106 protein-coding genes, 4 tRNA genes and 1 pseudogene (2 of these 111 only partly in view) are annotated in these 114322 nt (G+C 59.2%); 66 read left to right on the top strand and 45 right to left on the bottom strand.

Going from position 1 to position 114322, the window contains the following annotated elements; translation table 11 throughout:
- The 3 genes in view from GXB78_RS03565 to GXB78_RS03555 are tightly spaced (at most 60 nt apart) and all read left to right on the top strand, a layout consistent with a single transcriptional unit that may run on beyond the window.
- Positions 1-186, top strand: partial view of a DUF3302 domain-containing protein gene (locus GXB78_RS03565; RefSeq protein ID WP_329514282.1) — the 3' portion only. It extends 171 nt beyond the left edge of the window; 186 of the gene's 357 nt are visible here — the last part of the coding sequence; its start codon lies beyond the left edge, outside the window; the stop codon is at positions 184-186.
- A gap of 2 nt (positions 187-188) precedes the next feature.
- On the top strand, positions 189-1148 hold the full coding sequence (locus tag GXB78_RS03560; RefSeq protein ID WP_329514280.1) for an HlyD family secretion protein: 960 nt from the start codon (positions 189-191) through the stop codon (positions 1146-1148).
- A gap of 60 nt (positions 1149-1208) precedes the next feature.
- The gene (locus GXB78_RS03555; protein WP_329514581.1) at positions 1209-2249 is read left to right on the top strand and encodes an FUSC family protein; all 1041 of its coding nucleotides are present in this window, start codon (positions 1209-1211) and stop codon (positions 2247-2249) included.
- Between the two features lie 3 nt (positions 2250-2252).
- Here GXB78_RS03555 and GXB78_RS03550 read toward each other — a convergent pair whose 3' ends face one another.
- A complete protein-coding gene (locus GXB78_RS03550) occupies positions 2253-3146 on the bottom strand; it encodes a DMT family transporter (protein ID WP_329514278.1) in 894 nt (297 codons plus the stop codon).
- Positions 3147-3293: 147 nt separating this feature from the next.
- On the opposite strand from GXB78_RS03550, the gene GXB78_RS03545 reads away from it, so the two are divergent.
- Both GXB78_RS03545 and GXB78_RS03540 read left to right on the top strand, forming a co-directional pair.
- Positions 3294-3731, top strand: a complete 438-nt coding sequence (locus GXB78_RS03545; RefSeq protein WP_007955121.1) for an Lrp/AsnC family transcriptional regulator — start codon at positions 3294-3296, stop codon at positions 3729-3731.
- A gap of 58 nt (positions 3732-3789) precedes the next feature.
- A complete protein-coding gene (locus tag GXB78_RS03540) occupies positions 3790-4119 on the top strand; it encodes a YceK/YidQ family lipoprotein (protein WP_329514264.1) in 330 nt (109 codons plus the stop codon).
- A gap of 65 nt (positions 4120-4184) precedes the next feature.
- Here the strand turns inward: GXB78_RS03540 and GXB78_RS03535 are convergent, their stop codons facing one another.
- On the bottom strand, positions 4185-4856 hold the full coding sequence (locus tag GXB78_RS03535) for a Bax inhibitor-1/YccA family protein (RefSeq protein WP_008006561.1): 672 nt from the start codon (positions 4854-4856) through the stop codon (positions 4185-4187).
- Between the two features lie 123 nt (positions 4857-4979).
- Here GXB78_RS03535 and GXB78_RS03530 point away from each other — a divergent pair.
- Positions 4980-5067, top strand: a tRNA-Ser gene (locus GXB78_RS03530).
- A gap of 152 nt (positions 5068-5219) precedes the next feature.
- Here the strand turns inward: GXB78_RS03530 and GXB78_RS03525 are convergent.
- The 6 genes from GXB78_RS03525 to pstS all read right to left on the bottom strand — a co-directional run bounded on the left by GXB78_RS03525 (position 5220) and on the right by pstS (position 10472).
- Positions 5220-5861 (bottom strand): hypothetical protein, encoded by a 642-nt coding sequence (locus GXB78_RS03525; RefSeq protein ID WP_329514262.1) that lies wholly within the window; start codon positions 5859-5861, stop codon positions 5220-5222.
- Positions 5861-6559 (bottom strand): hypothetical protein, encoded by a 699-nt coding sequence (locus tag GXB78_RS03520; RefSeq protein ID WP_329514260.1) that lies wholly within the window; start codon positions 6557-6559, stop codon positions 5861-5863. The genes GXB78_RS03525 and GXB78_RS03520 overlap by 1 nt, the downstream gene beginning before the upstream one ends.
- A 93-nt stretch (positions 6560-6652) precedes the next feature.
- Positions 6653-7414, bottom strand: a complete 762-nt coding sequence (pstB, locus tag GXB78_RS03515; protein WP_016774591.1) for a phosphate ABC transporter ATP-binding protein PstB — start codon at positions 7412-7414, stop codon at positions 6653-6655.
- A gap of 75 nt (positions 7415-7489) precedes the next feature.
- A complete protein-coding gene (pstA, locus tag GXB78_RS03510) occupies positions 7490-8401 on the bottom strand; it encodes a phosphate ABC transporter permease PstA (RefSeq protein WP_016774590.1) in 912 nt (303 codons plus the stop codon).
- Positions 8401-9366 (bottom strand): phosphate ABC transporter permease subunit PstC, encoded by a 966-nt coding sequence (pstC, locus tag GXB78_RS03505; protein WP_024012838.1) that lies wholly within the window; start codon positions 9364-9366, stop codon positions 8401-8403. The genes pstA and pstC overlap by 1 nt, the downstream gene beginning before the upstream one ends.
- A 74-nt stretch (positions 9367-9440) precedes the next feature.
- Complete coding sequence (gene pstS, locus GXB78_RS03500) at positions 9441-10472, bottom strand: phosphate ABC transporter substrate-binding protein PstS (protein ID WP_329514257.1); 1032 nt, start codon at positions 10470-10472, stop codon at positions 9441-9443.
- 177 nt (positions 10473-10649) lie between these two features.
- On the opposite strand from pstS, the gene ppk2 reads away from it, so the two are divergent.
- From ppk2 to GXB78_RS03475, 5 genes are all read left to right on the top strand, one after another.
- A complete protein-coding gene (gene ppk2, locus GXB78_RS03495) occupies positions 10650-11567 on the top strand; it encodes a polyphosphate kinase 2 (protein WP_329514255.1) in 918 nt (305 codons plus the stop codon).
- A 248-nt stretch (positions 11568-11815) separates the two neighbouring features.
- Entirely contained in the window at positions 11816-13255 is a 1440-nt protein-coding gene (locus GXB78_RS03490) for an ATPase domain-containing protein (RefSeq protein WP_329514253.1), read from the top strand.
- 23 nt (positions 13256-13278) lie between these two features.
- Positions 13279-13641: a response regulator gene (locus GXB78_RS03485; RefSeq protein ID WP_329514251.1), complete on the top strand. Its 363-nt coding sequence runs from the start codon at positions 13279-13281 to the stop codon at positions 13639-13641.
- A gap of 133 nt (positions 13642-13774) precedes the next feature.
- Positions 13775-14986: an MFS transporter gene (locus tag GXB78_RS03480; protein ID WP_329514249.1), complete on the top strand. Its 1212-nt coding sequence runs from the start codon at positions 13775-13777 to the stop codon at positions 14984-14986.
- Positions 14961-15170 carry a hypothetical protein gene (locus tag GXB78_RS03475; RefSeq protein WP_329514247.1) on the top strand — a complete coding sequence of 70 codons (210 nt, stop codon included), beginning with the start codon at positions 14961-14963 and terminating at the stop codon, positions 15168-15170. The genes GXB78_RS03480 and GXB78_RS03475 overlap by 26 nt, the downstream gene beginning before the upstream one ends.
- 1 nt (position 15171) lies before the next feature.
- On the opposite strand, the gene GXB78_RS03470 is transcribed toward GXB78_RS03475, so the two are convergent.
- On the bottom strand, positions 15172-16146 hold the full coding sequence (locus tag GXB78_RS03470; RefSeq protein ID WP_329514246.1) for an NAD-dependent epimerase: 975 nt from the start codon (positions 16144-16146) through the stop codon (positions 15172-15174).
- Between the two features lie 684 nt (positions 16147-16830).
- Between GXB78_RS03470 and rfaH the strand changes: the two genes are divergently transcribed.
- The 14 genes from rfaH to GXB78_RS03400 all read left to right on the top strand — a co-directional run bounded on the left by rfaH (position 16831) and on the right by GXB78_RS03400 (position 33445).
- Positions 16831-17349, top strand: coding sequence for a transcription/translation regulatory transformer protein RfaH (rfaH, locus tag GXB78_RS03465; RefSeq protein WP_056785643.1), 519 nt, complete (start codon positions 16831-16833; stop codon positions 17347-17349).
- 51 nt (positions 17350-17400) lie between these two features.
- Positions 17401-18561: an outer membrane beta-barrel protein gene (locus tag GXB78_RS03460; protein WP_329514243.1), complete on the top strand. Its 1161-nt coding sequence runs from the start codon at positions 17401-17403 to the stop codon at positions 18559-18561.
- Positions 18562-18573: 12 nt separating this feature from the next.
- The gene (locus GXB78_RS03455) at positions 18574-19107 is read left to right on the top strand and encodes a polysaccharide biosynthesis/export family protein (protein WP_329514241.1); all 534 of its coding nucleotides are present in this window, start codon (positions 18574-18576) and stop codon (positions 19105-19107) included.
- Positions 19108-19109: 2 nt separating this feature from the next.
- A complete protein-coding gene (locus GXB78_RS03450) occupies positions 19110-21419 on the top strand; it encodes a GumC family protein (protein WP_329514239.1) in 2310 nt (769 codons plus the stop codon).
- A 66-nt stretch (positions 21420-21485) separates the two neighbouring features.
- Positions 21486-22877: an undecaprenyl-phosphate glucose phosphotransferase gene (locus GXB78_RS03445; RefSeq protein WP_329514237.1), complete on the top strand. Its 1392-nt coding sequence runs from the start codon at positions 21486-21488 to the stop codon at positions 22875-22877.
- A 46-nt stretch (positions 22878-22923) separates the two neighbouring features.
- Entirely contained in the window at positions 22924-24282 is a 1359-nt protein-coding gene (locus GXB78_RS03440; protein ID WP_329514235.1) for a UDP-glucose dehydrogenase family protein, read from the top strand.
- Complete coding sequence (locus tag GXB78_RS03435; RefSeq protein ID WP_329514234.1) at positions 24279-24986, top strand: WecB/TagA/CpsF family glycosyltransferase; 708 nt, start codon at positions 24279-24281, stop codon at positions 24984-24986. Before GXB78_RS03440 ends, GXB78_RS03435 begins: the two co-directional genes overlap by 4 nt.
- A gap of 11 nt (positions 24987-24997) precedes the next feature.
- Positions 24998-26077: a glycosyltransferase gene (locus tag GXB78_RS03430; protein WP_329514233.1), complete on the top strand. Its 1080-nt coding sequence runs from the start codon at positions 24998-25000 to the stop codon at positions 26075-26077.
- A complete protein-coding gene (locus tag GXB78_RS03425) occupies positions 26074-27180 on the top strand; it encodes a glycosyltransferase (RefSeq protein WP_329514231.1) in 1107 nt (368 codons plus the stop codon). The genes GXB78_RS03430 and GXB78_RS03425 overlap by 4 nt, the downstream gene beginning before the upstream one ends.
- 1 nt (position 27181) lies before the next feature.
- On the top strand, positions 27182-28489 hold the full coding sequence (locus GXB78_RS03420) for an O-antigen ligase family protein (RefSeq protein WP_329514229.1): 1308 nt from the start codon (positions 27182-27184) through the stop codon (positions 28487-28489).
- The gene (locus GXB78_RS03415; RefSeq protein ID WP_329514227.1) at positions 28483-29412 is read left to right on the top strand and encodes a glycosyltransferase family 2 protein; all 930 of its coding nucleotides are present in this window, start codon (positions 28483-28485) and stop codon (positions 29410-29412) included. The genes GXB78_RS03420 and GXB78_RS03415 overlap by 7 nt, the downstream gene beginning before the upstream one ends.
- Before the next feature lie 17 nt (positions 29413-29429).
- A complete protein-coding gene (locus tag GXB78_RS03410; RefSeq protein ID WP_329514225.1) occupies positions 29430-30848 on the top strand; it encodes an oligosaccharide flippase family protein in 1419 nt (472 codons plus the stop codon).
- 31 nt (positions 30849-30879) lie between these two features.
- A complete protein-coding gene (galE, locus tag GXB78_RS03405) occupies positions 30880-31935 on the top strand; it encodes a UDP-glucose 4-epimerase GalE (protein ID WP_329514223.1) in 1056 nt (351 codons plus the stop codon).
- Between the two features lie 31 nt (positions 31936-31966).
- On the top strand, positions 31967-33445 hold the full coding sequence (locus tag GXB78_RS03400; RefSeq protein ID WP_329514221.1) for a family 16 glycosylhydrolase: 1479 nt from the start codon (positions 31967-31969) through the stop codon (positions 33443-33445).
- Between the two features lie 8 nt (positions 33446-33453).
- Here GXB78_RS03400 and GXB78_RS03395 read toward each other — a convergent pair whose 3' ends face one another.
- Genes GXB78_RS03395 through GXB78_RS03380 form a run of 4 tightly spaced genes read right to left on the bottom strand, consistent with a single transcriptional unit; the run spans position 33454 to position 38736 of the window.
- Complete coding sequence (locus tag GXB78_RS03395; RefSeq protein WP_329514218.1) at positions 33454-35214, bottom strand: ABC transporter ATP-binding protein; 1761 nt, start codon at positions 35212-35214, stop codon at positions 33454-33456.
- Positions 35211-36410 (bottom strand): glycoside hydrolase family 1 protein, encoded by a 1200-nt coding sequence (locus GXB78_RS03390; protein ID WP_329514216.1) that lies wholly within the window; start codon positions 36408-36410, stop codon positions 35211-35213. Before GXB78_RS03390 ends, GXB78_RS03395 begins: the two co-directional genes overlap by 4 nt.
- Positions 36407-37579, bottom strand: a complete 1173-nt coding sequence (gene glf / locus GXB78_RS03385) for a UDP-galactopyranose mutase (protein ID WP_329514214.1) — start codon at positions 37577-37579, stop codon at positions 36407-36409. Before glf ends, GXB78_RS03390 begins: the two co-directional genes overlap by 4 nt.
- Positions 37567-38736, bottom strand: a complete 1170-nt coding sequence (locus GXB78_RS03380; RefSeq protein WP_329514212.1) for a glycosyltransferase family 1 protein — start codon at positions 38734-38736, stop codon at positions 37567-37569. Before GXB78_RS03380 ends, glf begins: the two co-directional genes overlap by 13 nt.
- 320 nt (positions 38737-39056) lie before the next feature.
- Here GXB78_RS03380 and galE (GXB78_RS03375) point away from each other — a divergent pair, with 320 nt between their 5' ends.
- The gene (galE, locus tag GXB78_RS03375) at positions 39057-40082 is read left to right on the top strand and encodes a UDP-glucose 4-epimerase GalE (protein WP_329514210.1); all 1026 of its coding nucleotides are present in this window, start codon (positions 39057-39059) and stop codon (positions 40080-40082) included.
- A gap of 13 nt (positions 40083-40095) precedes the next feature.
- Here the strand turns inward: galE (GXB78_RS03375) and GXB78_RS03370 are convergent, their stop codons facing one another.
- Positions 40096-40410 carry a hypothetical protein gene (locus GXB78_RS03370; RefSeq protein ID WP_329514208.1) on the bottom strand — a complete coding sequence of 105 codons (315 nt, stop codon included), beginning with the start codon at positions 40408-40410 and terminating at the stop codon, positions 40096-40098.
- 318 nt (positions 40411-40728) lie between these two features.
- Between GXB78_RS03370 and cyoA the strand changes: the two genes are divergently transcribed.
- From cyoA to GXB78_RS03330, 8 genes are read left to right on the top strand one after another with little or no spacing between them, the layout of a single operon-like run.
- Positions 40729-41658 (top strand): ubiquinol oxidase subunit II, encoded by a 930-nt coding sequence (cyoA, locus tag GXB78_RS03365; protein ID WP_329514206.1) that lies wholly within the window; start codon positions 40729-40731, stop codon positions 41656-41658.
- A 3-nt stretch (positions 41659-41661) separates the two neighbouring features.
- Positions 41662-43635 carry a cytochrome o ubiquinol oxidase subunit I gene (gene cyoB / locus GXB78_RS03360; RefSeq protein WP_329514204.1) on the top strand — a complete coding sequence of 658 codons (1974 nt, stop codon included), beginning with the start codon at positions 41662-41664 and terminating at the stop codon, positions 43633-43635.
- Positions 43636-43637: 2 nt separating this feature from the next.
- Positions 43638-44252: a cytochrome o ubiquinol oxidase subunit III gene (locus GXB78_RS03355; RefSeq protein ID WP_329514202.1), complete on the top strand. Its 615-nt coding sequence runs from the start codon at positions 43638-43640 to the stop codon at positions 44250-44252.
- A gap of 1 nt (position 44253) precedes the next feature.
- Positions 44254-44592: a cytochrome o ubiquinol oxidase subunit IV gene (gene cyoD / locus GXB78_RS03350; protein ID WP_329514200.1), complete on the top strand. Its 339-nt coding sequence runs from the start codon at positions 44254-44256 to the stop codon at positions 44590-44592.
- Positions 44550-45524, top strand: a complete 975-nt coding sequence (gene cyoE / locus GXB78_RS03345) for a heme o synthase (RefSeq protein WP_329514198.1) — start codon at positions 44550-44552, stop codon at positions 45522-45524. The genes cyoD and cyoE overlap by 43 nt, the downstream gene beginning before the upstream one ends.
- A gap of 33 nt (positions 45525-45557) precedes the next feature.
- The gene (locus GXB78_RS03340; RefSeq protein ID WP_329514196.1) at positions 45558-45818 is read left to right on the top strand and encodes a metallothionein; all 261 of its coding nucleotides are present in this window, start codon (positions 45558-45560) and stop codon (positions 45816-45818) included.
- Positions 45815-46990, top strand: a complete 1176-nt coding sequence (locus tag GXB78_RS03335; RefSeq protein WP_329514194.1) for an MFS transporter — start codon at positions 45815-45817, stop codon at positions 46988-46990. The genes GXB78_RS03340 and GXB78_RS03335 overlap by 4 nt, the downstream gene beginning before the upstream one ends.
- A 40-nt stretch (positions 46991-47030) precedes the next feature.
- Entirely contained in the window at positions 47031-47705 is a 675-nt protein-coding gene (locus GXB78_RS03330; RefSeq protein ID WP_329514193.1) for a polysaccharide lyase family 7 protein, read from the top strand.
- A 66-nt stretch (positions 47706-47771) separates the two neighbouring features.
- Here GXB78_RS03330 and GXB78_RS03325 read toward each other — a convergent pair whose 3' ends face one another.
- The 7 genes from GXB78_RS03325 to GXB78_RS03295 all read right to left on the bottom strand — a co-directional run bounded on the left by GXB78_RS03325 (position 47772) and on the right by GXB78_RS03295 (position 55895).
- A complete protein-coding gene (locus GXB78_RS03325) occupies positions 47772-49262 on the bottom strand; it encodes an aldehyde dehydrogenase (protein ID WP_329514191.1) in 1491 nt (496 codons plus the stop codon).
- A gap of 1 nt (position 49263) precedes the next feature.
- A complete protein-coding gene (locus GXB78_RS03320) occupies positions 49264-50166 on the bottom strand; it encodes a dihydrodipicolinate synthase family protein (RefSeq protein ID WP_329514189.1) in 903 nt (300 codons plus the stop codon).
- Positions 50167-50213: 47 nt separating this feature from the next.
- Positions 50214-51530, bottom strand: coding sequence for an NAD(P)/FAD-dependent oxidoreductase (locus GXB78_RS03315; RefSeq protein ID WP_329514187.1), 1317 nt, complete (start codon positions 51528-51530; stop codon positions 50214-50216).
- A gap of 124 nt (positions 51531-51654) precedes the next feature.
- Positions 51655-52716 (bottom strand): GlxA family transcriptional regulator, encoded by a 1062-nt coding sequence (locus GXB78_RS03310; RefSeq protein WP_329514185.1) that lies wholly within the window; start codon positions 52714-52716, stop codon positions 51655-51657.
- An 86-nt stretch (positions 52717-52802) separates the two neighbouring features.
- Complete coding sequence (proX, locus tag GXB78_RS03305; protein ID WP_329514183.1) at positions 52803-53813, bottom strand: glycine betaine/L-proline ABC transporter substrate-binding protein ProX; 1011 nt, start codon at positions 53811-53813, stop codon at positions 52803-52805.
- A 42-nt stretch (positions 53814-53855) separates the two neighbouring features.
- Positions 53856-54809: a glycine betaine/L-proline ABC transporter permease ProW gene (gene proW, locus GXB78_RS03300; protein WP_329514181.1), complete on the bottom strand. Its 954-nt coding sequence runs from the start codon at positions 54807-54809 to the stop codon at positions 53856-53858.
- 51 nt (positions 54810-54860) lie between these two features.
- The gene (locus GXB78_RS03295) at positions 54861-55895 is read right to left on the bottom strand and encodes a quaternary amine ABC transporter ATP-binding protein (protein WP_329514179.1); all 1035 of its coding nucleotides are present in this window, start codon (positions 55893-55895) and stop codon (positions 54861-54863) included.
- Positions 55896-56264: 369 nt separating this feature from the next.
- Here GXB78_RS03295 and GXB78_RS03290 point away from each other — a divergent pair, with 369 nt between their 5' ends.
- The 4 genes from GXB78_RS03290 to GXB78_RS03275 all read left to right on the top strand — a co-directional run bounded on the left by GXB78_RS03290 (position 56265) and on the right by GXB78_RS03275 (position 61255).
- Positions 56265-57224: a LysR family transcriptional regulator gene (locus GXB78_RS03290; protein WP_329514178.1), complete on the top strand. Its 960-nt coding sequence runs from the start codon at positions 56265-56267 to the stop codon at positions 57222-57224.
- Positions 57225-57364: 140 nt separating this feature from the next.
- Positions 57365-58702, top strand: coding sequence for an MmgE/PrpD family protein (locus GXB78_RS03285; protein WP_329514176.1), 1338 nt, complete (start codon positions 57365-57367; stop codon positions 58700-58702).
- Between the two features lie 150 nt (positions 58703-58852).
- Positions 58853-60088: an aromatic ring-hydroxylating oxygenase subunit alpha gene (locus GXB78_RS03280; protein WP_329514174.1), complete on the top strand. Its 1236-nt coding sequence runs from the start codon at positions 58853-58855 to the stop codon at positions 60086-60088.
- Between the two features lie 15 nt (positions 60089-60103).
- Complete coding sequence (locus tag GXB78_RS03275; protein WP_329514172.1) at positions 60104-61255, top strand: MFS transporter; 1152 nt, start codon at positions 60104-60106, stop codon at positions 61253-61255.
- Positions 61256-61261: 6 nt separating this feature from the next.
- Here the strand turns inward: GXB78_RS03275 and yddG are convergent, their stop codons facing one another.
- Positions 61262-62197, bottom strand: coding sequence for an aromatic amino acid DMT transporter YddG (gene yddG, locus GXB78_RS03270; protein ID WP_329514170.1), 936 nt, complete (start codon positions 62195-62197; stop codon positions 61262-61264).
- An 18-nt stretch (positions 62198-62215) separates the two neighbouring features.
- On the opposite strand from yddG, the gene GXB78_RS03265 reads away from it, so the two are divergent.
- On the top strand, positions 62216-63862 hold the full coding sequence (locus tag GXB78_RS03265; protein WP_329514169.1) for an MFS transporter: 1647 nt from the start codon (positions 62216-62218) through the stop codon (positions 63860-63862).
- On the opposite strand, the gene GXB78_RS03260 is transcribed toward GXB78_RS03265, so the two are convergent.
- The gene (locus GXB78_RS03260) at positions 63863-63991 is read right to left on the bottom strand and encodes a hypothetical protein (protein WP_329514167.1); all 129 of its coding nucleotides are present in this window, start codon (positions 63989-63991) and stop codon (positions 63863-63865) included. It lies immediately after the preceding gene.
- A gap of 656 nt (positions 63992-64647) precedes the next feature.
- Between GXB78_RS03260 and GXB78_RS03255 the strand changes: the two are divergent.
- Positions 64648-64941: pseudogene (locus GXB78_RS03255) on the top strand (polymorphic toxin type 46 domain-containing protein); the annotation flags it as partial.
- A 22-nt stretch (positions 64942-64963) separates the two neighbouring features.
- Positions 64964-65236 carry a hypothetical protein gene (locus tag GXB78_RS03250; protein WP_329514165.1) on the top strand — a complete coding sequence of 91 codons (273 nt, stop codon included), beginning with the start codon at positions 64964-64966 and terminating at the stop codon, positions 65234-65236.
- Positions 65237-65954: 718 nt separating this feature from the next.
- Here the strand turns inward: GXB78_RS03250 and GXB78_RS03245 are convergent.
- Positions 65955-66713, bottom strand: coding sequence for a GIY-YIG nuclease family protein (locus GXB78_RS03245; protein WP_083352810.1), 759 nt, complete (start codon positions 66711-66713; stop codon positions 65955-65957).
- A gap of 270 nt (positions 66714-66983) precedes the next feature.
- On the opposite strand from GXB78_RS03245, the gene GXB78_RS03240 reads away from it, so the two are divergent.
- The 4 genes from GXB78_RS03240 (at position 66984) to GXB78_RS03225 (ending at position 70522) form a co-directional block, all read left to right on the top strand.
- Complete coding sequence (locus GXB78_RS03240; RefSeq protein ID WP_329514163.1) at positions 66984-67373, top strand: hypothetical protein; 390 nt, start codon at positions 66984-66986, stop codon at positions 67371-67373.
- A 280-nt stretch (positions 67374-67653) separates the two neighbouring features.
- Positions 67654-67995 carry a hypothetical protein gene (locus GXB78_RS03235; protein ID WP_329514160.1) on the top strand — a complete coding sequence of 114 codons (342 nt, stop codon included), beginning with the start codon at positions 67654-67656 and terminating at the stop codon, positions 67993-67995.
- Between the two features lie 42 nt (positions 67996-68037).
- Positions 68038-69153 carry a hypothetical protein gene (locus GXB78_RS03230; RefSeq protein WP_329514158.1) on the top strand — a complete coding sequence of 372 codons (1116 nt, stop codon included), beginning with the start codon at positions 68038-68040 and terminating at the stop codon, positions 69151-69153.
- Positions 69154-69700: 547 nt separating this feature from the next.
- Positions 69701-70522: a metal-binding protein gene (locus tag GXB78_RS03225; protein WP_329514157.1), complete on the top strand. Its 822-nt coding sequence runs from the start codon at positions 69701-69703 to the stop codon at positions 70520-70522.
- A 198-nt stretch (positions 70523-70720) separates the two neighbouring features.
- Here the strand turns inward: GXB78_RS03225 and GXB78_RS03220 are convergent, their stop codons facing one another.
- The 4 genes from GXB78_RS03220 to GXB78_RS03205 form a co-directional block, all read right to left on the bottom strand.
- Positions 70721-70978, bottom strand: a complete 258-nt coding sequence (locus GXB78_RS03220; RefSeq protein WP_322843739.1) for a hypothetical protein — start codon at positions 70976-70978, stop codon at positions 70721-70723.
- A gap of 882 nt (positions 70979-71860) precedes the next feature.
- Positions 71861-72631 carry a molybdopterin-dependent oxidoreductase gene (locus tag GXB78_RS03215; protein WP_039760272.1) on the bottom strand — a complete coding sequence of 257 codons (771 nt, stop codon included), beginning with the start codon at positions 72629-72631 and terminating at the stop codon, positions 71861-71863.
- Positions 72628-73248, bottom strand: coding sequence for a cytochrome b/b6 domain-containing protein (locus tag GXB78_RS03210; RefSeq protein WP_110599401.1), 621 nt, complete (start codon positions 73246-73248; stop codon positions 72628-72630). Before GXB78_RS03210 ends, GXB78_RS03215 begins: the two co-directional genes overlap by 4 nt.
- Before the next feature lie 71 nt (positions 73249-73319).
- Positions 73320-73928, bottom strand: coding sequence for a hypothetical protein (locus GXB78_RS03205; RefSeq protein WP_329514151.1), 609 nt, complete (start codon positions 73926-73928; stop codon positions 73320-73322).
- Positions 73929-74143: 215 nt separating this feature from the next.
- On the opposite strand from GXB78_RS03205, the gene GXB78_RS03200 reads away from it, so the two are divergent.
- Both GXB78_RS03200 and GXB78_RS03195 read left to right on the top strand, forming a co-directional pair.
- Complete coding sequence (locus GXB78_RS03200; protein WP_039760267.1) at positions 74144-74839, top strand: heavy metal response regulator transcription factor; 696 nt, start codon at positions 74144-74146, stop codon at positions 74837-74839.
- Positions 74812-76200 carry a heavy metal sensor histidine kinase gene (locus tag GXB78_RS03195; protein ID WP_262138109.1) on the top strand — a complete coding sequence of 463 codons (1389 nt, stop codon included), beginning with the start codon at positions 74812-74814 and terminating at the stop codon, positions 76198-76200. The genes GXB78_RS03200 and GXB78_RS03195 overlap by 28 nt, the downstream gene beginning before the upstream one ends.
- Here the strand turns inward: GXB78_RS03195 and GXB78_RS03190 are convergent.
- Complete coding sequence (locus tag GXB78_RS03190; RefSeq protein WP_116254814.1) at positions 76172-76678, bottom strand: nuclear transport factor 2 family protein; 507 nt, start codon at positions 76676-76678, stop codon at positions 76172-76174. The two genes, GXB78_RS03195 and GXB78_RS03190, sit on opposite strands and share 29 nt — an antisense overlap.
- Before the next feature lie 79 nt (positions 76679-76757).
- Positions 76758-77516: an SDR family oxidoreductase gene (locus GXB78_RS03185; RefSeq protein WP_064361704.1), complete on the bottom strand. Its 759-nt coding sequence runs from the start codon at positions 77514-77516 to the stop codon at positions 76758-76760.
- A gap of 267 nt (positions 77517-77783) precedes the next feature.
- Here GXB78_RS03185 and GXB78_RS03180 point away from each other — a divergent pair, with 267 nt between their 5' ends.
- Entirely contained in the window at positions 77784-79196 is a 1413-nt protein-coding gene (locus tag GXB78_RS03180; RefSeq protein WP_329514143.1) for an MFS transporter, read from the top strand.
- Position 79197: 1 nt separating this feature from the next.
- Here GXB78_RS03180 and GXB78_RS03175 read toward each other — a convergent pair whose 3' ends face one another.
- On the bottom strand, positions 79198-80058 hold the full coding sequence (locus GXB78_RS03175) for a LysR family transcriptional regulator (protein WP_122704478.1): 861 nt from the start codon (positions 80056-80058) through the stop codon (positions 79198-79200).
- A 118-nt stretch (positions 80059-80176) separates the two neighbouring features.
- Here GXB78_RS03175 and GXB78_RS03170 point away from each other — a divergent pair, with 118 nt between their 5' ends.
- From GXB78_RS03170 to GXB78_RS03155, 4 genes are all read left to right on the top strand, one after another.
- On the top strand, positions 80177-81028 hold the full coding sequence (locus tag GXB78_RS03170) for an NAD(P)-dependent oxidoreductase (RefSeq protein ID WP_042609811.1): 852 nt from the start codon (positions 80177-80179) through the stop codon (positions 81026-81028).
- Between the two features lie 34 nt (positions 81029-81062).
- Complete coding sequence (locus tag GXB78_RS03165) at positions 81063-81395, top strand: chorismate mutase (RefSeq protein ID WP_042609810.1); 333 nt, start codon at positions 81063-81065, stop codon at positions 81393-81395.
- A 46-nt stretch (positions 81396-81441) separates the two neighbouring features.
- Positions 81442-82095 (top strand): hypothetical protein, encoded by a 654-nt coding sequence (locus GXB78_RS03160; protein WP_110599395.1) that lies wholly within the window; start codon positions 81442-81444, stop codon positions 82093-82095.
- A 232-nt stretch (positions 82096-82327) separates the two neighbouring features.
- On the top strand, positions 82328-82720 hold the full coding sequence (locus GXB78_RS03155; RefSeq protein ID WP_009049394.1) for a RidA family protein: 393 nt from the start codon (positions 82328-82330) through the stop codon (positions 82718-82720).
- 191 nt (positions 82721-82911) lie between these two features.
- Here the strand turns inward: GXB78_RS03155 and GXB78_RS03150 are convergent, their stop codons facing one another.
- Complete coding sequence (locus GXB78_RS03150; protein ID WP_329514137.1) at positions 82912-83157, bottom strand: hypothetical protein; 246 nt, start codon at positions 83155-83157, stop codon at positions 82912-82914.
- Between the two features lie 166 nt (positions 83158-83323).
- Positions 83324-83410 (bottom strand) — tRNA-Leu (locus tag GXB78_RS03145).
- A 499-nt stretch (positions 83411-83909) separates the two neighbouring features.
- Between GXB78_RS03145 and GXB78_RS03140 the strand changes: the two genes are divergently transcribed.
- Entirely contained in the window at positions 83910-84449 is a 540-nt protein-coding gene (locus GXB78_RS03140; protein WP_329514135.1) for a GAF domain-containing protein, read from the top strand.
- A gap of 85 nt (positions 84450-84534) precedes the next feature.
- Here the strand turns inward: GXB78_RS03140 and GXB78_RS03135 are convergent.
- The 6 genes from GXB78_RS03135 to GXB78_RS03110 form a co-directional block, all read right to left on the bottom strand.
- Positions 84535-84608: transfer RNA gene (locus GXB78_RS03135), tRNA-Cys, on the bottom strand.
- A gap of 46 nt (positions 84609-84654) precedes the next feature.
- Positions 84655-84730 (bottom strand) — tRNA-Gly (locus GXB78_RS03130).
- A 60-nt stretch (positions 84731-84790) separates the two neighbouring features.
- Complete coding sequence (gene pgsA / locus GXB78_RS03125) at positions 84791-85351, bottom strand: CDP-diacylglycerol--glycerol-3-phosphate 3-phosphatidyltransferase (protein WP_041478738.1); 561 nt, start codon at positions 85349-85351, stop codon at positions 84791-84793.
- 32 nt (positions 85352-85383) lie between these two features.
- Positions 85384-87207, bottom strand: coding sequence for an excinuclease ABC subunit UvrC (gene uvrC, locus GXB78_RS03120; RefSeq protein WP_024012762.1), 1824 nt, complete (start codon positions 87205-87207; stop codon positions 85384-85386).
- A 2-nt stretch (positions 87208-87209) separates the two neighbouring features.
- Positions 87210-87851, bottom strand: a complete 642-nt coding sequence (gene gacA, locus GXB78_RS03115; RefSeq protein ID WP_024012761.1) for a response regulator transcription factor GacA — start codon at positions 87849-87851, stop codon at positions 87210-87212.
- A gap of 127 nt (positions 87852-87978) precedes the next feature.
- On the bottom strand, positions 87979-88422 hold the full coding sequence (locus GXB78_RS03110) for a GNAT family N-acetyltransferase (RefSeq protein WP_329514131.1): 444 nt from the start codon (positions 88420-88422) through the stop codon (positions 87979-87981).
- Positions 88423-89030: 608 nt separating this feature from the next.
- Here GXB78_RS03110 and GXB78_RS03105 point away from each other — a divergent pair.
- Positions 89031-90104 carry a 3-deoxy-7-phosphoheptulonate synthase gene (locus GXB78_RS03105; RefSeq protein ID WP_329514129.1) on the top strand — a complete coding sequence of 358 codons (1074 nt, stop codon included), beginning with the start codon at positions 89031-89033 and terminating at the stop codon, positions 90102-90104.
- A gap of 53 nt (positions 90105-90157) precedes the next feature.
- On the opposite strand, the gene GXB78_RS03100 is transcribed toward GXB78_RS03105, so the two are convergent.
- Positions 90158-91237: a hypothetical protein gene (locus GXB78_RS03100; protein WP_329514128.1), complete on the bottom strand. Its 1080-nt coding sequence runs from the start codon at positions 91235-91237 to the stop codon at positions 90158-90160.
- Between the two features lie 334 nt (positions 91238-91571).
- Here GXB78_RS03100 and GXB78_RS03095 point away from each other — a divergent pair, with 334 nt between their 5' ends.
- From GXB78_RS03095 to GXB78_RS03050, 10 genes are all read left to right on the top strand, one after another.
- Positions 91572-92441 carry an esterase/lipase family protein gene (locus GXB78_RS03095; protein ID WP_329514580.1) on the top strand — a complete coding sequence of 290 codons (870 nt, stop codon included), beginning with the start codon at positions 91572-91574 and terminating at the stop codon, positions 92439-92441.
- A gap of 96 nt (positions 92442-92537) precedes the next feature.
- A complete protein-coding gene (locus GXB78_RS03090) occupies positions 92538-92819 on the top strand; it encodes a peptidylprolyl isomerase (protein ID WP_041478733.1) in 282 nt (93 codons plus the stop codon).
- Positions 92820-92950: 131 nt separating this feature from the next.
- Positions 92951-94819, top strand: coding sequence for an extracellular solute-binding protein (locus tag GXB78_RS03085; protein ID WP_329514122.1), 1869 nt, complete (start codon positions 92951-92953; stop codon positions 94817-94819).
- Entirely contained in the window at positions 94819-95880 is a 1062-nt protein-coding gene (locus tag GXB78_RS03080) for a microcin C ABC transporter permease YejB (protein WP_329514120.1), read from the top strand. The genes GXB78_RS03085 and GXB78_RS03080 overlap by 1 nt, the downstream gene beginning before the upstream one ends.
- Positions 95880-96902, top strand: a complete 1023-nt coding sequence (locus tag GXB78_RS03075; RefSeq protein WP_329514118.1) for an ABC transporter permease — start codon at positions 95880-95882, stop codon at positions 96900-96902. Before GXB78_RS03080 ends, GXB78_RS03075 begins: the two co-directional genes overlap by 1 nt.
- A 9-nt stretch (positions 96903-96911) precedes the next feature.
- Positions 96912-98486: an ABC transporter ATP-binding protein gene (locus GXB78_RS03070; RefSeq protein ID WP_329514116.1), complete on the top strand. Its 1575-nt coding sequence runs from the start codon at positions 96912-96914 to the stop codon at positions 98484-98486.
- A 132-nt stretch (positions 98487-98618) separates the two neighbouring features.
- Positions 98619-100025: a sigma-54 interaction domain-containing protein gene (locus GXB78_RS03065; protein ID WP_329514115.1), complete on the top strand. Its 1407-nt coding sequence runs from the start codon at positions 98619-98621 to the stop codon at positions 100023-100025.
- A gap of 285 nt (positions 100026-100310) precedes the next feature.
- Positions 100311-101702 carry a GntP family permease gene (locus GXB78_RS03060; protein WP_329514114.1) on the top strand — a complete coding sequence of 464 codons (1392 nt, stop codon included), beginning with the start codon at positions 100311-100313 and terminating at the stop codon, positions 101700-101702.
- Between the two features lie 7 nt (positions 101703-101709).
- Positions 101710-102483, top strand: coding sequence for a 3-hydroxybutyrate dehydrogenase (gene hbdH / locus GXB78_RS03055; protein WP_329514113.1), 774 nt, complete (start codon positions 101710-101712; stop codon positions 102481-102483).
- A gap of 150 nt (positions 102484-102633) precedes the next feature.
- Positions 102634-104589: an acetoacetate--CoA ligase gene (locus GXB78_RS03050; protein ID WP_329514112.1), complete on the top strand. Its 1956-nt coding sequence runs from the start codon at positions 102634-102636 to the stop codon at positions 104587-104589.
- 48 nt (positions 104590-104637) lie between these two features.
- Here GXB78_RS03050 and GXB78_RS03045 read toward each other — a convergent pair whose 3' ends face one another.
- The 3 genes from GXB78_RS03045 to GXB78_RS03035 all read right to left on the bottom strand — a co-directional run bounded on the left by GXB78_RS03045 (position 104638) and on the right by GXB78_RS03035 (position 109640).
- The gene (locus GXB78_RS03045; protein WP_329514111.1) at positions 104638-106932 is read right to left on the bottom strand and encodes a hypothetical protein; all 2295 of its coding nucleotides are present in this window, start codon (positions 106930-106932) and stop codon (positions 104638-104640) included.
- Complete coding sequence (locus GXB78_RS03040) at positions 106929-108395, bottom strand: hypothetical protein (RefSeq protein ID WP_329514110.1); 1467 nt, start codon at positions 108393-108395, stop codon at positions 106929-106931. Before GXB78_RS03040 ends, GXB78_RS03045 begins: the two co-directional genes overlap by 4 nt.
- 135 nt (positions 108396-108530) lie before the next feature.
- The gene (locus tag GXB78_RS03035) at positions 108531-109640 is read right to left on the bottom strand and encodes a PilT/PilU family type 4a pilus ATPase (RefSeq protein WP_329514109.1); all 1110 of its coding nucleotides are present in this window, start codon (positions 109638-109640) and stop codon (positions 108531-108533) included.
- A 109-nt stretch (positions 109641-109749) separates the two neighbouring features.
- Here GXB78_RS03035 and GXB78_RS03030 point away from each other — a divergent pair, with 109 nt between their 5' ends.
- Together GXB78_RS03030 and GXB78_RS03025 are read left to right on the top strand one after the other, a co-directional pair.
- Entirely contained in the window at positions 109750-112287 is a 2538-nt protein-coding gene (locus GXB78_RS03030) for a PAS domain-containing hybrid sensor histidine kinase/response regulator (protein ID WP_329514108.1), read from the top strand.
- A 51-nt stretch (positions 112288-112338) separates the two neighbouring features.
- Positions 112339-112614 (top strand): peptidylprolyl isomerase, encoded by a 276-nt coding sequence (locus GXB78_RS03025; RefSeq protein WP_007912322.1) that lies wholly within the window; start codon positions 112339-112341, stop codon positions 112612-112614.
- A 116-nt stretch (positions 112615-112730) separates the two neighbouring features.
- On the opposite strand, the gene GXB78_RS03020 is transcribed toward GXB78_RS03025, so the two are convergent.
- Together GXB78_RS03020 and GXB78_RS03015 are read right to left on the bottom strand one after the other, a co-directional pair.
- Positions 112731-113651 carry a sugar kinase gene (locus GXB78_RS03020; RefSeq protein ID WP_329514105.1) on the bottom strand — a complete coding sequence of 307 codons (921 nt, stop codon included), beginning with the start codon at positions 113649-113651 and terminating at the stop codon, positions 112731-112733.
- Positions 113652-113785: 134 nt separating this feature from the next.
- Positions 113786-114322 carry the 3' end of an amino acid deaminase gene (locus tag GXB78_RS03015; RefSeq protein WP_329514104.1) on the bottom strand. It continues 678 nt past the right edge of the window, so 537 of the gene's 1215 nt are visible here — the last part of the coding sequence; the start codon falls outside the window, past its right edge; its stop codon occupies positions 113786-113788.

Here is a 114322-nt window from a genome sequence, read left to right as displayed (position 1 = left end):
TGGCCGTTTCTGTGGATCTGGGCGATGGCCTATCGCGAGGACCGCGGCTGGGGTTTCGGTGATGGCAAACCGGTGCAAAACCATGTCATCCGGCTGGAGCAGCAAGTGCTGGAGCTGCAGGGCCGTATCGAGCGACTCGAAGCGCAGTCGCCGGTAGCACCCGATTCCGACAGCCGGGGGATCTGAGCATGGATCTGCTGCTCATCCTCACTTACGCCGCTTTCTGCGTCGCCCTGTTCAAGATCTTCCGCATTCCGCTGAACAAGTGGACGGTGCCCACGGCGGTTCTGGGTGGCGTGCTGATCATCGGCGCGCTGATTTTCACCATGAACTACAACCATCCCTATTCCGAGGTGGCGCGCTCCTACTTTGTTTCGGTGCCGGTGATTCCGATCGTCAGCGGCCAGGTTATCGATGTGCCGGTAAAGGGCAACGAACCCCTGGAAAAAGGCGACGTGCTGTTTCGCATCGACCCCACGCCTTTTCACAACCGGCTCAAGTCACTCAAGGCGCAGCTGGTAGCCGCCAAGGGCGATCGCTATCGCATCACCGAACTGATTCGCCGCAACTTCGGCACCCAGCGTGAACTGGACGCGGCCATCGCTCGCACCGACGATCTGCAGGCGCAACTGGACAACGCCCAGTTCGAGCTGGACAACACCGTGGTGCGGGCGCCGAGCAAAGGCTTTGTCACCCACGTGTCGCTGCGCCCGGGGATGATGGCGAGCAAGCTGCCGCTGCGCCCGTCGATGGTGTTTATTCCCCAGGAAGGTCAGTATTTTGCCGCGTGGATGCGTCAGAACAGTTTATTGCGCCTGACTGTGGGTGATGAGGCCGAGGTGGCGTTCGATGGCATTCCCGGCAAGGTCTTCGCCGGGCGAGTGAAAAGCGTCATTGGTGTGATTGCCGAGGGCCAGGTGCAACCGTCGGGTACGCTGATCAGCTACACCGGCTCGCCCCCGGCGGGACGGGTGCCGGTGATCATTGAGATAACTGACCCTGCATTCGCCGAATACAGTTCGCTGATGCCGGGCGGCGCCTATGGGCAGGCGGCGTTGTACAGTCAGCACTTTCATCACATCGGCGCGATGCGCAAAATCCTGCTGCGCATGTCGGCCTGGATGAATTACATTTTCCCCTTCCATTGATTGGCTGATCGACACGCGAGGTTCGCACTGACTACTTACAGCACCCACCGCCTGCCACCGCTGCTGCGCCGAATCCTGCGTCCGTTACTGGACCCGTATCGGCGCTACCGTCACGCCCGATTGATCCATTGCGTGCGGGTGGCGTTGGGGTTGTTGGCGACGATTCTGCTGACCACCGGCATCAACCTGCCCCACGGTGAATGGGCATCGGTGACCATGCTGGTGGTGATCGGCGGTTTGCAGCACCACGGCAATATCGGCAAGAAAGCCGCCGAGCGCGCCATCGGCACCTTGATCGGTGCAGGGGTCGGATTGGCGTTGGTGGCGCAACATGCGTGGCTGGGCATGCCGTGGCTGACGTATTTTTCCATGGCCGTAGTGTGTGGCTTTTTCTCGTATCACGCGATCGGCAAGGGTGGCTACACCGCCCTGCTCTCGGCCATCACCGTGTTCATTGTCGCCGGGCATGGCGATAACCCGATCACCGATGGCTTGTGGCGCGGTGTCGACATCCTGATCGGCATTGCCCTCGCCCTGGCCTTTTCCTTCGCCCTGCCGCTGTACGCGGTCTACTCGTGGCGCTACAACCTTGCCGATGCCTTGCGCGATTGCGCCACGGTGTACGGGCGCATCATCAACGGTGAAGCGGTCAGCGCCGACGAACATGTGCGGCTGATGAGCAAAGTCGGCGCGGTGATGGTGCAATTACGCTCGCTGATGCCGTCGGTGTCCAAGGAAGTGAAAATCTCCATGACCGAGCTCGACGCCATTCAGCGCAACCTGCGCATGTGCATCAGCACCCTGGAAATCCTCGGCAATATCCGCCCCAACGTCAGCGACCCTCAGGCCACCGCACATTTGCAAACGGCGCTGAAGGCTGAGCACCGGCAGATTCGTGTGCAACTGATCGGCATGGCCCGCGCATTGAAAACCGGCGCCTCGCAGCGGCTGGAGCGGCCGATGGAGCTGCCGGCTGCGGACCTGGATGCGCCGGTTGCCAATACGCTGGACGGCTACCGGATGTTGACCCGGCAACTGGCGGCCAACATCAGCGAAATGCGCCAGCGTCTGGCGGCCACCGCGCCGCGCTGGAACATCTGAACGTTACTGCGCCGCCAGCCGCCGGGCTTTCCAGCCCCAGCCTTGTTGCATGCCGGCGGCGGCGAGCAGGATCGCCGCCACACCGATCCACTGCAGCAATTGGAGGCGATGGCCGAAGGCGAACCAGTCAACAAAGATCGCCGCAATCGGATAAATGAAAGACAGTGCGCCGGTGAGTGCGGTCGGCAGTTTTTGAATCGCGCCATATAGCAAGACGTACATCAGACCAGTGTGAACGATGCCCAATGTCACCAGACTGGCCCAGGCGTCGGCACCTTGAGGCAGCGCATCGAAGTGGGCGAACGGCGCGAGCAACAATACGCCAGTGCAGACCTGAATCAGCGCGATCAGGTGCGGTGGCGTGCCGGTCAGGCGCTTGATGATCAACGCGGCAATCGCATACAGAAACGCCGCACCCAGGGCGAAAGCAATCCCCAGCAAATAATCGTTACCGCTCTCCCCTTGAGTGCCATGCGCGCTGACGATTGCCAGCATGCCCATGAAGGAGACCGCCAACCAGAACAGCTTCTGCAAGGTGATTTTTTCGCCAAGAAACAAGGCCGCCAGACCGACCAGCATGAACGGCTGCACGTTATAGACCGCCGTGCCAATGGCAATCGAGGCGCGGGAATACGACGCGAACAGCAACACCCAATTACCAACAATCGCCATTCCGCTGAGCACCGCCAGCAAAAACGTCGTGCGGGTCAGAATCCCTGGGCGCAGGAAACCGAACGCGGCGCAGATCAACAACAAGGTGCCGGCGCCGAACACGCAGCGCCAGAACACCACGTCCAGCACCGGTTGCCCGGACACCAGCACAAACCAGCCGATCGTCCCGGATATCAGCATGGCGGCGGTCATTTCCAGCGAGCCGCGGCGGATTGCGTTGTCCATCATTTTGCTCCTGGGCTAGGGTGAAGCATGGCCAAAGTATGCCAATCACCGGACGGGCTGCTCCAGTGCATAAAGCAGGCTAAACTTGGTTTTTGCCTTTTTTATCGCAGGTGCTTCGCACGTTTTGCCTAATTGAGGATTTTGTACATGACTGATGATATCGACCAGATCCTCATCGGCGCGCTGATGGAAGATTCGCGGCGTTCGCTTAAAGCGCTGGCGCAGATCAGCGGTTTGTCGTCGCCGAGCGTGGCCGAGCGACTGCGGCGCCTGGAAGAGCGCGGCGTGCTCAAAGGCTACACGGTGGAGATCGATCCGAAGTGCTTCGGCTATCAGTTACAGGCGATCGTCCGGGTGCGGCCGCTGCCGGGGCAATTGCAGGAGGTGGAGCGGCAGATCATGTCGATTCCGGAGTTCACCGAGTGCGACAAGGTCACCGGGGAAGACTGCTTTATCGCCCGCCTGCATGTGCGCTCGATGGAGCAACTTGACACCCTGCTCGATCGCCTGAATACGCTGGCGGAAACCAACACGGCGATCGTCAAGAAGACCCCGGTCAAACGACGCCTGCCACCGATGGCGTAGGTGCCTTTTGCGTCTGGTCGGCGTAGATTGTGGTTTTTCGCAGCTAAGGAATGGCGGTATGAAAATTCAGGTAATGACGCTGGCGGCCCTGCTGCTCGGCGGTTGCGGCACGATTCAGACCGTGGCGCGCAACGATCAGGCAGCCGTGGACGGACTCAAGGAGCAAAAGAGTTACTGCGGCGCAGTGCCGAGAATCTACAGCGGCCTCGCCTATGATTTCTGCACGCTGAACGCACCACTGGCCTCAGGCATCGATCCCGATGACCACCGCAACGCCGCCATTCCGGTGGTGCTTGTGGACGCCGTGGTGTCCGGCGCGCTCGACACTTTGCTGCTGCCCTACACGATCTACCGTCAACAAGTGGATGGCAGCATCGTCATCAATTGAGCTTCCACTTTTCTCCAGACAATAAAAAACCCGCCGAAGCGGGTTTTTTATTTCAGCCTTGAAGATCAGTCGTCGCGGCTCATGATGCCGAACAGTTGCAGCAGGCTGACGAACAGGTTGTAGATCGATACATACAGGCTGATGGTCGCCATGATGTAGTTGCGCTCGCCGCCGTGGATGATCGCGCTGGTCTGGAACAGAATGCAGACCGACGAGAACAGCACGAAGCCGGCGCTGATCGCCAGTTGCAGGCCGCTGATCTGGAAGAAGAAGCTCGCCAGCGTAGCGCCCAGCAGGACAAAGAAACCGGCGGTGATGAAACCACCGAGGAAGCTCATGTCCTTGCGGGTGATCAGCACGTAGGCCGACAGACCACCGAACACCAGCGCGGTCATGGCGAATGCCGAGCTGACCACTTCAGCGCCGCCCTGCATGCCCAGGTAACGGTTGAGGATCGGGCCGAGCAGGAAACCCATGAAACCGGTCAACGCGAAGGCGGACACCAGGCCCCACGCGGAATCACGGAGTTTGTTGGTGAGGAAGAACAGCCCGTAGAAGCCGATCAGCACCACGAAAATGTTCGGGTAGCCGACACGCATCTGCTGGGCTACGAAGGCCATCACACCGCTGAATGCGAGGGTCAGAGCCAAGAGACCATAAGTGTTGCGCAGGACGCGGCTAACCTCTAGCTGCTCAGCCTGCACGCTGTTATTAACTGCGTAATCCTGTTCGCGCATGGCGACACTCCTGTTGGTTTGAAACGTTCAGTCGCAAAGATCATAACAGACGCTCTGTAACAAGCCATGCAGAGAGTTTGACAGTGTGTTTCATTCAGGTATTATGGCGCCCGCAACGCAAACGGAGGTGTGGCCGAGTGGTTTAAGGCAACGGTCTTGAAAACCGTCGACTGTAACAGGTCCATGAGTTCGAATCCCATCGCCTCCGCCATATTTGATACGACAAAGCCCTGATTATTCAGGGCTTTGTCGTTTCTGCGGGACACGTTTTGCAGCGTATCGTCTCAGCATCTTTTCAGTCGTTCACAGCAGCGCCTCGCATGTCGGAGGCTCTACCGTCCTGATAGCGGATGATGCAGTCGCTTAACCAAGCGGCTCGAAGAATGCGCCCGCCCGGTGTTGCACCGGCTGTTCAGGTCGGCGCATTTGCTGCCAGGCGAGCTGCGCCTGGACTACAGCCACTGAATCGAGGACTTTCTGCGCCCAGCGATCATCCTCGGGATGCACCACGACCACCCGGAAGCCATGATCCTTGCCTTCAATCTGCACGCCTTCCGAATCATCGACATGCAAGTCGATATCGAACGCTGGCGGATACTTGGAAGGCGCATTCGACATCCCGTGCGCCGTCAGGGCACGGTTGTGCAGCACGCTGTTGACCACGCCGTCGACGCGGATGCCGTACAGCGCCAGCCAACGCCTGATATAGGACGGCGTGCGCCCGGACGACGTGTAGACCCAGACACTGCAGTCCTGGCGGCGCAGCTCGCGGATCAGCGAGCGCGTGCCCATACGCAACGGCTCACCCAACCAGCGATGGATACAGGCCGGCAGTCGACTTTTCTCGACTGCGCAGTGGTGGAGCTGGCAAGCGAGCGTGTCATCGATATCGAACGAAATTCGTATGCGCTGACGCTCGAACAGCTGCGGCAGAGCGCAGCGGATGACCTGCCCTGCCCGGCTGACGAGGATTTTGCATCTGGCAAACGCCGGGGCCCAGCTCATCAATGGCCACCTTGAGAGAGTGGTAACGGCTTGTCTTTGAGAAAGAACTTCATTGGATCGGGTGCCTGTTCTTCTAGAAATGCTGCGTATTTTTTCTTGATCTTGGGCAATTCGTACAACGCCTTGACGCCATGCTTGGCGGAGTTGCGGATGACCGAGGACGGATTGAAGTAGCCCTCGGCGTTTTCCAGCGTCAGCACGAACGGAGGCAGTCCCGCCCGCATGAGCAGGTAGCTGACGATGAGCGAGCCACTGCGGTTATTGCCTTCGATAAACAGCTGCGGCTTGCTCAGAATGCGTACATAGACCCCCGCAGCACGCTTCCAGACCGATTCACTGCGATACGCGCAATACCAGTTGTACAAGTCCTTGATGCCGCCCTCGACATTGTTGAAGAAGTGCGCCTCGGTGGCTGCCAGATGCTGGGCGTATTCCAGACGGCGCGCCGGATCCCGGCCACACAGCACCGTGGCATTGATCTCGAGCATCAGGTTCAGTTGCTGCAGATCGAACAGGTCGATGCCGCGGGCAACATATTCGTCAACCAACGCATAACCTTCAAGCACATTGTTCAGGACTTCGTCAGTCAATGGATCACGCGGCTCGGTGAAGTGCCGGCTGAGCTCGGCGAAACGGCTCTGCACGTCACGCAGTGCGCGTTCAATCGCAGGCAGATCAAGACGGTGCTTGGCAGGCATTGGAGCTCCTTGGAAACGCTTGATAAATGTCCACCGGTGCCCGCCAAATCCATTTGGCTTGTGCAGGTAGGCGGCTGTGACCGGTGTTGAGGCTTAGCTGAATTTGCCGCTGATATAATCGCCGGTCATCTGTTCACGCGGATTGTCAAAGATCTGCGCCGTCGGGCCCATTTCGACCAGATAGCCAGTGCGCGTGCCCTGGGAAATATCCACCGAGAAAAACGCCGTGGTGTCAGCAACACGGATGGCCTGCTGCATGTTGTGGGTGACCAGCGCGATGGTGTAATCCTTCTTCAACTCGACCATCAATTCTTCGACCCGTCGGGTAGCGATCGGATCGAGTGCCGAACAAGGCTCATCCAGCAGCAGGACTTCAGGCTCGGTGGCGATTGCACGAGCGATACACAGGCGTTGTTGCTGACCACCGGAGAGCGACAGGCCGCTGACCTTGAGCTTGTCCTTGACTTCATCCCACAGCGCGGCGCCTTGCAGCGCATGCTTGACGCGGTCACCGATATCGCCCTTGTAGCGATTGAGGCGCAGACCGAACGCAACGTTGTCGAAGATGCTCATCGAAAACGGGTTTGGCTGCTGAAATACCATGCCGATGTAGCGGCGTACGACCACCGGATCGACACCCTTTCCGTAGACGTCTTGCCCGAGGAAATGCACATGGCCCTCGAAACGAAATCCTTTCACCAGATCGTTCATCCGGTTGAGGCTACGCAGTACGGTGCTCTTGCCGCAGCCTGAAGGACCGATGAAGCCGGTGATCTTGTTTTTCTCGATCGGTACGTGACTGTCACGTACCGCCATGAAGTTGCCGTAGAAAATCTTGTCCAGTTTGCAGTCCATGACTACAGGTGCCTGGGTGACAAACGGAGCGGCTATTTGCGCAGTGGATACGTTCAAAATCAGTTGCTCCCGTTCTTAATACTTGGGCTTGCCGAAAATCCGGCTGATGATGTTCACGAACAGCACGATCATCACCAGCACCAACGAGGCCGCCCATGCGAGCTCGAGCTGGTTATCGAAAGGCATGCCGGAGAAGTTGTAGATCAGCACCGCCAGCGAGGCAGTCGGGTTCATGACGTCGAGGTTGCCCTGGTGGTAGATCCAGTAATTGCTGAACAGCGCGGTAAACAACAGCGGTGCCGTCTCGCCGGCGGCACGCGCCACGGCGAGCATCACGCCAGTCAGGATCGCCGGCATGCCGGTCGGCAAGATGATTTTCCAGATCACCTGCGAGCGGGTGCAGCCCATGCCATAGGCGGCATCCTTCATGATCTTGGGCACCATCCGCATCGATTCTTCCGCGGTCAGCACCACGATCGGCAGCATCAGGACCGCCAGTGCCACGCCACCCGCCGGTGCCGAATACGTGCCGGTCGTCATCACCACCAGGGCATAGGCAAACACCCCCGCCAGGATCGACGGCAGGCCCGTGAGCATCTTCGCGGCGAAACGCGCGGCGTTGCCCAGTTTGCTGTCCGGCCCCAGCTCAGCCAGGAAGATCGCCGCCATGATCCCGACCGGCACCGCGATCGCTGCCGCGATACCGACCATTACAAAGGTACCTGCCATCGCGTTACCGAAACCGCCGCCCATCTCGAAGCCAGTCGGTGGCAATTCGGTGAAGACTTCCAGGTTCAGGCGCGCGCCACCGCGGGTGATCAGCATGTAGAGCACGGAAATCAGCGGCACGCTGGCCAGCAAAGCGCCCGCCCAGACCAGGGTAGTGAGGATCAGGCTGCGCAGCGCGCGGCCTTCGAACCTGCGTTGCAAGCTGGGCATCGCGCCTGTTGGCGCCGTCAAGTCTGTTGCTGCGGTCAGATCAGTCATCACTTGTTACCCCGTTGGGCGTACATCATGATCATCGAGCCGAAAATGTTCACGATCAGCGTAATCAACATCAGCACCAGCGCGGCATACATCAACACCTCGATCTCGTTCGGCCCGGCTTCGGGGAAGTTCAGCGCCAGCAGAGCGGCAAGCGTGTTGGCCGGTGCAAACAGCGAAAGGGAAATGTTGTTGGCGTTGCCGACCAGCATGGCCAGCGCCATCGTCTCACCCAGCGCGCGCCCCAGGCCCAGCACCAGAGAGCCGAAAATTCCGGTGGCGGCCGAAGGCACCATCACTTTCAGAATCGCTTCCCAATGGGTAGTGCCCATGCCGTACGCGGCCTGCTTGGTTTTCATCGGCACCGCCGTCAGCGCGTCCTGCGAAACGGCGGCAATGGTCGGCAGAATCATGATCGCGAGCACCAGCGCTGCGGGCAGCAGGCCCGGGCCGCTCAGGGACGTGCCGAAAAAGGGTATCCAACCCAGTTCGCTGTTCAACCAGGTGGTCAGCGGCCGAATTGCCGGAATCACCACATAAATCCCCCACAGGCCATAGACCACGCTCGGAATGGCCGCGAGCAGTTCGACGATGGTACGAAACAGAGCGGCGAGCTTGGTCGGCAGGAAATCCTGAGTCAGGAAAATCGCCATGCTGACGCCAAAAACGCCGGCGATCAGCAACGCGATGAAGGCGCTGTAAAGCGTGCCCCAGATGGCCGGCAGAATGCCGTATTTGCCTTGGTTGACGTCCCACACGCTGCCCAGCAGCACATCGAAGCCGTGCTTCTCCATACCGGGAAGTGCCTTGCGTCCGACTTCGAACACCAGCGCAAATACCAGCGCAAGAATCAGCACCACGCCGATGCGCGCCAGCGCGCGAAAAGTGCGATCAACCAGGAAATCCTTCGTCGAGGGTGGCTGGCAGGCAGAGTCGGGATTAACCGGTACGACAAAAGGTTTGTTCATGGGCTAAGTCCGGAACAGGGGGGAAACTCTCCCGGCGTGGCGCAGACGCGCACGCCGAGGGAGACCTCACGGCGTTACTGAATGTTGGCGGACGCTTTGCGAACCTGTTCGACGACCGATTGCGGCAACGGGATGTACCCCATCGAATCGGCGATCTTCTGCCCCTCGGTCAGACTGTACTCGACCATTTCACGCATGGCCTTGGCCTTGGCCGGGTTGCCATTGTCCTTGCGGAAAATCATCCAGGTATAAGAGGTGATCGGATAGGACTTGGCACCGTCCGGATCAGGCAGCCAGGCCACCAGGTTTTCCGGCATTTTCACCGCGGCCAGGGCCTCGGCACCGCTTTCGGCGTTTGGCACGACGTAATTGCCAGCCTTGTTCTGCAACTGGGCAAAGTCGACCTTGGCGAGCTTGGCGAAGCCGTATTCGATGTAACCGATCGCGCCAGGGGTCTGGCGCACGGTCGCCGTTACGCCATCGTTTTTCGGCGATTTGATGAACTTGTCACTGGCCGGCCAGTTGACGGTGTTGCCCTCGCCCAGCGCCTGCTTGAACTCGGCGTTGACGGTTGCCAGATGCTTGGTGAATACCGCAGTCGTACCACTGGAGTCTGCACGCACGACAACCGTGATCGGCGTATCGGACAGTTTCAGGTCCGGGTTGGCAGCGACGATCTGCGGATCGTTCCAGCGCGTGATCTTGCCCAGGAAGATGTTGGAGTAGACGTCGCGTGGCAGCTTCAGCCCCTTGGGATTGCCCGGCAGGTTATAGGCCAGCACGATTTCCCCGGCAGTCATCGGCAGCAACTGCACGCCTTCGGCGACCTTGGCGATATCTTCGTCTTTCATTGCCGAGTCACTGGCAGCGAAATCTACGGTTTTGTTCAAGAAGTCCTGTACGCCCGCGCCGCTGCCCTTGGATTGGTAATCCACAGTGACGCCATCGGATTTCTTGCTGAAATCCTTGAACCAGGTGAGGTAGATCGGCGCCGGGAAACTTGCTCCTGACCCCGTAAGGCGAACATTTTCTGCTGCAAAGGAGGCCGAGGTGGCACAAAGAGATACCGCAATGGCGAGCGCAGCAGACTTCATCGAACGTTTCATTAAATGACACCTAGTGATTACGGGCTCCCGAACTCTGCAGCAGTTTTGTGACGTTTTCATGAAAGCGACGTGGCAAACGGTATCCTCCTGCCCCGCCGCAGCGGCGCACAGGGGATGTAATGGGTTCGTAACAAATTGTGCCTAACACTTTGCCATCCTCACCGCGCGAGCCCTGCCATGTTCCCTACAGACGACACGCTGATACAGCGCATCCACCGTGAGTTGCTTGATCACAGTGACGAAGAGCTGGAACTTGAATTATCCGAAGACGGCCATGACTTCAACGCATTGTTCGATGAGCATGTGCAGCAGGGTTCCGAGAAGGATGCGCGAAGGACTTACTTCAGCGAACTGTTCCGTCTGCAAGGCGAACTGGTAAAGCTGCAGAGCTGGGTGGTCAAGACCGGCCACAAAGTGGTGATCCTGTTCGAGGGACGGGACGCCGCTGGTAAAGGCGGTGTCATCAAACGCATCACCCAACGCCTGAATCCCAGGGTCTGCAGGGTCGCCGCCCTACCCGCCCCCAACGACCGCGAACGCACTCAGTGGTACTTCCAGCGCTACGTCTCGCACTTACCGGCGGCGGGTGAAATCGTGTTGTTCGACCGTAGCTGGTACAACCGCGCGGGTGTGGAACAAGTGATGGGGTTCTGCAATGAATACCAGTACGAGGAATTCTTTCGTACGGTACCGGAATTCGAACGCATGCTCGCCCGCTCCGGCATCCAGCTGATCAAATACTGGTTCTCCATTTCCGACCAGGAACAGCACCTGCGTTTTCTCAGCCGTATCCATGACCCGCTCAAGCAGTGGAAACTCAGCCCCATGGATCTGGAGTCCCGCAGGCGTTGGGAAGCCTATACCAAGGCCAAGGAAATCATGCTTGAACGCACGCACATCGCCGAAGCGCCGTGGTGGGTGGTACAAGCTGACGATAAAAAGAAAGCCCGGCTCAACTGCATCCATCACCTGCTCGGGCAGATGCCGTACGAAGAGGTGGAAATGCCGGTAATCGAACTGCCGCAACGCGTCAGGCAGGAAGACTATTCGCGCATTCCCACACCGCCGGAACTCATCGTGCCTCAGGTCTATTAGGCCTGGCCCAAACGAGCACTGGAACGACAAAGCCCCGGTTATTCGGGGCTTTGTCGTTTCCGGGATCGGAAAAGCGAATCTTCCTGTGCGGCGGGTGTCCCTACTCCCTGATCCCGAGCAATCGCTCGTCAGGCTCACGTCGCAAAAACGCTACTTTCCCTCAACCTTAATGGCCCTCAACCGGAAATGGCGTTAGCATTTAAACCATTCGGCTGAACAAGCCAGTTTATTCAGATCAGGGTCGCATTGTGGAAAAGCTAAAACGCCTTCAAAGCGGGATCGAAGGACTCGACGCGCTGCTTCAGGGGGGCTTTGTCGCCGGCGCTTCATACATCATTCAAGGGCGCCCGGGTTCCGGCAAGACCATCCTTGCCAATCAGCTCGGGTTTCATCATGCCCGTAACGGCGGTCGTGTTCTGGTCGCCACGTTGCTGGCCGAATCCCACGACCGGCTGTTTCAGTTTCTGTCGACCATGAGCTTCTTCGACGCCTCGCGTGTTGGCGCCGAAATACAGTTTGTCAGCGCATTCGACACGCTGGAAAACGAAGGCCTCGATGAGGTGGTGAAGCTGCTTCGCCGCGAAATTACCCGCCAGAAGGCGACCGTCATGGTCGTTGACGGCCTGCTCAATGCACGGTCCAAAGCCGATTCGCCGATCGACACGAAAAAATTCATCTCAGAACTGCAAGGCCATGCGGCGTTTGCCGGTTGCACCGTGCTGTTTCTCACCAGCTCGCGCCTGGATGACGGCAGCCCCGAGCACACCATGGTCGACGGCGTCATCGAAATGGGCGAAGAGCTGTTCGGTACCCGCTCGGTGCGCCGGATTCATTTGCGCAAGACCCGCGGCAGCGGCGCGTTGACCGGTGTCCACGAATGTGAAATCACCGATAACGGCCTGGTGATCTATCCGCGCCTCGAAACGCTGTACAAACGCCCGTCCGCCCCGGACAGCGCGGACATGACGCGCATCCCAAGCGGCATTGCCTCGTTGGACGACATCCTCGGCGGCGGCTTGCACAGTTCCAGCGTCACGCTGGTCATGGGTCCTTCCGGGATCGGCAAGACCACCCTGGGTCTGAAGTTCATCGCACAGTCGACGCCCGAAGCGCCGGGCCTGCATTTCGGTTTCTATGAAAGCCCGCAGCGGCTGCGGCTCAAAGGCCGTTCGCTGGGCATCGATATTGAACAAATGGAACACAGCGGTGCGCTGAGCATTGCCTGGCAGCCCACCACCGAAGGCTTGCTGGACGGCCTCGGCGCACGCCTGTTGAGCCTGGTCGATGAAAAAGGCATCAAGCGCCTGTTCATCGATAGCCTCAGCGGCATGACGCGGGTTTCAACCACCCCGGAACGCATCACCGACTTTTTCAGTGCACTGATGAACGAGCTGCGATCCAGAGGCGTCACGGTGTTCGCCTCCTGGGAAATGCGCGATTTGTTCGGTTCCGAAATCAGCGCACCGACCTCCGACCTGTCCAGTATTGTCGACAACCTGATGCTCATGCGGTTCTTTGAAAATCACGCTGAACTTCACAGGACGCTTTCCATTCTCAAGATACGTGATAGCTCCTACAACCCGTCGCGGTTCGAGGTGGTTATCCGTGATCAAGATGTGTTCCTGGAAAAGGCTTTGAAAAATGAACCTTCAGTCGCAGCTGAGTCATTGCCTGGTTCAATTTCGTAAGCCTTCAAGCGGGTTGAAATAACATGACCACCATTCTGGTAGTCGACGACGAATATCTGATTGCTGACATTCTTGGCTTTGCGCTTGAGGACGAAGGCTTCATGACGGTCACCGCGAGCAACGGCAAGAAGGCTCTCGAAGTGCTGGAAAGAGAACGTCCGGCCCTGGTCATTACCGACTTCATGATGCCGGTCATGGACGGCCTCGAATTCGCCGAAGCCGTGCGTGCCCAGCCCTCCGTCAAACATCTGCCGATCATTCTCATGAGTGGCGCGCAAGCGCACATCGGCATGCAGCGCTCGGATCTGTTTGATGTGGTGGTGCCCAAGCCTTTTGATATTGCGGTGATTGTGGGTGAGGTGAAGAAGCTGTTGGCGACGGAATAGTCCGTCGTTAAAGCAAGCCGCCTACAGCCTCCTCGCCGACACTCCACGGGTATTCACGCCACTCGTTCTGGAAGAATTCGAAGTAGACTCGAATTCGGACTCAAGTGCTTGCGATCCGAACAAGGAGTTCATCTTGCGCAAGGATTACCTGGCTTTCTTCATCTCCCTTTTCCTCTCTCGACTCGCCGATCAGATCCTGCTGTTCATTGTGCCGCTGGTGGTCTTCCAGACCACCAATAGCGCGTCCTGGGCCGGGCTGGCGTTTTTCGTCGAATCGCTTCCACGCTTTCTGGCATTTCCGGTCTGCGGTGCACTGTGCGACAAGTTTTCGCCGATCCGAATCCTGCACATCAGCCAGGTTTACCGAGCCGTGCTCTGTCTGCTGGCGGTAGGTTTGTATGCTTTGTTCGGCGGCATTACCTGGGTGGTTGTCCTCTCGGCGGTCTGCGGGGTTCTCACCACACAAGGCATCATGGCCCGTGAGGTGCTGATGCCCTATATCTTCAAACACTACAGCTACACCAAGACATTGTCCTATTCGCAAATTGCCGATCAGACCGGCCTGGTGCTCGGGCCACTGGTCGCTGCCTTGCTGTTGGAAATCTGGGCTTGGCACTGGGTGGTGCTGTGGGTCGCAGGACTATTTCTGCTGGCCGACCTGAGCATGCTGGCATGGCAACGCCTCAGCCGGATCACGCTGGAAACCTTCGAACAGCATCAGGACATCTGGCTCCAACCGTTACGCATTGCGTTTGGGCATATACGTGAGCTGGCGGCTCTGAGGAAAATCATCATGCTCGCAGTCGGCGTCAATCTGATTGTCGGCGTCACGTTGGCGACCTCCGCCGCGATGGTGTTGGGTCAATACAGCGCGGGAAAAGATGCGTACGCCGGGCTGCAAGCCGCCGGTGCAGTGACGACTATCATCATCTTGTTTTTCCTCGCCCGGGTCGAGTTGCCGCAGCGGGTACTTGGCGGCGTTGCCTATACGATGATCGCCGTCGGCGCGCTGATCAGCGCCCTCAGTCCGCACCTGAGCGGCTATGTGCTGGGTTTTCTGTTGATCGTCGGCTTCGACAAGATGTTCAACATCTACATGCGCAGCATTCGCCAACGTGTGATTCCCCCCAAGGACTTCGGCAAGACCGTGGGCGTGATTACCTTACTCAATAATCTGTCGCAGCCTCTGGCAGGTTTGCTGGTGGCGTTGTTTGCCACAGCGTTGGGCACACAAGGCGTTATCCTCGTTCTCGCTGTGCTGACTATATTGCTCGGCGCCTTGGCGGTATGGTGGTTTGCCGCCAGCCGAGAAACCCAGAATGTCGAAAAAACCACCAGCCCCTGACAGCACCGCCAGCGCAGCCGACATCGAACGCGCCATTCTAGCCTTGAACAAAATGGCCGAACGCCTGTGGGGCGACGGTCGTGAAGCCGAGGCCAAGGCGCTGCTCGATGCACTGGATGCGCTGAACCGCGCCCTCGACCGGATCCGCATTGGTGAAAGTCGCAGGGCCGTCACCCTGCACTGAATCAGAGCTGATAGAACTCGCGGTACCACTGCACAAACGCCCGCACGCCCTGCTCGATCGGCACCTGCGGGCTGAAGTCGATGCAGCGTGCCAACGCCGACACGTCGGCCCAGGTTTTCAATACGTCGCCCTCCTGCATCGGCAGATAACGGCGCTGCGCCTTGATGCCCAGTGCCTGCTCCAGACATTCGACGAAGCTCATCAACGCCACTGGACTACCCCGGCCGATATTGAACAAACAATTGGTGCCACGCTCGCCGCTGGGTCCGGGCGGTTTGTCGAGCAGGCGGAAAATCGCTTCGACGATGTCATCGATATAAGTGAAATCCCGCGCCATTTCCCCCTGGTTGTAGATGTCGATGGCGCGCCCTTGCAGCATCGCTTCGGTGAATTTGAACAGCGCCATGTCCGGTCGCCCCCATGGCCCATACACGGTAAAGAAACGCAGGCCGGTGGCTTGCAAGCCGTAGAGATGGCAGTAACTGTGCGCGAGCAATTCGTTGGCGCGTTTAGTTGCTGCGTACAAAGAAACCGGCTGATCGACCTGGTCATCTTCTGCAAACGGCATCCTGGTATTGGCGCCGTACACCGAGCTGCTCGAGGCGTAGATCAAGTGCTCCGGCGGATGACCACGGCATGCTTCCAACAGGTTGAGAAACCCGACCAGATTCGATTGCGCATAAGCATCAGGATTGTCCAGCGAGTAACGCACACCAGCCTGCGCGGCGAGGTGAATGACCTGTTTGAATCGGCTTTGTTCGAACAGCGCGGTCAACGCCGGCTGATCGACGATGTCCAGCCGCTGGAAAGTGAAATTGGGCAGCGTTTGCAATCTGTGCAACCGCGCTTGTTTGAGTTTGACGTCGTAGTAAGGATTGAGATCGTCGACACCCACAACCTCGAGTCCTTCGCGACATAAACGCATGACCGTGTGATAACCGATAAAGCCCGCTGCGCCCGTTACCAGAACACTCATGATCGCCTCGGCCCATCGGTTTGACTTTAAGCGGAAACCCGCCGCCGAACATTCTGCCCGCAAATTCGGCAACTATTCATAGACGACCTTAGTTGCCGAGGCCAGCGGCATCCGACGCAAGGCATTTAAAAGGCGAACTTCTTACGAACCGAAAGATGTAAGATTGAAACTAATTTGCTATCACACACGCCATCTAAACTAGACGACTTCAATAACTTCGAAAAGTTTAAAAAATCCGACGAATAGATTTCACCCTTATTAACCAATGACTTACAAAACATGGCCATCATCAGCGGATGAAAGGCAGTCTTTTTGACTGTTATTAATTGACAGCTTGCGAAGACTGGCCGATAACTAATCACTGCCCGAAGCGCCGGCGCCCCTGCGCACTTTACGACCCTCGGGTTAGTTATGAAATTGGATCCTGAAGGTCGCAACTGCGAACCGTGCGGTAGCTTTGCTTAAACAAAAGCGCGGACTCGTTATAGCCAAGACGACCACGGATATAACAATAACTCAGCCAAGTTGATTCATTTTTGAAACACTTCTTCTGCCAATAAACATTGATGCATCTGGCTCGGCACTTTGCCTTGATCAGCCTACTACCTACTAGCAAGCATGACGGCTCGTCCCACGTTATCGGCCGCCGTGCTTAAACGATCGCTATGTATGGAGTACTCCAGCATGCTAACGGTTTGCCGCAACGGTTCTAACTGGTATTTATTGCAGTGCAAGCCCCGCCAGGATGAACGGGCACAACTCAATCTGCAGCAACAGAACTATTCGACCTTTCGGCCGCAGCTGATGAGTGAGCGCAGTATTCGTGGCAAACGCCAACGAACCCTGGAATCGCTGTTCCCCGGCTACGTGTTCATTCAGTTGAGCCGCGACGATAACTGGGCGCCGATTCGCTCGACCCGCGGTGTCAGCCGCATCGTCGAATTCAACCATGTGCCGGCCCGGGTCGATGAAGACGTGATCGCGCAATTGCGTGAACGCAGCCAGGAGTCGATCGGCTTTCCTGCCGAGCCGACGCTCAAGCCCGGCGAACCTCTGCAAATCGTCCAGGGCCCACTGTCCCCGCTCGAAGGCGTGTTCCTGTCCATGCAGGGCGATGAGCGGGTGATGATCCTGCTCAATTTCCTCAACCGCCAACAGCACGTCAGCGTCCCGCTGAGTTACCTCGAACGCCAGCGACAATAGTCCGGATCCGCTTCGCCCTGACACCGACCCCCTTAATCAGGAGCGTGATCCATGGCTCTGAAGCCTCGCTGTTCCCTGGTTTTAGTCGTCGCCTGCTGCGCACCCGAAGCTGCCTGGAGCGTCGAGCCGCAAGCGATCAATGTCTACGGCTTCGATTTCACCCCGACTTTCGCCCTGTCGGAAAGCTACGACGACAACTTTCGTGAAGTCGAACATGACGTCGAGTCAACCATGGTCACCCGCCTGGCGCCGGCCTTCGAGCTCAAGGCCGAGGACCGCAACAGCGCTACGCGGGTGATCTGGGAGCCGACCCGCTACATCTATCACAGCGCCTCTGACGCTTCGAACACCGCCCAGCGGCTGCGCGCCGACAGCATCATGGAGTTCACCGACAGGCATCGGCTGAAGCTCGAAGCCGAGGCGCGCAAATACGAGCGCACCACCTCGACCGCCGTCGACGGCATCAACGACAAGATCGACAGCAAGCGCGTCGGCGGCGTGTACACCTTCGGTGCACGCAGTGCGCTGAACCAGATCGACCTCGGCGCCAGCTACGCACAACTGCGCTACGACAACGCCGATGGCATCAACGATGACAAGGAGCGCGACACCAGCAACCTCACCACCACCTGGTATCACCGCCTCGGCAGCAAGACCCGTGGCCTGCTCGAATACGACCACACCCGTTTCGATTACCTGCAATCGAACAGCCCGCGCAGCAGTCGCTCCGATGCGGTGCTGGCCGGGGCCGAATGGGACATGACGGCGAAAACCACCGGCAAATTGCGCGTCGGTTACGAGCGCAAGAACTTCGACCAGAGCGGTTCCGACGATCTGAGCAACCCGACCTGGCAAGTGGATCTGGCGTGGAAACCGCGCACCTACTCGACCTTCACCTTTCTCGCCCGCCAGGCCATGGCCGAGGGCGACGACGGCTCCGACGCGGTGAAAGCCACCTTCACTCAGGTCGGCTGGCGCCACGGCTGGACCGAGCGCATCACCAGCGTTGCCGAGGTCGGCATGGGCCATTACGTCTACGAAGGCCAGGACCGCAACGACGATCTGCAGGACTACAAACTCGGCGTGATTTACGAAATGCGCCGCTGGCTGGACGTCGAACTCGCCTATCGCCACCGCGACAACGACTCCGATGCCGACAACGAGAGCTTCACCCGCAATGTGTTCCAGATCACTTTCGACGTCAGTCTGTAGGAGGGTTGGGCCATGCACACGCGCCTGATTTTATTGTTGCTGCTGCTCTGGACAGTGCCCACGGTCGAGGCGGCGGACAGCAACACCGATTACCGCCTGGCCGCCGGCGATGTCTTGCGCATCACCGTGTTCGGCGAGCCGGAACTGAGTTTCAAGAAGATTCGCCTCAATGACGCCGGCACCTTCTCCTACCCGTTTCTCGGCGAAATCGTCGCCAAGGGCCTGACGCCCAATCAGGTCGAACAGAAGATCGTCGACGGCCTCAAGCAAGGCTACCTGGTCGATCCAAAAGTCAGCCTCAGCCAGATCGAATACCGACCCTTCTATATCAATGGCGAAGTGCAGAAGCCCGGCAGTTATCCCTTCCAGCCCGGACTCACCCTGGAAAAAGCCATCGCCCTGGGTGGCGGCCTGACCGAACGCGCCTCAATGAAACGCGTGACGATTCTGCGCGGCAGTGGCGGCCCGCCGGTCACTGAAAACATTTCGCGCACCACCGTCATCGCCCCCGGCGACACCATTTCCATTGCACAAGGCTTTTTCTGATCATGGACAACAGCCCAAGCACCTACCTCGAACGTCCGCTCCAGGCCCACTCGCAAACGCAAGCGGCAGATGAGTCGGACACCCTTGATCTGCTGCACCTGTGGCGCGTGGTCTGGTCGGCGAAGTGGAACATCGCCTGGCTGGTGCTGCTCAGTTGCGCGCTGGCCGTGGCGGTGTTGTCGTTCATCACGCCGCAGTACGTCGGCAGTGCGACGTTGCTGATCAAGGACAAGACGCCGCCAGTCATGAGTTTTCAGCAAGCCGCCGAATCCGGCGGCGCCACCACCACCGATTATTTGCAGACCCAGCAAGCCCTGCTGCAATCGCGGGAGCTGGCCGAGCGTGCTGTGCGCAAACTCGGCCTGACCACCAACCCGATCACCGATCCCCGCCAGCAGGCGCAGAGCTGGTTCACCCCGCGCCAGTGGCTGGCGGAGCTCAACCGCGATCAATGGCTGCCATGGCTGGATCTGCTGCCGCCGCCCAAGCCGCCAGCAACTGAAGAGCAGGTGTTCAACGACGTCACGCAAAACCTGATGCTGCACACCAGCGTCAAGTTTGTCGGCAAGAGTCAGTTGCTCGAAATCGAAGTCGAGTTGCCCGACCCGGCTCTCGCTGCGGCGGTGGCCAACGCCCTCGCCCAGGGTTTCATCGACAGCCAGCAGGACACCAGTCTGAAGTCCTCGCAAAACAACACCAGTTGGATGAACACCCGCCTGGTCGAGTTGCGCGACAACCTGCGCGTGGCCGAAAACAAGTTGCAGGGGTATCGCGAAGAACAGGGCCTGGTCGATGTCGACGGTGTCGCGACGATCAGTGCCAATGAGCTGCAAATGACCGGCAACCGCATGATCGATGCGCGACGCGATCGCGCCGAAGCCGAGAGCCAGTTCCGTCAGGCGCAATCCTTGAGCAACGGCGACATCAGTCGTTTGTCGAGTGTGCCGGCGGTGTTGAGCAACCCGCTGATTCAGCAGTTCCAGGCCGATCTGGCCAAGGCCCAGGCCAAAGTCGAAGAGTTGTCGGGGCGCTACGGGCCCAAGCATCCGGCGCTGATTTCCGCCCGCTCCGAACAACGTACGGCGGCCAACAGCCTGCGTCTGCAAGTGCAGCAGGTGGTTGCCGGCATTGAACGTCAGTATCAACTGGCGGTGGCCAGCGAAGACGCCCTGCGCAAATCGTTCAACAGCAACAAGGCGCAAATTCAGGACATTTCGCGCAAGGAATTCCAGCTCCGTGAATTCCAGCGTGAAGTCGACAGCACCCGCGCGCTGTACGAAACCTTCGTCACTCGCCTCAAGGAAACCGCTGCCACTTCGGATATGGATTCGGCCAAGGCGCGCATCGTCGACCCGGCGATCGCGCCCCTGGAAGCCAGCAAACCGCGCAAGGACCTGATCCTTGCGATTGTCGCGCTGGTCGCTGCGGTGGTCGGCGTCGCCCTCGCCTTCCTCTTCGACACGCTGAGCAACACGTTCAAGACCGACGACACCGTCGAGAGCCTGCTCAATGTGCCGCTGCTCAGCGTGGTGCCGCTGGTGATGAAAAAGAGCCGGCGGCAGTTGGCGCGGCTGTTCGAGGACAACGACCACCCGCGATTCTGCGAAACCATCCGCAACCTGCGCACCTGGCTGATGCTGCAAAACAATGAACGCCCGGCGCAGGTGGTGCTGGTGACGTCCTCGGTGTCCGGCGAAGGCAAGAGCACCATCGCCAACAATCTCGCTTCGTCGCTGGCACCACTGGAACGGGTGCTGCTGATCGATGCCGACATGCGGCAGCCGACGCTGTCGCTGAACTTCGATTTCCCGCCAGAGAGCCCCGGCCTCGCCAACCTCATGGCCGGCACCGCGCGACTGGAAGACTGCATCCGCAGCGTCGGCAATCTCGACATGCTTCCGGCCGGCTGCCTGGCGCCGTCGATGCTGGATCCGTTCGACGCACCACGACTGAAAGCCTCGAGCAGTTCGAGCAACGCCGTGGCCCCCGCGCAGGATCTGCTCAGTTCGCCACGCCTCGGCCGGTTGTTGCAGATTCTCAAGTCGCGCTACCGGCACATCATCATCGATTCGCCGCCGGCGGAAATCGTCAGTGACGCGCTGTTGCTGGCGCAGCATTCCGACGCGGTGATCTACGTGGTCAAGGCGCAGAGCACGCCGGTCGGCCAGGTGCGCAAAAGCATTGCCGTGTTGCAGCAGAGCCAGGCGCCCGTATTCGGCGTGGTGCTCAATCAGGTCGATCTGCGCAAGGCGCGCAAGTACGGCCATGGCCATTCCCGTTCCTTCTACGACTACGACTTCGCCCCGCGCTGATCCTCCGGGCCGTGCCGCCCGGCAGCAGCCATCCCTTCCCTGTTCGATGAATCGGAGATCGTGCCGATGACCTCGCAATATTCCGCGCAAATGGCACAGCGTCGCGGCCTCACTTTCTGGGGGCAATGGTTGTGCGCAATGACCCTGGTCAACCTGTTGCTGATCGTGCTGGTGCAGTTGCGCATCGGCGCCTTGCCCAGTGAATACCGGCTGCTGATCATTCTCACCGTGCTTGGCTCGATGCCGGTCTACAGCCTCGTCCAGGTCTATCACAAACGCCATGGCCTGCTGGTCGGGCTCGGACGCTTGCTCGCTGGCTGGCTGATTCTGCTCGGGCTGCTGATGAGCATCGCCTTCGTCACCCAGACCAGCGCGTTGTTCTCGCGGCAGGTGGTGATTGTCTGGGCCGTGGTGGGTTTTCTGGCTCAGGCGGCGACGTTTCTGCCGCTGCATCTGTTCGTGCGCATGTACACCAAGATGATCTGCAACGAGCGCCGCGCGGTGATCATCGGCACTTGCCCGACCGCCCATGAGCTGGCGCGCAAACTCCTCGACCCGGATCGCGCGCTGCTGCTCGGTTTCGTCGCGGCAAAGGCCGATAGCGGCCCGGCGCCGAGCATTCTGCCGCTGCTGGGCGAGGTTGAGGACATTCGCGAGATCATCACGCGGTTGCAGGCGCGGCGCGTATACATCGTGCTGCCGATGGCCGAGGCGGCGACCATCGAAGCGTTGTACATCAACCTGCTCGACATGAATGTCGATGTGGTGTGGATTCCGGATCTGGGCAGCATGGTCCTGCTCAATCATTCGATCTCCGAGATCGAGCGGATGCCGGCGATCTACCTCAACGAAAGCCTGCTCACCTCGCACCCCGGCAGCCTGTTCTGCAAGGACCTGTTCGAACGCAGCGTGGCGGCGATGGCGCTGATTCTGCTCAGCCCGCTGCTGCTCGGCGTGGCCATCGCGGTCAAGCTGACGTCGCCGGGGCCGGTGCTGTTCAAGCAGAACCGCCATGGCTGCGACGGCGAAGTAATCCGCGTTTGGAAGTTTCGCTCGATGCGCGTGCACGACGATCAGCAAGTGCGTCAGGCCACCCGCGACGATGACCGCGTCACGCCCCTGGGACGCTTTCTGCGGCGCAGCTCCATCGATGAGCTGCCGCAACTGTTCAACGTGCTGTTCGGGCATATGGCGCTGGTCGGCCCGCGCCCGCACGCCGTCACGCACAACATCTATTACACCGGCAAGGTGCGCGCCTACATGGCACGGCATCGGCTCAAGCCTGGCATCACCGGCCTGGCGCAGATCACCGGGCACCGCGGCGAAACCGAGACCGTGGAAAAGATGCAGCGCCGGGTCGCCCAGGACCTCAATTACATCAATCAATGGTCGCTGTGGCTGGACATCAAGATCCTCCTGAAGACGCCCTTCACCCTGTTCTCGAAAAACATCTACTGACAGCGGCCAGCACACTGGCCCACCCCACCGCGCATGAGGTTTTCCCATGAATGTGAGTGTATTCGGTATCGGTTATGTCGGACTGGTCCAGGGCGCCGCGCTGGCCGAGGTCGGCCACAACGTACTGTGTGTGGATGTCGACGCGGCCAAGGTGCAGGCCTTGAACGACGGCAGCCTGCCCATTTACGAACCGGGGCTGAAAAGCCTGGTGCGGGAAAATCATCACAGCGGTCGCCTGCAATTCGGCAGTGATCTGGCTGCTGCGGTAAAGCACGGCGACGTGTTGTTGATCGCCGTTGGCACGCCGCCGGACGAGGACGGTTCGGCGGATCTCAAACATGTGCTGAGCGTCGCCCGCACCATCGGCGAACACCTGCGCGGCGAGCAGATCATCGTCGACAAATCCACGGTGCCGGTGGGCACGGCGGACCGGGTGCGCGAATGCATCAACGCCATCCTCGCCGAAAGCGGTCGCGCTGGGCTGACCTTCGATGTGGTGTCCAACCCGGAATTTCTCAAGGAAGGCTGTGCGGTCGACGATTGCATGCGCCCCGACCGGATCATCATCGGCACCGACAGCCCGCGCGCCGAAGCGCTGATGCGTGAGCTGTACGAACCGTTCAACCGCAACCGCGAAAAAATCATCGTCATGGATGTGCGCAGCGCCGAACTGACAAAGTACGCGGCCAACTGCATGCTGGCGACCAAGATCAGTTTCATGAACGAAATGGCCGGGCTCGCGGAAAAGCTCGGCGCCGATATCGAAATGGTCCGCCATGGCATCGGCTCGGATCCGCGCATCGGCTACCAGTTCATCTATCCCGGCATCGGTTACGGCGGTTCGTGTTTTCCCAAGGATGTGCGGGCGCTGATCCATGCCGCCCACGGCGTTGACATCGATGCGCGCCTGCTTCGCGCGGTCGAGTCGCGCAACAACGAGCAGAAAAGCACGCTGTTCCACAAGATCGCCGATCACTTCAACGGTGCGCTGGAAGGCAAGACCTTCGCGCTGTGGGGCCTGAGTTTCAAGCCCAACACCGACGACATGCGCGAAGCCCCCAGCCGCGTGTTGATGGAGGCGTTGTGGCGGGCCGGCGCCAGCGTGCAGGCGTTCGACCCGAAAGCCATGGAACAGGCCCAGCAGCTTTACGGCCCGCGCGACGACCTGACCTTGGCCGGGACCAAAGAGGCGGCGCTGAAAAATGCCGATGCACTGGTGATCGTCACCGAGTGGCAAGCGTTTCGCGCGCCGGACTTCGAACTGCTCGCGCGGCAACTGAAAAATCCGCTGATCTTCGATGGCCGCAACCTGTTCGATCCGCAACGCCTCAGCGCGCGCGGCTTCACCTACATCAGTGTTGGCCGACCGACCTGCGCCGCCGAAGCACAGGATCTCGCATCATGATCCGCCTCGAGCTGCTCGACCGTTACTCGCCGGCGCTGCTGGAATCGAACCGGGCGTTTTCCTTTCTCAACTTCGCCTCGATCGGCAGTTTCATCCGCCAGCCGCCGCCGTCGCTGGCGTATTTCTGCGACGGCATGCTGATGTCCGGATTCATGTCGCGCATCACCGGGCGCGCGGTGGAACGGGTCAGTTTCGATTTCACCTCGATCGCCGACCCGGTGTTGCGTGAATCCGAGCAGCGCGGCAAACGTGTCTATGTGGTGGGCGCGCGGCAGGCGGAGCTTGATCGTTTCGTCGAAAAACTCGGCACGCAGTACCCGCGCCTGCAATTGGTCGGCGCGCACAACGGTTACTTCGACGCCGAGCAAGGCGCGGCGCTGCAGGCTGACATCCGCCGGCAGCGGACCAATCTGCTGCTGGTCGGCCTCGGCGCCGGTCTGCAAGAGCGCTTTGTCCTCGATGCTTTGCGCGGTGGCTTCCGGGGCGTGGCGTTCACCTGCGGCGGTTTCATTCGTCAGGAGGCCAATGCCAGCGAGCGCTACTACCCCGACGCGATCAACCGCCTGCACCTGCGCGCCTTCTACCGCATGTACCGCGAGCCGCACACGATCAAGCGTTACCTGCTCGACTACCCGAGCAATGCCCTGCGCCTGACCGAACTGATTCTGCGCCAGCAAGTGGCGATCAATGTCACCGCCCCATGAGGATTGTGCCGATGCATATTCTGTTCACGCTCAAGGATTACCAGACTGGCGGCGGCGTCGAGTGCGTGCAGCAACGCCTCGCCGAGCAATTCCTGGCGGACGGTCGGCGGGTGAGTTTTTTTGTCATGAACGGCGACTCGCCCAATGTCGACGGCGCGCCGAGCATTGCCGGTGGCGGTGGCGGCCTCGCTGGCTGGCTGAAGTCGATCGTGCTGCTGCGCCGGTTGATTCGCCGCGAAGGCGTGACGCATCTGATCGGCGCCAAGGAGCAGGCCAATCTCTGCACCTGGTTCGCCACGTTGGGCAGCGCCTGCAAAGTCATTTACAGCCGCCACGCCGCGCTGGACTGCGCCGAACAGAACACCGGGCGCGCCAGCCTGCGCCTGTTGTACGCGCTGTACCTGTGCGGCAGCGGCAAGGTGGTCGCGGTGTCCCACGGTTTGCGCCAGTCGCTTGCCGGGTTGATGCCCTGGGGCCAGCCGCGCATTCGTTATTGCCCGAACGCGGTGATCAGCGAGCAACTGCTGCGCGCGGCACAAGCGCCGCTGCCCGGTGGTGTGCCCCATCATTACTGGTTGGGGGTCGGCCGACTGGTGGAAACCAAGGGCTTCGATCTGCTGCTCGAAGCCTATGCACTGGCGACGCAACAACGGACGTTGCCGTATCTGGTAATTGCCGGCGACGGGCCGTTGCGCGCGCAGCTTGAAGAGCAGGCGCAACGGCTGGGTATTGAACGTCTGGTGCATTTTACCGGGCATCTGCGCAATCCCTATCCGCTGATCCGCCATGCGCAGTTGCTGGTGCTCAGCTCATTGCACGAAGGCTTGCCAACGGTGCTGGTCGAGGCGCTGGCGCTGGGCACTGCGGTAATTTCCACCGATTGCGGCAGCGGTCCGCGCGAGTTGCTCGACGACGGCCGCCTCGGGCGCCTGGTCAAAGTCAACGATGTGCCGGCCCTGGCCGAGGCGCTGCTCGACAGTCTGGCCAGCCGTGAACCGGCTGCGCCGGCTCGACGTTCAGTCAGCGAAGCGATCCGGCCCTATACCAGCCAGTACGCCGCGCAGGCCTATTACCAGGTGTGGAACCGATGAAAAAACTGCTGATCATCCTCCAGGATCTCGGCGCCGGCGGCGCGGAAAAAATGATGGTGCGCCTCGCCGGTGCCTTGGTCGAGGCCGGCAACGAAGTCACGCTGCTGATGCTCACCGGCGCCGGCATCAATCAGACCGCACTCGATCCACGGGTCCGGCAAGTACTGCTCGACAGTCCGCGCAGCGCCGCGGCTGTGCCGGCGCTGACGCGGTTTTTGCGCAGCAATCAGTACGACGCGCAACTGGCCGCCCTCACCCACGTCAACGTCGTGGCAATTGCCGCCGCCGCGCTGTCCGGCACGCTGGCGCGGCTGCATGTCAGCGAGCGCAATGCGTTCTCGCGGGACAAGCATGTCAACCCGGCGCTGTCGGTCAAGCTCGCCTACTGGCTGGCGCCGTGGCTGTACCGGCTGATTCCCAACCCGGTGATCTGCGTGTCACAAGGCGTCGCCGAGGATCTGGTCGACACCACTATCGCCCGCCCGCGCGACGTGACTACCGCCGACAACCCGGTGCTCGACAACGATTTTCGCGACAAACCTGCCGCCGCCCCCAGCCATCCCTGGCTGAAGGACAAAACCACGCCGGTGATCGTCGCCGTGGGTCGGCTGGCCCAGCAGAAAGGTTTCGACACCTTGCTCGACGCCTTCGCGCGCCTGCCACAACACGATGCGCGGCTGATCATCTTCGGCGAGGGCGCCCTGCGCGGCGAACTGCTGGCCCAAGCGAGTGCGCTCGGCATTGCACAGCGTTGCGATCTGCCGGGATACGCCAGTGATCCGATCGCCGAGATCGCCCGTGCGGATTGTTTCGTCCTGTCGTCGCGTTTCGAAGGCAGCCCCAACGCCCTGGTCGAAGCCTTGTCGACCGGTACGCCGGTCGTGGCGACGCGCTGCCCGTATGGCCCGCAGGAAATCCTCGGCGATGGCGCCGTCGCGCCCTTGGTCGAGGTTGACGATCCGGCCGCCCTCGCCGCCGCGATCAGCGCACAAATGTCCGCGCCGCGCGCCCTGCATCGCCAGCGCCGCATCGATGCTGCCGCGCGTTTTGTCAGCGCTCGCGCGGTGCAGACCTACCTCAGGGCGTTACTCGGGAGGCGCTGAAATGAACCGCCTGCAAGTGCGTTATTCGACGCTGGCCGACGCCTTCACTTTGTTTGGCGTGCTGTTTTATACCCAGGTGATCGGCTTCTTTCTGCGCCTGGGCAATGTCAGCACCCTGGACGATGCGCAGCAGGATCTGGAAGGCAATCTGGCCAATCAGGTCTGCGGCTTGCTGACCTTGCTGGTGCCGCTGTTCTTCTTCATCCGGCACAAGGTTTTTCTCAGCAAGAGCTTCTACCGGCAGAACCTGTTTTTGCTGTTGTTCCTGGGCTGCGTGGCGGCGTCGATCAGTTGGTCGAGCGAGCCGATGCTCAGTTTCAAGCGCTTCGTCGCGCTGCTCAGCGTGGTGTTCTTTGCCGGTTTCATCGCCTGGCGCTACAGCATCGAGCGGATCGCTTTTCTGTTCGGCTGCGTGATCGGCGCGGCGGCGCTGGTCGGGTTGATCTTCGCCGTGATTCGCCCGGACATTGCCTTTATCTCCGGTGGTATCCGTGACGGTGCCTTCCGCGGCGTGTTCGCGGAAAAGAACGCTGGCGCACGCCTGAACGCCATTGCGATCCTGTTGCTGCTGCCGATGATTCGCCAGCGCAACCCGCTGGCCATCCTCTACGGGCTGTTCGCGCTGATTGCCATCGGCCTGGCGCAGTCGGCCACGGCGATTGCGCTGATCGTCGCCGGCACCGCCAGTTACGCCTACTTCATCACGCTGATCCGCTTGCGCATCAACCGCTCACTGCTGGCCTTCACCGCAGCGACGCTGGTGTTCTTCCTCCTGTGTGGTGTGCTCTACGCCAACTACACGATGCTGCTGGAACTGGTCGGCCGCGACCCATCGCTGACCGATCGCACGCTGATCTGGGAGCTGTTGCAGCCGCTGATCGATGCACAATTTCTCAAGGGCTACGGTTTCGGCGCGTTCTGGGCCAGTGCCGATGCCGATGCGTTCATTACCCGCTGGGGCTACATCGGCAATGCGCACAGTGGTTACGTCGAAACCCTGCTCAACGGCGGCTTGATTCAGTTGGTCGCCCTGCTGCTGATGTTTGCCCAGACCCTGAGCAAGCGCTACCGGGCAATTACCGCCGACCAGTCGGCGCGCTATCAGGCCTGTGCGCTGGTGATCATCGGCCTGTTCGTGGTCACCAATTACGTCGCCTATGTGATCCCTAATTACCGCTCGGGCGAGTTCCTGATTTTCTGCGTGCTCAGCCTGACCTTTCGCCATCACCTCGTCGCCCGTACGCAGCCGCTGCCAGCGGCGAATGCCCGGCCGATGCGCACCACTTTCCGGGAGCAACGCCCATGCTGAATGATTCCTCGGCCGTCACCGTGTGCGTAGTGATCCCCCTGTACAACGCCGCCGCCAGCATCCAGCGGACACTGGATTCGGTGTGTGCACAAACCCGCTTGCCGGACAAAGTCATTGTCGTCGATGACGGCTCCAGCGATGCCGGGCCAGAGATCGTCAGGCAATACGCCGCGCCCTTCCCCATCGTGCTGTTGCAGCAGCCCAATCAGGGCCCGGCCAGTGCGCGCAATCGCGGCGTATTCAGTGCCGAAGAAACCTTTATCGCCTTCCTCGATGCCGACGACCGCTGGCATCCGGAAAAACTGCACAAGCAACTGGCGCTGCACGCCGAGCTCACCCGACAGGGGCGCAAGGTCGGTCTGGTCGATTGCTTTCAGATGAGCGAATTCAGCGACGGCAAACGCCAATTGGAGGATCGCTGCAAACACGGCGAGCACTTTGCCGGTTTCATGCGCGAAAACATCATCAACGGCACCTCCGGCGTACTCGCCCTGCGCGAAATCATCGTCGCCATTGGCGGCTTCGATCAGAGCCTGCGTTTTGCCGAGGATCGGCTGCTGTGGACGCGCATCGCGGAAATCAGCGAGATCCACAGCGTGCCGCAGATCCTCCACTGGCGCGCGGTCAACGCCGCCAACATCACCGCGCAACCGCACAAGTACTACCCGCACAAGCTGCGCTTTATCCAGCTGTACCTGGCGCGCTACGGCACACGGCTGAACAAGCAGCAGCGGATCTATTTCGTCCTCGCCAACCACGCGGAATTTCTCAATGCGTTTTCCCGGCGCGGCGATCATCGGCGGGTCATCGAAGTATTCCGGCAGATGCTCGGGCATTCGTGGCAGACGCTGTTTTTCTTCCACGGCAAACCAACCCTGCGCTACCTCTACGCCTGCTTGAAAAGCCTGGGCAACAGCCGCTGAATTTCAGGGATCGCGCCATGGCCAACCGCCGCCTGATGACCCTCGTATGGATTTTCACCGAGAAGTTCGGCCTGATTTTCCTGTCGATGATTACCTTTGTCGTCTACGCGCATCTGCTGACGCCGACGGAGCTGGGCATCGGCACGCTGATCATCGCCGTGGTCGAAGTGGTCGGCATTGTGTTTTCGTCGATGCTCGAAGACCCGCTGGTGCGCCTGCAACGTGTCGAGGACAAACACATCAGCAGCGTGTTCTGGTTTTCCGTGCTGGTCAGTCTGTTGTCGATTGCGCTGATTTCGCTGGCGGTGGTGCTCTATACGCCATCCACTGCGCTGCGCTGGATGACCTCGGTGGCCTCGGTGAAAATCCTCTTCACCCTGATGGCCCGGGTGTATGTGGCACAGATGCGCCGCAGCGGCAACTTCAAACTGCTGGCCTCGCGCACCCTGCTCGGCAAAGTCGCTGGCGGTGTCGGCGGCGTGGCCGTGGCGCTGTTGGGTTTCGGCCCGTGGGCGGTGGTCGCGCAGGCGCTGATCATGGACGGTATTTCCACACTGGTGCTGATGCGCAGCGAGCGTCGGCGCATTCCTTTTCTGATCGACCGTCAGGTGCTGGGCGACCTGCTGCGCGCCGGTCTGCCCGTTTGCGTCAACGTCATGAGTTCGCAAACCCTGCAACGCGGCGTCAACCTGATTCTCGGCCTGACTGCCGGGGCGCATGCGGTGGGCATGTTCAACCTGGCCATGCGCATCATCGACCTGCCGCGCTCGGCGATCTACAACGGATTGATGAGTTACGCCCTGCCGGTGTTCGCCCGGCGCAGTGCCGAACCGGCGCGACTGATCGGCGTGATCGGTGATTCGACGGCGATCAGCGGCTTCGTGCTGACACCGCTGTTTTTCGGCATCGCCCTGACCGCCGAAGACATCATCCTGCTGATCTTCGGTGCGAAATGGGCCGACGCCATTCCGCTGCTGCAAGTGCTGGCCTGCACGGCGGCGCTGGGTAATCTGGCGCTGTATGCGACCACCGCGCTGGTGGCGGTCAATCGCACGCACCTGACGCTCAAGGCCGAAGTCGCCACCACCCTGCTCGCGCTGGCGCTGGTCTATCTGCTCGGCGCGAGCTACGCCGGCATGGCCGCGGCGCTGGCATTGCTGCTGCGCATGCTGCTGATCACGCCGTTGCAGGTACGCGGCCTGCACGCCGCGATCGGTTATGACTGGCGCAGCTTCTTCCAGTCCAGCTACCGCAGCCTGTCTGGCTCTGGCGTGATGGTCGGCGTGGTGCTGTGGCTGTCGCCGCAGACCGGCCTGCCCGGCTACGCGCACCTGGCCGGCGACATTGCCATCGGCACGCTGACCTACGCCTTGGCCTACAGCCTGCTGCACCCGCGCTGGCCGCAAGAATTCAAGTTGGTGTTCACCGCCCGCTGAGCCGGATTTCCTCGCAATGGAGCACGTCGTCATGCGCAAAACCACGTTGATCACGGGCGGTGCCGGCTACATCGGTTCGCACACGGCATTGCAACTGATCGAGTCGGGCCGCTCGGTCCTGATTCTCGACAACCTGTGCAACAGCAGCCGCGAGGCCATCGCACGGCTCGAGCTGTTGAGTCATTCGCACATCGATTTCATCGAAGGCGATATCCGCGACCCGGCGCTGCTGGAAGAGATTTTCAGCACCTACGCGATTGACGCAGTGCTGCATTTCGCCGGGCTCAAAGCCGTTGCGCAAAGCGTGCGCAGGCCGCTGGATTACTACGCCAACAATGTCGTCGGCACGCTGAACCTGTGTCAGGCGATGGCCCGCGCCCACGTGTTCAATCTGGTGTTCAGCTCCTCGGCGACGGTGTACGGCGAGCCTGCGGTAATGCCGATCATCGAAGCCCACGGCACCGGCAAGCCGGCCAACCCTTACGGGCGCTCGAAGTTGATGATCGAAGAATTGCTCAGCGACCTCGCCCTCGCCGATTCACGCTGGAACATCGCGGTGCTGCGCTACTTCAACCCGATCGGCGCGCACGACAGTGGATTGATCGGCGAGGCGCCCAACGGCCGGCCGAACAATCTGCTGCCGTGCCTGACCGAGGTTGCCAGCGGCCAGCGCGCGGCGTTGACCGTTTACGGCAACGACTATCCGACCGTCGACGGTACCTGTATTCGCGATTACATCCATGTGCTGGATCTGGCCGAAGGTCATCTGAAGGCGCTGGATGTTTTGCAAGGCAACGAGCATGGCCTGCACGTATGGAACCTCGGCACTGGCACCGGCTACAGCGTGTTGCAGATCATCAGCGCCTTCGAAGACGTCACTGGGCTGCGCATTGCGTACCGCTTCGCCCCGCGTCGCGCTGGGGATATCGCCGAATGCCGCGCCGATGCGAGCAAGGCCGGGCGCGAGCTAGGCTGGCGCGCGCAACGCGAGCTGCCGCAAATGCTCATCGACAGCTGGCGCTGGCAGACCAGTAACCCATGGGGCTACCGACCACAACCGGCGCCGCTGCTGGCGGTGGGCACGTAACAACGCCGCCAACTCACGTTAGGGACGACTCATGAACAGATCACGATATTTACTGTTTGTCTTGCTGCTGCTGAGCGCTGGCGTCAGCGCCAATATTCCAGGACCGGTCACTGAAGGACTGGTGTTGTGGCTGGACGGCAATGATCCGGCCTCGATGACACTGGAGGGGCAAAACCAGGTCGTGCGCTGGCTGGACAAGTCCGGCAAGGGCAATGACGTCACCGTCGACAATCGCGCGGCGACGATTTTGCCGACGCGGGTCGACAACGCGCTCAACGGCCACGGCGTGGTGCGTTTCAGCGGCACGGCGGCGTTCATGGGCCAGGCGATTCGTACCACCAGGGGCCCGGTGACAGTGTTCGTCGTCTCGCGGCGCTTGCCCGAGCAGGCCGGCGGCAAAGCCTGGCAGCGCCTGTTCAGCTCCCGCCCGCAACTGGCGGACAACGATAACGTCGCGCCGAATTTCGGCATCAGCGTGCAGCAGACCAGCGCCTACGAACCGGCGCTGGCGCTGCTGGAAACCAGTGACGTGCCGATCGGCCCGTTCGCGGTGGCGCGCAATGTGGTCGGCACCTCGGAAATCCTCCGTGGCGACATCGCCGAAGTGCTGGTGTATGACCGCCCATTCAGCAACCAGGACGAACGCCGTAGCGTGTTCGACTACCTGGCGCAAAAATGGGCGGTGGTGGTTCCGCAGCAGGCCGATGCGTGGACCCGCGTTGGCCCGTTGGGCCCGACCCCGACGCACGTTACCGCCGATCTGCCGTTGTCGGATCAGGCCAATGTCGGCGGCTGGAAACTCGATACGCGGTTGTCCGATGAATTCAATGGCAGCACGCTCGATGCCCAACGCTGGCACGTCAACAACGCCACCGGCACTGATTCCCTCGGGCGCAAACCGGCGCTGTTTCTGCCCGAGAACGCCAAGGTCGGCAGCGGCAATCTGAACATCACTTTCCGCAAGCAGACCCTCCCGGAAAAATACGTGGCGCTGGGCTACAAGGACTACAGCTCGGCGATGGTCCGCACCAATGAACGGGGTATGTACGGCTACTACGAAGCCCGGGCGAAACCGATGAATTCCGCCGGTTCCAGTGCGTTCTGGCTGGCCTGGACCGGGCTGCCGGACAACGCCACGGAAATCGACATTTTCGAAATCGGCGGCAAGACCCGCAATCAAGCGTTCGACTATCGGTACAACATGAACGCGCATGTCTGGGCCAGACCGCAGAATGATCAACACCTGAGTTCCGGCAGCACATGGATTGCACCGTGGCGGCTGGCCAATACCTTTCATGTCTACGGCTTTGACTGGCAACCCGAGACGTTGCGCTGGTATGTCGACGGCGTGCTGGTGCGAGAGGCGAAGAACACCTATTGGCACTTCCCCATGCAAATCGTCTTCGACAGTGAAGCGATGTGGGACTGGTTCGGCGTGGTCGACGATGCTGACCTGCCGTCGGTGTTTCGCATCGATTACGTCAGGGTCTGGACCCGCTCAGCGCAATAGGCCCGCGCTCAACGGTTGTGCACCATCGCCTGCATCTGCCACAGCGTGCGGAACCGTCCCTGGCTTTCGCGCAACTCCTGCGGCGTGCCGTCCTGGACGATCTCGCCGTCCTCCAGCACCAGCACCCGGTCGAAGTTGGCGATGGTCGAGAGCCGGTGCGCCACCGCAAGGACTGTCCGGCCGCGCATCAGGTTGCTCAATGCACGCTGGATGATCGCTTCGGAATCGGAATCCAGTGCCGAGGTCGCCTCGTCGAGAATCAGGATCGGGGCGTCCTTCAAAAACGCCCGCGCCAGCCCCAGACGCTGGCGCTGGCCACCGGACAAGGTCACCCCGCGCTCACCGACCGGGGTGTGATAACCCTGCGGCAGCGCCTGGACGAATTCGTCGCAAAACGCCTGGCGCGCGGCTTCGATGATCTGCTGCTCGGTGGCGTACGGCTGGCCGTAGCCGATGTTTTCCAGAATGCTGCGATTGAACAGCGTCGGCTCTTGCGGCACTACGGCGATCTGCCGACGCAGGCTGTCCTGACTGACCGAGCGAATGTCGCGGTCATCGATCAGGATTACCCCGCTGCGCACGTCATCCAGCCGTTGCAGCAAACCGAGCAAGGTCGATTTGCCCGAGCCCGAGGTGCCGGCAATGCCGATGCTTTGCCCGGCCGGAATATCCAGGAAAAAATGCTCGAAGACCTTGCGCCCGTCCGGGTAGGCGTAACTGACGTCGAGCATCTTGATATGACCACGGGTCGGCGCCAGTTCTTCCGCGGTGTCGCTGAGTTCGTGGGGCTGGGCGACGATGCCCAGCGTCTCGCTGATGACGCCCATCTGCTGGCTGGTTTCCACCAGGGCCAGCGCCAGTTCGCGCGAACCGTGCAGGATGCGGAAGGTCAACGCGCTGACCATCACCACATCGCCCGCCGTTACCTGTCCCGCTCGCCAGAGCAGAATCGCCCAGCCGAGCATGCCCCCAGCCATGACGGTGAGGCAGATGTCGTGCAGCACCCGGGCCTTTTCCATGTACATCCAGCTGCTGCGGTGTGAATCGGCCTCGATGCCGATCTCGCGCTCCAGGCGCAGACGCTCGCGTTGACGCCCGGAGAACGCCTTGATCGTCCAGACATTGGACACCAGATCGACAATCTCGCCACCGACCCGCGCCGACTGCGAAGCGAAAGCGATGTGTCGGCTGCGGCCGCGTACGCCGAACACGGTGATCAGCGCGGCGACCACGATCACGCAGCCGACCAGGGCCAGTGCCATCGCCCCATGTACCGCCAACAGCAAAGCCACGGCACCGATGAAATCCACGCACGGCGGCACGATGCGCCAGGTCAGCCCGCCATAGACCTTGTCGGCAGCAGCGCCGATGGCCGAGACGCGATTGGCCAGCGAACCGGAGAAGTGCCGCTTGAAATAGCGCATTGGGTGGCCGGTCAGGTGATGAAACAGGTCCACGCGCAGATCGGCGCAACTGCCGACGATGGTGTGGCAACCGACCCAGCCGCCGAGGCGCCACAGCAGGTTTTCCATGACGATCAACGCCATGAACAGGCCGAACGCGTGCCACACCTGTTCCGCCGCCGACCCGGCGGCCATGGCATCGACCAGCAGTTTCATGCCGTACTGCACCACTACCGCACAGCCCGCCGCGCCCATCACCAGTGCGACCATGGCGATGAAGTGCGCCGGGCGAATTCTGATGTAGCGCCATAAGAAGGCAGCGGCTGACGCCGGCAAGGGCTCATCGCGCATTTGCTGGAAGTTCATCTCCCGCGCCCCTCAATGTGCCCGCCATTTACCCTGCGCAAACACGCGGCAACCCGCTCGGGCACCTGCGCCAGCTCGACGTGCAGCGGGTGAAATGCCGCGCGCTCGCCCTCGCCATCGGGGTAGCCAAACACACCGGTGGGGCAATACCGGCCGTTATCCCAACCCGGATAATCGAGAAACGGATACCAGCAAATCCCCTGCACCGGCACACCGCGTTCGAGCGCCAGCAGCGTCTGCTCGACAATGTAGGCCAGCCACGGCAGGCGTTCTTCATCTTCGGCACCGGTTTCAGCGATCAGTACTGGCCGCTGATAACGCTGGTGCAGTTCCTTGAGCATGCCTGACAACGGACGGAAATCGCGCTCGCCGCGAAGGATGCGCCGGCCGTGGTAATACCACTGGTTATGCGCATAGAAATTTGCGCCGATGATATCCAGGTAATGCTCCTGCCCGCCCAGACCGGGCCATTCACGGCCAGTGAGCAGATCCCACGCCTGAAATTGCGACAGCCGATAGGCTTCGGCCGCTTCGATATCGTCGCTGCGCCGGGAACCGGCGAGCACATGGATCAACGGATCGCACTGGACGAACCGTGCATGCGGCGCCTGTTGGCGAATCGCTTCGATCGCGGCGATGCTCGCCCGCACCAGTTGATGCTTGAGTTCCTGCGCGCGCCCGCGTGCGTTCGGGTTGAAATACGCGACTTCGCCCCCCGCCCAGCTCCAGAAGGAAATCTCGTTGATCGGCGAGTAGAACGGCACGCTGACACCCTCGTCCGTCATCAGCTTTGCCGCAGCAGCAGCGAAACGGGCAAAACGCTCGACGAACGCCGGGCGCCAGAAATCCAGGTCATCCGGATAACCGTAATGGCACAGGTCCCAGACCACTTGCACCTGCTGCGCTTGCGCGGCTTTGAGCATCGGCACGAAGCTGCTCCAGTCATAACGACCGGGGCTGTGTTCGATCAGGTGCCAGCGCAAGCCGTCGCGGGCGCAACGAATGTTCAACCCGCTCAGTCGCTGGTAATCCTTTTCGATCCAGCGCGCATGTCCGGTGTCGGCCAGCAGATCCAGGCGCCGACCATCCTGGCGGCGCTGACTGGAACATTCGAAACCGGCCATGACGAAGCTGCTGAAGATCGAATGAGCGCCTGCGCCGGGCTCGGGTTCGTCGCCTTTCGGCTGCGCGGTCATGAAGCATCGGTCTCGGTTGCGGCAGTGGCGGGTGCCTGCGCCGCTTGGATATCCCGATACAGGGCCAGCGCCTGCCCCACCACCTGATCCATGTTGTAGTACTTGTAGGTGCCCAGTCGCCCGAGAAAAGTGACGTTCGGGACCTGCTCGGAGAGTGCGCGATAACGTTTGTACAGCTCAGCGTTTTCCGCGCGCGGCACCGGGTAATACGGGTCGCCGTCGTCACACGGATATTCGTAAGTGATGCTGGTGCACGGGTGCGTTTGCCCGGTCAGGTGTTTGTATTCAGTGATGCGCGTGTACGGCACGTCCGGGTGCGGATAATTCACCACCGCTACCGGCTGATAGTGCTCTTGTTCGAGGGTCTGGTGCTCGAAACGCAAGGACCGGTACGGCAAGCGGCCCAACTGGAAATCGAAGTATTCGTCGACCGGGCCGCAGTAGATCAGATGCTCGTACTTCACCTCGTCGCGCACAGCCTTGAAATCGGTGCTGAGCAACAGATCGATGTTCGGGTGATCGAGCATGCGTTCGAACATTTGCGTGTAGCCGCCTGTGGGCATGATCTGGAAGGTGTCGGCGAAATAGCGGTCGTCTTCGCTGGTCCGCGTCGGAATGCGTGAAGTCACCGATTTATCCAGCGCCGATGGGTCCAGTCCCCATTGCTTGCGCGTGTAGCCACGGAAGAATTTCTCGTAGAGTTCACGACCGATCTGATTGACCACGACGTCTTCAGAAGTGCGAATGGTCGCCACCGGTTCGGCGCGTGCGGCGAGAAACACTTCGGCTTCCTCTGAGGACATCGACAAGCCGTAGAGCGTATTCAACGTGGTCAGATTGATTGGAATCGGCACCAGTTGGCCGTCGACCTGGGCGAGGACTCGATGCTCGTAGGGTCGCCATTCAGTGAAGCGCGACAGGTAGTCGACAATGCGCTGGGCATTGGTGTGAAAGATGTGCGGGCCATAACGATGCACCAGCACCCCGGCGGCGTCGTAGTGATCGTAGGCATTGCCGGCGATGTGCGGGCGCCGGTCGATCAGCAGGACTCGGCGCCCAAGGCCTTCGGCGAGTCGCTCGGCGATGACACTGCCGGCAAACCCGGCGCCGACGATCAGGTAGTCGTAGGACTGGCAGGACTTTGCCGCCTCAAGGCTTATCGTAGGCATTCGATCTGCTCCTGCATGAAGCGACTGGTGTTGTCCCACGACATGCCGGCGATGGCGGCATCGGCGCACTGTAGAAATTCGAGGGTGCCTTTGAGTGGCAAAGCTTTTTCGATCGCCTCGACAAAAGCCTCGGCAGTCTCGGCAATGAACACCGCACCACTCTGGCCGTAGCCGCTGACCACGTCGTGAATCGGCGTCGACACCACCGGGCAACCGCCCGCCAGATACTCCGGGGTCTTGGTCGGGCTGATATAGCGGGTGGAGGCGTTGAGAGCGAACGGCATCAGCGCCACGTCCCAGCCAGCGAGGTAGTCCGGCAGCTCGGCATATTGCTTGCCGCCGAGATAATGAAGGTTCGGCCGTTGCGGCAGGGTTTGTGGGTCGATCTTCACCACCGGCCCGATCAGCACGATCTGCCAGTCGGGACGCATTGCCGCCACGCGATCAATCAGTTCGATATCGAAGCGTTCGTCGATCACACCAAAGAAGCCCAGGCGTGGCCGCGCTATGGATGCTTGATCGGGCGGTTCCGGCAGTGCCTGCCGCGCCGCCGCGAAATGCGCGATGTCGACGCTGCTCGGTACCGGATAGGCATTGCCGTGCTGGCGCTGCTTGACCTCCCACAGGCTGACGCCGCCGGTGAACACCACGTCGGCGCGGGCCAGCAGTTGCCGTTCCATGTCGAGCAATTGCGCGGGGGCGCCCATGAACGCCGACAGTTCATCCATGCAGTCATAGACGGTGACCCGAGCGTCGAGGTGCTCGGTAAACAGCAGACTCATCGGCGTGAGATACCACAGCAGCAGATCGCCCTGAACGCGCCCGGCGAGATGCTCATCGAGCAATTGCCTCTGCGCCTGCTCAATCGCATCGCCGCTCATGCCGATCGGCAACTGCGGCACCGCGACTTCTATACCTGCGGCCGGATGCGAAAGTTCGAGTCGCGGCGTGGCGTCTTCGACAAATACCGGTTCCTCGAAAAACACCACGTCGTAGTGTTTCGCCAGTCGCGACATGACGTGCTGCGGCCGCTGATAGACAAAGCCCCAACGCAGATGCGACAGACACACCAGCGTGGGCCGCAACTGAAGGGATGTTTCGAGTGCATTCTGCGCGCTCGCCAGTGCGAGCGCCTCGGGTTGTTCTGCAAGGTTCATGGCCAATTCCTCATCAAGGAAAACAAGTCGACACAGTGCCGAGCCACCGGGCCGTCTCACTTGTCGGCACTGCAAGTGCAGGGCATGTCTCGATGAGGCCGTAAGGCTCTTGAAGGTTGGAATCGCGGCATTCTCGCGTCGTTCAGCCCAACCTTGAGCGCAGCCGATGAACTGCACATACCGGCTGGCAAACGAAGTTGAACTCGCCAGACGATCCATCCCCTACCGTCCAGGACAACATGGTTTTTGCCGCCGCACGGGCGCTTCGAAACCATGCACTGAGCCATCGGCCGATGGCAGCACTTTGTGAGGGCGGGCGCATGATCTTGATTACCGGTGGTGCGGGATACATTGGTGCGCACGTCGCACTGCAATGGCTGGGCAACGGCGAGGACGTGTTGATCCTCGATAACTTGTGCAACAGCCAGCGCGCGGCGATCGAGCGCATCAGTGCCCTGGCCGGAAAACGGCCGGAGTTCATTCAGGGCGATGTGCGCAATCGACGATTGCTCGATAACCTTTTGCGCGATTACCCGATCGATGCCGTGGTGCATTGCGCCGGGTTGAAAGCGGTGGGTGAAAGCGTGCGTGAACCCCTGCGCTATTTCGACACCAATGTCGGCGGCAGCCTGACCTTGTGCCAGGCCATGGCCCAGGCCGGGGTGTTCCACCTGTTGTTCAGCTCATCGGCCACCGTGTATGGCGACTGCGCCACCTTGCCAATCAACGAAAACTGCGGCACCGGCCAGCCGACCAATCCCTACGGCATGTCGAAACTGATGTCGGAAAACATCATGAAGAGTGTCGCCAGTTCCGACCCGCGCTGGTCGATCGGCCTGCTGCGCTATTTCAATCCGATCGGTGCGCATCCTTCCGGCCTGCTCGGCGAGGCGCCCACCAGCACGCCAAACAACTTGCTGCCTTACTTGCTGGAAGTTGCCAGTGGGCAGCGGGCGCAGCTGTCAGTGTTCGGCAACGACTACCCGACTCCGGACGGCACCGGCATTCGCGATTACCTGCACGTGGTTGATCTTGCGCTCGGGCACGTGTGCGCACTCGATGCGGTGCGCGATCGCCATGGCATGAGCATCTGGAATCTGGGCACCGGGCGCGGCTATTCGGTGTTGGAGGTGGTCAGCGCGTTCGAACAGGTCACCGGCATCAAGATCCCGTTGCGCATTGAAGCGCGGCGTCCGGGCGACATCGCACGCTGCTGGGCGGACCCGCAAAAAGCCCTCGAGGAATTGCGCTGGCAGGCGAGCCGTTCACTGCCGTGCATGCTCGCCGATGCCTGGCGCTGGCAATGCAACCAGCGCGGGCTGGTTGACGTGCGCCAGGCCAATTGAACGTTGCGCACGGTCATTCATTGTCGTGACCGTGCGCGTCGGCACACGTCAATCGTCCGGACTCGCCGCCGGCGATTCGTTCTGCCTGATCGATACCACGCTTGAGCGCGTCTTCGACTTCCCACTCCGCGCCGGGCCATTTTCTGATGCGTTCATAGGCGCATTCACCGGTTGCGGTGTAGACGCTGATGAATACTTCAACATCGCGATCATCGTTCTCGCGTGCACACACCTCGATATGACAGCCGTTTTCGGCTTCCTTCATTTGGCATATGTCCGCCTTTTCCATCGCCTTCCATTTCTTGTAGGTCTCACCGCGCATGAACATGTCGTACTCCTGGACTCAACTCGCTCATTTCAAATGACTCGTCCTCTGGCCCGATTATTCGGGGTTTGCCGAGAGGCATTTTCAGCATAGCCCGCCCTTCTCCGCGCGCCGTTTCGCTCGTTCAACCGTTCGTCAGCTTGTGAAACATTCTGTAAAACCATCGCCCGAATGCCTATTCAAAAAGTTCGAGGCCCAGGCGAGCACAAGTACAACTCGTTATTCAGCCGAAGGTAATAAGCCGGTACAGAAACAGTGATTTCTGTCCTTGGCCAAGTGTTGCCCGAACAAACAGGGATCGATATAGCAACAGGGGGATGTATGAAGCGAATCATCAGCCATTGCCTGGTCTGGCTCGCTGGCAGCGTTGCGCTCGCTGGTTGCAATCTGGTGGTGTTCAACCCCAAGGGTGATGTCGCCCGCGATGAGCGCGACCTGATCATCCTCGCCACCGGTCTGATGCTGCTGGTGGTGATTCCGGTCATCGTCATGACCTTCCTCTTCGCCTACCGCTACCGCGCCACCAACAAGAAGGCGCGCTACTCACCGCGCTGGGCCAGTTCGCACAAGATCGAAGCCGTGGTCTGGGGCGTGCCCTTCCTGATCATCTGCGTGTTGGGCTGGGTGACCTGGGAAACTACCCATGCGCTGGACCCGTATCGACCGTTGGATTCGGACGTCCCACCGGTAAAGGTGCAAGTGGTGGCGACGGACTGGAAATGGCTGTTCATTTACCCTGATCTGGGCATCGCTTCAGTCAATGAACTGGCGATTCCGGTGAATACGCCAGTGAACTTCACGGTAACTTCCGACGCGGCGATGACTTCATTCTTTATTCCGGCACTGGGCGGGCAGATATATGCCATGGCCGGCATGCAGACCAAGTTGCATTTGATCGCCAACGAAATCGGCCAGTATCGCGGCATCGCCGCCAACTATAACGGCCACGGTTTCTCCGACATGCACTTCAGCACCCTGGCACTCAGTGGCGCCGACTACGAAGCCTGGGTCAGCAAAGTCAAAGCCGCGCCCGGGCAACTTGATCAAGCCAGTTACGCCGAGTTGGCCAAGCCCTCTGTCGCGCACAAGATCACTTATTACTCGGCTGTGCAGGAGCGACTGTTTCTCGACATCGTCGACAAGTACGAAGGGATGAACAAGGCACCGCGCAAGAAGGGAACGCAGGTGCAACGGAACGACGACGATGCGCGCGTCAATCAACAACCGAGTCTGCTGGCCGAGGAGCGTTGAATCATGTTCGGGAAACTTTCATGGGACGCGGTGCCCTTCGACGAACCCATCGTCATGTACACCCTGGCCGTGGTCGGCCTGATGGGTTTTGCCCTGGTCGGCACCATCACCTGGAAACGCAAATGGGGTTACATCTGGCGCGAGTGGTTCACCTCGGTCGACCACAAGAAAATCGGCTGCATGTACATCATCGTCGCGTTGGTGATGCTCCTGCGTGGTTTCTCCGACGCGATCATGATGCGTACCCAACAGGCGATGGCATCCAGTGGCGGGCCGGGTTATCTGCCGCCGGAACACTATGACCAGATCTTCACCGCCCACGGCGTGATCATGATTTTCTTCATGGCCATGCCGTTCGTGGTCGGTCTGATGAACATCGTGGTGCCGTTGCAGATCGGCGCACGTGATGTGGCCTATCCGTTTCTCAATGCGCTGAGCTTCTGGCTGTTCGTGGTGGGTGCGGCGCTGGTGAATATCTCCCTGGGCGTCGGTGAATTTGCCCGCACCGGCTGGGTCGCCTACCCGCCGCTGTCCGAACTCGGCTACAGCCCCGGCGTCGGGGTGGATTACTACATCTGGTCATTACAGATATCCGGCATAGGCACGTTACTGACCGGGGTCAACTTCTTCGTGACCATCCTGAAGATGCGCACCGAAGGCATGACCCTATTCAAGATGCCGGTATTCACCTGGAACGCGCTGTGCACCTCGATCCTGATTCTTGCTGCGTTCCCGATCCTCACCGCGACCTTGCTGATGCTGACCCTCGATCGTTATCTGGGCATGCACTTCTTTACCAACGAGGCCGGCGGCAACCCGATGATGTACGTCAACCTGATCTGGGCCTGGGGCCATCCGGAGGTGTACATCCTGATTCTGCCGGCGTTCGGGATCTTCTCGGAAATCGCTGCGACCTTCAGCAGCAAGCGCCTGTTCGGCTATGTCTCGCTGGTGTGGGCGACGATTGCGATCACCATCCTCTCGTTCATCGTCTGGCTGCACCACTTCTTCACCATGGGCGCCGGCGCGAACGTCAATGCGTTCTTCGGCATCATGACGATGATCATTGCGGTGCCGACCGGGGTGAAAATCTTCACCTGGCTGTTCACCATGTACCGCGGCCGCGTGCGCTTCGAAACGCCCATGCTGTGGACGCTGGGCTTTATCGTCACGTTCAGCATCGGCGGCATGACCGGCGTGCTGCTGGCGGTGCCCGGTGCCGACTTCCTGCTGCACAACAGCCTGTTCCTGATTGCGCACTTCCATAACGTGATCATCGGTGGCGCAGTGTTCGGCTACATGGCCGGGCTGACCTACTGGTTCCCGAAAGCCTTCGGTTTCCGCCTCAACGACCGCCTCGGGCGCATCTCGTTCTGGTGCTGGCTGATCGGCTTCTACTTCGCATTCATGCCGTCCTACGTGCTGGGTTTCATGGGCATGACCCGCCGCCTCAACCATTTCGACAACCCGGCCTGGCAACCGTGGCTGCTGCTGGAGCTGGTCGGCGTCGGCATTATTCTCTGCGGTGTGGCGACGCAGTTGATGCAGCTCTACGTGAGCATCCGCAATCGCGCCAAGTACCGCGACCTCACTGGCGACCCGTGGGACGGTCGCACGCTGGAATGGGCCACGGCCTCGCCGCCACCGTTCTATAACTTTGCCGAGCAACCGAAAGTCAACGACCTCGACGCCTATTGGGGCATGAAGGAGCGCGGCGTCAGCACCCTCAGCCACACCGACTATCGGGCCATTCACATGCCGCGCAATACCTCCGCCGGCCTGGTGATCAGTGTCTTCGCGCTGATCTGCAGCTTCGCCCTGGTCTGGCATATCTGGTGGCTGGCGATCTTTGGTCTGGTCGCCTCGGTGGTGGCGATGGTGGTGCGCAGCTACGACGAAGACATCGACTATTTCGTCCCGGCGCAGGAAGTTGCGCGGATTGAAAAAGCGCGTCTAAAAGATCTGGCGGAGGCTTGAACATGTCCAACATCGTTCTGGATAAAGACATCGCGCACAGCCATGAACATGGCCACGAAGACGCGGGGTCGATGCGCATTTTCGGCTTCTGGATCTACCTGATGACCGACTGCATCCTCTTCGCCACGCTGTTCGCCGGCTATGCCGTGTTGCGTGACAGTGTCGCTGGCGGGCCTTCGACCGTGGACATTTTCGAGCTGCCCTACGTCCTTGCTGAAACCGCGTTGCTGCTGCTCAGCAGCATCACTTACGGCTACGCCATGCTGGCGATGAATCGCAATGACAAAGCCCATGTGCTGCGCTGGCTCGGCGTCACCTTCGTGCTGGGTTGCGGCTTCATCGCCATGGAGATCAATGAATTCCATCATCTGATCAAGGAAGGCTACGGGCCGGATCGCAGTGGTTTCCTCACCGCGTTCTTCACCCTGGTCGGCACCCACGGCGCGCACGTGCTCAGTGGTCTGGTGTGGATGGCGGTGTTGATGGCGCAGATCAGCGGCCGAGGCCTGACCAACACCAACACGACGCGGCTGAGTTGCCTGAGCCTGTTCTGGCACTTCCTCGACGTGGTGTGGATTTGCGTGTTTACCGTGGTTTATCTGTTGGGGGTGGTGTGACATGTATAACCAGAGCCCGATTCATAGCAGTGCCGGCACCAGCGATGGCACCAGTCGTTCGTACATGGTCGGCTTCATCATTTCGGTGATCCTGACGGTGATTCCCTTTGGCCTGGTCATGTACCCGACCCTGCCGCGCAGCGTCACCGCCTGGGTGGTGGTTGCGCTGGGCGTGGTGCAGGTTTTCGCTCACCTCAAATACTTCCTGCATCTGGACACCGCCAAGGAACAGCGCTGGAACCTCAGAGCGCTGATCTTTTCGGTGGTGATCATTCTTCTGCTGGTCGGGCTTTCGCTATGGATCATGGACAGCATCCACCACAACATGCTGGCGCACTGAAGCACTGGCGGCTGTCGCTGAATGTCGGGCTGGAACTGACCAAGCCCGGCATCATCATCGGCAACCTGGCTTCGGTATTCGGCGGCTATCTGCTTGCCGCCGGCGGGCGTCCGGTTTCCCTGGCGCACCTGTTGGCCGCCCTGCTCGGCACCGCACTGGTCATCGCTTGCGGCTGCGTGATCAACAACTGCGTCGACCGTGATATCGACCGACGCATGGTGCGCACCTGTCACCGGGCGCTGGCCGTTCGCGCCGTGTCGTTGCCCAGTGCATTCTGCTACGCGGCGGTGCTTGGCGTGCTCGGCTTCGCTTTGTTGTGGGCTGGCACCACGCTCTTGGCTTGTGCGATGGCGGCAGTCGGTCTGATCGTTTATGCAGGCATTTATACCTGCCTGATGAAACGCCGTTCGCATTGGGGCACCTTGGTCGGCAGCTTGTCCGGGGCCATGCCGCCGGTGGTCGGGTACTGCGCGGTGACCGCCAGTTTCGACGCCACGGCGCTGATGCTGATCGTGGTGTTCTGTTGCTGGCAGATGCCCCACTCCCACGCGATCACCGTCATGCGCCACGAAGACTTCCGTGCCGCCGGGCTGCCAACCTTGTCGCTCAGCCAGGCCCGGCGCGAGATCAACCTCTACATGGTCGCGTTCCTGCTCAGCGCAGCGATTCTGGGCTGGGTTGCCGACGTCAATGTCTCCTATCCGCTGGTAGTGCTCGGGCTGGGTGGGTATTGGTTTTATCTGGCCTTGCGTCCTGTGCCAGAGGCTAACGCGAAGCCTTGGGCGCGGCGCTTGTTCAGCGTATCGATCGTGCTGATTCTGGCGCTGAATCTTTCCTTGTCGCTGAACGCCGTATTGCCAGCGCTCTACCGCTCATCGGGCGCTGCCGAAAACCATCAAACGCAGGCGCATGACGGGTATCAGAATCGGTAACGACTTGGTTAACAGACAACCCGGAGGTCGCTCATGGCCAATGATCCTTCCACCACCGATTGCGCATGCCCGGGCTGCACCTGCAAGTGCAGCGCCGATGCTGCATGCGAGCGCGACGGCAAACGCTATTGCAGCCAGGCTTGCGCGGATCTGCACCCGAAGGGCCAACCCTGCCCCTCCTCTGCCTGCCATTGCGAGCAGAACCTGGGAGTCGATGAGCGCAATGTCAGTGATTCGAAACTGGATCAGGCAGTCGAGGAAACCTTCCCTGCCAGCGATCCGATTTCACCGTGAGTCTCCATCGACGCAGTCTCAATATGGTCGCGGCAGCGTTTGCGCTGACGGCTTTGTCCTATGGCCTCGCGCGCTTCGCTTACGGGCTGTTGTTGCCGCAGATCCGTGAGGATCTGGCGCTGAGCGTGTCCGCTGCCGGCTGGATCGGCGGCAGCGCGTTTGCCGCTTACTGTGTGGGCATCGTTGCGACGTTTGTCTGCAACGGCAAGGTCAGTCCGCGCGGGTTGACGGTGATGGCCGGCGCCGCCGCGACGCTGGGGATGGGGCTGGTAGTCATCGCTTCGTCGGGGTTGGCGTTGGGCTGCGGCGTGGCGCTGGCGGGTTTGAGCACGGGGTTGACCTCGCCGCCGCTGGCGAGCGCGGTGGCGGCGCGTCTTGATGGTGCGGATCGCCCACGTGCCAATGGCTTTATCAATGCCGGGACGGCGGTCGGTATCGTTTTTTCTGGCTTGGCGGCGATATTGGCGGCCGGGCAATGGCGGCAGCTCTATGCGTTGTTTGCCCTGATCGGCATCGGCGTCACGGTCTGGCTCTGGTTTGCGCTACCGCGCCGGGTTGCGCATGACCTCTCGCAGGATTTCTCTTTGGCAATGCTGCATCGCCCCGGCGTATTGGCCTTGTGCGCCAGCGCGTTCCTGATGGGCCTGGCGAGCACAGCGGTGTGGACATTCGGTGCCGATATCCTGCGCAGCCAGGCCGGTTTCAGCGATCAGTCGATTGCATGGGCCTGGATCGTGTTGGGCGCGGCGGGGATCAGCGGCTGCATGACCGGCGTGCTCACCGGCCGCTTCGGTGTCGCACGCATGCAGCATCTGGCGCTGGCCGGGATCGCCCTCGGCACGTTGGGCCTCGCTGCCGCTTCTGTTTCAGCCGGGTCGGGCCTCGCAGCGATGTGCCTGTTTGGCGCGGCCTATATCGTTTCTTCAGGAGTTTATCTGCTGCAAGGCATCAGCCTGTTTGCGGATCGCCCGGATCTGGGACTGGGCATGCCGTTTCTGCTATTGGCACTTGGTCAGACTGCCGGCACGCCGATTTTCGGCGCGGTGCTGGAGGCTGCTGGTGTGATCGTTGCCTTGTGTGTTTTTGCGGCGGCCGCTTGCGTCGCCATGCTGCTGAGCCCGAGAGGTGGTGAAAGTCCGCGCCAGCAAATGTGCGGATCAGGAATGACCTGAGGCTTGGCGCCAATGATTTTTATCGTCAGGAGTACCAACCATGGCCGTAAATATCAGCAATCTCACCCTCTCCACCCCGGTGCCCGTTTCGGCAACCAATCCGGTCGCACTCGAGCTCAATGGCGCCGAAGCCATTGCGCAATTCCCCAGTATCGTCACGGTGCTGCCGGATGGCTCGTTGCAACTGTCCGCGCCAACCAAGGGCGCCTCCAGCAAAAGCACCCGCCGCACCCGCTGCGAATGGAAAGAATCCTTCTATTGGTCGCTGGCCAGTGCCGCTGACCACCTCAACTATCAGGAAATGACCGTGACCAAGGTCAACTCTGCACAGAAGGTCGTCATCTCACAGATGCACGTGAAAAACGACGACGGCCCGGTGATCAAGGTGTTCTGGCAGAAAGGCAACATCACCATGGGCTTCCGTCAGAGCTTCAACCAGACCACCCCGGTCAACACCACGGTGCTCAAAGGCGTGCCGCTGGGCGCGAAGTTCAAGGTGACCATTCGCGCCAACTCGGCAGGTGTGGCCCGAGTCACCGTCGACTACAACGGCGTTGTCGGCACTTCAGGTGATCTGCAGCTCGACTCAACCTGGAACTCGCAGGTGTTCAATTTCCACGGCGGGGTCTACAACCAGATCGACTACACCGACGCCACGTCGCCCGAGGATGGCTCGATCTGCATCATCAGTGATCTGTTGATTTCGCATACCTAGGGGCGCAAACGCACAGGGGCCTGCGCAGCTTTCGCTGGCAGGCCCTCGTGTAAATCCAAACGCCAATTACGACGCGTCGATCCAGATGGTTTTCAGTTCAGTGTATTGATCGTGCGCCCAGATCGACTTGTCGCGCCCGCCGAACCCCGATTCCTTGTAGCCGCCAAACGGCGTCGAGGCATCACCCTCGCCGAAGCAATTCACCGTGACAATCCCGGCGCGAATACCGCGCGACAGTTTCAGCGCGTGACGCAGGTTGCCGGTATACGCCGAAGCGGCCAATCCATAAGCCGTGTCGTTGGCCAGCGCGATGGCTTCATCGACTGTCTGAAAGGTCGTGACGCTCAGCACCGGGCCGAAGATCTCTTCCTGGAACAGGCGACTGTCGGGGCTGACGCCATCGACAATGGTCGGCTCGACGAAAATATCGTTGCGAGTCTGGCCACCCACCAGCACGTTGAGTTCTTCGTCGCGAGCCACATCGAGATACGAGCGCACCTTGTCGAAATGCGCTTTGCTGATCATCGAACCCAAGCGATTTTCCGGGTCAAGCGGATCGCCCATTTTCCAGTCGCCGAGGTGCGCCTGCACACGCTGCAAGAGTTCCTCCTTGATCTCGGCGTGGACGATCAGCCGTGATGAGGCCGAGCAGTTTTCGCCCATGTTCCAGAACGCGCCATTGACCACATGCTGCGCAACGACATCGATGTCTTCGACATCGTTCATCACCACCGCCGGGTTCTTGCCGCCGCACTCGAGCACGATGCGTTTGAGGTTGGATTCGCTGGAGTATTTGAGGAACAGCCGCCCGGTGTCGGTCGAGCCGGTGAAGCTGACCATCGCCACGTCGGGGTGCCGCCCCAACGGCTCGCCCGCCTCTTTACCGCCACCGGGCACCACGTTGAACACACCGGCGGGAATCCCCGCCTGATGCGCCAGTTCGGCAACGCGCAAGGTGCTCAGGGTGGTTTCCTTGGCCGGTTTGACCACGATCGAACAGCCGGCGGCCAGTGACGGGCCGATTTTCCAGGCGAGCATCAGCAACGGGAAATTCCACGGCAGCACCAGACCGACCACGCCGATCGGCTCGCGCACGACCATGGTCACCGCGCCAGAACCAACCGGCGCCGTGGCGTCGTAGATCTTGTCGATCAGCTCGGCGTGCCAGCGCAAGGTATGAATGGTTTCAGGGACGTCGATGGTCTGGCATTCGCGGATCGGCTTGCCGCTGTCGAGACTTTCCAGCACCGCCAGCTCATGGGCGTTGTCCTCCAGCAACTGGGCAAAGCGCAGCAATACCGATTTGCGCGCCGAGGGTGCGAGTGACTGCCAGCGGCCGTCATCGAACGCTGCTTTCGCGGCTGCAACGGCCTGATCGATATCTTCGGCATCGCACGCGGCAATCTCGCTCAGCACCTGTTCGGTGGCCGGATTGGTCGTGGTGAACGTCTTGCCGGATTTTGCCGGGGTAAAGCGACCATCGATAAAAGCCTGATGGCGAAACTCCAGCGTCGCCGCCAGTTCACGGTACTGCTCTTTACTCAGCAGGTCTGCCATTTCATGCCTCCTCGACAATGCGTGCGACGTTCTTCTGCAGGGTTTCAATCACGCTTTTCAGTTGCTCTTGCTCGGCAGGTTCCAGCGCTTGCAACGGCGCACGGACACCGCCGGCACGCAGGCCACTGAGTTCGCTGCCATGTTTGATCGACTGCACGAACTTGCCGCTCTCGAGGACGTCCATCAGCGGCAACATCGCCGACATGATCCGCCGGCCCTTGTCGAAGTTTTTCTGCAGTACGCAGGCTTCGTACAGCGCAATGTGTTCCCGCGGGATGAAGTTGGAACCGGCGCAGACCCAGCTGCGTGCGCCCCAGGCAAAGAACTCCAGCGCCTGATCATCCCAGCCGCAGGACAACTGGATATCGGGGTGCGAGTGAGCCAGGCGATGCAGGCGGCTGGTTTCGCCCGAGCTTTCCTTGATCGCGGCGATGTTTTTGCAGTCGGCAATGGCAGCGAAGAATTCATCGCCCATCGCCACGCCCATCCGCGACGGGTAGTTGTAAAGCATGATCGGCAGACCGGCGGCCTTGTCCACGGCGAGGACGTGGGCGGCGATCTCTTTCTGCGTCGGCAAGGCATAGGGCGGCGAGCCGACCAGGATCGCGTCTGCTTGCAGTGCCTTGGCCTTCTCGGCGAAGTACACCGAGTCCTCGGTACGGATGCCGCCGGTCCCGACCACCAGTGGCAGGCGCCCGCGAATCACCTCTTTAGCGCGCTGGGCCACGGCAACCCGCTCTTCTGCGGTGTGCGCGTAGTACTCGCCGGTCGAACCGCCGATGACGATGCCCTGCACCCCGGACTCGATCAGGTATTCGATCACCTCGGAGAACGCCGCATAGTCGATCTGGCCATCGGCGGACAACGGGGTAATGGCCGGGGTAAAGATTCCATCAAAGTTCATCGCGTTTTCTCCAGGGTTCAATGTTCAGGTTTGCGGGTTTGCGGTCTTCAGCTTTCTCTGCCGGCGCGGTACTGCCCCCACTTGAGGTTCATGTTCACCCCGAGCGAGAGGAACGGTTCGGGCGGGTTGCTGTTGGGGCCGGGTGTCTGCAAGAGGAAATCGATCAGCCCGTCGCGCTGCCCGGCCAGCCAGTCGGCCAGCAACTTGCCGGTGACGGTGCCGCGGGTGACGCCGAGGCCGTTGCAGCCCAGCGCGCCATAGACGTTGGGCGCCAGCTCACCGAAGAAGCCGTTGTGATTGCGCGACATCGCCAGCGCGCCGCCCCAGGTGTAGTCGAACGTAACGTCAGGCAGCATCGGGAAACGCTGGTCGAACGAGGCCTTGTGCCGACGCACGAAACGCTCGTTGTATTTGCGGTTGCTGCGGCCGTCGGGGTTGAAGGTGAAACTGTTGCGGATCAGCAGGCGGTTGTCCGGCGTGCGGCGCACCGTGGTGCCGAACGGGTCTGCCGGAATGGCGCCCCAGAACGGTTTTCCACCCAGGCGCGCCTGCTCTTCTTCGGTCAGCGGCCGAGTGATGCTGGCGTAGGTGTAGATCGGCAACATGCGTCCCTGCAGGAAACCAAAACGCATGCCGAACGAGTTGTTCGCCAGAATCAGTTTGTCGGCGGTGATGCTGCCGTGGGCATGTCTGAGCACGGTCTTCGCGCCGTACTCCACTTCGAGAATCGGCGTGCGCTCATACAGCGTGACATTGGCCGGCAGATTGTCGGCCAGGCCTTTGACCAGCCCGGATGGCTGCAGCAGCACCGCGCCCGGCGTGAACAATGCCTTGCGATAGAAATGCGTACCGAGATGTTCCGGCAATTCATGGGCGTCGATCATTTGAAACGGCTGGTCGAGCTTTTCCAGGCCGCGGCGATAGGCATCGAGCACGGCGATGCCGCGATTCTCCACGGCTGCCTGATATTTGCCACAGGCTTTCATCTGGCAGTCGATGCGGTATTGATCGACCAGATCACGCAGGATCGATTGGCCGGCCAGATTGAGTTTCAGGCTGGTCCGCGCCAGCGCGATATCACCGATGTAATCATCGGCGCCAATATCGTGCGGCAGGTCAATGGCAAAACCGGCATTGCGCCCCGATGGCCCTAATCCAACTTCCTGTGCTTCGACCAGTACCACTTCGTCATCGGGAAAATTCAACGCCAGTTGCCGCGCGCAGGCGAGTCCGGTAAAACCGGCGCCGATGATTACCCAGCGCGCCGCGGTGTGGCCGCGGTGTGCAGGCTCGGGGCTGCGCGGTTTGCTCAGATGGAACCAGCCACAACTGTCATCATCGGCGGGTAATGAACTGACTTTCATAGTGTTGAACCGTTAATCGTTGAAGTTGCAAAACGCACGCGGCACAAAGCGAACGCACGCAGTGGCGTTGATCCGGAACTGGTTAAACCGTTAGTGGCGCAAACAGTCAGTTCGCGCGGCTGATTCAGTAATTGGCGGCTACGGCATAGCGCCCGCTGCTGGCCGGGTCGCTGGCGCAGTAGTAATCCCTGAACGTCATCGGCGGTAAGCCGAACAGATCCTTGAAGCGTTTGTAGAAGTGCGGATAACTGACAAATCCGGTCGCCAGTGCCACATCGGTCATCGAGCGATCACTTTGCACGATCAGTTGCCGCGCCCGGGTCAGGCGCAACTCCAGGTAATAGCGATTGGGCGCAGCATTCAGATAGCGCGCGAACCGCCGCTCCAGTTGCCGGCGCGACACTCCGACGTGGCTGGCGATGGCATCGATTTCCATCGGCTCCTCGATGTTGTTTTCCATCAGGTCGATGGCAATGTTCAGCGGCTTGGGAATCGCTGCGGGCCGAACTCTGTCGGCAGGCACCGCAGGCTTGCCCTGGGCCGGCTGATGAACCCGTCTGATTTCATCAACCAGCGCCGCATCGTTGGGCGAACCCAGCTCTTGCATGATCGCCAGGGTCATATCCAGTGCCGAATGGGCGTTGGCGCAAGTGGCTCGGCGCTGAGCGCAGACGAATTCGCGGCTGGAGGCTTTCAACTGCGGAAAGTACTCGCCGATCAAACCGTAACTGTCGCTGTGACAGGCGAACGCCTCGGCGCCGAGCAACCCCGCATCAGCCAGATGGAACGCCGCATTCCAGCATCCGGCAACGATGCCCTTGCCGGCGGTTTTCTTCAGTACCCGGCGCAGCAGCGGATGCGCTGCCAGCCTGACGCGCTGACCGCCGATCACGATCACCGCGTCATGGTTGAAGCCTTCTGCAACCAGTCGCTGCGACGACACCGGCACGCCGACATCGCTTTCGACCGGTCCGCCCTGAAGCGACCAGGTCGAGATCCTGTACTGCGTTTCGCCGCAAATCAGGTTGCCAGTGGCCAGCGCATCCATCGCCGTGGACAGGGTCGTCAGGGAAAAATGGTCCAGCAATACGAAGGCCACTCGCACCACGCGCGCTTGCCCGGACACCGATGCGCACAGGCGAAAGCCGATGTTTTGCTGCTTCAACGGGCTTTGAAAGGTTTCCATCTTCGCTCACTCACTCGCCGTTCACTGACGCCTGCGACCGTAACGTGGGCGACGGGCTCAGCCGCCGCACTCTGTGGTCGAACCGATTACTTCGCCGCTGCGCGTGCGTCGCTCAACCAGCCGTCATAAGCCTGCTGATTGGCCTTGATCCATTGCGCCGCATGACGCTTGATGTCGGCGAGGGACTTCTCACCCTTTTGCATGCGCAGGTTCTGCTCGCTTTCCGCGCTGGGAGGGATGCTGACCTCGGAAAGGAATTTGCGCGCCACCGGGTTCTTCTCGGCGAACTCCTTGTTCATCACGGCATTGATCGTGTCCACCGGGAAACCGAGGTTCTTGCCGTCATGGAAGGTGTCTTTGCTTTCCTTGCCATCCGGCAGCGAGGTGAACGGCACTGGCAGCCAGACCACATCGCGTCCTTCCACCAGCACGCCGGCAATCCACTGCGGCACCCAGGTGAAGAACAACACCGGTTTACCCTGCTGATAGCGCGCGATGGTGTCGGCCATCAGCGCAAAGTACGAGCCGCGGTTATCCACCACGGTCGGGCCGAGACCATAGGCTTTCATGTGATGCTCGATCATGATTTCGCAGCCCCAGCCCGGGTTGCAGCCAGTGAGGTCAGCCTTGCCATCGCCGTTGCTGTCGAACAGTTTGGCGATCTCCGGTTTCTTCAGATCGGAGAGGTCCTTGATCTGGTAGGCGTCGGCGGTCTTCTTGTCGATCATGTAGCCCTGCAACACGCCTTTCATGACTTGCCCGACCTTGACCATCACGTCATCGCCGCCGGCCTTTTCATAAAATGCCTGGTGCAGGTTTTCCCATTCATGCACGGTGAAATCCGCATCGCCGTAGGACAGCGCAAGAAACATCGCCGGGTAGTCGACTTCTTTCGGCGCCTTGACGTCGTAGCCCAATTCCTTGAGTCCGGCGAGCACCACCTCACCGCGAAAACGCTCTTCGGCGATGCTCGGGAATATCGGCGTGATCGACACACCGGCGCCCGGTTTGTTGGCATCTGCCGCGTGAACCGCTGAGCACAGCAATGTAGCGAACAGCGAAGCCATCAGGCTTTTCTTGAAAGTTGTCAGGTTCATGTTTCACCACGCTTGAAAGTGTTTATGGGTGAGCAGACAAACTCAGTTCGTCACTGGACGTGCAACGGGTTTCTTTTTTTTCAGTTTCATCAGCAGCCCCAGCGGGCCGCTTTCATACCAGCGCTGACCGGTGGCCAGGTCGCTGCTGCGTTCACCCATGGCCTGGGTCAGTCGGTCGAGGAACACCGCCAGTAACACCAGCCCGGCGCCGCCGACACTGGCCAGGCCCATGTCGAGTCGACCGATGCCGCTCAACACCATCAAACCGAGACCGCCCACCGAGATCATCGAGGCCACCACCACCATCGACAGCGACAACATCAGTGTCTGGTTGAGCCCGGCCATCATCGTTGGCGCCGCCAGCGGCAATTGCACCTTCAGCAGCATTTGCGTGGCCGTGCAGCCGAACGCCCTCGCCGCCTCGACCTTGTCGGCGGGCACCTGGCGAATGCCGAGGTTGGTCAGGCGCACCAGTGGCGCGACCGAGAAGATGATGGTGACGATGACGCCGGGCACATTGCCGATGCCGAAGAGCATGACCACCGGCACCAGATAGACGAATGCCGGCAACGTCTGCATGGCGTCGAGCACCGGGCGGATGATCATTTCCGTGCGATCACTGCGCGCGCAGAGAATGCCCAACGGGATGCCGATCACCGCGCAGAACAACAGCGAGGTCAGCACCAGGGCCAGGGTGACCATGGCGTCGTTCCACACGCCGATCAGGCCGAGGCCGGTGAGCGTGGCGACGCTGAAAATGGCGATGCGTTTACCGCCGATCTGCCAGCTGATCAGCCCGGCGATGATGATGAACACCGTGGGCGGCACCGACAGCAGGCTCCACTGCACGCCATCGAGTACCTGGTCGACCGGCCAGCGAATCGAGCGGAATACTTCGCGAAAGTTACCGACCAGGTATTTGAGCGCGGTTTCGACCCACGAACCCAGGGGAATATTGATGCTCTGGAAAGGATCCAGAATATTGAAATCTGACATGGTGCTACCTCGCCCGCAGAAACTGCTTTATCAATTCTGAGTATTCGGAGTTCAGCTGTTACTCAGGCAGCTCAGTAAATGCCCCTGGGAAATCGAACCTTTATAAAGTCCAACTTCATCTACCACCGGCATCGGAGTTGCCGACGCGGCAACTATATGAAAGATGTCTCGCAATGAGGCTTCGGCCTTGATCGTTACTTGGCTGCCCGGCAAATAAACAACATTGGAATCCTGCTGGGCGATATCGCCGGCCTTCAATATTCGACTGGTGTCGAAACCATTGAAGAAGTCGCGCACATATTTATTCACCGGGTTGCACAGAAGTTCACGCGGCGTGCCGATCTGCACCACGCGCCCGCCCTCCATGATCGCGATCCGATGGCCGATGCGCACCGCTTCTTCAATATCGTGGGAGATGAAAATGATCGTGCGATCCTGCTCGGCCTGCAGCTTGATCAGCTCGCCCTGCATCTCGCTGCGGATCATCGGGTCGAGTGCGGAGAAGGCTTCGTCCATCAGCAGAATGGCGGGGTCATTGGCCAAGGCGCGGGCCAGGCCGACGCGCTGCTGCATGCCACCGGAGAGTTGATGGGGAAAGCTCAGTTCCTGGCCGGAAAGCCCGACCTGCTCTAGTGCGCCCATGGCCCGGCAGTAGCGTTCTTTTTCGCTGACGCCGCTGATTTCCAGACCGAAACTGACGTTGTCGATCACGCTCATATGCGGCATCAGGGCGAACGACTGGAAGACCATGCCCATGTCCTTGCGCCGCACTTGCAGCAGGTCCTTGTCGGCCAGACCGGTGATTTCCCTGCCGTTGAGGAAGATCTTGCCAGAGGTCGGTTCGATCAACCGATTGAACAGGCGGACCATGGTCGATTTGCCGGAGCCGGACAATCCCATGATCACGAAGATTTTGCCTCGGCGGACGGAAAAGTTGGCGTCGAATACACCAATTGCCTGACCGGTCTTTTTGAATACTTCAGCTTTCGAGGCGCCCTCTTCAATCATCTTCATGGCCAGCGCTGGCTGGTTGCCGAAGACTTTGAAAACATTCTTGACGCAGATGATCTCGTCGGAACTTGTCATACCATGCCTCCTTCGTGTCGCACTTCGATCGCTTTAAACGACGAGCAATTGAGTGAAACCATGTTTGAACGGCAGCAGTAATCAATAAATGTCTTCACGACGGGTTTCCTTTTATTATTTTTGGGTGCCCAGGAAAGAGGGGATGTTGCAAATCTATTAGCATCACCTCGCTTAATCCAACTACATTTACAGGGACAATTCGATAACGTCGGGTTATCGGTTGCAGGGTCGGCCATGGCTGATCCTTCGGCTTCGCACTGTGAGCGACCGGGTCTATTCCCAAAGCGACGCTGGCGTGGCCCTGCGAAGAGCGTTCCGTTACCCTCCTCGCGCTTCGTTGGGGAGCTGTATCGTTAGGAGAGTGTACGAATGACCAAGCATGTCGACCCTGACACCATCCTGTTGAAAATGCCGTCCTTGAGGGCTGTGAAGGCATTTGTCGCCGCTGCCAAATACGAAAGCTTCACCCGTGCCGCCGAGGCGTTGTGCGTTTCGCAAGCGGCGATCAGTCGGCAGATCCGTGAGCTGGAAAGCTATCTGGGCGCGCAACTGTTTACCCGGGTGGGTCGGGCGGTGGAGCTGACCGCCGCCGGCGCGGTGTTCTTCGACGCCGCGCAATTGTCGTTCGTCAACATTGCCCAGGCTGCCGAACGCATCCGCAGCAGCCAGTCGAGCAAGAAGGTGCTCACGGTCTGCTGTTCGCCGGCCTTTTCCGCACTATGGCTGTCGAATCATTTGCAGGAATTCTTTGCTCAGTGCCCGGACATCGAGCTGAACCTGATTACCACGCAGAACTTCCTCACCATGGAGCCCGGGGTACAGCCGGACATTTTCATCACCAAGATTTCGCGGATCCGCGAAGGTTACAGAAGCTATCCGCTGTGCCATGACGTGATCTACCCGGTGTGCACGCCGCAGTACCTGGAGCAGCACCCGGAAATTTCCACCATCGAGGGCGTACGCGATTCAGCGTTGCTCAACCTCAGCCCTTACGGCCGCTCGCAAGTCGCCGAGCACGTCGACTGGGGCGTGTGGCTGGCGTTTCAGGCGATCGATATCGACGACCGCCCGGCCAACAGTCCGCAGATTTTCAACGCCAACGACTACAACTTGTTGATCAGCATGGTCCTGACTCACCAAGGCATTGCGCTGGGCTGGAATCATCTGGTCACCTCGCTGGTGCAGCAAGGCCTGCTGGTGCGTCCGATCGAGCAACAGGTGCAGTTGCGCAACAGTTGGCACTACTTGAGCTGCCGCGAAAATTCCGACAATGAAGATGAATTGCGGCGTTTCCGCGAATGGATTCTGGCGAAGTTTCCCCGCCGTTGATCTGCGCTGCGCCAGCGTCGGTCGTTTTGGTTATCAATAGCCTGACGAAAATGTCGCTGGAGCAGCCTCGTTGCCTGACCCATTGTTGAGCGGCGCCGACCAAGCACGGTATCGCTCAACACACAGGAAGGGCTTGCTGCATGTCACTCTTCGAATTCTCTCGCGATTTTGATTTTCTCGACGCCCCGCAGAAAACCCGCGCCATCGTGCAAAACAGTCTGCTGGACATCATCGGCGTCATGGCCGGCGCGGCGAGCAATGGCACCACTGTCGCCATGCGCCGGTTTGCCGAACGGCATTATCCGGCCGGTCTCTACAGCAGTCGCCTGATCTTTGCCGGGCAGCGCGTCAATGTGCTCGGCGCAGCCTGGGCCGGCGGGTTCAGCGCTGACAGCCTCGATGCCCATGAAGGTCACTTCAAATCCAAGGGCCATGCCGGGGCGACCGTGGTCCCCGCCGTGCTTGCCCTCGCCGATGCGCTGCATCATCAGGGCCGATCCATCACTGGGCATGAGCTGCTGAGCGCTCTGTGCATTGGTTACGAAACCGCACTGCGTGCCGGCTCGGCACTGATGGCGACCTCGCCGACGTATCACGCTTCCGGTGGCTTTTCCGCGCTGGGGGTGGTCTGCGCCGGGGCGCGATTGTTGGGTCTGGATGAGGCCACCTTTCGCCACGCTTTGGGCATTGCCGAATACTTCAGCGCGCGCTGCCCGATGATGCGCGTGGTGCAAGCGCCGACGATGCTGCGTGACGCCCATGGCGCGGGCGCATTTACCGGTTTGAACGCGCTGTTCATGGCGATGGAAGGCATCACCGGGGCGCCGGCGGAAACGGTGGAAGACATCAGCGTTTCAGAGCATTGGCGCGACCTCAGTGAACGCTGGGAAATCGACAGCCAGTACTTCAAACCCTGGCCGGTCTGCCGCTGGGCGCAACCAGCGCTGACGGCGATGCTCGAGCTGCAACGGCAACATCCGCTGCTTGCTGCTGATTCGATCGAAACCATCCGGGTGGAAACGTTTTATGAATCGATGTGCCTGCAGGGGCATTCGCCGAAGGACGCCGATCAGGCGCAATACGCCCTCGCATTTCCGCTGGCAGCGCTGATTGTCAGAGGCAAGGTCGGCCCTGAGGAAGTCACCGGTTCGGCGATTTCTGCGCCGGATATTCTCGCGCTGAGCGCCCGCATCGAAATCGTTGAAGCCGCCGATATCTCGGCGCGATTCCCTGAGGAAATTCTCTCGCGGCTGAGCATTACCTTGAGAAATGGCGAGGTGCTGGTGAGCCCTATCACCGCTGCGCGCGGCGATCCGCAGACGCCGCTGAGCGTCGAGGAACTGGAGCTGAAGTTTGATCTGTTCGCCCTTGGTCTTGGCCATGAACGCAGCAGCGCTGTGAAAACGGCAATCCGGCATATAGCTGACGCCAGCTGCGCGATCACCGCACTGGAACCGGTTTTTCAAGCGCGGCCGTGATCTGCCCATTCATAACGTCAAATCATTAATTGCCCGCAGCAAATGTAGTTTGTGATGCTCGTCCCGAGCGCTATAGCCTGAGGCTTATCATTTATTCAAAAGTCACGATTGAAGGTGACCGCTCAAGATTGATGTCCTGGGAGGATAACAATGAACAATAAACAAACCGTTTTTGACCTGATCGCACAACGCAAGCCTTGGCATTCGCTGCCCGGCGCGCTCTACCGCAGTGAGGATGTGTACCGTCAGGATCTTGAGCAGATCTGGCACCGGGACTGGATTTTCGCCGGCCACACCTTCGAAATCACCAAGCCGGGGCAGTATTTCACTTTGCAGATCGGTGACTATCCGGTTGCTGTCGTGCGCGGTAAGGACGGTGAGGTTCGGGCTTTTCACAACGCCTGCCGGCACCGTGGCGCGAAAATCTGTGAGGCCGACCATGGCAAAGTGGCGAAGATGGTCTGCCCGTATCACAAGTGGACTTACGAACTGGACGGCAATCTGTTGTTCGCTGGCAACATGGGCCAGGACTTCGACAAATCGCAATACAACCTGAAAAGCGTGCACTGCGAAATCGTCGACACCTACATCTATGTCTGCGTGGCCGCCAAGGCGCCGGACTTCGACGGTTTCCGCAAAGCCGTCAGCCCGTTCATCGCGCCGCACTACCTCGACAACTGCAAAGTCGCGTTCGAGTCGAACATCGTCGAGAAAGGCAACTGGAAGCTGGTCTTTGAAAACAATCGCGAGTGCTACCACTGCGACGGTTCTCATCCAGAGTTGCTGCACTCGTTTGTCGATAACCTTTCGGTGGGCGGCATCAGCGGTGAAGATGATCCAGAGCTGTCGGCGTATTGGGCCAAGTGCGAAAAGGCCGGATTGCCCAGCCGTCTGGTGATGGACATCAACGGCCAGTTCCGCATGACCCGCATCCCGCTTTCATCCGGTGCCGTCAGCTACACCATGGACGGCAAACCGGCCGTGAACGGGCGCCTCGACAAAACCTCGGAAGCGGACATCGGCGCGCTGCTGTACTTCCACTACCCGTCGACCTGGAACCACTTCCTTGGCGACCACGCGCTGAGTTTCCGCGTCCTGCCGATCAGTGCTACCGAAACACTGGTCACCACCAAATGGCTGGTGCCCGACACGGCGGTGGAAGGCGTTGACTACGATATCGAGCGCCTGACCAAGGTGTGGATTGCCACCAACGATCAGGACCGCACGCTGGTCGAAGGCACCCAACGCGGGGTGACCTCGCCTTCCTACGAGCCCGGCCCGTATTCGGAAACCGCCGAGACCGGCGTCTGTCAGTTCGATGACTGGTATTGCGCGACGATGATGGAGCGGTTGAAAGGGCCGATTTCGCTGAAGTCGGTTGGTTGATTGGCGCTTCTGTCCATGAGCGATTGCACATCATCCCTGGCGATTCACGAAAACTACGGCGAACGCGCGTCTACGCGGATCATTTTCCTGATCACCGGCATCGTCATGTCGGCGTGGGCGCCGCTGGTTCCTTTGGTAAAAGCGCGCACCGGGCTGGATGAAGGTGGTCTGGGCCTGTTGCTGCTGGGCTTTGGTATCGGCTCCATCGTGGCCATGCCGTTCGCCGGTTACCTGACCGCGCGATTCGGCTGCCGCCCGGTGATCATCGTTTCAACTCTGGTGCTTTGTGCAGTGCTGCCGATGTTGAGCTATCTGGCTTGGCTACCGGGGCTGGCGGTTACGGTGCTGCTGTTCGGCGCGAGCATGGGCATGCTCGATTGCGCGATCAATATCCAGTCGATCATCGTCGAAAAAAACAGCGGCGAAACCTTGCAATCCGGCTTTCACGGCCTGTATAGCGTGGGCGGGATTGCTGGAGCTGGCGCGATGACGGCGATGCTCAGCCTCGGCCTGGATCCGCTGCTGTCAGTGCTGTGTCTGGTGGCGATCATCGTTGCCTCGCTGTACAAGGCTGCGCCGGATCTGCTGCCCTATGGCACCGAGCGCGACGGGCCGATCTTCGCGATTCCGCGCGGAATCGTCCTGCTACTGGGGATCCTCTGCTTCATCGTGTTCCTCACCGAAGGCGCAATGCTCGACTGGAGCGCGGTGTTCCTCGCTTCACAGCGCGATATGCAATCGAGCTACGCAGGTTTGGGCTACGCCTGTTTCGCCGCGGCGATGACTCTAGGGCGGCTGACCGGAGACGCGGTCGTCAGGCGACTGGGTGGCATACGCGTGGTGACGCTGGGCGGTATCTGCGCGGCGGCCGGCATGCTGGTTTCGCTGGTATTCGATAACTGGCAGGCTGCACTGCTCGGCTATGCGCTGATCGGCGTCGGTTGCTCGAACATCGTTCCGGTGTTGTTCACCGCTGCAGGTCGGCAACAGCGTATGCCGCAGCGCACGGCCATTCCGGCGATTATTTCCATGGGTTATGCGGGAATTCTCATGGGGCCAGCGTTTATCGGCATGATCGCCCACATCAGTTCGCTGGTGATCGCGCTGGGTGGCGTGGTGTTGCTGTTGCTGTTCGTCAGCTGTGCCGCGAGGTTCCTCAGGACTTGATGCAGGTCATGGGTGCGGGTCGACGCCGACTTCGCCCACAGTCGCTCGGGAAACTGCGAGTTGCCGGGTCGCATGCCAGCACATCAGCGAGCCCGCCGTCACCAGCACGGCGCCTTGCCAGAACTGCAGTTGCAAACTGACCCCCAGCCACACAGCGGCGAACGCCGACGACAGCACGGGCGCGGAGTAGGATGCGGTCGCGAGCAAGGTCAGGTTGCCACGCAGGATGCCGACGTTCCACAGTGCGTAGCCTCCGGCCATGGCTATTCCAGCGGCGAGTAGCTCGACCGAATTTTCCCAAGTGAAGGCCGGGATCTGCTCGTCGCTCAGATACCACTTCGACCACAGCACCACGGACGTCAGGGCGAAAAACAGCACCACCAGATTCTGCCCGTCGGCATAGCGACGGGTGACATTGCAATACAGGGCAAACGTGATCGCACAGGCCAGCGCCAGACTGTAACTCAGCGGGTTGGACTGAACGTTGGACGCAATCCCCGGCAGAGACAAGCCCTTGCCGCTCACGACCCACAAGATCCCAAAGATCGCCAACGCCGAGCCTGGAATGATCAGCCAGCGGGTTTTTTGTCCGTTCATGACAATCGCCAGCACCACGGTCAGACACGGCCACAGATAATTCACCACGCCCAATTCGATGGCTTGATGACGATCACTGGCAAACCCCAGGGCCAGCGACAGGCACACCTCATAGGCGACGAACAAGGCGCTGCCGAGCACGAGATAGAGCTTTGAGGTCGAGCGAACATGCGGGCGGCCAAGAAACCCCAGCAACAGGATGGCGCCCAATGAATAAATCATCGCCGCGCCGCCCAACGGACCGAAATGTTCGCTGACGCCCCTGATCAATCCGGCGGCGGTACTCCATAAAACAATCGCCACCAGACCACACGCCGTGGCGCCTCGCTCACCTCTGATCTGCATCCTGACTCCTGGCGCTGCATGGCAATTGGACCGCACAGGCTAACGAGCAAAACGCAACGCATAAAGCGACATTTGTGCCGGGCTATTGATGAGCTGCGGTTATGCGTAAGGCCTTGCCAGACCTGCGTCGTAACGTCGCAGCCTTCAGCTATTGGCAAATCCTGCGCAAGCCGTAGAATCCGCCGCGCTCTTGCAGTCGCGCGTTCCGTCACAGACGCGAATCTGCAGGACTGGCCATATCTCACTGATGTATGCCCGACGCCACCGCCCTGCCCGATCGGCAGACATTCGCACAACACCTGTTCCAGCCTGGCAACCGCATGCGCAGAGGCGCACGTTGCGCTGTTCGATTTCCTGAGGTTTTTTATGTCTCCGCGTTTGCTGGCCATGGCGCTGGCGCCCCTGCTCGGGCTGTTCATCATTGCTCTGGGCAACGGCTTTCTTTCCTCCCTGACCACCCTGCGCCTGGACGCCGCCGGTGCCTCGGCGACGATGATCGGGATTGTTTCATCGGCTTATTTCATGGGCCTGACGCTGGGCGCGGTGTTCAATGACCGGCTGATCCTGCGCATCGGCCACATCCGTGCCTACGGCAGCTTCGCCTCGCTGATCGCCGTGACCATCCTGCTGCAGGGCCTGTTCTATGACACTTGGGGCTGGCTCGTCCTGCGCCTGATCAACGGCTGGGCGACGGTCGGCGTGTTCCTGGTGATCGAAAGCTGGCTGCTGCTGGCGGGTGACGAGAAGATTCGCGGACGCTTGCTCGCGCTGTACATGATCGTCCTGTATGGCGCCGGTGTTCTCGGACAAGCGACGCTGGGAACAATCACCGGCATGAGCGACAGCGCGCCATTCATGGTCGCCGGCATGCTCGCCGCGTTGTCGGTACTGCCGATCGTAATCCTGCCGCGAGTGTCGCCGCTGCTCGATCAGGTCGAGCCGCTCAAGCCCCGACAACTGCTGGGTGTGACGCCGACCGGGCTGGTCGGCTGTTTCGGTTCGGGCGTGACCATTGCGGCGATCTACACCTTGTTGCCGCTGTATCTGCAACGCAGCGGTCTGGACGTCGGTGAAGTCGGCAGCATGATGGCCTGGACGATTCTCGGCGCGATGCTGCTGCAATATCCGGTCGGACGCTGGTCCGACCGCACGGATCGTTTGCAGGTACTGACCCTGCTGGCGGTGGCGTGCACCGCGTTGTCGCTGGTGATTGGACTGATGCCGCTGTCCTCGACAATGCTCGCGGCGATGCTGTTTCTGCTTGGTGGCGGCGTATTCGCGCTGTACCCGGTTGCCGTCAGCCACGCAGCCGACCGCGCCCCGGCCGAAGCGCTGGTGCCGATGATTCAGGGTTTGCTGCTGATCAACTCGCTGGGCTCGGCCATCAGCCCGATGATGATCTCGCCGGTGATGAACTCGTTCGGCGCCAACGGCCTGTTCTGGGTATTTGCAGTGGTCAACCTGAGCATGGTCAGCTTTTTCTTCTGGCGCCGCGGCAAACGCCCGGTCCCGGCCAACCCCGCACCTTTTGCGGCGGCGGCAACCTTTTCGCCGACAGGCGCGGAGTTGCGGGTCACCGAGGATTTGCGCGTGGCCGCAGAAGAGCATCCGGCCATGATGGATGCGATCAGCGGGGAATTGGTGACGCAGCGCGGCGACAGTTGATCAGCAACTGCCCGGCGGGATGCCATCCTTGTTGAAGTCCTTCAAGCGCTCGCGCTCTTCTTCAGTGGAATGCGCAGGGGTCGATTGATCGGGTACTTCTTCCGGCACTTCAGGTTTTTCGTCAGTCATGGTTCTGCCCTCGTTGTCGTTGCTGTTTCGGCATCGGCGCAGGGCTGGTGGTTCCGGATTTCGCACCTTGCCCTGCCATCGACGCGGCAACAACCACGAATCCCGGAGCGTAAATGCACAAAGGCCTGCGAAGCTTTCGCTCGCAGGCCTTTGTTGAAAGATGGTGCCCGAAGCCGGAATCGAACCGGCACGCCCTTACGAGCGGGGGATTTTAAGTCCGTAATTTTTTTCTTTTAAATCATCCGCTTAGGGACATGATTTTTCCGCATCGCACACATTTCTTATCCGTTCCAAGACAGCAAAATCAGCACCTCAAAATAAATTGCGGAAAGAAACCGGGCTGTAGAGAGGCCTGGCCGTCACCGTGCGCCGGTCGACTGGATCTCAGATCAGTTGAGCCATACTCATGGAAAGATGATCAGTCAGCAGTACGGAGCGTGGACCAAGGACGACGGACCGGACGTGGTAGATAGGCTACAGATCGACATGAATCTATCACTGGTAACTGTCGCCCCATCTAGCTAGGCAGAAAGGATCGGTGTACCCAGCTTACAAGGGCCCGGTTTCCGAGGTGGCAAGAAAGGGTGCCCACGCCTGGGCGCCAGTTCATCGACGCCGGCCAGGAAATCCACCTGAGCTAAGCTGTTAACCGAGGGAAAACCGTGTATCAGTATCAGTCGCCGGGCGCACCTCAAGGTAATTATTATTCTTTGAACCCAGCTACGACTCCATCGGAGCTAGGTATTGGTCCGCTGGGCGATAATCGCGCAGCGGGTACTGTGGAATTGAAGCTCCAAGGCATTTATCGAACAACTGAAAAGCAAAAAGTTTTGAAATCCAAAGCGAAGTCCATAGACGACACATGGTCTGTCCGCGGTCTGAGTCAACCTTCAACCGGTGGAGGCACGCAAATTTTTAGCGCATCCAAAGGTAACTTTGAAAAACAATAAACATTTTTATAGGCAAAAAAAAATGAAGCAAGCTCTACTCTACGAAATCGCTAAACGCACCGGATTTATTGTCACATTATTCTCGGATCATCCGGATTTTTTTTCATCGTGGTCGCTACGGGTAAGAAAGCACGATGAGTCATATATGATCGATCAAGACGGAAGAGATGGATGGATAGTTTTCTACAAGGAAATCGCTCCAAACAAATATCAAGAACTAGACAAAAAGATATCCCACTCGATGAATGATGATGAGAAGGCAAATACCTGTGAGGCATGGCTTAAAACCATTTGAAGGTGAAAGAAAATAGCTCACCCGAGTGCTTTGCGGAGCCAAGCAGTAGCGAGTGCTGCGAGAGTGCGTAACTAGCGATACTACTTACAGCTACATCTGTGCCATCGCATTGCGTTCAGAATCGTCGTAGAACGTACCTAATCGCAGCCGGCGCGCCACCCGATACCGCGTTTGTCGGTCCCTTCACAGGGTACTATCACTACCATCAAAGCAGATGAAGTCACAATTGGCCGGAGAAGTACCAGTGTTAACCGATCTAGAAGCGCGCGTAGTGCTCAAAGAACTGATCGAGAAATACCTCAAGGGAAAAGATTCCGAGTACGACCGTGTGATCGAAATTGTTCGGAATCCTTCGCGGCAGGTTCCGATCAGGGGCGTACTCGTGGACATTAGGCGGTACAACGAGGTTCAGTACTCGCAGCAGGAGCTAGAGCTGATCGACTCCCTTTTGTACATGTATGGCTGAGATAGACCGCACCGTAAGCGAGCAAATGGTAGAAATATGAACTCACACGATCAGTCAGCGCTAAAGCTTTGCAAGACCAATCAAGCGCTTCAACTCCTTCTAGTCCTTTTCTGATCCCTAGCATTGACGTCGATACCACTTATGAAGGGGGACCTATCGGCGATAAGCGATCAGCCTTGCCCGTCAGCTATCGGCCAGAAGCAGACGTTTAATTTAATGTGGGCTGGGGCGATTTCTGAAACTTGTTGGGCTTTAAATGTCTCCCCATGCCTGTCCGCCGCTGGTAGGCTTGAACCGTGAATGTCTGCTTCGCCCCTTCCTCAATACCGCCTTAGCCTCTTCTCTGTTTCCGGACTGGCAGTGATGGATGTAGTGCTCAAGCGTCTCCTGATTCTCGTAGTCGGCACCCAGCCAGTCCAATTCCGTATCAACATACTGAATAATTTCCTCGAGTTGCGCACTAAACCACTCACCATTTGTGCGGTACTGGGCAAAATGCTCATGGCACTGCGTTTCGGCCGCAAGGCAGTCTGCAACTTTGACGTTTACGACATTGACGATAGGGCTCCCATGGCCGCCCATCTGTGCACGCTGCCGACGGCCAGCCGTCTTGGTGTGCCCGATTTTGCTCAGCCCCGTTATCCCATCAAATAAAACATAGACATAGCCTGTCAGCCGGTCAGGAGGGGTCGTAGGAGTGCCAGGCACCCGCGATGCTAGATGAGGGAGGAATTCTTTCGCAGCTTGTACTAGATGCGCCCAGGTCGGATGCACATCTTGTCTTACGCGTTCCTTGTTCTGCTTACGCAGTTCAGTCATACGGTCAAACTCATCCATGTGCGCCAAACGGTTCGCCTCATCGAGAATCATGCCCCAGCCAAATTTCGCCAATTCTTCCTGGAAGCGCTTTGCAGGTAAACCGAAAGTGACTGCCAGGTCGGCGAGTTCGACGTTTATGAATTGTTCTGCTGATCCATTTTTATCAGCTTCGGTTTTGGTGTCTCTGGTCAATTGAATAATTCCCGTTGCCTAATTTCGAAAATCGCGCCGTATCACACCCAAATATACGAGGTGTTGTCGATAGAGGAGGTTTTGTTCGTGGAGCAAGACGTCGCAGGGCGGCGAACCGAGCGCTAAGGAAGGGCCACATTTGGAGGCTATTTTCGGTAACGTCCGACCTATTAGGCTGGTTTTCTGCCTGCCGTCACAGGCAGAAAACGACCCATAGCAGACATTCAGATGGAAGCCCCATCCATCTAGATATAGGCTGTGCGTTCTGAAATGGATTACCAGTTAAGGGCGAGCGGCTTATGGCAAGTTTGCGAAATTCACGAACGGTTGAACAACCGTCGATTCACCGTAGCCAACAACACCCACGGGCTATCGGGCAACGGAACGGTATTTCATTATCTCGTCGACGGTGGGGCCATCACCGGCACTTACCAGGGTGGCCGCATCCGCATGGGCTCTCAAGTGGGTCGGGTGACAGGCCGCAACACCATCGAGCTTCTTTATCACTGCATTACCACTGAGGATGAGATCCTCGCTGGCTGGTCGCGCGGCGAGATTGGCCAAGACCAACATGGGCGCACGACGCTTCACTTTGTCTGGGGATGGTTATCTGGTGCGACGGGTGGGGGCGAGTCTAGTTACGTCGAGCTTGCCGGCTAGCTAGCCTATTGCAGAAGCAGCGATTCTCGAACGTTTGCAATGGGTCGATGCCGGTCAAAACTCTCTTCAAGGGAGTGTGAAATGTGCGGGCGGTCTGCAGCTATCTTCAGCATGCAGATATTTTCAACAATGGCTGCGCTGCACTTTATTTTGCCGTCAAGCAAAAAGGGTGGCAGCTGGACGTAGGTCGACGGACCGAGACTCCATAGCCGGCTCTGCTAGGATGGCTCGCTCACCAGAACTTGAGCTACAGACGATCAACCACTAAAAGGAATTTCCATTGATCAAGCAATGTGTACTCGGTCTTGCAATCGCATCGATACTAACAGGCTGCGGCGAGGACAGAGAGAAGACCGCCCGCACCAAGATCGGCGCAATCAGCGTAGCGTTCGATGCCCGCCCGCAAGGCACCCCAAACGCCAGCGGCACCAGAACGCTGACCCGGCAAACCATCAACCAGTGCGTCGAACACCTGACCAAAACCAAGGCCGACTTCGACGTCATCCGCAAGGAGTATGCCGACACCCAGGCAGTGCAGTCGATGGAGACCAAAGCGCTGTATGGCAAGGTGCGCGGCCAGCTGGCGACTTGTCAGCAGACGAAGGCTACGTTGGATTATTGAGAGCTGACGCAACACACTCAAAGGAATTGAGGACCGGATGCCATGAACGACATCAACAACGTGCAACGTTTGTATTCCATGGAAGGCGCAGCCCACCTGTACTCCAGCGACCCTGCAATGCTCACCCCCGCAGATCTCTACAATGTGAAGTACGAGCCCGCACACCTTGCGGCGCTGCAGAACTGCAACATCTACCTCATCGTCCGCCGCCCCCGGGTGTACCTGCAGCCGGAGAGTTTCAGCCTCAGCGGCCGGACCGTAACCGGCAACTTCCTGGTTCGCCGTGCGCAGGGCATGGTGGCGGTGCCGTTTGTCTACGAAATTCCAGAAAGCTCCATCCCCGCAGATGTGCCGATCGTGGATGTCGCGATCGCGGTCAATGGTGCCGCGATGGTTGCTATAACACCCTGTGGCAAGCAGATGATGTCGGCTAGCGTGATCATCGCCGCATCGGAACATGAGCTTGCCGATGAAGACACCGCGATGGAGGTGCTGTATGTGGGGCAGGGGATTGGCCGAACCCGTGCGCGCACGGCGCTGGACAGGCTGCAATGCCACAGCACCCTGCAGAGGATCCTTGCCGACACGCTCACCAACTTCTACGAGCACGAGGTATTGCTGTTGCTGTATCGCTTCGAGCACGGGCGCACTGTGGTCAGCAATGGCGGCGATTTCAACGTCGATGCCCAGGCGGACGACAACGCCGACCTGGCACACTTCAAGCGCTTGCAGGGCGTGCGTCTGAAGCGCCATGAAGTTGTGTCGCTGGTCGAAGCGGGCCTTATCAATTACTTCAAGCCCTACTACAACAGTTTGCTCAAGGCGACGAGCTTCTCGGCGAAAAACAAGCTGAAGGTTCTCAGGCAATTGATGGCCAAGGGGCCGACCGGGTTGATTGTGGAGCTGTCGACCGTGAACCTGCGTTCGCGCATCGGCACGCTCCATGCCATACCGGTTGACCTTGCAGCTGCCTATCCGCACGAGGTGCTTGATGGGCGCAACATTGATGATGAGCAAACGCGTGAGCGGTGGCGGGAAGAGCTGAGAAGGGTCGCGCATACCCACATCGCAAAGTTTGCCCTGACCACAGCCGATGAGCGAGAGACCTTCATGCATGGGACGGTTTTTCTGGGGGATAGCGAGCGGATTATGCTGTGAGCCGATGCTTCCGCCGATTGCTGCCTGATGCGGTTAGACGCACGCAACTTCCGTCACGCGCGTTCTGCGATCAAAAACAGCAGAAAGCTTCTTGGTCATCTGCAAGCGGCCATCGCCTCGATCTCCACCAGCATTCCATCCAGCGCCAGCCGAGCCTTCACGCGCCGTCTCGGGGTCAGTCCGAGTAACTATCGAAAGCGGTTTTCTTCAATGTGATGTAAAGGGGGCCGCAGGCACTGATGGAACAGCCAAAGTGACGTTGTGATAGTCATCGACACGTGCGTTCAATGATGCCTTGGTTCCACGGAACTCAACTGTATCGGGCCAACATTTCAATGTCTGTGTCTGGCCGAATTTTTCCGTACCTAACCGGCAGCTATGGGTCGATTCTTGCCTGTCATGAGGGGCAGAAAAACGACCCAAAGCACCCGTTCAAGAGCGGCAGCAACCCGCCATGAGCAGGTGTTAAATGCGTCTACTCAACCAAGGGCGGTTCAGGTCTAGCCTGCTAAGATCGATGCGTCTACCTCGCGCAAAGGATGCAGTAATGGGAAACTACACGAAAGGACTCACAGAGCGCCGTCATCACACTCAGCTCAGGGAGGGCTACTGTCTGATCTGCGGAACCTTCGGCCCTCTCAGTTGGGATCATGTTCCGCCCCAAGGCAGTATCACGATCACCAAAGTTGAGCAGGCTCACCTGACTGAGGTTATGGGAATCAATTCTGATCCTGGCATTGGTGTGAAGTCTTCTAACGGCAGTAAGTTCAGAACCATCTGCAAGCATTGCAATAGCTCACATCTCGGTACTAATGACCAAGAGGTTGCGAGGGTCTACAAAGGCATATCAGAGAAGATCAAACACTATTTTTTGAGAGCCGACAGCCCAGTCAATCACGTGCATATGCTGTTTGATGGGATGAGATTTTGCCGCGCAATGGTTGGACACGTACTCTCAGCAACCACTGTAAAGGACTGCCTGCAAGAGCCGGTGCCTGTTCCCTACTATGCCCCGTTACAAAAGTTTGTCATGGGGGACGATACCGCAACCGATGACAGCCATGATTTCTATGTCTGGTTCTATCCGCACCGTAGGCACATGAGCATAAAAATGTTTACTTGCAAAAATCACGGACACATTGCGACCCTAAGTCTCCTGTCATTTTTTCCGCTGGCATTTTTGATCACAGAAAATGGACAGGGAATTTATCCCTCTGGTGCAACGCCTGTGAAGCCCACTGACGAAACACTTTACGTGAAACTCGATTCAGGACATCTGCCTTACGCTGCCTTTCCCAATGCTGGGCTGGAGGGGGATCAGATGATTCTATTAGATGGTAGTCGATCGATTGTGAGCTACCCCATCTGAATGCCTATGTTTCTGCCTCTCTGAGAAAGTCTATTCACGCTCCTATACGAATGGAAAGCTGCTCGAAGCTCTTTTTGAATCGAGCTAAATTCGTGGACGTTGAAAGGCAACTATTGGCCGAAAGCAGTCGTTCGTGACGAGTGTCCATCGACCATAAGCAGCTCTTGGTGGGGAGCAATAATTGTCTGGCGCAAAGATTCAATTGGCGACGTCGGCGGGGCCTAGAAGGAGTTCATAGGCCAACCCTGCCTCATAAAAGCACGTTCGCCATTCTAGAAAACCAGGACGGTCCTCGCACAGAAGGCGAACGATCTGCCCATCCTCTGCGATACAGACTTCTTCCACCAAAGCGATATCCCCCGGTGCCGCCTCCCGAGAGCTAATCCAATCAGTTAAAACTACTTTTGTTTGATCAGCGCTGATTAGTTTTATGAGATCGCCTTTAGAAAGTGCCATGTCCTTTCACCTGGATTTTTACTGATAAAGAAGTACATGAGCCTATCGGTTTTTTAAGAAAAGGTCTTTTTTCGGTCCGAAGGCTTCCTTTGGGCTATGTCCGCTTCTGGCCGAAAGCGGCCGTTCACGAACGACTACCTTCGGCCAAAAGTAGCCCTGATGGCGGGCTATAATTCTCTGATGCTCAGAATAAACGGGGGATGACAGCGGGGTGGAAAAATAGGCTGTAAGTCGACGCTGCCTCATAACACCACCTTCGCCACGGTAGAGAAGCCATCGGGCTTGCTACTTCAGGCGAACGAAAGACCATTCAACGCTACAGGTGAGAATTGGCGGTATGTGCTTCTCCCTTAATAATACTGGCCTACGGCGAGCAAGCTCTCGAGACACGTCTAATCATAACCCCTATCCTCCGAGCTTGACCGGTTGAGGAAGGAGCTCTCGGCTGAAGAGGGATTGCGACGGCGAAAAGTCCGTATCCCAGGCGAACGCAGTGGCGCTCGAACAATCTCGGTCGGTACCCAGGTGACGGTTAGCGGCGAAAGAGCCACTGCAATGGCGAACGCATTCAGTCCCCCTGTGCCGATAACATCAGAGCAGATAGCCCTTTTTTCGCCATTGAAGGTACATGCGGCAAGATTATCAAAGAGCATCCGAGTGCGAGCTTTATCTGACTGTTGTAAAGGTGGCCTGGACTGAGCCTGCAAGAGAGATTGGAAATCTGCTCCATCACTCGTTGCCCGCATCCTGGGTTCTGATGTTGGCCAGTCGGATGGTGCTGGCGGTACTGCAGAAATACCGGTCATCGGCATGCCTCATATCACGCTTGGTGTCATGAATCTCGCCAGTGTTCCTGGCGTGACAGTTCCGTTCTTTGCTTCATCAGATCCCGCTGAACCAGTTGTAGCCCTGGTCTTCCCAATACCCGCCCGGGTTGTCGTTGCTGACGAAAATCTCGACAACATGCTTGGGGTTTTTGAATCCCAGTTTGGTGGGGACCCGAACCCTCAGCGGATAGCCGTACTCGGGCGGCAGCGCCACGTCAGCGTAATCCAGTGCCAACAGCGTCTGCGGGTGCAAGGCAGTCGGCATGTCCAGACTGGAGTAGTAACGATCGGCACATTTGAAACCGACAAATTTCGCTGTGGTGTCGGCGCCGATGTGTTCCAGGAAGGTTTTCAGCGGTACACCTCCCCATTGACCGATCGCGCTCCAGCCCTCAACACAGATCAGCCGAGTGATATCGCTGCGTTGCGGCAGCTTGCGCAAGCTTTCGAGTGTCCACGGCGCCTTGTCCCTGATCCGGCCGGAGACGGCGAGCGAGTAACTGGTCAGGTCTACTTCAGGGATATCGTCCTGACCATAGAAAGCGTTGAACGGAAACGGCTTGGTGATCTGCGCGCGGGCGAAGGTCGGCGCCAGTTTCCGTCCACTGAACAGCCACGCCTGGACCCGGTCGTTCCAACGCGACATGGCCCAAAGCACTTTGTCGACCTGATCGCCGTCCTGCAGGTTGCAACCGGTCAGCATCGACATCGCGCCAACCGTCAGGCCGGCCCGAAGAAAATGCCGGCGCTGAATGTTTTCCAGTTCAAGCTGTTGCGCAGGTTCAATCCTGACGCGCTGACGCGTTGTTATTTTAAATTCAGTCATGACCCATTTTTCTCGTTATTAGGCGTCCGCACTCCACCCGTGATCATTGGCACCAGGGTTTTTGGTACCAGAATCACCAAGACCAGGTGAATCACTACAAACGCTGCAATCATCGCCATGGCCGCAAAATGTACGTAACGAGCAACGTCATAGCCGCCCAGTAACGCGACCAGCTCTTGAAGTTGAACCGGTTTCCAGATCGCTACACCCGAGATCACGATCAGTACACCTGCCGCCAGCACGATCCAGTACATCAGGCGCTGTACTGCGTTATAGACACCCTTTTCATGCACCAGCCGAAAGCGCAAGGCATCGGTCAGATCATGCTTCAATGCGGCAATGCCGATGGGCAGCAGCTCACGTTTGAAATGACGACTGGCCAACCCGTACAGCACATAGATTGCGCCGTTGATCAGCAGCAGCCACATGAACGCAAAATGCCAGGCAAGTGCCCCGCCCAGCCAACCGCCCACGGTCAATGACACCGGAAACCTGAAACTGAACAGTGGCGAGGCGTTGTAGATAGCCCAACCGCTCATGAACATGCAGACCATGCAGGCCGCATTGAGCCAATGGGTGAGGCGAACCGGCCAGGGATGCAGTTTCTTCTGTCTCACGTGGTTCCCCTTGCAAGCCTTCCGTGTAGCGGAGCGTTGCCAGACGGCAACGCTCAAGCTTTCTCAGATGATTACATCGGTGGCTGGAAGCCATCCTTGCCGACTGCAATGCCGCGTGCCGTGCCATCTGCAGCGGGGAACACGACGATTTTCGTTCCTTTGACCAGCTCATCGGCTTTGCCTGGCTCGACGTAGGCGATAGGCACGTCATCCGGCACGACGATTTGTTTCTCGCCGCCCTGGTAGTTGACGGTCAACGTGCGGCCGTCGGTTTTGGACAGTTTGCCAACGGTGCCGTTGGTCATGGTGCCAGTGCTGCCGTCTGCGTTCTGCCAACCGTAATGACCTTCGCCGCTGCCCTTGAGCCTGGCGTCGAATACCGTGACCTCAAGCGCCTTCAAGGTTCCGTTGGCCTGCGGGATGGCCGCCGAGCCGATGAAGCTGTCGGATTTGATCGAGTCGATAATGGCCTTCGATACCCGGCTGATACCGGTCTTGTCAGTCAGTCCGATCGTCTGCTGGGCGCCAGAGCGGACAGTGAAGGTCAGCGTGTTGTTGCTGACGCTTTCCACCGTACCGCGCAGTGGTTTGATGACCGGCATGTCGGCGGCGGTGGCAATGACGGCAGCGCTGAGCATCACCAAACCGAACGTGGTAGACAGGGCGTTTTTGAGTTGCATGGCGACGATTCCTCATGGGTTGATGTGTCGCCATCCTCGACCGCAGACCGGGACGTCACGATGACCGTCGAATGACATTTTTGTCATTCGCCAACCCTGACCATGTATGACAGAAATGTAACCGACTGCGCCCGCTCATCCCGTTACACTGCACAGCCGAGATACCGATGTCGCGGACTTAACCCCGTCATGAAGAAACCCGAGCGCGCCTGACGATGCATATCCTGCTGATCGAAGATGACACCAAAACAGGTGAGTACCTGAAAAAGGGGCTCGGTGAGTCCGGTTACAACGTCGACTGGACCCAGCATGGCGCTGACGGCCTGCACATGGCCTTGCATACGACCTATGACCTGATCGTGCTGGACGTGATGTTGCCCGGGATTGACGGGTTTCAGATCATCGAGCTGTTGCGCGCCAGACAAGACGTACCCGTGCTGTTCCTTACCGCGCGCGACCAGTTGCAAGACCGCATTCGCGGTCTGGAACTGGGCGCCGATGATTACCTGATCAAACCTTTTTCGTTTACCGAACTGCTGTTGCGCATCCGCACTATTCTGCGCCGCGGTGTCGTGCGCGAAGCCGACCATTTCCACCTTGCCGATCTCGAACTGGATCTGGTCCGGCGCCGCGTGACCCGCCAACAACAGGTGATCGTGCTGACCAACAAGGAGTTCGCCCTGCTCCATCTGTTTCTCCGTCGAGCCGGCGATGTGTTGTCCAGGACACAAATCGCTTCGGAAGTCTGGGACATGAATTTCGACAGCGATACCAACGTGGTGGACGTCGCTGTCAAGCGCCTGCGCAACAAGGTCGACCAGCCCTACCCGATCAAGCTGATCCATACCATTCGCGGTATCGGCTATGTCTGCGAGGTGAGGCCATGCGGTCCCGACGCCAACCCTCGCTGACGCTGCGATCGACCGTGGCGTTTGCCATGGTCGCGATGCTGGCCGTGGCCGGCGCGGGCTTCTATCTGTATCAGACGATGAAGGCCTCGGTATTGGTCTACAGCGATCACGCGGTGATGGGCCGTCTGGAGCATTTTCGCAAGCTCCTGCATTACGAACTCGCCATCGAAAAGCTGCGCGACAGCCCGCAGATTTTCAAGAACATGCTCGACAGCGAAGACGACATCTTCATCATTGAAGAGCCGGGGCAGCCACCGGTCATCCAGGTCAATCCACTCAACGTCACGTTGCCTGAACTGCCGGTGATCGGCCAGGACACAAAGCTGAGCGTCAGTGATCTGCGCAGCGGCGTGACCGACTCGGGAACAAGGCTGCGCGCCGCCTCCGTAGTCACGACGTCGGGTGGCCGTGTAGTCCGATTGACGGCCGCCCACCTTATGGGCAAGGAAATGGCGATGCTTGCAGCGTATCGCGAGCGCATCTACCTGGCCGTGGCCCTTGCCTTTCTGGCAACCGCGTTGCTGGGTTATCTGTTATTGCGTCGCGGGCTGCGTCCGCTGCGCAAAATGGCCGCCCATGCCGCAGCCATAACGCCTGAGCGTCTGCACAGCCGTATGGACAGCGCCGATACGCCGGTTGAATTGCAACAGCTGAGTGACGCCTATAACGCGATGCTTGATCGTCTTGCCCAGGGTTATCAGCGACTGACGCAATTTTCCGCCGACCTTGCCCATGAAATCCGCACGCCGGTCGGGTCGTTGATGGGACATTGTCAGGTTGCCCTACGCCAACGCCGTAGCGAGGACGAATATCAAGCGCTGATCGCTTCGAACCTTGAAGAACTCGAACGGATCTCGCGCATCGTCGAAAGCATTCTGTTTCTGGCGCGCGCCGATGAAGCGCAAGCCGTAGTGGAGCGCCAGCAACTGTCGCTGCATGACGAATCACAGCGCATCGCTGAGTATTTTGAGGGCTTGGCTGAAGAGCGGCGAATGAGCTTCCAAATAACGGGCGATGGTATCGTGCTCGCTGACCCCTTGCTGCTGCGCAGAGCGTTGAGCAACCTGGTGGCGAACGCTGTTCGCTACGCTTACGAGGGCACCGAGATTCTGATACGGGTATTGGAAACCCACGGAGGTGCCCGGATTGAAGTGGAGAACCAAGGGCCGGTGCTGGGCGACGAAACCCTGGGCAAACTCTTCGACCGCTTTTACCGTGGCGATGCGTCTCGGCACCAGAATTCCGACTCCTACGGGCTTGGCCTCGCCATTGTCGTGGCCATCATGCAACTGCATGGCGGCCACGTGGGTGTCGAACAGCCAAGGGCCGGGACTATTCGTTTTTCGCTGTCGTTCCCTTGAGCTGCTCGACCGCTGCAAACTGTTCTTCGCCCGCTGCGGGTACCCAATCTTTTAACGGCGTCAGGAAGTGCAGTTCAAAACGACGTGACAGGAACGCCCACTTTCCGTCCCGCCGTTCAAACCTGTCGTGGTAAAGACCGCTGACTTGCACCGGGCCTTTTTCAATGTCATGAAACAGGCAATCCGCAGCTACCGTGCCCACTGCGCTGTCACCCTCGATTTCAATCAGCGGGTTGGCCATCCAGTGGTGCATATGGGGCATCTGGCGCCAGCTGTTTTGCGCCATCGCCAGGATTTCGTCACGGTTTCCAGCCTGGCCAAAACCCGGTAGATCCAGTGTCGACTCTTCGTGCCAGATTGAGCTAAGAAGCGAGGCGTCGATGCGGTCGAAAGCATTGGCGTAGGCGCTGATCAGCGACTCGATGGCGGCGCGACTTTCCAGGGCGTCCAGTCGGGCTGTCAGTTGTTCATTGTTCATGATGAGGTTTCCTGCAGGGGCTGCGCATAAGCGAGGAAGGCAGCCCTGCGCGAGGGCTGCGCTACGGTTGAGGACGTGGTCAGATCTGCGACAGGCCGCCGTCGACCATCAACTCCACACCGTTGACATATTTCGCATCGGCAGACGCAAGAAACAGCGCCGACGAGGCGATTTCCTCAGGCTCGGCCATGTACCCCAATGGCGTGATCTGCTCGACGTGCTGACGCAGCGCGGCGACGTCGCTTTCGCTCATCTTCAAGCCGTTATCCATCAGCGGTGTGCGGGTGAAGCCGGGGCTCAGGACATTCGCTCTGATCTTGCGACCTTTGAGTTCGTTGGCCCACGTCCTGGCAAAGGAACGTACCGCGGCTTTGGAGGCGTTGTAGAGGCTCAGTCCTTCCATGCCATTGCTGGAACAGATAGAGGCCGTCAGTACGATCGAAGCGCCATTTTTCAACAATGGCATCAACGTCTGTACAGTAAAAAAGACTCCCTTTACGTTGATGTCGAACATGTTGAAATAGGCGGCCTCGGTGGTCTCGCCCAGCGGGTTCTTTTCACAAATACCCGCATTGGCAAACACTGAGTCCAGTTGATCGTCGTGCGCCTCAATCGTCGCCTTGAGCTCGTCCAGATCAACCTGGCGCGCGACATCGGAAATGACCGCGACCGCCCTGTCGCCAAGCTTGGCCACCGCAGCCTCCAGCGTGGCTGCAGAACGCCCGGTGATGTAAACGCGCCTGGCGCCCTCGGCAATCAAACCCTGTGCAATCGCAAATCCGATCCCGGTGGACGCGCCGGTGACGACTGCGACCTGATCAGCGAATTTACCTGACATAACTGACTCCTCGATTTCGGTTGTGTGGCTCGACTGGAACCACAGTGCGGCCATTTTGCGAGGAGGCAGGGGCGCAGCGGCACTGCCATAAATGAACATTGGACGTTCATTTATGTGAGGCGTCAGCCAGGGTTTGATCGTTTAGATTGAAGTCAGCTTATTCAAAGCATGACTCGCAATCGAAAATATTCTGGAGCCGAAGGGTTTCAGAAAGGAGACCTTATGCCTGAGAAAATAGTAGCCCTTCCGGAACAGCGGCGCTGGCTGATGTTCGCCATCCTGTTGGTCGGTGCATTCTTGCCGCCGCTGGATTTCTTCATCGTGAACGTAGCGCTGCCTTCGATTCAGCAATCGCTGGGCACGGCCTCCTCTGCCGAACAGTTGATCATCTCTTCTTACGCGGCGCTGTATGCCGTGACACTGATCACCGGCGGAAGGCTTGGCGACATCTTTGGCCGCATGAGAATGTTCTTCGTTGGCCTGATTGGCTTTGCCGTCGCCTCACTGATCTGCGGTGTCGCCGAGTCACCCTGGGTGTTGATCGCCGGACGCTCGCTGCAAGGCGTGACGGCCGCTGTCATGGCGCCGCAGGCACTCGCTTCAGTGCAGGCGATATTCCCTGAGTCGGAAAAACCCTTGGCGTTGAGCCTGTACGGTGCGGTGTTTGGTTTGGCGTCGGTAGTCGGCCAGGCACTTGGCGGGATTCTGATCTCGCTCAACCTGATGAACCTGGGCTGGCGGTCGATATTTCTGGTGAATCTACCGATTGCGTTGCTGGTCATTCTGATCGCCATCCCCGTGGTCAAGGAAACCCGCGCATCCCAGACCAGCAAGCTGGATCTGGGTGGAACGCTGTTGTCGATGGTGACGCTTGCGGCGCTGATCGTTCCACTGATCGAGGGACGTGAAGCGGGCTGGCCGTGGTGGGCCTGGCTGTCGCTGGCAGCGGTGCCACTGCTGGCCTGGCTGTTCTGGCGCTACGAAGCCCGCTTGTATCAAGCGCAAGGCGCGCCGTTGCTGAACCCTGCTGCACTGCGTGCGCCCGGGCTGGGCCGGGCATTGCTGGTGGCGCTGACTTTTTACGCGATCGGCGTGTTCTTCCTGCTGTTTTCCATCTATTTACAGGGAGCGCTGCATACGAGCCCGCTCAGTGCAGGTCTGGTCTTTCTGCCATTCGGCGCTGGTTTCTTGCTGGGGCCGCTCGCCACCCATCTATTCCGGCGTTTGCTGGGGTCTTATGTGAATCCCTTCGGAATGGCACTCGAAGTGCTGGGGTTCGTGCTATTGGCCTGGCTCGTGGCGCACACACCGACGGCCGTCACGCCCACTGCGCTGTCCCTTGCCGTGATTCTCTTTCTGATCGGCTTCGGACAAGGACTGGCCCTTCCGACATTGATGCGCATGATCACTGGACGCGTGGCACCGGCGTATTCCGGCATGATTGCGGGCATCACCAGTTCCACCCTGCAAATCAGCACGGCACTGAGCGTGGCGATCATCGGTGGCATTTTTTACACGCTTCTGGGCAAGGACACGGACGCGGCGGCCATCACCCACGCCTTCACCGTCGCCATACTGTGCATCGCTGCCTGTCTGGCCGTAGGCGCAGGACTGAGCCTGAGTCTGGCGCGCCAATCTGCTGCAGAGCTGCAAACGGCGGCCATGCAGCCGGCAGAGTGAATCAACCGCCTGCCTGAGTGCCAATCATGACGGAGGCCAGGTCGGCAAGCGCGCGCAGACTGTCCATCTGGCGCATGTCCTGGTGGTAGCCCATCCAAATGTCGCGGCCTGGTGGCGGTTCATCTGAATCGATCAGACGCAGCGCCGTCAACTGGTCGCCCAAAGCGCGGGGCAATACCGCGACGCCCTGCCCCTGCGCACACATTTGCGCCTGGACTGTGCGGCTGCTACTGGTAAACACGGTACGCGCCAGAGGGTAACGCTGCTGCAGCCACTGCACATCGGGATAATGAGACTGGGCAACACTCATGGTGATCAGACCCAGCCCGGCGCCCTGTGGCTCAGGGTCAGCAGATCCAACGGCTGCGTATAACCCGTAAGTCAGGGAGATCAGCTTGCGGTGCACGATATCGGGTTCGGTGAACGGAACGATTCGAAACGCGATGTCGGCGTCGCGGCGAGCCAGATCAAACAATCGATGCCCGGCAATGACCTCGGGCACGATCAATGGATAACGCCGGCCCAGTTCACTCAGCACCGGGGCCAGCACATAACAGGCGAACCAGTCAGCGCAGGAAATGCGCAGCACACCTTCGGGCTGTGCGCTGTCCCCCGCGAGGCGCCTTTCGATGGCCAACGCACTTTGCTCCATTTCCTGCGCGAGGCTGAGGAGCTTCTCGCCGCTGTCGGTCAACACGAGACCTTGGTTGGTACGCAGGAAAACGGGTTGGCCACTGAACTGTTCCAGCACCTGCAAGCGCCGCCCCACGGTCGGATGGCTGACCCCCAACAGCTTGGCGGCAGCCCCTAATGACCCGCTGCGGGCAATCGCGAGAAAGACCCGCACATCACTCCAGTCCATGCTCCGCCCCCGTACAAAAATGAACAGTGAGAGTGCAGCAATGGCAGTGCCGTAGCAATCCCGTGCCCGACATACTTGTCTGCATTCACCGTCGTCGAATACCAACCGGAGACTGCAAATGAAGATTGGTTTTATCGGAGTGGGATGCATGGGCAGAGCCATCATTCCACTGCTCGTCCGCGCTGGCCATCACGTCTCGGCTTGGAACCGCAGTCAGGCGGCGATCAAGGATCTCGAAGGCATCAGCGTTATCGAAACGCCGGCCTCGGCGTTCCAGCAAGAGGTAGTCATCACTCTTCTGGCCGATGATGCCGCCGTCAGGCAAGTGCTGCTCTCCAGCGCTGTTCTGGAAACTGCAGACAAAGCTTGCGTGCATGTCGTGATGTCGACCTTGTCGCCTTCGCTGATGTTGGAGTTGCAGCGCGAACATGAAGCCGTCGGCATGCCATTGATCGCGGCGCCGGTCTTCGGCGTGCCCGCCGTGGCGGCCAAGGGCGAGTTGAATATCCTGGCGGCCGGATCGCAGGCCGCTGTCTCGACCGTCCAACCGCTGTTCGACCTGCTCGGGAAAAAAACCTGGTATCTGGGCGACCAACCTGAACAGGCCTGTATCGCGAAAATCGCCGGCAACATGATGATCACCCAAGCCATCCAGTCGCTGGGCGAAGCCAGCGGACTCGTTCAACGCCACGGACTTAGCCCTTCGATTTTCATCAAGCTCATGACCCAGACCCTGTTCGCCTGCCCCAGTTATCAACGTTATGGGCAGAACATCGTCAGCAGCAATTTTGAACCGGGATTCAAACTGTCGCTTGGCCTCAAGGATATGAATCTGGCGATCGATGCGGGTCGTCTCAAGGGGCTGGAGTTGCCAGCGGCGGATGCCGTGCGATTGAAAATGACGTCGGCGGTAGCCAGGGGAGATGGCGACAAGGACTGGTCGGTTTTTGCTCAGCAGACGAATCATTGAGAAGCTCTTTCGAACACCTGTCACGAGGTCATTCATGGAAAACTCCGACATCGCGCGTCAACTCTCAACATTCAGGAAAACCATCGACAATATCGACGCCGCCCTCATCCACCTGCTCGCGGAACGGTTTCGCTGTACCGATGAGGTCGGATTGCTCAAGGCCCGATATCAGTTGCCTGCGGTAGACGAGGCCAGAGAGCAGCAGCAATACCAGCGTCTGGCAGCACTTGCTCAGGAGGCCGAGCTGGATACGGCCATCGTGCAGAGGCTGATGCAGTTGGTCATTGGCGAAGTGGTCGAGCGCCACAGGCAGATCGCCGCCAGGCATGCCCCGGCACCCGCCAATAACCCTGACCCTCGGGCCTGACCCCGGCGCCACTTATCGAAGCAATCAGACAAACGAGCAGAACCGCATGAAATGGCCAACGATCGAGCAAATTCGCAGCTTCACCGATTTACCCTATGGCTACAGTTGGGATTACCTGAAACGTGAGGAGATCAATGTCGCGACAGATTTTTTCCGGACATGGTTTCCCTCCATTTCGGTGGGGTTGGCAAGCCCGTTTCTGGACCAGCAGTTCTACGCAGACAACGTGGTGCTCGAAGACGATCCGGATCGAGGCATATTCGCTACCGTCGTCCGCCAGAACGATGAGATTGTCGCTATCGCCACGTGGGAAAAAATTGACGGTGCTGACGTTATTTTCGGGCGGGTCGGCGCGGTAGCCAAACCGCACAGACAAGCCAGACTGGCCGTTGCGGCCCAGGACCTGGGAGAAAAAATCGGCACGTTCATGGGCGCGGGGCTGATCTATGGCATGGCAACAACCCGCACGCCGTATATGCAACAAGCACTGGAGCAAGCCGGTTACAAAGCGGTAGGGATAATGCCTGGCTTGGACCGGGAAGAAACAGCACCTGGAATCGTGCGCAGGGTTTACGAAGTCATCTACGTAAAACGGCTCGCACCACACGCCGACTTTCTCATTCCTGCCGGTCATAACCTTACCCCTACAGTCGCGCGACTTTACGCAGATATATTTCAAGGTGATGACGACACGAACTGACGAGCCAGCCTAGCAGCGAACCAACCATCGAAATGCTTCTGATCAGTAACGCTACCGGCTCGCGCCTTTTGCATCGATCGAGGTAGCCACATTAGGTAATGAGTTCAAAAAGACTCAGCAGCGGCTAAAAACACCTGTGGGGTTGATTAATAGATGAGAAGTGAACTGAGTGGACGCGGCTCTGGCCCCTGAGTTAGCTTTCGTAACCGTTCTAACTTGGGGCTCCGCAATCATGACTGACCGTCAGATCATTGTTCCAGATGGCATGAGATTGATCTACGAGCGCGCGGGTTATGCACCAGCAGTAAAGGTAGGAAAAACTCTCTACTGCGCGGGTCAGGTAGGCAGGACGCCGGAATTATCCGTCATTGAAGAACCTGAGCAGCAGTTTTTAGCTGCATGGGACAATCTCCGGATCGTCTTGGAGGCAGGTGGCTGTAAATTTGAAGATGTCGTAGAAATGACAACTTACCACGTCGACATGCACCGTCACATGCCAATTTTCAGACGCGTAAAGGATAAAGTATTTCCGAGAAGCACTTGTGCATGGACCTGCATTGGTGTCAGTGAATTAGCTCGACCTGGCCTTCTCGTGGAGATCAAGTGCGTCGCAGTAGAGCGATAACCCTCTGACAAGAACCTGCATATCCAGGTCTTAAAATGGGTGACTACGCATGCGGTGGTAGATTCAAAATTACACTTGCCTGCTGCATCGGTAGGCGCGTGATAACACTTTACGCCGACGGCTAATACTGACTGGAAGCAGGCGCCAATCAATTCCGATGCGAGCAGAAAAATGCCTATCAGCGGATATCCTTAGCACTCGCTAAACGCAAATCCAAAGTCATCGCTTGACACTTGTGCCGCTTCGTTAAGTCGTTGGCGCAGCGCAGCCGTTAGCTGCCTCTCCACCACCCACGGATCCGACAGCGCGGCGAGTTGTGGCGCCAATTGCGGCGACAGGCTCATTAGCGAATGATTAAGCGATCGCGCCGTTTCAAAAGCGGCTTTCTGCACAAAGCTGATTTCCACCAGCTCCCCCTGCGCCTTGCGAAACTCCATCTCAGCCAACTGTCGGGATGACGGAGCAGTACATTCGGATGCGTAAGGGCATGAAGGTAACCCCTACGAAGTGACCAACGGTTTCGAATTGCGGAAAAGATTTTCTGATTGCGGAAAAAAAACTAAGGGCTTGCACGAGGTATCTCATGCAAGCCCTTGATATTCATGGTGCCCGAAGCCGGAATCGAACCGGCACGCCCTTACGAGCGGGGGATTTTAAGTCCCATGCGTCTACCAGTTTCGCCATTCGGGCGGTAGCGCGGTGTTGCTTTGCTCAAGCTTGCAGCTGCGATCCTGAAAGGATGGCCGCATGAAAAGCCGAGCGGGGAATATATACATCACGTCCCGGTGAAGCAAGTTTGGAATGCGCGATTTGAAAACTAAATCTTGCTCGGGTCAAAAAAACAAAAAGCCAACTAAATCATAGGGCTATGGAGCTTGCTTGATGTAGAGGCCGAGGGTGCAGACGAATCACAGCAATCCGGTTGGAAATAGAAGCTAAAACTTAACAAGATCAAGAGGTTAGCGCCATTTTCACTAAGCGGGCGAAGGATTTTCCTGCGGCGGCCACCATGATGAAGCAACCCGGCACTCTGCAAGGTGTCTACGCTAAAGCGTTGACGCCGGAATCAGCGACTGAATGTTCCCAGCATGCCCTGCCGACAACGACCACGCCTCACAGGCGCTGAATTCCACAGCACGTCACCAGAGCACAGCTCAGGGATGTACAAGCAATCAGGAGATTTGACCCTATGCAAATGAGTGACACCGTTCTCAAAGCGTCTTTGAGCCATGAGGAGCGCTCGGCAATCGCCGAGATCGAAGCGACCACCAATATCTTGCAACTCGTCACCCGTTTGACTGGTACGCGCTTCGCAGGCATCGCAAAATTCACGGAAACCGAGTGGATCGTGTGTTCGGCGTACGATCCGATCGAACTGGGAATAAACGTCGGCGATACGCTGGATCTGGAAACCACGCTTTGCAGTGAGTTCCGCAGGGACCCGCAAGCCCTCTTCCTCCCACAAATCAGCCAGGACGGCAGACTCGCGTCGCGTCCGGTCGTGAAACAGTATTCGATTGAAAGTTACGCGGGGGCGCCGGTTTTCCTGCCGGACGGGAGACTCTGGGGTGCCCTATGCGCTTTGGATTCAAGGTCTGTGCTGTTTGATAACCCGGATATGGCAGAAACATTGACACTGTTCGCACGGCTTATCGGCTGCATCTTTTTCTCGAATCTGGCAGTGGAAGGTGCTAGCCATATCAAGACCGGATCGTGCCTGACCGAATAACGTGTTCAAAAAGTTGCGGAACACCCCTCTTTTTCGCAGACAACAAAAAACCCCGTAGATCATTGATCTACGGGGCTTTTGATAGTGGAGGCCGAGGTCGGAATCGAACCGGCGTAGGTGGATTTGCAATCCACTGCATAACCATTTTGCTACTCGGCCTCAAAGTATTCGCTGTCAGTAGCACAACAACGAACACTGTACAAATTGGAGCGGGAAACGAGACTCGAACTCGCGACCCCGACCTTGGCAAGGTCGTGCTCTACCAACTGAGCTATTCCCGCTTGGTGTGGCGCATTCTATAGAATTAAGAAGCCCCGTCAACCCCTTGATTCAAAAAAGTTTTATTTCTTTTCGACATCGGTCTTCAGGTGCGGCCAGGCGGCGCGAAGGTATTGAACCATCGACCACAGGGTCAGCCCCGCCGACACGATCAACAGTGTGTAACCGAGCACTACCCAGAAGCTGAGAGCCTTGGGATGGGCCAGAAGTATCACCAAAGCAAGCATCTGCGCAGCGGTTTTCCATTTGCCCAGATTGGAAACCGCAACCTGAGCCCGGGCGCCGAGCTCGGCCATCCATTCGCGCAGGGCCGAAATCACGATCTCGCGACCAATGATTACCGCTGCGGGCAGCGTGAGCCAGAGATTGCCGTGTTCCTGCACCAGCAAGACCAGGGCAACTGCGACCATCAGCTTGTCGGCGACCGGATCGAGGAACGCACCGAAGGGGGTGCTTTGCTCCAGTCGGCGCGCCAGATAACCATCGAGCCAGTCGGTTGCGGCCGCGAAAGCGAACACCGAAGCGGAGGCCATGTAACTCCACTGGTAAGGCAGATAGAACAGCAATATGAAGATCGGGATGAGCAGGACGCGTAGAACGGTAATCAGATTAGGGATATTCATCGGCACAACTGGCTACGAGGTGAAGGGGCATTCTACTCACTATGCAGGTTCGCATAAATCGACTCAGCGAGCTTTTTACTGATCCCCGGGGCTTTGGCGATCTCTTCGATGCTTGCACGAGACAGCTCCTGCAATCCACCAAAATGTTTCAACAGGTCGCGGCGGCGCGTCGGCCCTACCCCCGCCACGCCTTCCAGCGTCGAGGTCCGGCGGGTCTTGCCGCGCCGGGCGCGATGTCCCGTGATTGCAAAGCGGTGTGCCTCATCGCGGATCTGCTGGATCAGGTGCAAGGCGGGCGAATCGCCGCGCAAAGTGAACTCATGCGCTGCATCATTCAGATACAACGTTTCGAAACCAGCCTTGCGGGTGGCGCCTTTGGCCACGCCCAACAAGATCAGATCCGGTACGGCCAGTTCGTTTAGCACATCACGGGCCATCGACAATTGACCCTTGCCACCGTCGACCAGCAGGATGTCCGGCAACTTGCCTTCGCCGTCCTTCAATTTGCTGAAGCGGCGGGTCAGCGCCTGATGCATGGCCGCGTAATCGTCGCCGGCGGTGACGCCTTCGATGTTGTAGCGGCGGTAATCCGATTTGATCGCGCCTTCCGGCCCGAACACCACGCAGGACGCGACGGTCGCCTCGCCGCTGGAGTGACTGATGTCATAGCATTCCAGGCGTTGCGGCGGCTCATCCAGATTCAGCACTTCGGCCAGCGCATCGAATCGCGCGGCGGTGTGCTGACGGTTGGCCAGGCGCGCGCCCAACGCCTGCTCGGCGTTGGTCACGGCCAGTTGCTGCCAGCGCGCACGGGTACCGCGCACCCGATGGCTGATGGCCAACTCGCGGCCGCGCAAAGTGTGAATCCCTTCGATCAGCGCTGGAAAATCTTCGTGAACCACGTTGACGATCAGCTCGCTCGGCAAATCGCGTTCCGGGCTGCTGATGTAGTACTGGCCGAGGAACGCCGCCATGACTTCGGAAACGTCTTCCTCGATGCCGACCTGCGGGAAGAAATTCTTGCTGCCCAGCACGCGGCCGCCGCGAACGCTGATCAAATGAACACAAGCACCACCGGGGTTGACGAATGCGGCAATAACGTCGATATCGCCGGTGCCGCCTTCCATGCTTTGCTGGTCCTGGACGCGCCGCAGCAGAGCGATCTGGTCGCGCAGTTCGGCCGCGCGCTCGAATTCGAGATTGATCGCCGCCTCTTCCATCGCGGTTGAGAGTTCGTTGGTCAGCGCGTGGCTGCGACCTTCGAGGAACATCACCGAGTGGCGCACGTCTTCGGCGTAGACGTCAGGTTCGACCAGGCCCACGCACGGCGCCTTGCAACGTTTGATCTGGTATTGCAGGCACGGACGAGTGCGATTCTTGTAGTAACTGTCTTCACACTGACGGACGAAAAAAGTCTTTTGCAGGATGCTCAAACTTTCGCGGATGGCCCCGGCACTTGGATAGGGGCCGAAATATTTGCCCTTGGCCTTTTTTGCGCCACGATGGATGCTCAGGCGCGGAAACTGCCCGTCGGAGAGAAACACGTACGGATAGGACTTATCGTCGCGCAGCAGGATGTTGTAAGGCGGGCGCCATTCCTTGATCAGCGTTTGCTCAAGCAGCAGCGCTTCGGTTTCGTTGGCGGTGATGGTTGTCTCGACCTGCGCGATACGCCCGACCAGTGCAGCGGTCTTTGGCGCCAGCCCGGTCTTGCGAAAGTAGCTCGCCAGACGTTTCTTCAGGTTTTTCGCTTTGCCGACATACAGCAGGCGCGCCTCGCTGTCGAACATGCGATAGACGCCGGGCCTACCGCTGACGGTCGACAGGAAAGCACTGGAATCGAATGTCTCGGTCATGGTCAGGCGCTGGCATCCACCATGCCGTGACGCACCGCGAGCAGGGTCAACTCAACGTCGCTGCTGATCGAAAGCTTCTCGAAGATACGGTAGCGGTAGGTATTCACGGTTTTCGGCGACAGGCACAACTTGTCGGAAATGATCTGCACCTTCTGGCAGCCGACAATCATCAACGCAATCTGGATTTCCCGTTCCGACAAGGCATCGAACGGCGAATCATTGGTCGGCTGGAATGATTTGATCGCCAACTGCTGGGCGATCTGCGGACTGATGTAACGCTGCCCGGCGAAGACCAGCCGAATGGCCTGCACCATTTCCGGCAGACCCGCGCCCTTGGTCAGGTAACCGGCGGCGCCAGCCTGGAGCAAACGCGTCGGGAAAGGGTCTTCCTCGCACACCGTAACGGCAACCACCTTGATATCCGGATGGCTGCGCAGCAGTTTTCGTGTGGCCTCGAGGCCGCCGATGCCGGGCATCTTGACGTCCATGAGCACCACATCAGGCTTCAACTCACGGGCCTTGATCAGGGACTCTTCACCTGACTCGGCCTGCCCCACCACCTGCAGGCCATCGATATCGGCCAGCATCCGTGTAATGCCTGTGCGAACGAGATCATGGTCGTCGACCACTAGCACCCTAATCAAGCAGACACCTCGCGATATGGTCTTATTGGGATGCCGGACACCTTAGCAAAAAGTGCCAGACAGACCTAGCGGAAAGCCGCATTTAAAAAGTTTCAATTCATCATTCAGGGCTTGCCGGCTGCGGGTTTCAGAGCACAGCCGTACTCAAATCGAGCTGCATCCTCACGAAACACTCATCCGTGCCCACGATGCGCAGTCCCTTGCGTGCATAGAGTTTCTGCGCCGGGTTGTTATCAAACACTGTCAGCCGCAGTGCCGGCCGTCTTGCCTGACGAGCCATTTCGATAACCTGATCAATGGCCCAGGAACCGGCGCCCTGCCCTTGCCAGGCCTGATCAATCTGCAATTCGCGTATGTACAGCGCCCGCGCATCCTGGCTCAGACTGAAAAAGCCGATCGGCGTTTCATCCTCAAGGATCATCCAGTGCTCACGATACCGCCAGCCTGCGTCAAACGCCTCGTCCTGCCACAACAGGTCGTGGTCAATGTAATAACGCAGCATGTTGCGACAGGTCAGGTCCCGTGCAAAAGCCAGATCATCATCGGTGGCATGCCGAATTCGGTAACCCATTCAGCTCTATCTCTAAGCGCAAAAATGTACTTTAACCGGATCGACTGCTACTGATAGCCGTTTTGCTCGGCGAGCAATAGCATTTTCTGATTGCTGACGCGTATCAGCGTCGAGTAAGCTCGGCGCATTCATCGGAGACAGACCATGTTCAACGCCCCTTCACAGTCTTGCATCGCCAGCGCCCTGCGCTCGGTTGCGGCTGTCCGGGTGAATGATGTGTGCGCTCCTGTAAATTTTTATTTTGGGTATTGGTTTAGCCACTGGCGCGCCTGATACCCACACGGCGCCCATGATAACGGGTCGCCTACCAGAGATTTCTCAACCCCCGGTCGGCCTCCCGACCGGGGGTTTTGTTTTTTTCAGGCCCACAACTTTCAGCACCACACCAGACACTTTGAGGAATACACCATGAACTACGCCACTTATTACCGTTACGACAGCTTTAGCGCCTGGCGATTTACCAGCCTCCGCTCGGGACAGCCTGCCGCCTCCGATCGGTCACCCACAGGTGGCAAACACACACGCCTAGCCAGTACGGCCATTTGTCGAACACCCCAGTAGGGCCGAGCGCGCGGGAAATACCCGCCATCCGCCCAGGAAGACCGAATATGAACTCTTCACTTTCCGCTTTGCCGCTGTCCACTCTCGATTCTGCCAACGAAGCGCTGACCCTGCGCCTGCCCAGCTCGTTGCAGCTCAAACAGCAATTCCCCCTCAGCCACTCCCTGCATCAACAGGTCAACGCCCATCGCCAGGCAGTGCGCGCCATCCTCAATGGTGAAGACCCGCGCCTGCTGGTCATCGTGGGTCCCTGCTCTATCCATGATTCGCAATCGGCAATCGAATACGCCAGCAAGCTTGCACGCGTGGCCGAGGATGTCAGCAGTGAAATGCTTCTGGTTATGCGCGCCTACGTCGAAAAGCCGCGGACGACGGTCGGCTGGAAAGGCCTGGCCTACGATCCACACCTGGATGGCACGGACGACATGGCTGCCGGCCTGACGCTCTCCCGCGAACTGATGCTGGAAATGATCCGGCTCGGACTGCCGGTCGCCACCGAACTGCTGCAACCCATGGCTGCCAATTACTTCGATGACCTGCTGAGCTGGGTGGCCATTGGTGCCCGTACCACCGAATCGCAGATCCACCGCGAAATGGCCAGCGGCCTGAACATGCCGGTGGGCTTCAAGAACGGCACCGACGGCGGCGCCGCCATTGCTGTCGACGCCATGCGCTCGGCAGCCCATCCGCATCGGCATTTCGGCGTGGACAGCCAAGGGCATCCGGCGATCGTGCAGACAGCCGGCAACGCTGACACCCACATCGTGCTGCGCGGTGGCCATCAAGGGCCAAACTACGACGAAACCAGCGTGGCCAAAATCAGTGCCGAGCTCAGCCGACTGAAAATCCCCAGCCGGATCATGGTCGATTGCAGCCATGCCAACAGCGGCAAGGATCCCCTGCGTCAGCCAGCCGTGTTCAACGATGTGCTCGAGCAACGCCTGCGTGGTAACCAGTCGCTGATCGGCATGATGCTGGAGTCTCACCTGTTCGAAGGCTGCCAGCCGCTGAGTACTTCTCTACGCTATGGCGTATCGATCACCGATGGTTGCCTTGGCTTCGGCGCCACGGAACAGTTGCTGACCGACGCTGCGCAGCGCCTCGCACAAGCCAGAGCCTGATCGCAGATCGCCCTCCCGCTCCATATAGAGCGCGGAGGGCTCACCGCCCCGGGCTATGCCACTACGCTGATGCGCCTGACGGCAGATTGCTGACTGACGTCGTCCAGACGTTCGATGGTGTAGGCAATCTCGACCGTCGTGCCGTGATGCTCGCGCCAGAATCGATGGGGAACAATGAAGCTCACCGGCTGCCCGGCCGTCTCCTGGGTGATCTCCAGGTCATCGCGATGACTGAAAAACTCACCGTCACACTTGAGATAGACCAATTCATCCTCCTGCACCTGCGCCTCTTCCATGCGAATGGAAACGCCGTCGAGCGAATCCTTGAGTGACAACACGTTTTCAACCGCCCCGACGACCTCCGGCGCAGTCAGTTGCGCACGCACCGCTGGCCCGAGGAAAACCGTCGCAGGCTCCGACGTTCGAATCGTTCCACAGCGCTGTTCGACACGGTAGGCGGCAATCACCTCGCCGCCACGGTGCGCTTCGATGTAACTGCCCGGCACCCAGAACGACAGGCTTTGCGCGACGGCGTAGACCTCCACCTTCAACGAGTCGGTAAAGATCTCGGGTGAAGTATCTCCGTGCCAGGACAACATCACCCGGTCTCCCGCCGACATTCTTGCGTAAGGCTGCAGAGTTACCAGAGTGCCGTCGGCCACTCGCGACGGCTCCAGCGCTCCGTTTACCGAGCCTTCTATCTGCGGCGCCAACAGTTGCGTACGAACATCTCCCACGGACAGTTGCAGGCGAGCAGATTCCACTGCCTTGGGTGCGGACGCCGTTCGAAGTGTCCAGTAAACCTCCAGCGAACCACCATCCAGAGCAGCCACATGCATACCCTTGATGACAAAGATTACGTCTTTGCCAATCTGGGCCTGGCTGATGAATCGAACGCTCTCGTATTGATAGGCAAAGCCTTCGATATCCAGCCCCTCCCAGTACAGCACCAGCTGATCGCCACAGCGCATGTTGGCATAAGGCGAAATCCGCACGACGGCCCTGACCAGCGAAGGCTCGAGCACGCTACCGTCGAGCCCGTCAATGGTCGGTGCGATCAGAGGTTCGATAGACACATCGGCAACCGCGGACGGACGCATCCGCCAGCAAAACTCGACTTCATGGCTATTCATTTTCGTCTCCACTCCCTGGAAAACGTGCCGTCCCGAATGACGACACTGACACCTACATTGAGGACTTCTTTGAAGATTCTGAATGTCAGCCGAATACACCGCGACCACGGCGTAACCGCTACTCCCAAGGTAGGCAACTGGGGCGTTCGCGCTGTTATGACGACAAATGACCCTATGAACTTCCGATTCGGATTTCATAGCTCTCCGAAATTTCGTACGCCTCTTAGTCCATTTTCAAACGCAACGTGAAGCCTCTTCGTACTTCTTCAACGAGATGAGTGTTTTAGAGTGGCCCGGTGTTTTCCCCATGAACTTCTACGAAAAAGGTAAGAACATGCAACGGAATGCTACAACTCGTTATCCCATCCTGTTGGTCCACGGTCTGTTCGGGTTCGAGCGTATCGGTCATTTCGAGCTGTTCCATGACGTCAAGTCCGCGCTGAAAGCGGCTGGCTGTCGATTGTTTGTTCCACACCTTTCGGCCACCCACGACAATGAAATGCGGGGTGAGCAATTGCTGTCACAGATGGCCTGCGTGCTGCGAGGCACGGGCGCGAAGAAAGTCAACCTTATAGGACACAGTCAGGGCGCACTCGCTGCACGCTATGCGGCGGCGCTTGCCCCAAACGTCGTCGCTTCGGTCACCTCCGTCAGTGGTCCGAACCATGGTTCGGAGCTCGCCGACTTCCTGCGCAAGGCACTTGTCCCAGGCAAGCTGCCGGAAGTCGTTGCACAAAACGTGGCGACGCAATTTGCTGACTTGCTGTCGCTGCTCAGTGGCAGCGTGGCACTGCCGCAGAATGCGGTGGCCGCACTCAACGCACTGACCACCGTCGGCGTCGGTCAATTCAATGACAAATTTCCACAAGGGCTGCCGCAAACCTGGGGCGGCCAGGGCCCTGAGCAAGTCAACGGCGTGCGCTACTACTCGTGGAGCGGGGTTGTCCCGCAATCCAGGCTGCCAGCGCTGGAGCCGGTCCAGGCAATCTGCCGGGTCCTGTCGCAATATTTCACCACCGAACCCCAACAGAATGACGGTTTCGTCGGACGCTTCAGCAGCCATCTCGGCCACGTGATCAGCTCTGATTACCCAATGGATCATCTGGCGAGTTTGCGGCGAAGTACGGGTGCAAACGCGTCTTCGCCGGATCCGATCGAGCTGTATGTCGAGCACGCCCGGCGCCTGCGGGCGGCGGATCTTTGAGTAGAGTCAGGGAAGCAGAATGGAACTTTGCCGAGAATTCGCCCACTGATTCCGGTAGGCTCCACCTTTTATTGAAACAGTTCGGAGATTTCCCCCATGGCTAAAGCCACTGCCCGCCACATCCTGGTTTCCAGCGAAGACAAGTGCAACGAACTCAAGGCTCAGATCGAAGCCGGCGCCGATTTCGCTGAAGTCGCCAAAGCCAACTCCACCTGCCCGTCCAGCCGTCAGGGTGGTGATCTGGGTTCGTTCGGCCCTGGCCAGATGGTCAAGGAATTCGACACCGTGGTGTTCAGCGCGCCGATCAACGTCGTGCAAGGCCCGGTAAAAACCCAGTTCGGTTATCACCTGCTGGAAGTCACCAGCCGTCAGGACTGATTCGTCGTCCGATTGCTGACAACGGCCCGCCTTCTGGTGGGCCGTTGTGTTTCAGTTACATATACGGCTGGCGAGTGGCGCGCGGCTCGCGTACAACTTGCGCTTATCGATTTTGCGTTCCAAGGCTGACGATGCGACTGGTTTTTCCCACACTGATGCTCACCGCCCTCGCCCTGCTCACAGGTGCCGCCGGTGTGACCGCTGCACCGCAACACGCACTGACCGTTTATGGCGAACCAGCCAAGTACCCCGCCGGTTTCAGCCATTTCGACTACACCAATCCGCAAGCGCCGAAGGGCGGGACCATGCGTCGCTCGGCCATCGAAATCGGTCACTTCGACCATCTGCTGCCTTATATAGACAAAGGCATCGGCGTGACGCAGATCGACGGCCTGCTGTATTCGCCGCTGGCACAGCGCTCGCTGGATGAGCCTTATACCGTCTACGGTCTGGTCGCGGAGAAGATGGAGCGCTCGGAAGACGGTCTGTCGCTACGTTTCTTCATCAATCCGAAGGCGCGCTTTGCCGATGGCAAACCGATTACCGCCGAGGACGTTCGCTATACCTATGACCTGCTGATGACCCAGGGCAGCCTGCGTTATCGCACCCAGTTCGCCGACGTCAAAGGCGTCGAGGTCGAGGCGCCGCTGACCGTGCGCTTTGACTTCAAAAGCAACGAAAACCGCACCCTGCCGCTGGATATCGCGACCCTGCCGGTGTTCCCTGAACATTGGTGGAAGAGTCGCGATTTCGCTGGCGGCGGCGGCTATGAACCGCCACTGGGCAGTGGGCCGTATCGGGTCGGCAAAGTCGACTCCGGGCGCAGCATCACCTTCGAACGCAATGGCGACTGGTGGGGCAAAGACCTGCCGGTCAGTCGCGGCCTGTATAACTTCGATCATTTCAGCATCGAGTACTTCGGCGACACCGACGTCGCCCGTCAGGTGCTGCGTGGCGGCGCCTATGACTACAACCGCGAGTTTTCCGCGACCGGCTATTCGATTGGCTACGACAGCCCTGCCCTCAGCGACGGCCGTTTGCAAAAAGCCCACCTGGCCACTGAAGCGCCGCAGTCGGCCCAGGGTTTTGTGTTCAATCTGCAAAAGCCGATGTTCCAGGACCGTCGCGTACGCCAGGCGCTGGCGATGCTCTGGGATTTCGAATGGAGCAACCGGCAGATGATGCGCAACGTCTATATCCGCCAGCAGAGTTACTTCTCCAACACCGACCTCGCGGCCCGACAGTTGCCCGACGCACAGGAACTGAAAATCCTCGAACCACTGCGCGATCAGATTCCTGAAGAAGTGTTCACTAAAGTCTTCGAAGCGCCGAAGACCGATGGCAGCGGCATCATTCGCGACAAGCAGTTACAAGCGCTCGATTTGCTCGAGCAGGCCGGCTGGAAACCGGATGGTGATCAACTGGTCAACAGCGCCGGCGAGCCTCTGAGCTTCACCTTTCTGGTCAGCCAGAACGGCATGGATCGCCTGCTGCTGCCATACAAGCGCACGCTGAAGCAGATCGGCATCGAGCTCAACATCCGCCGCATCGACGCCTCGCAGTACGTCAACCGCTTGATGAGCCGCGACTACGACATGATCGTCACCGGCTACCCCGTCACTACGTCTCCGGGCGGTGAGTTGCTCAACTACTTCGGCTCGGCAGCGGCCAACGATCCGGGGGCGAACAATTACATGGTGCTGAAGAATCCGGCGGTCGACACTTTGATCAACGGTCTGATCCGCGCCTCTACTCAGTCGGACATGCTGCATTACGCCCACGCGCTGGACCGGGTCCTGCAATGGAATTACTACTGGATTCCCAATTACTACCCTCCCGGTACTTCGACCGTATGGTGGAACCGCTTCGGCATACCCACGGTGCAAGCGAGCAATGACGAAGCCATCGAGAGCTGGTGGGAAATCAGTCGGACACCACTGACCAATCAGCAGATGACCGCTGAGAAAATCAGTCGCAGCAGACCCGGAGGGCCGCACTGATGTGGGGTTACATACTGCGGCGCCTGCTGCTGATCATTCCGACGCTGGTGATCATCCTGCTGGTCAACTTTGTCATCATTCAGGCCGCGCCCGGCGGGCCGGTGGAACAAGCCATCGCCCATCTGCAAGGCATCGGCGGTGCCAGTGTCGGCGGTGGCGCCAGCGAGACTTCCAGCAACGCTTCGCGCGCCAGCCGTGGCCTCGATCCGCAGCTGATCAAGGACATCGAAAAGCAGTACGGCTTCGACAAGCCTGCTCACGAACGCCTGTGGCTGATGTTGAAAAACTATGCGCAGCTGGATTTCGGCAAGAGTTTCTTTCGCGGCGCAACGGTGACCGACCTGATTCTGGAAAAGATGCCGGTCACCATCTCACTGGGCTTGTGGGCGACGCTGATCACCTATCTGGTGTCGATCCCGCTGGGCATCCGCAAGGCTGTGCACCACGGCAGCCACTTCGACATCTGGAGCAGCACGGCGATCATCATCGGTTACGCCATGCCAGCCTTTCTGTTTGCGATGTTCCTGATCGTGGTATTTGCCGGCGGCACTTCGCTGAACTGGTTTCCGGTGCGTGGGCTGGTTTCGGACAACTTCGAATCGTTGTCGACACTCGGCAAGATTGCCGATTATTTCTGGCATCTGGTGTTGCCGGTCACCGCACTGGTAATCGGCGGATTCGCCACCCTGACCATCCTGACGAAAAACTCGTTTCTCAATGAAATCACCCGACAGTATGTGGTTACGGCTCGGGCCAAAGGTTTGAGCGAACGCCGCGTGCTCTATGGCCATGTATTTCGCAACGCCATGCTGTTGGTGGTTTCGGGGATTCCTCAGGTGTTCATCAGCGTGTTCTTCGCCGGTTCGCTGCTGATCGAAGTGATTTTTTCCCTCGATGGCCTCGGACGCATGAGTTACGAAGCGGCGGTATCGCGGGACTATCCAGTGGTGTTCGGCTCGCTGTTCATCTTCACCCTGTTCGGCCTGCTGATAAAGCTCATTGGCGACCTCTGCTACACCCTGGTCGATCCGCGTATCGACTTCGCTGCGAGGAACGCCTGATGTTCAAGCTCTCGCCGCTGGGTCGGCGCCGTTTCGAGCGTTTCAAGAAAAACCGTCGCGGCTGGTGGTCGCTGTGGCTGTTCATTGGCCTGTTCATGCTGACGCTGGGCGGCGAGTTGATCGCCAACGACAAGCCGCTGGTGGTCAGTTATCAGGGCCAGTGGTATTTCCCGGTACTCAAGCGCCACACCGAACAGGAGTTCGGCGGGCAACTGCCGTTTCAGGCCGATTACCGCAGCGATTACGTGCAGAACCTGATTCGCAAGGACGGCGGCTGGTTGCTGTTCCCGCCGATTCCGTTCAGCGACGACACACCCAACTATGACCTGAACAAACCCGCGCCGAGTCCGCCGACTTCGGTCAACTGGCTGGGCACCGACGATCAGGCGCGCGACGTGCTGGCGCGGGTCATCTTTGGCGCACGGGTGTCGATTCTGTTTGCCCTGATGCTCACATTTGTCAGCGCGCTGATCGGCATCGCTGCCGGCGCGTTGCAGGGTTATTACGGTGGCTGGGTCGATCTGCTCGGGCAGCGCGTGCTGGAAGTCTGGTCAGGGCTGCCGGTGCTGTATCTGTTGATCATCCTCTCCGGTTTTGTCGAGCCGAATTTCTGGTGGCTGCTGGGGATCATGGCGCTGTTTTCCTGGCTGGCGCTGGTGGACGTGGTGCGCGCCGAGTTCCTGCGCGGGCGCAATCTGGAATACGTCAAAGCCGCACGCGCCCTCGGTTTGACTGACCGCAAGGTGATCTTCCGGCACATCCTGCCTAACGCGATGAACGCGACGCTGAGCTACCTGCCGTTCATTCTGACCGGGGCGATTTCGACGCTGACCGCGCTGGATTTCCTCGGCTTCGGCATGCCGGCCGGCAGCGCTTCGCTGGGCGAACTGATCGGTCAGGGCAAGCAGAACCTGCAAGCGCCATGGCTCGGATTGACTGCGTTCTTCACCCTGGCGCTGATCCTGTCCTTGTTGGTATTCATCGGCGAAGCGTTGCGTGACGCTTTTGACCCTCGATCCTGAAGCGTGACCATGACTGAAAACCTGATTGAAATCCGCAACCTCAATGTCGCCTTCCATGGCCAGACCGTGGTACGTGACCTGTGCCTGGATATCCGCCCCGGTGAATGCCTGGCGCTGGTCGGCGAATCAGGCTCGGGGAAATCGGTGACTGCGCATTCGATCCTGCAACTGCTGCCTGACACTGAAGCGCAGACCCGAGGCAGCATCCGCTATCGCGGCCAGGAACTGCTCGGTGCTGATCCGAAGGTCCTGCGAGAACTGCGCGGCAATCGCATCGCGATGATCTTTCAAGAGCCGATGACCTCGCTCAATCCATTGCACACCATTGAAAAGCAAATCGGCGAAACCCTGTTGCTGCACCGCGGTCTCGGCGGCAAGCAAGCGCAACAGCGCATTCTCGAATTGCTCGGGCTGGTTGGCATCCAGAAGCCCAGGGAACGCCTGAAAGCCTATCCGCATCAGCTCTCTGGCGGGCAACGGCAACGGGTGATGATCGCCATGGCCCTGGCCTGCGAACCGGAGCTATTGATCGCCGACGAGCCAACGACAGCACTGGATGTCACCGTGCAGCGCAAGATTCTGGTGTTGCTCAAATCCCTGCAACAGCGCCTCGGCATGTCGCTGCTGCTGATCAGCCACGATCTCAATCTGGTGCGCAGCATCGCGCAGCGCGTGTGTGTGATGAAGGCCGGTGAGATTGTCGAGCAGGCGCCCTGCGAAACCCTGTTCACCGAGCCGAAACACCCTTACAGCTGCGTGCTGTTGAACGCTGAGCCGGAAGGTGAAGCCCTGCCCCGCGACGAACGTGAAAACGTGCTGGAAGTGGCTGACCTGCGCGTCGATTTCCAGGTCGGCGGCGGACTGTTTCGACGCAAGCAGTATCTGCGCGCAGTCGATGGCATCAGTCTGGACATTCAGCGCGGCAAGACTCTGGGCATTGTTGGCGAGTCCGGGTCCGGCAAGTCGACGCTGGGTCAGGCGATTCTGCGTTTGCTCGATTCTGAAGGCAGCATCCGCTTTCAGGGCGAAGCGCTGGACGGTCTCAATCAAAAGCAACTGCGCCCGTGGCGCAGGCAGATGCAGGTGGTTTTTCAGGACCCGTTTGGCAGCCTCAGCCCGCGCATGTCGGTGGCGCAGATCATCAGCGAAGGCCTGGAAGTGCATTGCGAGTCGACCGCTAACGAATGCGACGAGCAAGTGGTTCGCGTGCTCAAGGAAGTCGGCCTCGACCCGGAAAGCCGCCATCGCTACCCACATGAATTTTCCGGCGGCCAGCGCCAGCGCATCGCCATTGCCCGGGCCTTGGTGCTGAAACCGGCGCTGATCCTGCTCGATGAACCGACCTCCGCACTCGACCGCACTGTGCAGAAACAAGTGGTCGCCCTGCTCCGTGATCTTCAGGAAAAATACGCTTTGACCTACCTGTTCATCAGCCATGATCTGGCGGTAGTGCGCGCGCTGGCCCATGACATGATCGTGATCAAGGACGGTAAGGTCGTCGAGCGTGGTGTCAGTCATGAGGTGTTCGACAACCCGCAGCATCCGTACACCAAAGAGCTGTTGGCGGCGGCGCATCCGGGGTAGGTTTTTTTCTGCTAATTCGCGGCGTGGCATTCGCGAGCAGGCTCGCTCCCACATTGGGATGCAGTCCCCTGTGGGAGCGAGCCTGCTCGCGAAGGGACCGGTACCGGCAACAAACAATCAGGACCAGACTCGATGAACACCACCGAAAGCCTCAAGGACTACCAACGGGTGCGCACCCTGGCGATCCGTTCGCTGTTCGAGATCATCGAGCAATCCAGTGAGGGCACGGTGATTGTTGACCGCGATGCGAATATCGTCTGGATGAACGAACGCTACGCCCGGCGCTTCGGTCTCGATTCAGCGGCAGGCGCTATCGGCAAACCCTGCGAAAGCGTGATCCCCGGCAGCCTGCTGCGCGAAGTGGTGCGCACCGGTCGGCCGATTCTGCTGGACATGCAGGACACGCCAAAGGAACCGCTGGTGGTGATGCGCCTGCCGATCCACGACGATGCCGGCAGCGTCATCGGCGCCATCGGCTTCGCTCTGTTCGACGAGTTGCGAACGCTGTCGCCGATGCTCAAGCGTTACCTGAGCATGCAGGAAGAACTGGCCTCGACCCGTTCGCTGCTGCGGGCGCGGCAGACCAAATACAACTTCGCCCATTTCATCGGCACCAGCGCCGCCAGCCTCGAAGTCAAACGCCGCGCCCGACGCAGTGCCAGCGCTGATTCGCCGGTGTTGCTGCTCGGCGAAACCGGCACCGGTAAAGAGTTGCTTGCCCAAGCGATCCACAGCGCCTCACCACGCGCGCACAAAGCCTTCGTCAGCATCAACAGCGCGGCAATTCCCGAGGCGCTGTTGGAAGCCGAGTTTTTCGGCACGGCACCCGGCGCCTTTACCGGCGCCGACCGCAAGGGCCGCACCGGTAAATTGCAGATCGCTCAGGGCGGCACACTGTTCCTGGATGAGATCGGCGATATGCCGCTGCCGCTGCAAAGCAAACTGCTGCGAGTGTTGCAGGAAAAGGAGTTCGAACCGGTCGGCTCCAATGAAGTGATTCAAAGCGATGTGCGGGTAATCGCCGCGACGTCGACGGATTTGCAGGCGGCGATCAAGCGCGGCGAATTTCGCGCCGATTTGTACTACCGCCTAAATGTGCTGCCGATCCAGGTGCCGCCGCTGCGTGAACGTCTCGATGATCTGCCGGCGCTGAGCGAGGCGATTCTCGAAGAACTGCGCAGCCAGCATGAATTGCACCACGATGCGCTGGCGCTGCTCGGCCAGCATGCGTGGCCGGGCAATATTCGCGAGTTGCGCAATGTGCTGGAGCGGGCAGCATTGCTCAGTGATGACTTGCAGCTGACCGAGCAGGATATTCGTGGGGCGATCGGGGCGTTTACACCAGTTGAGCGGACGGCCGAACCGAGCACGCAAGCGCCTGTCGGCGAGACCTTTGCGCAGGCGCGGGCGCGGTTTGATCGGCAGTTGATCGAGTCGACCCTGGCGCAATGCGCGGGGAATGTGCCGGAAGCTGCGGTTCGGTTGGGGCTGGGGCGGTCGACGTTGTACAAAAAAATGGTGGCATTGAAAATCGTTTGAGTCTCACTTAAGAGACAGCGATCTCTTTTGTTAGATAGATTCTTCAAGATCGAAAGATCGCAACCTTCGGCAGCTCCTACAGAGTAAATACGACATTCCGTGTAGGAGCTGCCGAAGGCTGCGATCTTTTGGTCGTCTCACAATAGAGACAGACTCTCCAAGACTCGACCCCATCCACATGAAATATTCATATATTTCAGCGAGTTATCTAATTGGCACAGTAATCGCTATAGCCTCTCCACACCCGTTCCACCCATAAAAACAACAATCCTGGAGAGACACACCATGAGTGTGATCATTGCCTTGGCAGCCCTGACGCTGCTGATGCTCGCCGCTTACCGTGGCTACAGCGTTATCCTCTTTGCCCCGATCGCTGCCCTCGGCGCGGTCCTGCTCACCGATCCGTCCGCCGTCGCGCCCGCGTTTACCGGGGTGTTCATGGATAAAATGGTCGGCTTTATCAAACTGTACTTCCCGGTATTTCTGCTCGGCGCGGTGTTCGGCAAGCTGATCGAGCTGTCCGGCTTCTCGCGCTCGATCGTGGCCGCCGCGATTCGTTTGCTCGGCACCAGACAGGCGATGCTGGTGATCGTGCTGGTCTGCGCCCTGCTCACTTACGGCGGCGTGTCGTTGTTCGTTGTGGTCTTCGCCGTTTACCCGTTCGCCGCCGAGATGTTCCGCCAGAGCAATATTCCCAAGCGTTTGATCCCGGCGACCATCGCCCTCGGCGCGTTCTCTTTCACCATGGATGCCCTGCCCGGCACACCGCAGATCCAGAACATCATCCCCAGCACCTTCTTCAACACCACCGCGTGGGCGGCGCCGTGGCTGGGGGTGATCGGCACGATTTTCGTGTTTTGCGCCGGCATGCTGTTTCTTCAGCGCCAACGCAACAAGGCGCAACGTGCCGGCGAAGGCTACGGCACTGAGCTGCGCAACGAACCGGAAACCGCTGAAGATCTCCAGCTGCCGAACCCGTGGATTGCGCTGTCGCCCTTGCTGGCGGTGGGCATCATGAACCTGCTGTTCACCCAGTGGATTCCGCAGTGGTATGGCAAGACCCACAGCCTCGCGCTGCCGGGCATGGCCGCGCCGGTCACCACCGAGATCGCCAAGCTGACGGCGATCTGGGCGGTGCAGGCGGCGTTGCTGGTCGGCATCCTCATGGTGTTGGCGTTCGGTTTTCAGGCAATTAAAAGCAAGCTCGCCGAAGGCAGCAAAAGCGCAGTCAGCGGTGCGTTGCTCGCGGCGATGAACACCGCGTCCGAATACGGTTTTGGTGCGGTCATCGCCTCACTGCCCGGCTTTCTGGTGTTGGCCGACTGGCTCAAGCAGATTCCCAATCCGCTGGTCAACGAAGCCATCACCGTGACGCTGCTCGCCGGCATCACCGGTTCGGCTTCGGGCGGCATGAGCATTGCGCTGGCGGCGATGTCCGAACAGTTCATCAGCGCGGCGCACGCGGCGAATATTCCGCTGGAAGTGCTGCACCGCGTGGCAGCAATGGCCAGTGGCGGCATGGATACCCTGCCGCACAACGGCGCGGTAATTACGCTGCTGGCGGTGACCGGGCTGACCCACCGCGAAGCCTACAAAGACATTTTCTGTATTACGCTGATCAAGACGCTGGCGGTTTTCGTGGTGATCGGCACTTTCTACGCCACTGGCATTGTGTGAGGTATTCATGACCACTCTTTCCGGCAAGACAGCTTTGGTAACCGGGTCCACCAGCGGCATCGGTCTGGGCATCGCGCTGAGCCTGGCAAAGGCTGGCGCCAATCTGATTCTCAACGGTTTCGGCGACGCCTCCAAGGTGATCGCCGAGGTCGCACGGTTCGGCGGCAAGGTCGGGCATCATCCCGCCGATGTCAGCGACCCGGCGCAGATCGCCGAGATGGTCGCTTACGCCGAGCGTGAGTTTGGTGGCGTCGATATTCTGGTCAATAACGCGGGCATTCAACACGTTGCGGCAGTGGAGGAATTTCCAGTGGAACGCTGGGATTCGATCATCGCGATCAACCTGTCTTCGGTGTTTCACAGCACTCGCCTGAGCCTGCCGGGCATGCGCCGGAAAAACTGGGGACGCATCATCAACATCGCCTCGGTGCATGGCCAGGTCGGTTCCACCGGCAAAGCCGCGTACGTCGCCGCCAAGCATGGCGTGATCGGCCTGAGCAAAGTGGTCGGGCTGGAAACCGCGACCAGCAACGTCACCTGCAATGCGATCTGCCCGGGCTGGGTGTTAACGCCACTGGTGCAGAAGCAAATCGATGATCGCGCGGCCAAGGGCGTCGACCCGCAGCAGGCGCAGCATGATCTGCTCGCCGAGAAACAGCCGTCGCTGGAGTTTGTCACGCCGCAGCATCTGGGTGAGCTGGTGCTGTTTTTGTGCAGCGAGGCTGGCAGCCAGGTGCGCGGCGCGGCGTGGAATATTGATGGTGGGTGGTTGGCGCAATAAACACCTGACCATTGTGGGAGCGAGCCTGCTCGCGAATGCGGTGTATCACACACAGTTCGGGATACTGAGACAACGCTTTCGCGAGCAGGCTCGCTCTCACAGGGAATGATCTCCCTGGCCTGTACGAATCCGATAAGAAGAGGCAACCCCATGTCCGACATCCTCTGGCAACCCGACGCCCAGCGTATCGCCCGCTCGCGGATGGACGCGTTCCGGCGTGAGGTCAATCAGCGGCATTCGCTGCAGCTCGATGGCTACCCTGCCCTGCACCAATGGAGCATTGAGCAGCGCCCGGCCTTCTGGCAGGCGATCGTCGATTTCTTCGACATCCGTTTCCACACCCAACCCGACGCCGTTTTGCGCGAAGGCGCAGAAATGCCCAGCGCCGAGTGGTTCCCTGGCGCGATGCTGAACTTCGCCGAACACCTGCTGCGCCGTCGCGACGATGCGGTGGCAGTGGTCGCCGTTGCGGAAAATGGCCAGCGCGAACAACTGACCTGGGCCGAACTGGCCGAGCACGTCGCCGGTTTCCAGGCCAGTCTGCGTGCGGCCGGCGTTGCGCAAGGCGATCGCGTAGCGGCGTGCATGCCCAACACCTGGCAAACCCTAATAGCGATGCTGGCCACCACCAGCCTCGGCGCGATCTGGTCGTGCTCGTCGCCAGACTTCGGCACCCACGGCGTGATCGATCGCTTCGGCCAGATCGAGCCGAAATTTCTGCTCACCTGCGCCGGTTATCAATACGCCGGGAAAACCCTCGACCAGACCGCCAAGCTCAACGAAATCCTTGCGCAACTGCCGTCGCTGCAGCAGTTGATCATCGTGCCGTATTCCCGTCCGCAAGCGCGCATTGACGACTACCAGACCGACGCCGAAGTCACCCTGTGGCAGGATTTCTACGAACCGGGTGGCGAGCCGGATTTCACCCCGGTGCCGTTCAATCATCCGCTCTACGTGCTGTACTCCAGCGGCACCACCGGCGTGCCGAAATGCATCGTTCACAGCACCGGCGGCGTGCTGCTGCAACACGTCAAGGAACATGGCTTGCATTGCGACCTCGGTGCCGGTGATCGCCTGTTCTATTACACGACCTGCGGCTGGATGATGTGGAACTGGCTGGTTTCGGCGCTCGCGGTTGGCAGCGCCGTGGTGCTCTACGACGGCTCGCCATTTCATCCGGGCCCTCAGCGTCTGCTCGACCTGATCGACGACGAACGCATCAGCGTGTTTGGCACCAGCCCCAAGTTCCTTTCCACATTGGAAAGCGGCGGCGCCAGACCCCTTGAAAGCCATGATTTGAGCAGCCTCAAAACCCTACTCTGCACAGGCTCGGCGCTGTCGCCGCAAAGCTACGATTTCGTTTATCGCGACTTCAAGACCGACGTGTGCCTGGCATCGATGTCCGGCGGCACAGACATCGTTTCCTGCTTCGTCAACAGCAATCCGCTGTCACCGGTGAGGCGTGGAGAAATCATGGGCAAGAGCCTGGGCATGGCTGTCGAGGTGTGGAACGACGCTGGTCAGCCAGTGAGCGGTGAAAAAGGCGAACTGGTCTGCACCCGGCATTTTCCGGCGATGCCGATCGGCTTGTGGAATGATCCTGACGGCACAAAACTGCGCCAGTCCTATTTCAGTCTCTTTCCTGGCTTCTGGGCGCAGGGTGACTACGCCGAACAATTGCCCCATGGCGCAATGATGATCCATGGCCGCTCGGACGCGGTGCTGAATCCGGGTGGCGTGCGCATCGGTACAGCGGAAATCTATCGTCAGGTCGAGAAGATCACCGAGGTACTGGACAGCGTCGCCATAGGTCAGCAATGGCAGGATGATGTGCGGGTCGTGCTGTTCGTGCGTCTGCGCGATGGCGTCGAACTGGATGAAGGGCTTGAGCAGCGAATCCGCGAGGTGATCCGCGCCAATACCACGCCGAGGCATGTCCCGGCGCGGATTGTTGCAGTGACGGACATACCGCGCACCATCAGCGGCAAAGTCGTGGAGCTGGCGGTGCGCGATGTCGTGCACGCAAGGCCGGTGAAAAATACCGATGCACTGGCCAATCCCGAAGCGCTGGATCAGTATCGGGATAGGCCGGAACTGGCTGATTGAAATTGGCACTGACGCCCTCATCCGACAGGCTGGCGGCAGTGCTTTTGATCAGCGAGGCTTGTTCAAGGTAATGACTACCGGCTCGCCAATCGCCCTGCCTGCACTGGCCTCGAGGGCACGGTCAAGAACAGTCATGTTTTGGTCGAAAGTGACCTTGTCAGTGACCAGTTGACTCAGCAATGAGGTGACCAGCGTGAGCGAGTCGGCATTTTCGAAGGCTCTGGACGGGGCATAACAGTCAGTGCCGCTCTGCGACTCCGCCAGGCAACCTGCCCCCAGATTGAGCAATGCGGACACATCCAGCTGCTGTCCGCTGTCACTGGCATGCACGGCGTCGGTGGCATAGCCGACATCGTCGGTTTGTGCGCTGGCGTGGAACAGCTCATGGATCAGGTCGTCGGCGATCACGTCGTGGTTAAACCCCATGCTGACGAAGTGTCGATTGAAGTTTTTCGTGTAGATTTCAACAAACGCTATAGCGCAATCACCGCTCGAACCCGCGTCTTTCCAGCGCTGGTAATTGTTTGCATCGAACGATGCCAGGGTGTCGTTGATCTTGAGGCCGTCGAGAACCATGTTGCTCAAGGAGAAACCGGCGAAATCGAAGCGGATCAAACGCAAATAGTTCACCAGCCGATCGGTGGACACCTGAGAAGCATCGCCGAACACGATCTTCATCAGCGCGTCGCGATCGCGTTTGAAATCATGACGGTTGAAGATTTCCAGTGCGTTGTCGATCTTGGCCCGTGCGCGGGGCAGGCTTTGCTCGATGAACTTGCGCGTGTAACTGAGTGGCAAAGTGCGCGGCGAAGCAGGCAGCTGCAAGGGGGCTTGATACGCAAAACCCTCCAGAGACTTGCCCCACAAGTTGCCGCGTCGATTCAGCGAGTACCATTTGTCCCCACTGCGCGCGGCCAGCACGGCGACGGCGTCATGCGTAGCCCCGCGTGGCCTCCAGTTCCCCAACCCGAATTGCGCGTTATCGGCCGCTTCGAGCAGATCATAGGATTGCCGGCGACCGCTGATCCTGTGCAATTGACCACTGGCCAGAGTAATCAGGTCATGAGTGTTCTTGTTGAACCGCAGCAGGCCCTTGTGCACCAGTTTACTTCCCGCCTGCAGACCAGAGGGCACACCGTCGAAGGGATTGAAAAGCGAGATGGCCGAAGTAAACGCCAGCCGGGTGAAGCGCGCGGCCCTGGCAGTAGTGGAAATGGCCCGGGCGGAAATACTCAGCGCCTTCGAGCTGGCGCCAGCCACTGTTCCCACCAGGCCGATGCCGTCCATCAAACATCCGTAAACCCCGTCAACCATCTTGTTGTGTTCGCCCGAGGCGATGTCCTCAATGCACTTTTTGAACGGCACCAGCAGGTCGATGAAGTAAGTCAGCAAGCGTTCGCCCTCTTCCCGGGAGAGTTCGAGCGGCGTCGGTACTCGCACGAGCTCTCTGAGCTCAGTTTGATTCAGGAACGGTCTGTTCTCGGCGAGAAACAAGGCGATGCGCACGATGTCAGGGTCGTTGAATTTCTGATAAAACCCTGGCTGCAACTGCGTAGACTGCGCTGGTGCTTTCAGCGCGCCGAAATAATCGATGATCGCCATACTGCTGCTAATCGAAGCGTCCTCGGCCGCAGCATGGGTATAGCGCCTGATGTTCAGCGGAACGCTTTGGGTTACGGTGTTGCTCAGGGGCGTCGTCATATTGGCACTGGCGCTCATTCTTGAGCGTTGCTGAAGCTTTCTTTCCCGCCTGATGAAAGCACCCAGCGCATCATTCTTTCGGATTTCTGCACGCGAGGTGAATAGTTCATAACAGAGACCGCCGTATTCATCAGACGTATACATCACAACACCGAAGCGTCCCGTGGCGGCATCCCGGCTTTGTTGTGTTTCTTGTCCAAGCCCTACATTCAAAGGTCCGCCGGCCCGGCGCGTAGTGACATAAGATGCAGATTCGCGCACGGTGAGAAAATGAATGTCGGCATTCATGAAGACTTGCAGATCCGCTTCCGGCATTTGTGCCAACGCCAGCTTGATGGCAGACATCATGCCGCCATTCACCGCTTCGAAATGCACGGCCAACTGACGATCCATTTCCTCGTCACAGGATTCAATGGTCAGCAGTTGCGGATAGCGCTGATAAATACTGATACCCGCAGGGTTGTAGTTGATCGCCGGCTGCAGCAATCCGTTTACGATCAAACGTACGGTGCGCCTGTCCCACTGACCAGTGACCAGATCGCCCGACTGATGCAGCTCGACCATGGACATGATTTGCTGTCCACCTTTCTCGGACAGCGCCTTTTCGTCCAGTGTGTCGCAGCCTGGTGCAGCTTTTTTCAATTGGGCTCGGGCAATTCCGCTCGGTTGGGTAACGGTGTCGAAAATGCGCGGGCTAGCTGGGCAAATTGCTCTGCGTGGTGCTCAAACGCGTCAATCGCCCGTCGCGTACAGATTTCTTCTGTCTCTTCGAGCTCGGCTCTGGAGATAATTCGGTTGAGCAAAGCCCATTCGACGATCGGATCGATCAGCGCCAGATCGCGCATATGCTTCTGCGCTTCACTGACCGGCTCCAGTTCGCCGTAAGCGATGATCTGTGCATAGGTCAATTCCCGCGAGGCTCCGGTCTTCACCGCCTCGACCAATACAACTGCGCGACATAGCTTGATCCAGGCGATCGATCCGAGTGTGACCTCTCTCGGAATTTTCCTGACCAGAAATTCGGGCGCGTTGCATGCCAAGAGGAGATGAACCACCAAAGGCGCCAATATCGGATCTACCCAGCGCTTGTTCCGCACAAACTCGGTGTACTCCTCGAGTATCTCTGATGGATGGCGCTCAACATTGTCGGGCGAGTACAGGTCTCGCCGTTCGACCAGGTGGCGATGGCCGATCGATGGGTCCAGGTCGAGTAATATCGCGGTCATCAATAATTGGCGGAGGGTATTTTCGGAAAGCGTTTGCCCGTCATTCGCCCCGTACCAATTCAGCTCTTTGATATAACTTCTGGCTAGATCCAGCGAAACTGGATAGGCGACTAATTCAACGAGGCGCTGCGCCGCCGTTTCGTGAGATATATCCGCGCGCCCGGTGACGTTGTACAAGGCTGACAACAGCTTGCGCTTTGGCATCAATTTGGCGGTGGCACTACGAATATCTGCAAACTGTTCTTCGGATAGCGCGTTATGGCTCTGTTCACTGGATTGAAAGTGCTCCCAAAAACCAACTGGCTCCCTGACCTCGGGTGAGAACTTGAACAAACCGATCAAGTTACTGATCTTGGACTTGGTGTCAGGAAGATCGATATCATGAAACTTGAACCACTGATCCAGGGTTACATCCAGATCAGGCCATACAAAACCGCCGGCGACTGCGGCAATATCGGCGATGAGATTCACCGTCGAGCGCGTAGGTTGACTGTATTCGAAATACTGCGCCGCAACCAGATCGACCCAACCTCTGACGGCACGGACTTCCATCTTGCCTTCCGCCGTAATCCGAACCAGGCCGTTATGCTCGCGCGCCTCCTCTCGACCGATTGCACCAATGACCGGCCCGGTTTTCAGCAGTTCATTGAGCAGAAGTCTGCCGGGGTTATATATTTCATGCAGTGCAGATCCTGGTTGCAACTCTACTTCACGCCCATACCAGTCTATATCGTGTTCTTCGCGGTAATCGTTCAAAGCATCTTCCAGATGCCGAAGAACCAGACCATGCTCGGTGGCATCTGCCGCAGACCGATATTTCCATTCAGCCAGCGCAACTTTAGATGGCCGGAATACTTTGCTTTTATTTACTGCGCTCACGGTAAAACCTCATCAAACAACTAGCTGACCATTCAGCGTGATGACGTTTTTAATCAAACACACACAACCGAACCACAAGTTAATTATTAAACGTTGTTGCCGCGCGAAGTAGTCGGCGCAACCGAAGACACCAAATCAATCCATCAAACCCCACTCGCCAGCACCTGTATCTTTAACGCCCGCCTGATCGTGCTGAAGTTTGATTCGCAACTTCAGGTTATTCACCGAATCGGCATTTTTCAATGCTTCCTGCTCGTTGATGGCGCCTTCTGCGACCAGGGCAAACAGCGCCGCGTCAAATGTCTGCATACCCAGTTCGGTTGATTTTTCCATTATCGGTTTGAGTTCCTCGAACTGACCGCGGCGGACCAGATCGGCGATGGTCGGCGTGCCCAGAAGAATCTCGACTGCCGCGCGCCTTTGCCCGTCGACAGTGCGAACCAGACGCTGCGAGACACATGCCTTGAGGTTATTGCCCAATGTCTGCAAGAGCTGCTCGCGCTTTTCCTCGGGAAACATATTGATAATTCGATCGAGCGCCTGATTGGCATTGGTCGCATGTAATGTCGACAACACCAGATGCCCTGTATCGGCAAACGAGAGCGCATGTTCCATGGTTTCGCGATCACGGATTTCGCCGATCAATACAACATCCGGTGCCTGGCGCAGGGTGTTTTTCAGGGCCGCATGGAAGCTGCGCGTATCGACGCCGACCTCACGCTGATTGATGATCGAGCGCTTGTGCCGATGGATATATTCGATCGGGTCTTCGATGGTCACGATGTGCCCGGCACTGTGGCGGTTGCGATGATCGATCAATGCCGCCAGCGAAGTCGACTTGCCCGAACTGGTGGCGCCGACAAACAGAATCAACCCTCGCTTGAGCATCACCGTTTCCAGCAGCACTGGCGGCAATTTGAGATCCTCGAACCGCGGAATGTCGACCTTGACGTTGCGGATCACGATCGAAACGTCGTTGCGCTGCTTGAATATGTTGACCCGGAACCGGCCGACGCCCGCTCGGGAGATTGCCAGGTTCATTTCCAGATCCCGGTCGAACTCCCGGCGCTGCTCGGCGTCCATCAGGGAGGTGGCGATGGCCGCGGTTTCGCCGGGTTTGAATGGCTGATCGCTGAGCGCCGTCAGCACACCATCAATGCGCGCGCTCGGCGCTGCGCCGGTGGAGAGGAACAGATCCGAACCGTTTTTTTGCGACAATATTGACAACAGTGCATCGATTTCCATGGCTGAAAGCACCCGCGAAGCATTGAATGAGCAGATTTGGCCTACGCTTGGCGCGGCTCCTGCAACAATGATAGACGCCGTCTCACCGAACCACGCTCAGGATTGAAACATGAATGCTGTACCCACCACCGATGACGCTCAGGCCCTTATTGCCCGCACCGACTGGAGCCGCAGCCCGCTGGGCGCCGCGGGCACCTGGCCGCAGAGCCTGCGCACGGCAGTGGATATCGTGCTCCATTCGCCGATGCCGATGTTGCTGTTATGGGGCCCTGAGCTGACGCAGATCTACAACAATGGTTTTGCCCTGCTCGCCGGCAGCAAACATCCCGAAGCGTTCGGGCGGCCGACGCATGAGGTCTGGCCGGAAGTGCGGGATTTTTCCGAGCCGATTTATCAGGCGGTGCTCCAGGGCCAGGTGCGCAGCTTCAGCGAGCAGCGGTTCAGCGTGCAACGCGACGGCAAGAAAACCGATTTCTGGCTGGATCTGACCTACAGCCCGATTCGCGATGAAACCGCACAGGTGGCGGGGATTCTGATCACCGCCATCGAAACCAACGAACGCCGGCGCATTGCCCTGGAATTGCAGCGGCGCTCCGAGGAAAGCCTCAAGGCCCAACGTCAATCCGAAGAGCGCCTGCAATTGGCTCTGGCGGCGACCGATGCGGTCGGCACCTGGGACTGGGATATTGGCGAAGACCGGTTCATTGCTGATGCGCACTTTGCCGAACTGCACGGCGTCGATCCGGCCAGAGCCGGGCAATTGCCGATCAGCGATTACCTGCACGGCGTACACCCCGAAGACCGCGCCATGGTCGCGCGCGGCATCAAGCATTGCATCACCCACGGCACCGAATACGCTGAGGAATATCGCTTGTTGCAGGCCGATGGCACGCTGCGCTGGGTGTTCGCGCGCGGACGTTGCTACAAGGATCATCATGGCCGGCCGATGCGCTTTCTCGGCGCGGCGCTGGATCTGACCGAACGCAAACATACGGAACAGGCGCTGCGGCAGAGCCAGACCGAATTGCAGTTGATCATCAATGCGATGCCGATACTGATCAGCTACGTCGACGCCGAAGAGCGTTTCCGCCTGAACAACGCGGCCTATCTCGACTGGTACGGCCTGACTCCACAGGAGTTGTACGGGCGTACGATCCGCGAAGTCATCGGCGAAGAGGCGTATTTCCTCCGTGCGCCTTACATCGCCGAAGCGCTGGCCGGACGCTCCTGCTCCTTCAGCTTCTACACCCCACACCGCGATGGCAGCATCCGCCACGCCTTGATGAACTATCTGCCCCGCCATGGCGCGGACGGTGCAGTCAACGGCTTCTACATCTTTGTCATCGACGAGACCGAGCGCAAAAAAACCGAAGAAGCCCTGCGCAATCTCAACGAGACCCTCGAAGAGCGGGTCAGCGCCCGCACCGAGCAACTGGCTCAGGCCAACGAGCGCTTGCAGAACGAGATGTTCGAACGCGAGCGCGCCGAAGATGCCTTGCGCCACGCGCAGAAGATGGAAGCGGTCGGCCAGCTCACCGGCGGTATCGCTCACGATTTCAACAACATGCTCACCGGCATCATCGGCAGTCTGGATTTGATGCAGCGCTACATCGCCAATGGTCGCGCCGACGAGATCGGCCGTTTCACCGAAGCGGCAGTGTCATCGGCCAATCGCGCGGCGGCCCTGACCCATCGCTTGCTGGCGTTCTCGCGGCGCCAGTCGCTGGACCGCAAGCAACTTAACGTCAATGAACTGGTGCACTCGCTGGAAGACCTGATCCGCCGCACCAAGGGCGATCCGATCGAGCTGCAACTGCGCCTGCCCGAAGATGTCTGGCCGGTGAGCACCGACGTCAGTCAGCTGGAAAACGCCCTGCTCAATCTGGTGATCAACGCCCGCGATGCGATGCCGGACGGTGGCACGTTGCTGATCCAGACCGCCAACGTGTATCTCGACAGCAGCGACGTGACCATTCTCGAGCCAGTGAAGGCCGGGGAATACGTCATGCTCGCGGTCAGCGATAACGGCACCGGCATGACGCCGTCAATCCGTTCCAAGGCGTTCGACCCGTTCTTTACCACCAAGCCGATCGGCCAGGGCACCGGGCTCGGGCTGTCGATGATCTACGGTTTCGCCCAGCAGTCCGGCGGTCACGTCAGCCTCGACAGCGTGCCGGGGCAAGGCACTTGTGTGCGCCTGTACTTGCCGCGCTTGCTTGAGCCCGCGCCGGAAACCTCATCTGTCGAGACTGCCGAACCGATTGCTGCTTCATCCAATGGCGAAACTGCGATCGTGGTCGAAGATGACCCGGCGGTGCGCATGCTGGTTCTCGATCTGCTCAAGGAGCTGGGCTATAAAACCGTCGAGGCGGAGAACGCCCAGGCCGCCCTGCCCTTGCTCGAATCCGTACAACGCGTCGATCTGCTCGTCACCGATGTTGGGCTGCCCGGCATGAACGGTCGCCAGTTGGCGGAGATCGCTCGTCAGCATCGACCGGACCTGAAAGTGCTGTTCATGACCGGTTACGCGCAAATCGCGGCCGAGCGTCAGGGCTTTCTTGAAGAGGGCATGGACATGGTCGCCAAGCCTTTTGTTCTCGAAGTGCTGGCGAGCAAGATCCGCAAGTTGAGCAACCCGACCCCGTGACTTGAGGCATAATCGCGCGCCCCGCTGTCACCCGTTATCAGGTATCGCACGATGAAAGCTCAAGCCCGCCACATTCTGGTGAAAACCGCCGAAGAGGCCGAACAACTCAAACAGCGCATCGCCAAGGGCGAAGCGTTCGATGTGCTGGCGAAGAAGTTTTCCACCTGCCCGTCCGGCAAACGCGGCGGCGACCTGGGCGAAGTGCGCCCGGGGCAGATGGTCGGTGCGATTGACGCGGTGATCTTCAAGAAACCGCTGCGCACCGTACATGGACCGATCAAGAGCAAGTTTGGTTATCACCTGGTGCAGGTGTTTTATCGCGATTGACCAGCTGGCTGCCGGGCTTCTTCGCGAGCAGGCTCGCTCCCACACTTCGACCGGGTTTTCATTGTGGGAGCGAGCCTGCTCGCGAACCGATTGCGCAGCAAGCGGCCATTCTCTGATTACCTGGGGATCAGCGCTCCGGGCACCTGTATCACCCGGCTGGCCAATTCATGCCCGGCCTGCGCTGCTTCTGCCGGCGTGCCGCCGAGCAAACGCCTGGCCAGATACGCCGCGCTGAACGAGTCCCCCGCCGCCGTGGTGTCGACAACCCTGTCGACCTTCTGCGCGGGTACTTCAAACGCCTGCCCCTCACAACGAATCAGACACGCCTCGGCGCCACGCTTGAGCACTACTTCTGGCGTGCCAATCTGCGCATACGTCGCGAACACCTCGGCGCAATCGGCGAAACCGAACAGCGCCTGTTCGTCTTCCACGGTCAGCAACGCCAGATCGACATAAGGCAAGACGCTGCGATACGCCGCCCGCGCCTCTTCCACCGACGCCCAGAGACGTGGGCGGTAGTTGTTGTCGAACACAATGCGCGCATCGCGTCGTCGGGCTTCGCTCAACGTCTTGATCAGGCGGGCGCGGCCTTGCATGCCGAGTACGGCGAGGGTGATGCCGCTGAAATACAGCACGTCGTAGTGCGGCAACGCCGCGAGGATCGGCTCGGCCGCAGGAGTGGTGAAGCAATCGCGCACCGCCGCTTCGTTACGCCAGTACAGGAAACGCCGCTCGCCGTTGGCGTCGGTCTGGATGCAATACAAACCGGGCAGCCGACCGGGCAGGCGCTGCACCAGATCGAGGCCGATGCCTTCGCTGCGCCAGATCCGGCACATGGCGTCGCTGAAACTGTCATCGCCCAGCGCGGTGACGTAGTCGACTTGCGCGTTGTCGCCCAGCGCGCGGGACAGATACACCGCTGTGTTGAGGGTATCGCCACCGAAGCTTTGCTGCAGACTGCCGTCGGCGCGCTGCTGCAGTTCGATCATGCACTCGCCGATCAGGGCGATGCGCGGGGTGTTGCGAAGGATTTTCATCGAGTGTTATCTCTGGTGGTTCGGTGGTGGCTGTCCGCACGTTTTCGCGAGCAGGCTCGCTCCCACAATGGAGCGCATTGTCCTTGTGGGAGCGAGCCTGCTCGCGAATTGCCGCCGCAACGCAATCTCAAGCCTTAGAAACAAGTCTCCATGGTCTCGATGACCGCCAACTGCTCATCCACCAGCAACCCCACCCGCCACTTGTCGAACGTCAGGCACGGGTGCGAAGTGCCGAAGGCAATGATGTCGCCCACGCGCAATTCAACGCCCGGTGCCACGGTCATGAATGCATGCTGATCCATCACCGCCGTGACCTTGCACGCACCGACATCATCCCCCACCGCCGGCACCACGCCGGCCTTGTAGCGCAACAGCGGCACCGGCAAACCGGCATCGAATGCAACGTCACGTTTGCCCAGGGCGATCACCGCAAAACCCGGTTCCGGCAACGATTGCACATGAGCCCAGACTTCCAGCGCCGGGCGCAGGCCTTCGTGCAGATCGCTGCGACGCTCGAGCACGCAGCACTGCGCTTCTTTGTAGATGCCATGGTCGTGCGCCACGTAACTGCCCGGGCGCAACACGCTGAGGAATCGGCCAGCAGCGTTCTGTGTTTCGAAGGATTCGGCAATCAGGTCGTACCAGGCCGAACCCGATGCGGTGATGATCGG

The organism is Pseudomonas moraviensis subsp. stanleyae (assembly GCF_036283065.1).
GTDB lineage: Bacteria > Pseudomonadota > Gammaproteobacteria > Pseudomonadales > Pseudomonadaceae > Aquipseudomonas > Aquipseudomonas stanleyae.
Note: the sequence above shows the minus strand (reverse complement) of the source record. Positions and strands in the feature narration are given on the sequence as shown.

Coding starts and splice junctions, on each gene's coding strand:
- GXB78_RS03560 (WP_329514280.1), top strand. CDS start 189: ATGGATCTGCTGCTCATCCTCACTTACGCCGCTTTCTGCGTCGCCCTG.
- GXB78_RS03550 (WP_329514278.1), bottom strand. CDS start 3,146: ATGGACAACGCAATCCGCCGCGGCTCGCTGGAAATGACCGCCGCCATG.
- GXB78_RS03545 (WP_007955121.1), top strand. CDS start 3,294: ATGACTGATGATATCGACCAGATCCTCATCGGCGCGCTGATGGAAGAT.
- GXB78_RS03540 (WP_329514264.1), top strand. CDS start 3,790: ATGAAAATTCAGGTAATGACGCTGGCGGCCCTGCTGCTCGGCGGTTGC.
- GXB78_RS03535 (WP_008006561.1), bottom strand. CDS start 4,856: ATGCGCGAACAGGATTACGCAGTTAATAACAGCGTGCAGGCTGAGCAG.
- GXB78_RS03525 (WP_329514262.1), bottom strand. CDS start 5,861: ATGAGCTGGGCCCCGGCGTTTGCCAGATGCAAAATCCTCGTCAGCCGG.
- GXB78_RS03520 (WP_329514260.1), bottom strand. CDS start 6,559: ATGCCTGCCAAGCACCGTCTTGATCTGCCTGCGATTGAACGCGCACTG.
- pstB (WP_016774591.1), bottom strand. CDS start 7,414: ATGGACTGCAAACTGGACAAGATTTTCTACGGCAACTTCATGGCGGTA.
- pstA (WP_016774590.1), bottom strand. CDS start 8,401: ATGACTGATCTGACCGCAGCAACAGACTTGACGGCGCCAACAGGCGCG.
- pstC (WP_024012838.1), bottom strand. CDS start 9,366: ATGAACAAACCTTTTGTCGTACCGGTTAATCCCGACTCTGCCTGCCAG.
- pstS (WP_329514257.1), bottom strand. CDS start 10,472: ATGAAACGTTCGATGAAGTCTGCTGCGCTCGCCATTGCGGTATCTCTT.
- ppk2 (WP_329514255.1), top strand. CDS start 10,650: ATGTTCCCTACAGACGACACGCTGATACAGCGCATCCACCGTGAGTTG.
- GXB78_RS03485 (WP_329514251.1), top strand. CDS start 13,279: ATGACCACCATTCTGGTAGTCGACGACGAATATCTGATTGCTGACATT.
- GXB78_RS03475 (WP_329514247.1), top strand. CDS start 14,961: ATGTCGAAAAAACCACCAGCCCCTGACAGCACCGCCAGCGCAGCCGAC.
- GXB78_RS03470 (WP_329514246.1), bottom strand. CDS start 16,146: ATGAGTGTTCTGGTAACGGGCGCAGCGGGCTTTATCGGTTATCACACG.
- rfaH (WP_056785643.1), top strand. CDS start 16,831: ATGCTAACGGTTTGCCGCAACGGTTCTAACTGGTATTTATTGCAGTGC.
- GXB78_RS03460 (WP_329514243.1), top strand. CDS start 17,401: ATGGCTCTGAAGCCTCGCTGTTCCCTGGTTTTAGTCGTCGCCTGCTGC.
- GXB78_RS03455 (WP_329514241.1), top strand. CDS start 18,574: ATGCACACGCGCCTGATTTTATTGTTGCTGCTGCTCTGGACAGTGCCC.
- GXB78_RS03450 (WP_329514239.1), top strand. CDS start 19,110: ATGGACAACAGCCCAAGCACCTACCTCGAACGTCCGCTCCAGGCCCAC.
- GXB78_RS03445 (WP_329514237.1), top strand. CDS start 21,486: ATGACCTCGCAATATTCCGCGCAAATGGCACAGCGTCGCGGCCTCACT.
- GXB78_RS03440 (WP_329514235.1), top strand. CDS start 22,924: ATGAATGTGAGTGTATTCGGTATCGGTTATGTCGGACTGGTCCAGGGC.
- GXB78_RS03435 (WP_329514234.1), top strand. CDS start 24,279: ATGATCCGCCTCGAGCTGCTCGACCGTTACTCGCCGGCGCTGCTGGAA.
- GXB78_RS03430 (WP_329514233.1), top strand. CDS start 24,998: ATGCATATTCTGTTCACGCTCAAGGATTACCAGACTGGCGGCGGCGTC.
- GXB78_RS03425 (WP_329514231.1), top strand. CDS start 26,074: ATGAAAAAACTGCTGATCATCCTCCAGGATCTCGGCGCCGGCGGCGCG.
- GXB78_RS03420 (WP_329514229.1), top strand. CDS start 27,182: ATGAACCGCCTGCAAGTGCGTTATTCGACGCTGGCCGACGCCTTCACT.
- GXB78_RS03415 (WP_329514227.1), top strand. CDS start 28,483: ATGCTGAATGATTCCTCGGCCGTCACCGTGTGCGTAGTGATCCCCCTG.
- GXB78_RS03410 (WP_329514225.1), top strand. CDS start 29,430: ATGGCCAACCGCCGCCTGATGACCCTCGTATGGATTTTCACCGAGAAG.
- galE (WP_329514223.1), top strand. CDS start 30,880: ATGCGCAAAACCACGTTGATCACGGGCGGTGCCGGCTACATCGGTTCG.
- GXB78_RS03400 (WP_329514221.1), top strand. CDS start 31,967: ATGAACAGATCACGATATTTACTGTTTGTCTTGCTGCTGCTGAGCGCT.
- GXB78_RS03395 (WP_329514218.1), bottom strand. CDS start 35,214: ATGAACTTCCAGCAAATGCGCGATGAGCCCTTGCCGGCGTCAGCCGCT.
- GXB78_RS03390 (WP_329514216.1), bottom strand. CDS start 36,410: ATGACCGCGCAGCCGAAAGGCGACGAACCCGAGCCCGGCGCAGGCGCT.
- glf (WP_329514214.1), bottom strand. CDS start 37,579: ATGCCTACGATAAGCCTTGAGGCGGCAAAGTCCTGCCAGTCCTACGAC.
- GXB78_RS03380 (WP_329514212.1), bottom strand. CDS start 38,736: ATGAACCTTGCAGAACAACCCGAGGCGCTCGCACTGGCGAGCGCGCAG.
- galE (WP_329514210.1), top strand. CDS start 39,057: ATGATCTTGATTACCGGTGGTGCGGGATACATTGGTGCGCACGTCGCA.
- GXB78_RS03370 (WP_329514208.1), bottom strand. CDS start 40,410: ATGTTCATGCGCGGTGAGACCTACAAGAAATGGAAGGCGATGGAAAAG.
- cyoA (WP_329514206.1), top strand. CDS start 40,729: ATGAAGCGAATCATCAGCCATTGCCTGGTCTGGCTCGCTGGCAGCGTT.
- cyoB (WP_329514204.1), top strand. CDS start 41,662: ATGTTCGGGAAACTTTCATGGGACGCGGTGCCCTTCGACGAACCCATC.
- GXB78_RS03355 (WP_329514202.1), top strand. CDS start 43,638: ATGTCCAACATCGTTCTGGATAAAGACATCGCGCACAGCCATGAACAT.
- cyoD (WP_329514200.1), top strand. CDS start 44,254: ATGTATAACCAGAGCCCGATTCATAGCAGTGCCGGCACCAGCGATGGC.
- cyoE (WP_329514198.1), top strand. CDS start 44,550: ATGGATCATGGACAGCATCCACCACAACATGCTGGCGCACTGAAGCAC.
- GXB78_RS03340 (WP_329514196.1), top strand. CDS start 45,558: ATGGCCAATGATCCTTCCACCACCGATTGCGCATGCCCGGGCTGCACC.
- GXB78_RS03330 (WP_329514193.1), top strand. CDS start 47,031: ATGGCCGTAAATATCAGCAATCTCACCCTCTCCACCCCGGTGCCCGTT.
- GXB78_RS03325 (WP_329514191.1), bottom strand. CDS start 49,262: ATGGCAGACCTGCTGAGTAAAGAGCAGTACCGTGAACTGGCGGCGACG.
- GXB78_RS03320 (WP_329514189.1), bottom strand. CDS start 50,166: ATGAACTTTGATGGAATCTTTACCCCGGCCATTACCCCGTTGTCCGCC.
- GXB78_RS03315 (WP_329514187.1), bottom strand. CDS start 51,530: ATGAAAGTCAGTTCATTACCCGCCGATGATGACAGTTGTGGCTGGTTC.
- GXB78_RS03310 (WP_329514185.1), bottom strand. CDS start 52,716: ATGGAAACCTTTCAAAGCCCGTTGAAGCAGCAAAACATCGGCTTTCGC.
- proX (WP_329514183.1), bottom strand. CDS start 53,813: ATGAACCTGACAACTTTCAAGAAAAGCCTGATGGCTTCGCTGTTCGCT.
- proW (WP_329514181.1), bottom strand. CDS start 54,809: ATGTCAGATTTCAATATTCTGGATCCTTTCCAGAGCATCAATATTCCC.
- GXB78_RS03295 (WP_329514179.1), bottom strand. CDS start 55,895: ATGACAAGTTCCGACGAGATCATCTGCGTCAAGAATGTTTTCAAAGTC.
- GXB78_RS03290 (WP_329514178.1), top strand. CDS start 56,265: ATGACCAAGCATGTCGACCCTGACACCATCCTGTTGAAAATGCCGTCC.
- GXB78_RS03285 (WP_329514176.1), top strand. CDS start 57,365: ATGTCACTCTTCGAATTCTCTCGCGATTTTGATTTTCTCGACGCCCCG.
- GXB78_RS03280 (WP_329514174.1), top strand. CDS start 58,853: ATGAACAATAAACAAACCGTTTTTGACCTGATCGCACAACGCAAGCCT.
- GXB78_RS03275 (WP_329514172.1), top strand. CDS start 60,104: ATGAGCGATTGCACATCATCCCTGGCGATTCACGAAAACTACGGCGAA.
- yddG (WP_329514170.1), bottom strand. CDS start 62,197: ATGCAGATCAGAGGTGAGCGAGGCGCCACGGCGTGTGGTCTGGTGGCG.
- GXB78_RS03265 (WP_329514169.1), top strand. CDS start 62,216: ATGGCAATTGGACCGCACAGGCTAACGAGCAAAACGCAACGCATAAAG.
- GXB78_RS03260 (WP_329514167.1), bottom strand. CDS start 63,991: ATGACTGACGAAAAACCTGAAGTGCCGGAAGAAGTACCCGATCAATCG.
- GXB78_RS03250 (WP_329514165.1), top strand. CDS start 64,964: ATGAAGCAAGCTCTACTCTACGAAATCGCTAAACGCACCGGATTTATT.
- GXB78_RS03240 (WP_329514163.1), top strand. CDS start 66,984: ATGGATTACCAGTTAAGGGCGAGCGGCTTATGGCAAGTTTGCGAAATT.
- GXB78_RS03230 (WP_329514158.1), top strand. CDS start 68,038: ATGAACGACATCAACAACGTGCAACGTTTGTATTCCATGGAAGGCGCA.
- GXB78_RS03225 (WP_329514157.1), top strand. CDS start 69,701: ATGGGAAACTACACGAAAGGACTCACAGAGCGCCGTCATCACACTCAG.
- GXB78_RS03220 (WP_322843739.1), bottom strand. CDS start 70,978: ATGGCACTTTCTAAAGGCGATCTCATAAAACTAATCAGCGCTGATCAA.
- GXB78_RS03215 (WP_039760272.1), bottom strand. CDS start 72,631: ATGACTGAATTTAAAATAACAACGCGTCAGCGCGTCAGGATTGAACCT.
- GXB78_RS03205 (WP_329514151.1), bottom strand. CDS start 73,928: ATGCAACTCAAAAACGCCCTGTCTACCACGTTCGGTTTGGTGATGCTC.
- GXB78_RS03200 (WP_039760267.1), top strand. CDS start 74,144: ATGCATATCCTGCTGATCGAAGATGACACCAAAACAGGTGAGTACCTG.
- GXB78_RS03195 (WP_262138109.1), top strand. CDS start 74,812: ATGCGGTCCCGACGCCAACCCTCGCTGACGCTGCGATCGACCGTGGCG.
- GXB78_RS03190 (WP_116254814.1), bottom strand. CDS start 76,678: ATGAACAATGAACAACTGACAGCCCGACTGGACGCCCTGGAAAGTCGC.
- GXB78_RS03185 (WP_064361704.1), bottom strand. CDS start 77,516: ATGTCAGGTAAATTCGCTGATCAGGTCGCAGTCGTCACCGGCGCGTCC.
- GXB78_RS03180 (WP_329514143.1), top strand. CDS start 77,784: ATGTTCGCCATCCTGTTGGTCGGTGCATTCTTGCCGCCGCTGGATTTC.
- GXB78_RS03175 (WP_122704478.1), bottom strand. CDS start 80,058: ATGGACTGGAGTGATGTGCGGGTCTTTCTCGCGATTGCCCGCAGCGGG.
- GXB78_RS03170 (WP_042609811.1), top strand. CDS start 80,177: ATGAAGATTGGTTTTATCGGAGTGGGATGCATGGGCAGAGCCATCATT.
- GXB78_RS03165 (WP_042609810.1), top strand. CDS start 81,063: ATGGAAAACTCCGACATCGCGCGTCAACTCTCAACATTCAGGAAAACC.
- GXB78_RS03160 (WP_110599395.1), top strand. CDS start 81,442: ATGAAATGGCCAACGATCGAGCAAATTCGCAGCTTCACCGATTTACCC.
- GXB78_RS03155 (WP_009049394.1), top strand. CDS start 82,328: ATGACTGACCGTCAGATCATTGTTCCAGATGGCATGAGATTGATCTAC.
- GXB78_RS03150 (WP_329514137.1), bottom strand. CDS start 83,157: ATGGAGTTTCGCAAGGCGCAGGGGGAGCTGGTGGAAATCAGCTTTGTG.
- GXB78_RS03140 (WP_329514135.1), top strand. CDS start 83,910: ATGCAAATGAGTGACACCGTTCTCAAAGCGTCTTTGAGCCATGAGGAG.
- pgsA (WP_041478738.1), bottom strand. CDS start 85,351: ATGAATATCCCTAATCTGATTACCGTTCTACGCGTCCTGCTCATCCCG.
- uvrC (WP_024012762.1), bottom strand. CDS start 87,207: ATGACCGAGACATTCGATTCCAGTGCTTTCCTGTCGACCGTCAGCGGT.
- GXB78_RS03110 (WP_329514131.1), bottom strand. CDS start 88,422: ATGGGTTACCGAATTCGGCATGCCACCGATGATGATCTGGCTTTTGCA.
- GXB78_RS03105 (WP_329514129.1), top strand. CDS start 89,031: ATGAACTCTTCACTTTCCGCTTTGCCGCTGTCCACTCTCGATTCTGCC.
- GXB78_RS03100 (WP_329514128.1), bottom strand. CDS start 91,237: ATGAATAGCCATGAAGTCGAGTTTTGCTGGCGGATGCGTCCGTCCGCG.
- GXB78_RS03095 (WP_329514580.1), top strand. CDS start 91,572: ATGCAACGGAATGCTACAACTCGTTATCCCATCCTGTTGGTCCACGGT.
- GXB78_RS03090 (WP_041478733.1), top strand. CDS start 92,538: ATGGCTAAAGCCACTGCCCGCCACATCCTGGTTTCCAGCGAAGACAAG.
- GXB78_RS03085 (WP_329514122.1), top strand. CDS start 92,951: ATGCGACTGGTTTTTCCCACACTGATGCTCACCGCCCTCGCCCTGCTC.
- GXB78_RS03080 (WP_329514120.1), top strand. CDS start 94,819: ATGTGGGGTTACATACTGCGGCGCCTGCTGCTGATCATTCCGACGCTG.
- GXB78_RS03075 (WP_329514118.1), top strand. CDS start 95,880: ATGTTCAAGCTCTCGCCGCTGGGTCGGCGCCGTTTCGAGCGTTTCAAG.
- GXB78_RS03070 (WP_329514116.1), top strand. CDS start 96,912: ATGACTGAAAACCTGATTGAAATCCGCAACCTCAATGTCGCCTTCCAT.
- GXB78_RS03065 (WP_329514115.1), top strand. CDS start 98,619: ATGAACACCACCGAAAGCCTCAAGGACTACCAACGGGTGCGCACCCTG.
- GXB78_RS03060 (WP_329514114.1), top strand. CDS start 100,311: ATGAGTGTGATCATTGCCTTGGCAGCCCTGACGCTGCTGATGCTCGCC.
- hbdH (WP_329514113.1), top strand. CDS start 101,710: ATGACCACTCTTTCCGGCAAGACAGCTTTGGTAACCGGGTCCACCAGC.
- GXB78_RS03050 (WP_329514112.1), top strand. CDS start 102,634: ATGTCCGACATCCTCTGGCAACCCGACGCCCAGCGTATCGCCCGCTCG.
- GXB78_RS03035 (WP_329514109.1), bottom strand. CDS start 109,640: ATGGAAATCGATGCACTGTTGTCAATATTGTCGCAAAAAAACGGTTCG.
- GXB78_RS03030 (WP_329514108.1), top strand. CDS start 109,750: ATGAATGCTGTACCCACCACCGATGACGCTCAGGCCCTTATTGCCCGC.
- GXB78_RS03025 (WP_007912322.1), top strand. CDS start 112,339: ATGAAAGCTCAAGCCCGCCACATTCTGGTGAAAACCGCCGAAGAGGCC.
- GXB78_RS03020 (WP_329514105.1), bottom strand. CDS start 113,651: ATGAAAATCCTTCGCAACACCCCGCGCATCGCCCTGATCGGCGAGTGC.